Here is a 115,343-nt window from a genome sequence, read left to right as displayed (position 1 = left end):
TTCATTCGTCACTTCTTTTTGTTCATCTTCACCTTGATTTATTTCTACTTGCTCTGGCTGTTCTTGAAGTTTCTTATTTTCTTCTATTACTTCCAATTTATTTATTTTTTGCTCTGGCTCAATTTGTTCTTCCGCCTGACTTTGCAGGGGGAAGAACAAGCACACATGTATACATAGCCAACTCATTAGAAAAAACTTTACGTTTTTCATCTACTCGTTCAAACTCCTATTTCAACGCCTTATAGCGATTTCGTCACTTTTACTCCGAAAAACCCATCTACATTTACAAGTTCACCATATGCCACTAATACATCATTCACATAAATTCGAATCGGTTCATCAATATCTTCATCTAGTACAACCGCTTCATTTTCTTGTAAACTTAATATATCTTGAATGGTTTTCACAGTACTTCCAAATACAAATTTCACGTTCATTTCTACATTTTGTAAAATGGATGTATCCATATATACTGGTTCAATCTGTTTTACTTCTTTAAATTCAATAGGTTGTACAACTGGTGCCGCAATTTCTTCCTCTTCAATTTCTTCCGGGGTAATCTCTTCTTGCTCTTCCACCATTGGATACAGAAGTCTTCTTACCATTTCTTTCGCTTCTGAAATGGGTAAAATTTGATACATTTTCGATTGAAGAAGATCGCCAATTTCAAGATTGAACGTAATTTGAACGAGTTCGTCCACTTCCATCGACTCTCCCAAGTATTCCATTTCTTCTTTTAACGTTACAAATTTGACATTTGGCGGCGTCATGTCCATTTTTTCTTGAAACATTTCCGACATCGCTGTTGCAGCATGCCCCATCATTTGGTTCATGATCTCTTTAATACCGCTTAGTTCTAATTCACTAAGCTCTTTTTCCGGATCAACTTCCCCTGTTCCCATCATCATTAAATCTACCATTGTTAAGGCAACATCTTTCGTAAATACGAATACGTTCTCATTCTTTAGCCCTTCAACAAAGTCGACATTTAAAATGACAAATGGCACTGGTACTCCATCATAATGACGAACATTAATCGCCTCTACATTTGGTGTACTAATCGTGACTGGCTGATTTAAAAGCGTTGATAATACCGTTGAAGCTGAACCGATTGAAATGTTCGCAATTTCACCGAGTACATCTTTCTCTTCTTGTGTTAAATGCTCTTTTTCAACATGTTCCTCTACAATCTCAGTTTCAACCAGTTCCGCCGGTTCATCTCTTTCTTCTACTTCACCAGATAATTGTAGTAATTTATTTATCATTCGTTTCGCATGTTCCACCGAAACAATTTGTACAAGTTTAGAGTTTACAAGATTATCTATTTTTAGATCGAACGATACTTTAACTATTGTGTTATTTCCAGTTATTTCAGAGATTTTCTCCATCTCTTCTGATAGCTTTACGACTTTAATTGTCGGCGGAGACATATCTACTGTATCTTGGAAGAATTCCGACATAGATGTAGCTGCGAATCCCATCATTTGATTCATCGCTTCTTGTACAGCACTTAGCTCTAATTCACCAAGTTCTTTTCCTTCTTCCACTTCACCTGTCCCCATCATCATTAAATCAGCAATTGATAGTGCAACATCTTGCTTAAGAACAAGAAGGTTTTCCATATCTAATCCTTTTGTAAAATGAATATTTAACACAACATGTGGAACTTCAACATCACTTGTATCATATAAATCTACCAATTCTACACGAGGAGCAGTAATGTTTACTTGCCTATTTAAAATTGTTGATAATACAGTCGAAGCTGAACCAAATGATATATTTGCGATTTCGCCAAGAATATCGCATTCTTGAGGTGTTAAATGCTCATTTTCTTTTTCTAGCACAATTGTGCTCGTTTCCCCGTTTGTGTGTTGCTCAGGCATTTTCCCTGCCTCCTCATTTCTGTTTTTCTATCAAATGATATAAAGTGACACTTTAATCAGTGGGACTTCTATCCATTCCTCACTGATTATTAACCCGCAACTAGCAGGATAAACTCTCAACTTATTACACTCATTATATTTTAACAAACTGATTATACAAATCGTTACTCTGTATTTATTTCCAGTTATATAATTATTTTTATACATTCATAATAATTAACCAAAAAGCTCCCCAATTGTATACAAGTGGGGAGCTTTCCTTCATTCCTATTATAAACCTTCTGGGTTTAAAATGAGGACCACTCGTCCATCACCGAGAATCGTCGCACCAGAGAAATAGTTAGAACTCTCTGCAAAGAAGTCACCTAATGACTTTAAGACGATTTCTCTTTGACCGATAATTGTGTTTACAATAAGCCCATAGCTACGATGTGTATTACGAACAATTAACACAGGAACCATTTGACCATCATATGACGCAAACGCCTCATCTACTGTTTTTTCACCAAATACTGTACTTAAATGTTTCACTTCAATAATTTGGTTACGATAATTTAACACATCTTTTCCTTGTAAGGATTGGATGTCTTCTCTCTTAATTCGAATTGCTTCCACAATATTTCCAAGAGGTAAAGCATAACGCTTATCGTTCGTTTGAACAAGCATAGATTGAATAATAGACAAAGTTAACGGAAGTTCAATTCTGAATGTACTTCCCTTTCCTTCCTCAGAATCAATAATTAAATGTCCACCTAAACTATGAATCGTATGTTTTACAACATCTAATCCAACACCACGCCCAGAAAGATCCGATACAACTTCAGCTGTACTAAATCCTGGTTGGAATATAAGATCAAACACTTCACGATCTGTTAATCTATTCGCATCTGCTTCTGTTACAACACCATTTTTAATCGCTTTTTCTAATACTTTCCCTTTATTAATACCGTTTCCATCATCCGTAATTTGAATAACGACATGATTTCCACTATGAAACGCCTCTAATTTAATCGTACCTGTCTCATTTTTACCTGCATCACGTCGTTTTTCAACAGTCTCAACACCGTGATCAATTGCATTTCGAATTAAATGAACAAGCGGATCACCGATTTCATCAATTACAATTTTATCAACTTCAGTAGTTTCTCCTGTAATTTGTAAATCGATTTTTTTACCTAAATCTTTCGCTAACATTCGTACCATACGTGGGAAACGATTGAAGACCGTTTCAATTGGAACCATACGCATGTTTAAAAGTACATTTTGAATATCTTTTGAAATATCTCCTAATCGATTTAAATGCTCAATTAATTCCTTATTTTGAATCGTTTGTGCCAATTCATCAATGCGCCCACGCTCAATTACACTTTCTTCAAACATATTCATTAATGTTTCGATTTTCTCTAATTGAACACGAATGGAGCGATTCTCCACTTTAGCATTTTTCGTTTTTACTGTGCTTTTAGCTGGTGTAGTATTAGCTGATTGTTTCGGTGCTTCTACAGGTGATACAACCTGTGCAATTGCAGACGATTGTATCATTTTCTCTATTTGCACAGCTTCTTGTGATGTATGTCCTTGCTTCACTTCTACTTTCTCAATTTCAGAAATATGAAGCACTACTTGTTTCAATTCTTCTACATTATAATCAGTATCCATAAATACTGTGAACTCAAATCCGAAAGCATCCGCTTCAATTTCTTCAATACTCGGAACAGTTTTTTGTATATTACCTACATTTTGCAATGCTTCTATACACATAATGGCACGTACTGCTTTTAAAATAGCTTGCTGTTCTACCGTTATATGTACTTCATGCGAAACTCCACCATCGTTACCTATATGATCTTGCTCTATATGTTCTGTAGGAGTTACTACATTACCGTGCAATAATGCTTCTAATTTCTGTTTAGTAGAAACTACATCAATATTACCCATTCCGCCTTGTTGTACATCTGCAACCATCTTCTCTAAATTATCAATGCACTCAAAAATCACATCAATAATATCCGCATTGACCACGATATTCCCATGACGGATTTCATCTAACACATTTTCCATCTTATGCGTTAAATCCGCCATTTCCGCAAATTCCATACTTGCAGACATACCTTTAAATGTATGGGCTGAGCGGAATATTTCTCCTACAACATCCATATCAGCTGGATTTTGTTCTAAAGTTAGCACATTTTCATTTAGCGATTGTAAATGTTCTTCTGATTCCTCAAAAAATATATTCAATAGATCTGTTTGCATTTTAATCCCCTACCTGTCTAACAAACATTTCATTTATGTATAACAATTTAGTGTTTTAAAACGAGAAAAAAGGGGGCCACACGTGTATCCTCTATCACTGTTTTGATTCCTTGTGGCACCCCTTTTATATTAGCTATTTGCTACTTTTGTTAAAGCTTCGATTACACGATCCGCTTGGAATGGCTTTACAATAAAGTCTTTCGCCCCACCCTTAATTGCATCTAATACCATACCTTGTTGTCCCATTGCCGAACAAATAACAACCTTTGCACTTGAATCAATTTTAATGATTTCTTTTAATGCTTCAAGTCCGTCCATTTCTGGCATAGTAATATCTAATGTTACAATATCAGGTTGAAGTTCTTTATACTTTTGAATTGCTTCTACTCCATTCTCCGCCTCACCGATAATTTCAAATTCAGAATTACTTTTTAATAAGTTTTTAATCATCGTTCGCATGAACATCGCATCGTCTACAACTAAAATTTTATGTGCCATTCTTTTTGATTCTCTCCTTCTATGTATAAATATATCTTAATATTTCACCTTATCATTCTCACTCATTATACAAAATAAAATGATAAAATTTAATATTTTTTTAAAAGAATTTTCGTATTTTTATTATTTTATTATTAAAATAATAATATACTATTCTTTTATATAAATAACAACGCGACGATTTTTCTCCCAGTTTTGCGGTGAATCATTTGGTACAACTGGCTTTGTGTCTGCATATCCTACCGCAGCTAACCTCTTATCGTCCACATTATACACTTCGATTAAGTGGTGAATCATATTAGCTGCTCGTGCTGAAGATAATTCCCAGTTAGAAGGAAATTTCTCATTATGAATAGGTCTACTATCTGTATGTCCTTCCACAACGATTGGATTTGGTACTGATTGGAAAAATCCGACTAATTGACTCATTATCTCTTTTGCTTCTGGTTTAACGTTCGCATCACCCGTATCAAATATTAAATTATCTACGATAACGACACTTACCCCTGTATCTTCTCGATATACATTCACTTGACTAATACCGTTATTATCTACATATGCTTTTAACTTTTTATATAATTCATCCATTCTCTTTTTTGAGATCATTTTTTCATCATTTTTTTCATGTGTTATATCTGGTATTGTATTTTCCATTACTTTTGCATCTACTTGCTCCGCATCGCTAAACTTTTCAAGCATCTTTGACAATTTTACTGCATCCTGCTTTGATGTAGCAACTAGTAATACAAAGAAAGTTAATAATAACATCGTTAAATCTGTAAAAGTCGTCATCCAACGAGGCGATCCCTTTTGCGGTCGTTTTATCATCATACCACTCCTTGAAATATTAGGCTGCTCGTTTTTCTTTTTTTATCTTCGTTTCGTACACATACGTATCAAGTTTCAACTTTAATTTAGAAGGAATTTGCCCACGATACAATTCTGAAATTGCTTCAATTACAAACTTCTTCTCTGTATATAAATCCTCAATACCACGATACACCTTTTCCGCAAGAGGTATTGCAATCATATTCGCAAGTACTGATCCATATAATGTCGTTAGCATCGCCACTGCCATTCCTGTACCAATTTGTGATGTATCTTGCAAATTTTGAAGCATAATGATAAGACCAATTAAAGTCCCTATCATACCCCAAGCTGGAGCGAAATCACCAATTTTATCTAATAATGTTGCCCCTTTTCTTAGCTCATACACTTCTGTTTCTATATCTTTCATTAACACTTCTTTTAATTCATCTTCATCGTAGCCACTTAACATTAAACGAATCCCCTTTTGAATAAAAGGGTTGTCTACTTGTTCTCCATCAACTTCTAAAGAAAGTAAACCGTTCTTTTTAGACTTTTTCGAAAAATTAACGAACAAATCCGTTAACTGTTCTAAATCTTCTTCTCTTCTATGTAAAACAGTAAAAATACTTTTCGTATATTTTTTTATTTCTCCAAATCGATACGCCACAACAATTGTCGCTGCCGTTCCCCCTATGACAATTAAAATAGATGGAATATCTAAGAAGTTTTTAAAAGCTTTTATTCCACCGCCACTAAGTACGATCGCCGCTATTACAATAGCGAAGCCTACTATAATGCCCATTGGACTAGAAATATCAAACTTCCTTTTTTTTCTTTCTGGTCTAGCAAATACTTGTTTTTCGTCTCCCATATTCCTGCCCTTTCCTTTTCATTTTTATAAAACATTTTTTTATTTTAATAATGCGTTTTCACATATAACGTTCATTATACGCTCATCATCTATTTATCGCAATATACTCATAAAATTGACACATTTCATTTCCATATTAGAATTATGGTATGGAAATAAGAGGAGGATCACGATGGAACATAACATTTTACAAGTCATTGCATTAGCAGAAAAACTAAAATACGAAATGCGACATAGCTGGCTTTCTAACGGACGCCAAGAAAGTGTTGCCGAACATACATGGCGCATGTCTCTAATGGCCATTTTAGTTGAGCCTTATTTAGATCAAAAAGTAAATATTGAAAAGTTACTTAAAATGGTTATTATTCACGACCTAGTCGAAGCTGAAGCTGGCGATATCCCTGCTTTTGATACAATGAATAGTCACGAATTACAATTACAAAAACAAAAAAATGAACTTGAAGCAATTTTAAATATTAAACAAACATTAAAAGGTTCTCTCGGTGAGGAATTATATAATTTATGGATGGAGTTTGAAGCGAAAGAAACGTACGAAGCAAAAGTTGCTAATGCGCTTGATAAATTGGAAGTAAAAATTCAGCATAACGAGGCTGACATTAATACGTGGCTACCAATTGAACATAAAATGACATTCCAAGTCGCAAAACATACAAACTTTGACTCTTTCCTATCTAAATTACAAAAAATTATTGAACAAGATGGAGAAAAGAAATTATTAGCTGCTGGCATTGACGTTGAAGCTTGTAAGAAATAATGAAATAAGACACTCTACTAGAGTGTCTTATTTCATTATTGTTGATACTGCCTGCTTGTAAATCAGCTGTTGCTTTCCATCTACTAACATTAAAACTGTAAATTTGTCTACGCCAGCAACTTCTCCGACTATTCTCACACCACTCTTTAAGAAAACTGTAACAGTACCTTTTTCTTCTTTTATTTGCTTATAAAGCTCATCTTGTAAATGTTCCAATAACGTTTCTCCCCTTTCTTCCGTTGAATATCTTAATATAAAAAAACTATAAATTATTCATTTATGGACCTTATCTTTTACATTCATAAACTTATTAATTAGTATATCTAAATCTCGGCTAAATAACAAAACTTTATCATGATCCAATCCGTGTCTCGCAACAAGTTGAATTAACTCTTTCTTTTTGTTTTCTATTTTATTTTGTAATCGTCCCATCTCCATCTCTAAACTAAAACTCCCTTTTCCCATAATATTACTTGTAAAATTATAGTACATATTCCCTCATAAAAAAATATAAAAATGGTTTTTTTTACAATTTTTACGTTTTTAACATACTCTTAATCCGTAAACGCTTTATTTAGTAAGATTTCCCGCACATGTAATATAGAAAAACCTGAATCACACAGACATTTGTCTAATTCAAATACAGACTGGCTCCTTTTCCACATGAAAAACATATTGTATATAGTAGTCCATGAATTATATAGATTAATTTACAAAAAGGAGGAAAACACATGAGCTATGGTGGTAGTTGTGCTGGTTTCGGCGGTGGATTTGCTTTGCTTATCGTACTATTCATCCTTCTAATCATTATCGGATGTAGCTGCTGGGGTGGCGGCGGATACGGATATTAATCATCCTATCCTTACCAAATGAATTAAAAACTATACGAAAACAGCTCATATTTGAGCTGTTTTTTCATACTTTCGTATGAATTTATATCCCTCTTATTTCTGATTTGATCTAACAAAATATCGTTTACTATGAAATAAGAAACATTTTTACTAAGGGGGATTACAATGATTAAAGGTCTTTATGAGGCACATTTACCCGTCCGTAACTTAGAAGTATCAATACCTTTTTATGAATCACTAGGGCTAAAATTATATAAAAGAGGTGACGATATTGCTTTCTTTTGGATTAAAGAAAATAAGAGTTGGCTCGGACTTTGGGAAGGAACAGAATACAAAGTTACTTATCACCCATCTTTGCGACATATTGCCTTCCAAGTAAGCTTGCTTGATTTAGAAAATGCAATACATTGGCTAAGTCAAAAAGGAATTTCAGCAAGAAAAGACTTTGGAATGGAGCCAATTGAACCGATCGTTTTTCCAGAATTGGCGCACGCCTCCGTATATTTTAACGATCCTGATGGAAATAGTTTAGAATTGATTGCACAATTACCTGTTGAACTTTCTGCAGCAGAGAACATGTATGTAAGTGAATGGAAAAAACAAGTTCAAGCATCATTAATACATAAGGATTAATCTTTTATGTCAGTTTCTTATTCCACACTGCTTAAAACAAATACAAACTTTAGAAAGCTGTTTTATGGCCAAACATTAAGTGTACTGGGAGATTGGTTTCATACTGTAGCTTTATTAACATTCGTTTATAGCGTAACAGAATCTCCGTTTATTATCGCACTAACTTTTATGAGTAAAGGGTTACCTCAACTTCTTCTTAGTCCTTTTATTGGAGGGTTTGTGGATCGATTTCCAACAAAGAAGATTATGATTTCCACCGATGTTTTAAGAGGAGTTATTGTACTCACTTACTTATTAGCAACCTATAAGATTGAAATTATTTTCGTAGCTAATATATGTTTGTCGGTCCTCTCTTGCTTATTTGAGCCTGCTAAACAATCAACTTTAAAAATGATTATTAGGCAAAAACATTTAGTAACTGCAAATACACTTTCTAGTACAGTTAATGGCTTTATGTCAATTATGGGCGCCTCATTAGGTGGGATTATCGCCCAGGCTTTAAGTATAGAAATCGCTTTTATCATTAATAGCCTATCATACTTTGTTTCCGCTTTAATCATTTATAAGTTGAATATCCCTTCTCACAAAAAATTTAACATAAAAAAGTCATTTTTTGTGGATATAAAAGATGGATACACGTACATATTACAGAAAAAAATTATATTAGCATTAATTCTTGTCGGAGTTTCATGGGGGATTATTGGTGGTGCTTATCAACTTCTTTTAACAATTTATGCCGAAAGGATCTTCCATGCTAATATTGGAATTTTATATACTGTTCAAGGATTAGGTCTTATTATTGGTAGTCTATTCGTTAATCTATATGTATGTAAAAATAAGGAGACAATGAAAAAAGCATTTGGCTTGGCGTACTTACTACAAGGCTTTTTCTTTCTCGGATTCGTTCTATCCAATCAGCTTATTATCGGTATTATTACTTTACTCTGCATGCGTATCGCAGGGGGCATTATCGTCCCTTTAGACACAACCTTATTACAAATGTATACCGAAGAAAACATGATTGGTAAAGTTTTTTCATTTCATTATTCCATATATGGTTCTCTCATTCAGCTATCTATGTTTATTACAGGCTGGCTTTTAGAAACCCTTTCTCCGCAAGTAATTGGTTGCCTGTTAGCTATATGTTGTATTTTTGTTAGTTTTATATGGCTTTTCTTATTTTATCGCGGGAAGCTTAGTGAAGATCCTACCGATACTATATAGCTCACTGCTAATTTTTATTTACTCTCATTTGTTATCGTTATATAACAATCAAATTAAATAAAATACAAGTCATTTCATTTCATGAAAAGGCCCTTTACTTGAACACCATTTGAGAGGAAATCAAATATTTATGTTAAAATAAAAGTAAGATTGTGAAAGATTGCACTTATTCTATAGGCTCCAAACAGCTACATTCGATTTTCGTAGTAATAAAATATGTATTGAATTTGATTAAATAGGAGGGCTATTTTGGAGATTACATTAATTTTCATATGTATAATATTGGTGGCTTCTGTTTTGCAAGCCAGTACAGGTTTTGGCTTTTCTATAATGGCAACACCTTTCTTACTCATGTTATTTCTACCGCAAGAAGCTATACAAATAAACATTATTTTATCATTAATTATTTCAATATCACTCATTTGGAAAATAAGAATGGACGTTGATTTTATTTTACTGAAACGGTTTATTTTTGGAAGTATAGCCGGTGTACCTTTTGGAATTTTAATCTTCATTTCCGTTAACATAAACACTTTTAAATTAACAATTAGCATCCTACTCTTACTATTAACATTGTTGCTAATATGCAATGTTAAAGTTAGATCAACACCGTTTAGAGATTTCGTAGTTGGTGGATTATCAGGACTTTTAACGACGAGTATCGGTATGCCCGGACCTCCTTTGTTACTTTACTTTACAGGAACTGATACTGAAAAAGAGAAGTTGAGAGCAACTACTTTGGCTTTTTATCTGTTTATATATTTCATTAGTCTACTAACTCAAATACTCTTTACTGGAACGGACATAACAATTTGGAAATCAAGTTTTTATGCAATTCCAATTGTATTTTTAGGTTTGTTTATAGGTCAAATTATTTTCAAATGGCTTAATCAACAAGTTTTTAAAATATTTACATATATCATTTTGAGCTGTACAGGTATTTATCTTCTTATTGATAGTTTGCATTTGTTATAGAAAATGCTTTAGATTGCGCAATAACAGCTTGGTTTAAATGAAATTATTGTTGTATTTTTAAGCTACAAAATCATCCGATAAAAAGCGGCTATTATGCCGCCTTTTACATTAAATATTTTATAAAGCAAAGACCTGAACTTACTATCACGAGTATATTAAAGAATAAGAAAAAACCTTTTTCGAAATCTGTATACTTTTCTACTTTTACTCCGCGTTTTTTCAACTCCATAATAATCATCGCAACTTCATGTGCATACGCAATACTTCCAAACTGTATATAATTGTTATTATATTTAATCTCAAAAACGTTTTTCATTTTTTTATGTTGCGAAATAGATTGTATATCCTCTATTGGCACGCTATGTTCATTTGTCTTTTTAAAATAACAATCTAACCCTTTCATTATCACCCTTTTATTCGTTAAAACGATATAATAATAAAAGGTAGCTCCTGCGTATAATATATTTGGTATGACTTTACTATTTACCATACATCCTTCGTCTACTAACAGTTCCTTCTGAATTTCTTCATCAGCTTGTAATTCGTTGCGAATTGATTCTTCTAACATTTGTACAGTTAATTTTTTTAATAGTTCTCCATTTCTTACATAATACTTATCTATATTTATAGACTCATTCGCTTCTTTCTCTAAACGTGTAATTTCTTCTTTTAAATATTGGAGCTCATTTAACATCGATAATAATCTTTTATCCATATTACACACTCCCTTTCCACAGTTTTTGAAGTTTTTTCTTTCCACAAGAGATTCGATTGTATATATAGTCAGCCGTTACTTTTAATTCTTTTGCAATATCGTCAATGGAATATCCATCAATATACCTCTTTAAAAAGATATATCGATCCTTTGTATTTAAATCTTGTACGATTTCCATAATCTCTTCTTCTTGTTCTATTTCATACTTATCATGGATACCTGCATCTATTTCTACGTCTTTATCAATTTTATTCTCTTTATATACTTTCTTTTTATATTCCAATGCCTTTAATTTAGTAATACCAATCATCCAAGATTTTAAGTTGCCCTTTTCTATATCAAATTGTTCGATTTGAAACCAAATGATAGTAAATACATCATTATAACAATCATCCACATATTGTTTTTCAATAGGGGTACTTAATGATTTATGAATAATGTACAAAATTAATTTTCCATATTGATCAATCACTTCTTTCAAAGCATCTTGATCACGTTTTTTCATTGCTATAATTAAATCCTCTTCAGAATCGAAAATCATAAACATCATCCTTCCTCAGTTCCCCTTTAGCAGCTGCTTTTACTTACTATTGGCATTTCAATCTCATTTTCTATCACTTTTGTAAAAATTCATCAATTTTTTATTTCTATGTATATGATAACAAATAAAATACCTAAGTTCAGAAAGTAGTATCTACAATCTGAACTTAGGTATTAACAATTAATTTATTCACTTATACTAACGTTTCATCACAAAGCTCTGTTACATTTTTAAAGTATTGCAAGTTCTCCTTCGCTTCAGCTTCATTAAATAAATTGAGTTGCTTCATTATTTCAGTAGCAAATTCAACGTACGCAGATCCTACCGCTGTTATTATTTTTCCATCAACAGTTACATCTTTGTTTTGTTTATATTCCCATTCATGTAAATGTGCTAATTGTTTTTCATCTGATGTTAATGATGTTGAGAATCTCTTCTTATTCAGCACTCCTGCTGCATGTAATAAAGATGTTCCGGCACAAATACCCGCTATCCATTTATTTTGCTTATGTAATTTGTTCACAATAGATAACAATTGTTCATTTTCTAAATGATCAAAAATATGTCCGCCTGGTACGATAAACACTTCATAGTTCTCTATTTTAATTTGCTCAATAGAGGCATGTGGTTGACACAAAAAACCGCCTTCTCCTGTAACTGTTTTTCCGTCTACAGTTGCCGTTGTTATTTCAAATTCCTTACTTTTCAAAAACAAGCTCGCTATATTCACTTCAAATTCTGCAAATCCATCAAATAGAAATATTAAAGCTTTCTTCATTTTATCTCCTCCCTCTATAGCTATTCGAAAACTATCTCATTTCTCCTTTTAAAAAAGACAAACCCGCATCTCAGGTTTGTCTTTTTACTCATTTTTTATTTAACCCTTTCTCACTTAAAAACTCTTTCATATGCATTCTTTTCTCTTTGGACATAAATGAGCTCATTGATTCCGTCCATGTTATGTTTTTTTGATTTGATGATCTTTCTTTGTAATATGCGCTCATCGTTTCATCATATTCGTTTAATAATTCATCATATTTCTTTTCATCATATCCATTTTCATGAAGAATTGCTGCTACCGGTAAACGTGGTTTCACTCCATGTTCTTCATCTGGCACACCGACTGTCATTCCAAACACAGGATATACTTTATCCGGTAAATGAAGCAATTCACTCACTTCTTTCGGGTTATTACGAATACCACCAATATAACAAATACCGTATCCTAATGATTCCGCTGCTAATGCTAAGTTTTGCGCAAAAAGTGAAGCATCTACCGTCGCAACGATAAAATCTTCCACTCCTTCATGCTTTATCTCTGTACCATGCTTTTCACACGCCATTTCAAGTCGCTTTAAGTCTGCACAACAAACAAAGAATGCTGCACACTCTTTCACGTGACGATTTCCGGATAGTTCTGCTAGTTTAGCCTTTAGGTCTTGATCGGTTACATATACAACAGAATAGGCCTGTACAAAATGCGAGGAAGCGGCATGCTGCGCAGATTGAACCATTCTTTCTACTACATCTTTCGGAATGGATTCTTCTTTATATTTACGAACTGAAACGTGTTGCTCCATTTTATGTATGATCTCATTCATGAAAAACACTCCTTTTTTCTCTTCATAATGAAAAATTAACATATCTTTTTCAATATTCACAACTTATAAGCACAAAAAGAGCAATTCTTTTTGAATTGCTCTTTTTAAAATGTCTATCAATACGGTAAATGAAATTATATCAACGATAATTTAAATATATCAACGATTCCTTGCACTATATCAACGATTTTTCGAATATATCAACGATTCGACAAGAGATATCGATTTACCGACAAATAACGACAGGATTACACCAATTTATTTCTTGTCTTATTATGCTGCTTTCAAAACTTTAATACCTTTTACAATATTCCAAATGAAGTAGTAAATTCCTACAAGAATGAATACTGCATATGTGATAGTCATCCCAATTCCCGCGCCATCAGATTGATCGAAGCCTAAACCGTATACACCTGATACTGCTAATCCAGCAAATAAGATTGCGTACGGAAAAACATGTGACCAAAATGCTTTTTTCGCGTGATATTTCACTTCATCTTCCGCAACGAAGTACACGATAATTGGTAGTAAAAATGGCGCAAAAAAGATACTAAAGTAACATAGTGAAGATAGAATATTATTTCCTTTCATCCGATTCACCTCTAAATAGTTTTTGTTATCTTTATTATGTCAGGAATCCATTCTAGAAACTATCGCTTTACCTTTCACTAAGATGACAGTTTTGTAAGATTTTCCTCAAAATAAATCCCGCCTCGAATTTCGGGCGGGATCACTTTCACTATATTCGATTCATAAACCAATATTGCGTAATCGCTAAATATTCTCGGACATTTGATGAAATGATAATGGGCTTCGGTGTTTTGGCAGGAAGCCCTTCTAATTGCAAACCTTGTTTTGCTGCTATTTTTTTCGCTCTAAACATATGGAAATCGTTCGTTACGATCATACCTTTTTTCATATTGGCTGGAATTAACGGTTTTGAGAATGTAATATTCTCATCTGTACTCGTTGATTTATCCTCCATTATAATACGGTCTTCTGCAATATTTTGTTTCATTAATCCTTGTTTCATCGCTAATGCTTCTGAAATATCTTCACCTTTTCCTTGTCCGCCAGATACGATAGCGATTGTTTTCTCATGTGATTTTAAATATTCAGCTGCTTTATCAATACGATATTGTAATGAGTACGATGGTTTCGTCCCATTTACTTTCGAGCCTAATACAATGATATAATCAGCATCGTCGGTAGCTTTCATATGCCCATGCTTATAAATGTTATATTGTAAAAAAACCGCGTACACAGCGCAAACCGTTATAATTGCTATAATATACTTAATTATTTTCTTCTTTCTCATATCCATATACTCCTATGTTCTTTGCTTCTTTCATCATAATATCCATTTATTCGTTTGTATACAGACAAATTCCAAATAACCCTTATTTATCCTCTAAAAGGTAATATTTCTATTATTTTTGGGAATAGTAAGTACAACTTCGCACGAAGGAGTGTCCCTATTGCTTCTCTTTTTATGTAACGTATCATTCTTTTTTATTTTATTTTTACTATCGCTTAAGTTACTCGGTAAATCCGCATTAGCACAACTAACTCCTCATGATTTTGGGGCTATTATTTTTTTATCTTATTTAGCTTTTCAAGCCATACCAGTCGCTGGTGCTTTACAAGCATTTCTCGGTATGGTCGTTATTACATGTTTGCACTTACTTCTTACAAAATTAAGCTTACTCAACAAACTAAATCGTTTCATTCTCGGACACCCCATTATTTTAATTAAACATGGTGATATTATTTTTGAGAACTTACAAAAAAGTAGATATCCCATACCCGAATTGCTTTCTAACCTTCGCGTCGCCGGATATCCAAGTGTTCATGAAATTGAATACGCTATTTTAGAAGCGAATGGAGCCATTAGCATTTTACCAAAGCGAGAACTTGTACCATTGACTCCAAAGGATATGAATATACATGTTAAGTATGCTGGATTACCAATCGCCCTTATTGTCGATTCTCAAATTCAATACGATAACTTAAAGTTGATCCATAAAGACGAAAAGTGGTTATATAAAGAGTTAAAAGAAAAAGGCATCACAAATATTAAAAATGTGGCTTTTGCGTCTGTTCAAGAAACGGATGGGTCTTTTGCGATTAGTTTAAAAGAATGAAAAAATCCCCTTACTTGCTCAAGGGGATTTTCTTCATTATATTGCTTCTTTCTTTCCTGCCATATGTAACGGAACAGGATGTTTCATACGATTCATCGTAAATACGATAATTGCTGTCAATACTTCCGCAACCGGCATAACGAGCCAAATTCCGTTTATTCCAAATAACTTTGGCATAATCCATAACAACGGAATAATAAATAGTAACCCTCGGCTCATTATAATAAGTACTGATTTCTTCGTTTGTCGCACTGATTGGAAGTACTCTCCATACACAATGTTGTAGCCTAAAAATACGTATTGGATAAAGAACAAGCTAATACCTGTTAACGTTAACTCCAATAGTTCTGGCGATTGGACATCAAATAGACCAATGATATATTTCCCGAAGAATAATCCGACAATTATCGCAATGCCTCCGAGTACAACCGCAATCTTCACAGCAAACTGTAATCCTTCACGCAATCTTTCTGATAAATTTGCACCGTAATGGAAACTTGCGATTGGTTGTAATGCTGCTCCAACACCAAAGAATAATAATAATGCCATCGCATGAATACTATTCACCATTGCATAGGAAGCGACTCCTACTTCTCCTGCATATTGAACGAATGCGATGTTAAAACCAATCGTTACGATTGCTACTGTACTTTCTGCTGTAAAACTTGGGAAACCAATCACCATTATTTGTTTAACCGTATCCCATTCAAAATGGAATTTCGTCCACTTTAAAATACTACTCTTTCTAAAGAAGTGAGTTAATAATACAAGGAAACCAATTGCTGCCGAAAGAATAGTCGCTGAAGCAGCACCTGTTACACCCCATCCAAAGATGAAAATAAAGATATAGTCAAACACTATGTTTAATACAGCCGTTACAACAAGACCTGCCATTGCTAAATTAGGATTTCCATCATTTCGTATAAATGTACTTAAAATATTTTCTAACACGTATATCATTCCAAATGTTAATAACACGTGTAAATAGTCTAACGCATACGGTAAAATCACTTCATTTGCACCGAATAAGTATGCTAAATCTTCTATTCTCCATACGCAAATAGCCGCTAAAACGCCTACGATAATAACTGCTACAGTCATAGATTGCGTAAAAATAGACCTTGCTCTTTCAAGTTTATTTTCGCCTAGTGCAATCGAATATAATGTTGCTCCGCCCATTCCAATCCATAATGAAATGGAGAAGAAAATCGAAAATGCTGGAATAGCGACGTTTACTCCCGCTAAACCGTTCGCTCCAACTCCCCTACTAATCATGACCGCGTCAATCACAATATTAACTGACATTAATACCATTCCGAGAACTGCTGGTATTAAATATGAAATAAATAAACTTTTTATCGGTTTTTCTCTTAATTTTTCTGTTGCTTCCATACTAATATGCTCCTTTTTTCAACGCTCTGTTCACAGTTTAAACCTTCAAGTAACTTGAAGGTCAAGAGAGAATTTAAAAATAGGTAACTTAATTATCGTCATTGATGCCGATTTGTAATTAGTACGAGTCTTACACCTTATTTCATTGTTTTTTCATTATAGGGATTTGAATTTCCGTTACTTGCTCCTCTGGATTTTCTGTTACAGACCAATCAATTAATGCAATCTCAATCGAATCTCCGCTCACTTCATATCCCTCTTGAGAGATGTATCTCATTAACTCCTTGTATGTTTCATCTGTTTCTTCATATGGTCCATGATGATAAGCACACGCAAATATACCTGCTTTAATTTCATCTGAACTATGTACTTGAAAAGGCATATAATCCAAAAGAATAAAAACACTATTGTATGATTGAAATTCATTTTGAATTAATGCTTTTTTGGCAACCGTTACACCGATATCTCCAGAGAATAAGCTATTATCTATTTGTTTCATATTTTTCTGCAACGAATGGATATAATACTCAAACATATCATCTGTTGTATTTGGTGCAACCGCAATCGCTGTAATCTTTCGCTGCGGGATTTCTTTAACTATGATTTTTTCAGCTTTTACTTTCGTCGCTTCCTTAATTACATAAATTCTATGTTCCATTTTTGCTAAAGCATACTCAATTTCTCTTTGCTTCTTTAACATCATTTCTTGTTGCTTTTCAAGTAAATTAAGCGCATAAGATGGGTTCCGCTCATCAATATATTTCTTAATTTCCTTTAACGGAATATTTAACTGTCGTAAAAATTTAATCGTATCTAACAGTGAAAACTGATCAATTGTGTAATAACGATAATTCGTTTGCGGATCGACAATAGACGGGTGAAAAATTCCTTTTTCATCATAATACCTTAATGTAGATTCTGCGATATTATGCATTTTTGCCATTTCTCCAATTGTAAAGCGTTTGTTTATTAACATATTCCATTCTCCAATTCATTAAAAATGTTTCCTTATTTCTTCTTATTATATATTGATTCCCTCTATACCTAAATCGAATCTCATCATGAAAATCTGCTATTTTTTCATTGATTTTTTATAAATTTTATTATATATTGATTACAGGTTCAAATTACAAGTTCAAAAGAACCTGTAATCAGACCCTTTGTTTAATGGGTTTTACATATTTTCATTAGGCAAATTCCGAGAAATCGTTTAATAAAAATACAAAGTGATAAGGAGAGGATCAAATGGAATTCGAATTTTTCTTTCAAATTGCACTTATTTTATTAAGTACAAAGCTTGCTGGTGACCTTAGTGTTAGATTAGGCCAACCTTCTGTACTCGGTAAATTAATTGTCGGTATCGTTATCGGTCCAGCTGTATTAGGTTGGATTGAAAACTCAGAACTTCTAACACAATTAAGTAATGTTGGTGTTATTCTTTTAATGTTTATGGCTGGACTTGAAACAGACTTAGAAGAATTAAATGCAAATCGTAACTCTTCTTTAGCAGTTGCACTCGGAGGTATCATTCTTCCATTCGTAGGTGGTTATGTTTCCGGTCTTGTTATGGGAATGGAACAAGGGAACGCTGTATTTTTAGGATTACTTCTATGTGCGACAAGTGTTAGTATTTCCGTTCAAACACTTCGCGATTTAGGTAAGATGAAAACACGTGAAAGTACAACGATGCTTGGAGCAGCTGTATTTGATGACATTCTTGTTGTTATTTTATTAGCATTCGCAATGAGCTTCTTAGGTACAGACGATGTTAACTTAACAATGGTTATCTTGAAGAAGGTCGTATTCTTCGCTTCTATTATTTTAATCGGATGGAAAGGTGTTCCAGCGATTATGCGTTGGTTATCACCACTACGCGTATCTGAGTCTATCGTGAGCGCGGCTCTTATTATCTGTTTCTCATTCGCATATTTCGGCGAATTATTAGGAATTGCTGGTATTATCGGTGCTTTCGCAGCTGGTATCGCAATTTCTCAAACGAACTACAAACATGAAGTAGAAAAGAAAGTAGAACCGATTGCTTACGCAATGTTCGTTCCAGTATTCTTTGTTAGTATCGGTATGAATATTACATTTGATGGTATTGGTAATCAAATTTGGTTCATCTTAGCATTAACAGTTATCGCTGTCTTCACAAAACTAATCGGTTGTGGATTTGGTGCACGCATGACTGGATTTGATGCAAAGTCTTCTGCAATTATCGGTGCTGGAATGGTTTCACGTGGTGAAGTTGCACTTATCATCGCAGGAACAGGTCTTTCTTCTGGATTATTAGCACAAGATTACTTTACAGCTATCGTTATTGTCGTTATTTTAACTACAATGATTACACCACCAATGTTAAAATACACTTTTGGTGCCAAAGATAAAGCAATGAAAGCAAGTAAATAAGTTTACTATAATAAAAGGAGATTACTATTTTATAAAATAGTAATCTCCTTTTTCATTTTCCCTTTAAACAATCTCATTCGTCTTTAACCATTTTTCAAAAATAGTCCTTGCTTCTTCATCATCAATATTATCACGAAATGAATATACTTTAATGCCATAGTCATCGATATATTCACCTAGCTTCATTTCCTCCACTTTCTTATAAAAATCGTCTACCTCATAGTGCGGAATATAAGCATCCCAAACTGGTTCCTTTATTCTTTTGTACGCTGTCACTTCTAAATCATATCCATCTTCATAATATCCGATGTGATAATGTTGACTAGGATCATATTTCTCCATTCATATCCCCTCCCTTAAAAAAACTACCATATTTCACGTAATAAACAAAAGCGAGCCTTATATTACAGCTCACTTTTGCTCTTTTATTTGATTAAATACGCTCCATCGCTGTCTTCAACGTACCAACAACGAAAGCAATTTCTTCACTTGAAATAACAAGAGGCGGCGCTAATGTTAAAACATTATTATACCCTGCTGTTGTCATACCGTTTCGTCCTATAATTAAACCTTTTTCTTTACAAGCATTTACAACAGTCGCGATTTTGTCGTTATCAATCGGTTCTTTCTTCTCTTTATCATTTACAAGTTCAATTCCTACTAATAGACCTTTCCCTCTAATATTTCCAACTAGCGGATGTTCCCCGATTTCTTCTTTTAATTGCTCTAATAAAAGTGAGCCCATTTGTGCAGAGCGTCCAATTAAATCTTCATTTTCCATAATCTCTAAGTTTTTAAGTGCTAATGCACAAGCCGCCGGGTTTCCACCAAATGTATTAATATGGCGGAAAAATTCATATTCCCCAGTTCCTTTAAATGCTTCATAAATTTCTTTTTTCACAGCTGTTGCTGATAATGGTAAGTATGCACTCGTAATACCTTTCGCCATCGTAACGATATCAGGCTTAACATCATAGTTCATAAATCCAAATGCTTTTCCTGTACGCCCGAAACCACAAATCACTTCATCACTAATGAGTAGCGCACCGTGTTTTTGACATGTTTCATGAACAGCTTTCATATAGTCTTGTGGTGGCATTAAAATACCTCCGCCTGTAATGATCGGCTCCATAATAAATGCGGCTATCGTTTCACTTAATTCCCATGTCATAACACGATCTACTTCTTTCACACACTCTACATCATAAATATTTTGTGATTCCATTTCTGGCATACGATAACAATCTGGCGGTGTTACGTGTAAAAATCCTGAGGCAAAAGGCTCATATTGATATCTACGCTGCGCTTGTCCCGTCGCTGCCATTGTCGCCATTGTATTTCCATGATATCCTCGGTAACGTGACATAAATTTATAACGATGTGGTTCACCTTTATGTGCATAGTATTGCCTTGCTATTTTAAAAGCTGTTTCATTCGCTTCTGACCCACTATTTGAGAAGAAAATAACATATTCTCCTCCAAGCCACTCATTTAACTTTTCAGCAAGCTTTATTGCTGGCTCATGTGATTGCGACATCGGAAAGTACGATAATGTTTGTAATTGTTCATACGCCGCTTCTGCGAGTTCTTTTCTTCCGTACCCACTATTCACACACCAAAGCCCACTCATACCATCTAAATATCTTTTTCCATGTATATCTTCAACCCAGCACCCTTCTGCTTTTGCCCCTACCATTGTACTACTTGGACTAAAGGGACGCATGCCGTGCCAAACATATTGCTCATCTTTTGCTAATAATTCGTCAGTTTGTTTCGTTTTCATCATTTCTTCCACCTTCCATAACAACTTATTTTTCACAAAAGCTGCGCTGGTGCCATGATGATTTAAATTTCTCCCTGCTTATTTTCATTCCACAAAATTATGACAAATCCTACTTACAACACAGTAATATTTATCCCGCATTAACGGGCAGTAAAACTCCCACCCCAAAATTCAGCTGGAGCAAAGAAGTTAGGTGGGAGATTAACTGCCCGTAAAAGCCCGATTGGTGCGGGCTAATAATCAGTGAGCATGATCCCCCCTACTGATTAAAGTTTCACTTTATAAGAAAATGACAAAAGAAAAAGAGCTTTTCTTTTAATACGAAAAGCTCCTCTTTTTTAATGTGAAGATGCGTCGCTAATACCATGACCAGTATTCGATTTCACAAGAATTTCATCAAACTTCGCTACATCTTCTTTCTTACTAGAGAAAATAGTTCCTAAATATGCTGCTAGGAAACCAAGCGGAATCGAAATAATGCCAGGTGTCGTATATGGGAATAAGGCTTCTCCAACAAAAATAGCTTTTCCAGCTACAGGGTTCCAGACGTTTGGACTTAACGCTACAAGAACAATTGCTGATACGAGTCCAACGACCATACCAGAAATGGCACCCGTTGTATTAAAACGCTTCCAATAGATTGTAAATAATATAACTGGTAAGTTTGCACTAGCCGCGACTGCAAATGCTAATGAAACTAAAAATGCTACGTTTAAGGTTTGCGCAAATAACGCAAGTATAATAGATACTACAGCTACTCCAATCGAAGCATAACGAGCCATTGACACTTGCTCTTTTTCCGTAGACTTTCCTTTACGGATAATCTCGTTATAAAAATCATGCGCAAATGCTGATGCTGCTGTTAATACAAGTCCTGCTACTACAGCTAAAATGGTTGCAAAGGCAATGGCTGATACGAAAGCAAATAAGAAGTCCCCACCTAATGCTTTAGCTAATAAAGGTGCTGCCATATTACCAGCAGGATTTGCTTTAATAATCGCCTCATTTCCTACAAACGCTGCTGCTCCAAATCCTAAGAAAATTGTCATAATATAAAATGCGCCAATTAACCATGTCGCATACACAACAGATTGACGGGCCGTTTTTGCATCTCGCACTGTAAAAAAGCGCACAAGAATATGTGGTAATCCAGCTGTACCAAGTACTAGTCCTAAATTTAAAGAAAGTGTATCAAGACCATCTTTATACTTTACTCCTGGATTTAAAAACGAATCTTTTAATGGCGTAGCTGTTTTCATTTGAGCAAACATTTCAGTCACACTAAAATTAAATTTTGCAAAAACGATAACAGAAATAATAAATGTACCAGCCATTAGTAATACAGCTTTAACAATTTGTACCCAACTCGTAGCAGTCATACCACCAAAAATAACATACACTGTCATTAATGTGCCAACGATTAAAACTGCTGTCGTATATTCTATTCCTAATAATAATTTAATAAGTGCACCCGCACCGACTAATTGGGCAATCATATAAAAAATTGAAATTGTCATCGTATTCAGGGCAGCAATACCGCGAACTTTTTTCGCATCAAAACGCGCTGCAATCATATCCGCCAATGTGTACTTCCCTAAATTTCTAAGCGGTTCTGCAACTAGGTATAATACGACTAAATACGCAACTAAAAATCCAATACTATAAAAAAATCCATCAAATCCAGTTAACGCTATCGCTCCAGCAATACCGAGGAATGACGCAGCAGACATATAATCCCCAGCGATGGCCAGACCATTTTGCCAACCCGTTAATCCCCCTCCAGCTGTATAAAACTCACTCGCATTTTTCGTTTTTTTCGATGCAAAATAGGTTATGACGAGCGTACCAAGAACAATAATTAAAAATAGTGCAAACGCAGTAGTATTCAAATTCAACTCCTCCCTTTTTGCATATCTTGTAGAATTTTCCGCGAAATTTCATCAAAGAATTGAGCTTTCTTACTATAAATCATACATAATGACCATGTCATAATAAATTGCGCAAAAGCAAATACCCATGCCCATGTCACATCACCGAATGCTGGTGTATTAAGCACTTTCGAATACGATGTTAAAATAGGTAGCGCAATAAAAAAACTGAAAAAGAAAATACTCATTGGAACGATAAACTTCTTCTTCGTATTTAATAACAATTGAAATTCTTCTGACTGAACAACCTCTGTATAATTCACTTCATTTTGCAACTTACGTGCTGACGTATCATCTCGTTTCATCCCCTACTCCCCTCTCCAACTCGAAATACACTTCCCCTTCGAATACACAAAGACTAAATTTTATAAATATTCAGAAACTTATTTTCATTTTAGACAATCCATACATTCCTGCAAAGATTTTTCGGTAGACATTTTTCGTCAATTTTCTCTAAATTTTCAATATACTTTTTCACAATAAAGTGCAACTTAAATCCGTATGGGTTTCGTACACCCCACACCGATTATTAGCCCGATTCTAACAAATACCTGTACACATTTTTTCCTCTTCTAAATTACGAGCTGTTTCGCTTAATTCAACGTCTTTTCCATCTTTAAGCGTTCCAAATATAAAATCGAATACTGGATTTGAAACACCAAACCAAAACTTTTCGTTTTTATAATGGTGTAATATATGCTGTTTTTTTAGCCACCTTCCAAACTTAGTGACGGGACGAATCGGCTTATGTGCAATATAATGTTTCCATTCATAAACAAGGAGCATGATAATCATTCCGATTCCAAATGAAAGTGTAACAGTAACACTTTTTGTAATACCATATGATATAAGTAAATATATAGTAAAGCTAGGTACACTAAACCATACAGGCAAAAATAAAAGTTTCAAATCATCTGGGTATACGTGATGATCATAATGTAATCTTCTTAACATTTTTAATAAAAATACGTTTTTAGGCGGCTTTAAATGGAATAAAAAACGATGGGTCATATATTCGTTAAGCGTATAAAAAACAATACCAAACAGACACGCTAACATACCGATCCATGTGAAAAATTGCATTTTTAAAATAATGATGAAAATAAATAAAATACTATACATAATAACAATATCATGCTGTAAAAAGAACTCTTTCCCTACTCTCTTCATCTTACTTCCCCTTTTTCAAAAAAAACAGCCGCAACGTATCGTTACGACTATTTCTTTTCTATTCACTTTACAAATTTGCCCGCTGTTCTATTGTCGAGAAAAAATTGTTTGTTCCAAATATATTTTGCTTCGGAATAATGTGTTCTACTGCAAACACTGTTACTTCTCCCCTTTGTACCTCTCCAATAATGAGTCCAAATACTTCATGATTTACTGCAAACGTTGGTTGTTTCGTTTGTAGCAATCTGGCTGCAGTATTAAATACCGCTTCATATAATGGATCCCTATCAGTAATTTCTTTTCGGATTTTTGGTGCTAACGTAATAATAATTTCTTTTCCGTCAATAGTGGTTCGATACATAAAAATCTCCCCTTCAATCTTATGTGAACAACTGTAAAGCTTTGTATGCAAAATGGATAGAATATCCTACTAAAATAATACCTGCTCCGGCTGTTATGTAGCCAAGTGCTTTCTGTTTTAATAAAGTCCTTCCAAAATGTACAGAAAAAGCAATATTTAAATTCCATAAAATAATACCAACAATAATGCATAGACTGTACAAGAAAGCTTCTTGTTTCGTTACCTTCGTAAGCAATGAGCTAAGTGTGCTTCCATATATACCAAACCAAAAAACAAGATTTAATGGATTGGATATAGCAATTAAAAATCCTGCCATAAACGATTGTTTAAGGCCACCTACCTCTTCTTTTTTATATTCCATATTCGAGTGGGAAATTCCTTGTTTTACACTTTGAAATCCTAAATAAAATAATAAGAAAAACCCCGTGCAATACATAAGAGCTTGTACGTATGTATACATAAACACAGAAGATAAACCGAAATAAATGAGAAGCATAAACAAAACATCTGCAGTCATTCCACCAATTCCAACAACCCACGCATGCCAAAACCCGCGTTCAATTCCTCGTTTTAACATTTCAATATTAATTGGACCTACTGGTGCCGCTAATGAAATACCTAATACAATTTGCTGTATAATTGCTCCAAACATCGCTCTATCCTTTCTACTTCCTTTACTATTAAGTAATGATGTAACCTTTAAAAATAGACTAGCTTTCATAATAAAATACCCTTTTTTATCCAAAATATACAAAAGAGCCATCTAGATGATGGCTCTTATTTCTCTACCTTATGATGAAAAGGACATTTCCCTTTTATTGGCTCAATATCGTCTCCAATAAAATATTGTTTCCATTCTCGATGGTCAAGATCACCGTAATGACTAATGTTAGGATGTTTCGGCAGCTGATCCCACTTTTCAACTCGTTCACGAACCATTTGCCTTGAATAGGCCCCTTTAGGACGATCACCTTCTAATCCATCGAAAATGGTACGTGGCTGAAACCCAATAACGAGTGAATTCCCTAAATGCCTAGTCTTTCTCTGTTTATAAGCGGGTGCATTCCCAAATGCAAATATCGGTTCACCACCGAATGAAAATTCCCATAAATAATGATCTGGATCTTCAGGAATTTGCTGCGGCCATGTTTGATTATCATGTTCATGTAAATACTGTAGTACTTTCCAAAAGTAATCACGATAATATTCAAGTGATTGTTCTTCCCATTCTGGTTCCACAAAAAGAAAAAATCCTCTTCTTACAATTGGACGCTCTTTCATTAATTCTAAAAAAGATAACATTGTATGTGGCAAATGACTCCAATCATTATGAGAAAGAAATGAATAACGAAGTTCATTCTTTTTCAATGCTGTTAAACCGAAATAACATGGGAAAGTTGCTTCTAACACGATGCTTGAAAAATTTTGAAATTCTTTTGCAACCCAATTCGGTATATCCGTTCTCGTTCTCATTCCTTCATTATCTAATAAGTAAGACTTATTCATTCTTTCACCTCATTATGTATAGCATTCAATAGAGAATATTACATAACCGGCCTGTCCTATACCTTTTTAAACATTTGACCAAAAAATTATTTAAAAATACAAAAAAATAAAATCGCTTACTTGACTAATTTCTACCAATTCGTGTATATTTAAATTAATCATTTAGCAGAATATTCAAGATTATAGCATTTTTAGTTTATATTATCTTTTCAAATGAATTTCACTAAATGAAAAAAGCAAATGTTTTTAGGAGGAATTGTAACATGCAAGGAAAAGTAAAATGGTTTAACAACGAAAAAGGTTTTGGATTTATCGAAATGGACGGCGCTGACGATGTATTCGTACATTTCTCTGCTATTCAAGGTGACGGCTACAAAGCTTTAGAAGAAGGTCAAGAAGTATCTTTCGATATCACTGAAGGAAACCGTGGACCTCAAGCTGCTAACGTAGTAAAACTTTAATCCAACATATGACAGGAGGTTACCTTACTTGGTAACCTCCTTTGTTATTCCTTTGTATATTTCCGTTTTACAGAGCGAAAACTATGTGAAATGCGCAATTCACAAAGGAGGCAATTACAATGGGTTCAGAAGTAAATGATTTTGAAGAAGTGAAATTCCGTGTAGAAACAGCACAAAAAATGGTAGGTTCTGCAACAATTTCAATGGATCCAGACACACTGGAGCATGCCACTACTGCAGTAGAAGCAGCTCGCTCTCAACTTGAGATTATGAAATCTGTTGCAACAGATTTAGATGAGCCATTTTTAATGAATGAGGAAAAGAAATTAAGTAAGTGCGAGCATCAATTACATGAAGCGAAGCACTAAAAAAACATCCAGAGAGTTTTCTCTGGATGTTTTTTATGACAACTGTTCTCCATATTTTTTCAACGTTTCTCCAACTGTACATTGCCTAATACAAAATGAATGGGCATAATATTTACTATTCGTTTTCCGATTATGTTCTCGCAAAAAACATCCTTCACAATACGTTTCTAATAAGTCATTTACCTCTGTAATGAGTTGCTTTTTATCCACCTTTGCACCTCTCTATTCGGTTATTTCTTTATGACTATCAATGACTGTCCCTTCTAATGCTTGCGTTGCTAATTGATGTGCTTCTTTATTTTGTTTTCTAGATATTGGCTCACATACAAGCTTTAATTTCATTTGCTTCGCTTTTCGTTCAATTTGATCTAAGTAATGATTTAAATGCTCATCATAGCAAGGCCATTCTCCAGCCAATTGCTGCAGTACAACTTGAGAGTCTCCACGAAGCGTAACTGCTTCATACTTAATCCCTAATTCTTCGAGTATATTTATACCGTATAATAATGATGCATATTCGGCTTCATTATTATCATATATACCTTCTATATATGCGTTGCGGCGAATTCGGTAGTTTGTATTTCCTTTTTTATAATACACACATATACCTACTCCAGCTTCTTTCGTCTGAAGATCATACCCACCATCAAAATAAACATGTATTTCTTGAATCTCTTCCTCCACTTGTTTACTCAGCTTCTTCATTTCTTTTAATGACCATTCTGCATCCATTTCATCGTAAAATAAAAGTTCTTTCGCTCTTCCTGTTTTCTCAAAATCCTCCGCAAATTGAAGTACTTCCTCTATGTTCATATAATCTGTCGTTAATTCCGTCTGCAATCCGCGTTTTGTTTTATATAACCAATGAATTTTATATTTCATGCTAAATTCCCCTTATATAAGAATTCTTATTTATATTTTATTATATTTTATCAAGAGTCACAGTATTATATTCAATATAATCACATACAAAAAGAGCTATCCCTATAGGAATAGCTTTTTCATCTATTACATAAATCTTTCAAATTGTACTCGCTTATTAATCCAGTACATTACAGGCATACCAATCGCCATTACTACGAATTCACCTGCTGCACATGTTAACCAAGTCCACATAAATGGTAAATCAAATGCAAGATGAAGTTCAATTGCAATCATAAACATTGTAATCGTAAAGATAACTGTATTAAAAATCATACGAGCCCAAACACCTTTAATGAATCGCATAGAAATAATCGTTGCAACTAATGCAAGAATAGATTGCCCTACTCCAAATACTAAATCATAAGCGACCATAGGTGAGAAAAAGAGATTCGTTAAAAATACACCTAATACAATTCCGTAACTTGCTTTCTTATTAAATACAACGAGATGATTAAACATCTCTGAAATACGAAACTGTACACCTGTAAAGCCAAATGGCTGAATAAGCATAGAAACAGCAATATATAATGCCGCTATAATACCATTACCGACTATTGTTCTTATATTCATGACAAAATCTCCTTAGTTTTTTTACGTGGGATGGTTTCGAACCACGTTATTCGTTTTTTAAGCAACAAGATTATATTTTACGCATTAGACACTCTTTCGTCAATAGATTCCTATCATCAACTACCTTTTTTCTTTTAGACAACGTATAATGAAACATATGAAAGATTTAGGAGGTTTCACTTCATGACAGCAACAATACAAAATGAAAAAGTGATCGTTTCCATTTCTGACAAAGGTGCAGAATTGCAAAGCGTTCGCTTAAAAGAAGATAACACAGAATATTTATGGCAAGGTGATTCTACTTATTGGGGACGTCGCGCACCAATTTTATTCCCAATTGTCGGCCGATTAGTAGATAATACATACTACGTAGATGGTAAACCATATTCTTTAACTCAACACGGTTTCGCTCGCGATCTTACGTTCTCTGTAAAAGAACAAAGTGAAACAAAAATCACTTATATCGTTACTAGTAATGAAGAAACATTAAAAAAATATCCTTACGAATTTGAACTACTCATTTCTTATGAGGTAGAAGAACAAAATATACATGTTACATATGAAGTAAACAATCCTGCTTCAAAAGAGATGTTCTTCTCAATCGGAGCGCACCCTGGATTCAACTTCCCTCTATTAGACGGCGAATCATTTACAGATTATCATCTATCATTTAACGGTTCTGAACGCTTAGAAACAAGTGTATTAGAAGGACCTTATCTTTCAAGTAAAAAACAATTAATCGCTGAAAATACGAATGAATTGCCACTTACATACGATTTATTCAAAAATGATGCACTTATTTTTGAAAATATGAATACGAATGAAATTTCTATTCGTTCTCATAAACATAATAAATTTGTAAAAGTAGAATTTGCAGGATTTCCATTTGTCGGCGTATGGACACCAGGAGATAACGCACCTTTCTTATGTATTGAACCTTGGTATGGAATCGCTGATGAAATAAATCCAGCAAAAGATTTAAAGGAAAAAAAAGGAATTCAATCTTTACAAGCGAATGAAACATTTACATGTCGTTATAGCATCACAATCGGATAAAGTGAAGGCTAATAATCAGTGGGGGATATTCATCCCCACTGATTATTAGCCTTCACCAATCGGGCATTTACGGGCAGTTGATCACCCACCTAACTGCATTGTTTCAGCCGAGTTTTGAGGTGGGTGTCTTACTGCCCGTTAACGCGGGATAAGTACTCTATCCCCTACTTCAAAGAAACATTTAAGTAGGGGATAATCTTATAATTTGGAGGTTTCTCATTTTGATTGAAGTGTATATTGATGGTGCATCAAAAGGAAATCCTGGTCCTTCTGGTGCGGGAGTATTTATTAAAGGCATACAGCCACCTGTACAATTATCATTACCACTTGGAACAATGTCCAATCATGAAGCGGAATACCATGCTTTACTTGCAGCATTAAAGTATTGCACGGAGCATAATTATAACATTGTCTCTTTTCGTACAGATTCGCAACTTGTCGAGCGAGCTGTTGAAAAAGAATACGCAAAAAATAAAATGTTTGCACCACTATTAGAGGAAGCACTACAGTACATAAAAAGTTTCGATCTCTTTTTTATTAAGTGGATTCCAAGTAGTCAAAATAAAGTCGCTGATGAATTAGCTAGAAAAGCTATCTTACAAAATTAACGGGGGTATGAGTGTGAAAAAAGAGTGGATTGCTCCTCTCGCTTTATTATTTGTCTCTTTTATTTGGGGAGCTACGTTTGTTGTCGTTCAAAATGCTATGTCTTTCGTTGGTCCATTTACTTTTAATGGCCTTCGCTTTTTATTCGCCGGAATTATTTTATTATCCGTTCAAATGATTTTCTCACAAAAAACTTCGAAACAAGATATAAAGCAGAGTAGTTTTGCCGGATTAATTGTTGGATTCTTTTTATGCGTTGGCTATTTATTACAAACATTCGGCTTACTCTATACAACTTCTTCAAAAGCAGGTTTCTTAACAGGACTAAGCATTGTTATGGTTCCAATCTTATCTTTTATCTTTTTAAAACAAAAGGCTACCATTTTCGTCGTACTTGGTATCACTGTGGCAACAGCCGGTTTATATTTATTAACAGCTGCTGATTCTTTTCAATTCAATATAGGAGATATACTTGTTCTCGGTTGCGCAATCGCATTCGCTGCCCATATTCTCATTAACGGTTTCTATTCTAAGAAAATATCACCTTTATTACTAAGCACATCCCAAGTATTAACTGTTGGTATATTTTCTTCTATTTGCGCTTTTTTATTTGAAGATTGGGAAAATTCATTTTCAATATCGCTATGGACGAATCATTCCTTTTTATTCGCCCTATTTCTAACTTCCTTATTTGCGACATCCATTGCTTTTTTCATTCAAACATCGGCTCAGAAACATACTTCTCCAACGAGAGTAGCAATTATTTTCGCAATGGAGCCCGTTTTTGCTGCATTAACAGGTGTTCTCGTTGCTAACGAAAAACTTTCTATGTCTGCTATTTTCGGATGTCTATGTATTTTTCTAGGCATGATTTTTGTTGAACTACCTTCCAAAACAAAAAAAGAAGCGCAGGCCGCGTGAAGTTACGCTTGTAACTTCCGCATAAAAGCCTTAGCGCTTTTTTTATCTGTAATTTCTTCTTCTTTCAATCGTTCTAATAACGCAACAAAATAACTGCCATCAAACTGTAATTGATGTTTAATTGTCGCTTCTATTGCTGCGTTCACAATTCCATCAGATGCACCAGTATATCCTTGCCCGAACATAATAAACCCTTGTGCTTCCTCTGATAATTTAAATCCTTTCGTATGTAAGAATGAAAGATAATCTTCTACTGTTTGCATGATATTCCCACCTACTCAAAAATTCTCCACTTCCTATCATACATGTTTTTACACACTATGAGAATGAAATTTCTTTGACAACTTTGTAAATCAATCGTTTACTTCGCTTGCAATAGAGGATTTCCTAACAATCTGAAGGAATATGTACAGTGGAACTTATTTCATATTAAAGGGGAGACACGATGAAACAAGCACTATTAATTATCGATGCTCAACAAGAATTAATTGAAGGAAATGAGCAAGAAAATGAAGTTTTTCGTAAAACTGAGTTATTAGCTACACTAAATACAGCTGTACAGAAAGCAATTGATTCAAATGCCCTTATTGTTTTCGTAAGAGATATCGATGTTGCTTCTGGTAGCGGCGTGGGATTTGAAGTACATAATCAAATTCAAGTACCTCAGTCTGCAATCCTTATTAATAAAGCAGCAACGAATTCATTCTATGGCACTTCTTTACTTGAACTTTTAAAAGAAGAAAAAATTAATCATATTGTGATAGGTGGATGTAAAACTGAACATTGTATTGACACAGCTGTTAGGACAGCAACTGTACAAGGATTTGACGTTACATTAATTAAAAACGGTCATTCCACAACTGATTCTAACGTATTGTCTGCAGAGCAAATTATTGGTCATCACAATAAAATTTTACACGGTCATTATAACGTTGATCATTTTTCTATGGTGAGAGATATCGAGGAAGACCTCTTCCAACCAACTCACGACCAATATCGTGATTAATAAACAAAGAATCCTTCATTCAGAAGGATTCTTTGTTACCCAAAAATTTGTGCTGCAATACTATATAGTTCTCCATTTCTTTTCAAAAATTGATCACTATTTTTCATCATAATTGGTGGTGTATTCACCTTTTTAAAACCAGTAACCTCTAATTCTTTCACAAAATCTTTCTTTCCTTCTGGTACATCTATTCTTAATTTCCCATTATGCCCTTTTGCTAAATAATGAACAATATTTATTGCCATCTCATCATTTTTAGCAACTACCGGTCCTAATATTTTATTTTCCGGCGTTTGTATACTCAAACCATATCCTATTATATTTTGTTCCTTATCCTTCACAACAGTGCACTGTTCACTTTGCATCATTCTTTTCTTTAAAAACTCTTTTCTATTTGTTCCAAACGCATATTCATCTATTTTTATTATTTCTTCTAAATCACCTTCTTCATAATCCATCATATATTCTTCATTTCTTGCACATTTATGATTCGGATTGTACGAGTTACATATGTATTTAGAAACATAGCTTGCCACCCTAAATCCTAGCTTTTCGTATAAATACTTCCCCTCATCCGTTGCAATAAGCATAATTGGTGTTCGAGCTGATACGCTATTCATGCATGAATGCGTTATCGCCTTTCCAATTCCTCTTCCCTTATAATCTGGATGTACAATTACCATTCCGATAGATGCCAACGCCTCCCCATATAATATTATTGCTGCGCTAGCAATAAGTTCCTTTCTCTCATTCCATACGCCGTATACAATACCTGAGTTGAAAATTGTTTCAACTTCTTCTCTGCTATAATCCCAACCAATATAAGAAGATAACGCAACAATATCGTCTATTTTTTCTTTTCTAATACGCTCCACTCTCATTTCCAATTCAATCATTCTCCATCTCCTTATCTAGACATTTAAATCATTATTACTAAATCAACTTGTACATGTTTCCCTTTATTTGTCACACACATATCCTATTTTGACCAAGACTATATTGTAAATGAGGTGACAACATGCCCATTACGAATCGATTTTCTACCACCACTAACGGCGCACTCGCTATTACAGGAAACACTTTAGGCTTAAGTAAAATTAGTAACCAAAACCGTGCTGGTACAATCGGGGCAATTGGTGCATTCGCAACTACGAATACTGCTTTACAAGTAACTACTTTTCCTGCTGGTACAACATTAAACTATACACAAAATAGTTCTACCGCTATTTTAAATATCCCTGCTGGCAGTACGATTCTTTACGCAGAACTCGTTTGGGGTGGAAACTATTTATCTCGTGATCAAAACATTACGAGTGTATTAGGAAATCCAGTTTCTTTCACAACACCTGTGTCAACATACTCCATTACCCCTTCAGCTGTTACAGCTTCAAATCAAACTTTCGTTTCTGGATCTGTCACATTTGGATTTTATACACGATCAGCAGATGTAACGTCACTCGTTCAAGCCGCTGGATCTGGATCTTATACAACAGGTTCTGTCCCTGGACTTGTAGATCCTATAGATGCTTCTAATGGAACAATCAATTCGGCTGGATGGACGCTTATCGTCGCTTATCAAAATGGGACATTACCTGCAAGAAACTTAACCATTTACGTAGCTGGTAACCGGGTTTCTGCAGAAACTGGTAGTGCCGATGTTTCTGTTTCAGGATTTTTAACACCTTCAGGAGGACCTGTAAGCGGGAGGTTATTTTTAAGCTCTACCGAAGGAGATGCTGATTTAACCGGGGATCAAGCTTTATTCGGACCAAATTTCAGTTCATTAAATGCTTTATCTGGACCAAACAATGCAATAAATAATTTCTTCGGCTCTCAAATTAATAATGCCGCAGGGAACTTAGATACAACGGGGACATTTGGAACGCGAAATCAAAGCGCTTCTACAAGTACAAATATCTCCGCAGGAAGGCAAGGTTGGGATATTACTTCCATCGATATTTCCTCTTATTTAACAAACTCACAAGTTTCCGCCGCAATCCGTTTAACTACTAACGGAGATGCATATATGTTAAATACAGTCGGTTTACAAATTAATATAAATTCACCTAACATACAAGCAACGAAAACTGTGAATAAAAGTGTTGCTGCCATTGGAGATATTCTCACTTATACCGTTACTATCCCTAACACCGGACTTCTTCCCGCCAATAACGTTATTTTTATAGATAGTCTCCCTAATGGTACTTCCTTTATACCTGGCACTGTAACGGTAGATAACGTACCACAAACAAATGCAAATCCTGCCGCTGGTATATCTCTTGGAACAATTAACAATAGTGCCTCTCGTACAGTAACTTTCCAAGCGACTGTCGTTTCTCTTCCAAATCAAAACCCGATTTCTAACACTGCGAATATTACATTTCAATATACACCAATTGCCGGGGGAACGACTTTTAACGGTCTTGCAACAAGTAACTCTGCAGGAACACAAATTAACCTCGCAGATATTAATGGCACAAAATCAGTTAACAAACTTTTTACCGATATTGGTGAAACATTAACTTACAGTATTGCCTTAGCTAATGTAGGAAATATCGCTGCAACGAACGTTATATATACGGATCCGATTCCTAACGGGACTACTTTCATTCCAGGGAGCGTAACTGTTAACGGGGTTACTCAAGCGGGAGCAAATCCGGCTAATGGTATATCAATTGGATCGATTGCTGCAAATTCCACTACTACTATTTCATTTCAAGTATTCGTTCCTTCTATCCCTCAAACAAATCCAATATTAAATAGTGGTACAACAACATATCAATACATTCCTGTACCAAATCAACCGGCAGTAAGTGGGACTGATACGACCAATATCGTATCTACTCAAGTGAATAACGCTACTGTAACTATGGCAAAAGCAGTGGATAAAAATTTTGCAGATATTGGTGATACACTGACTTACACTGTTTCCTTTACAGGTACAGGTAATACGAATGCGAACAATGTTATTTTTACAGATGTCATTCCTATAGGAACAACTTTTGTCCTAAACAGTTTAACAATAGATGGCACGACACAAGTGGGAACAAATCCGGCTAACGGTGTGAACATAGGATCCATCCCAACTGGCACAACAAAAAATGTTTCATTTCAAGTAGTAGTAAGTGCAATACCCGCATCAAATGTCGTACCTAACGGATCAAGCGCTTCTTATCAGTACACCGTCAACCCTAGCCAATCACCCGTTACAAAAAATATTTCCTCTAATCTTGTTTCCACTCAAATTAACAATGCGAATGTAACATTAACAAAATCAACAAACAAACAATTTGCTACAATTGGCGAAACGATAAGTTATACAATCCTTATTACAAACAGTGGAAATACGGCGGCTAATAACGTTCAACTAACAGATCCACTTCCAAATGGAACGATTTTAACATTAGGTTCTGTAACGCTCAATGGCGTTTTACAAAATGTAGATTCTCTCGTTGCTTTACCTATCGGCACAATTCCTGGCGGTGCTACTTTCACCTTATCCTTCCAAGTAACAGTCATTAACATTACTGCACAAAACCCTATCATTAATAATGCTTTCGCCTCTTATATTTACACTGTAAATCCAAGCCTACCACCAACTTCAAAAACAGCAAATTCTAATTCTGTTACATCAACAATTAGACTAGCAAACCTTCATGCTAATAAATCTGTAAGTCAAACGTTTGCGGAAGTTGGAGATGTATTAACTTATACCTTTTCTCTTACAAACGATGGAAATGTTGCCGCGAATAATGTATTACTATCCGATTCAATTGCGAATGGTACTGCCTTTGTACCGAACAGTGTTATAGTTAACGGTGTTTCTCAACCGGGCGCAACACCAGCTAGCATCAATATTGGTAGCATCAATGCTAATGCTACAATTACAGCTTCATTCCAAGTATTAATAACTAGCATTCCAAACCCAAATCCTATTTCAAATAGTGCCTCCATTTCCTATAACTTTATCGTTGATCCAAACGCTTCACCTGTAAGTAAAAATACAACTTCAACTACTACATTTACTCAAGTAAACGATGCAAATGTCATTTCTGCAAAAACAGTAGATCGAGAGTTTGCTACCGTAGGGGATATATTAACTTATACCGTTATTTTGACAAATGCAGGAAGTGTTTCTGCTGATAGTCCAACTTTCGTAGATACAAATCCAGATGGCACTACCTTTATTCCAAACACTTTCCTTATTAACGGTGTACTCCAAAATAACGCAGATCCAAATATAGGCGTTCCGTTACCTGGCATTCCTGCTAACGGCTCACTTACCGTCTCTTATCAAGTAACTGTCACCTCTTTACCAACACAAAATCCAACAGTAAATTCATCTAGTACACAATATAGCTTTATTCTAAATCCGGGCGATCCACCAACTATAGAAACATCTTTAAGCAATACTGTAAGTACACAAATTAATGTAGCAAATGTAATTATTTTCAAAGATGTAGACTTAACTATCGCAGATGTTGGGCAACCAATCACATATACAATTGCCTTAGCTAACCCTGGAAATACTCCAGCAAATAATGTAGTTGTTACCGATATACTTCCTACTGGTACGACTCTCGTACCAAATAGTATTTTTATAGGTGGTGCTTTACAGTTAGGTGCGGATCCAAGCGTTGGTCTTCAAGTTGGTACTATTCCAGCAGGTGGTATTACAACAATTGTCTTCCAAATTAGTGCAAATAGTTTACCTTTACCAAATCCAGTTCAAAACAGCGCTGCACTTCAATATAGCTTTATCGCCGATCCAAATTTACCTGCTGTTGTGAGAAACGCTACTAGTAATATAGTAACTACACAAATTAATACTGCTAATATTGTTGCTACGAAGCTAACAAGCACAAATTTCGCTGATGTTGGTGATGTCATATTATATGCAACTATTTTAACGAATAACGGAAATATCCCTGCTTCTAATGTAACATTTACAGATATCATTCCAGCGGGTACCCTCTTCATCCCTAATACTGTGACGATTAACAATGTCCCTATAGCCAATGCAAATCCTGCTAACGGCATTTTTATCGGTACGATAGGTGCGAATGCATCACGTATCGTTTCATTTCAGATTTTCGTACCAAGTATCCCTGCTGTAAATCCGATTACAAATCAATCAGGCACTACATTCCAATATACGTACGATCCATCCAAACCAGCTGTAATGCAGATGGTTGCTTCTAACACGGTACAGACAACTATTAATAACGCCTCAATTGCCGCTACTAAATCTGCAGATAAACAATTTGCTAACGTAAATGATATTATTACGTACACGACTACTTTAACGAATAGCGGGAACACACTTGCATCAAATATCGTATTTACAGATGCCATTCCAAGTGGGACGTCATTTATTCCAAATAGTGTAACAGTAAATGGTACGACACTCCCTAATGTAAGTCCAGCAAGCGGAATTGCAATTGATCCAATAAACCCGAATACAAATACAATCATCTCGTTCCAAGTGCAAGTAAATACCATCCCGAATCCGAATCCAATCCCGAATCAAAGTAATACAGCGTACCAATATGTCGTAAATCCTAGCTTACCTCCAGCATCCGCCAATGCGGTAAGTAACGTAATAACAACTCAAATTAATAACGCTACTATTGTCGCTACTAAGTCTGTGAATACACCAACAGCTGCAATTGGTGATATCGTTACCTATACGATTGCAGTAACAAATACAGGTAATACCCCTGCTAGTGCGACTGTTTTAACGGATGGGCTTGGCGCAGGAGCTTCATTTATCCAAAACTCCGTAACTATCAATAATGTTCCACAACCAGGATTAGATCCATCACTTGGTATTCACTTGGCAGATATTTCGCCAGGAGATACTGTATTCATTACTTTTCAAGCACAAATTTTAGCGATACCACCTAGTGGCACATTAACAAATAATGCTCTTGTAAATTATGAATATACCGTGAATCCAAACCAATCTCCTGCTGTTGGTAGCACAATTACAAATACGACGGTTACCCCAATTATTGATGCTACTCTATCTATAAACAAAACTGTCAATTCAACATTTGCTACTATTGGAGATACACTTACTTTCACTTCAACCATTACTAATTCCGGTAATACTACCGCAAACAATGTTATTTTTACAGATTTAATTCCAAATGGAACAACTTTTATTCCAAATAGTTTTACGATAAATGGAACAACCATTCCTAATGCAAACCCACAAAATGGCATCAATATTGGTAACATGAATTCAAATGCATCTGTTACACTCAGTTTTCAAGTAAACATTACAACACTTCCAAACCCTAATCCAATCCCGAATAAATCATCGCTTCAATATAGCTTTATTGTAGATATAAATGAACCGCCAGTTTCACGAACAGTTAAATCTAATAAAACTTTTACACAAGTAAATACTGCTTCTGTTATCGCAACAAAAACTGCAAGCAGTGCTTTTGCTGCTGTTGGAGATACAATTACGTATACAACTACCCTTACCAATAGCGGAAATACTACCGCAAACACACCTGTTTTTATCGATATATTACCACCCGAACTTTCATTCGTTCCTGATAGCGTACAAATTAATACCATCCCACAACTTGGATTTAGACCAGATAGCGGGATTTCTTTAGACTCAATTCCAGTTGGAGGAACGACAACAATTAGCTTTCAAGCTATCGTTGGCTCAATTCCAGCTACTAACCCAACGTTGAACCAATCTAGCACAACATACTCAATCATTGTTGATCCTACCCAGCCGCCGGTGACAGAAACAGCTACAAGTAATCCAACTTTAGTTCAAATTAACGAAGCGATTATTCAAGCAAAGAAAAGTGTAGATCGACTATTTTCTGACGTAGCACCTGGAAATTCATTTTTAACGTATACTGTTTTATTAGAAAATATAGGAAACACAACTGCTACGAATATCATTTTTACAGATCCGATTCCAAATAACGCAGTATTTATAGAAGATAGCGTTCGAGTAGGCGGAGTTTTATTACCTGGGGTAAATCCAGCGAATGGGATACCGATTGGGGATATTATTGCAGGAGATTTTATAAACGTTACCTTCCGTGTGCAAGTAGTTAGCATTCCAAATCCAATTTTCACAATTGGACCAGGCGGACCAAACTCACCGGTTGTAAACGGCGCTTCCATTAATTATCAATTTATGACAGGACCTAATTTACCACTTGTTTCACGAAGTACGACATCTAATTCTGTTTCGACACAAATAAATTCCGGGGAAATTGCGCTTGTTAAATCTGTAGATAAAACTTTCGCAACGATCGGAGATACAATCTCTTATACAATTACATTAAGTAACCCTGGAAATGTCACTTCACAAAATATTATCTTCACGGATATTTTGCCTGATGGAACGACATTTATATCTGGCACTCTTACAAATGACTCTGGTACACAGCAAATTGGAAATCCAGGTAACGGGATTCAGATTGGAAATATAAATCCAAGTGGAACGGCCATTATTGCTCTCAACGTACTTGTTACAAACATTCCAAGTATAAATCCAATTTTTAATTTTAGTTCTGTACAATTTGCACATGTAGTCGATCCTAGCCAACCTGCCGTAACACAAACGAATATATCTAATGCTGTTTCGACAACAATTAATAGTGCGATATTAACAACCAAAAAAAGTGCTGATAAATCTATCATTTCTGTTGGAGATACGATTACGTATACAACTACTATTACAAATACAGGAAATACGGTAGCAACGAATATAACGTTCACGAGCGCAATTCCAGCTAACACTACCTTTATACCAAACTCAGTCACAATAAATGGGGTTCAGCAATCTGGTGTGCAACCAGCACTTGGAGTAAATATAACCAATATCGCTCCTGATGAAACCGTAACCGTTACTTTCCAAGTAACTGTTCTTTCTGTTCCCCCTTCCAGTTCAATTATGGGTAATGATACCATTTTATATTCTTATACTGTTGATCCAAACGGAATTCCTGTTACCACTTCTACTTCAACGAATATTGCTACAAACCCTGTACTAGATGCTATGATAACGATGGTGAAATCTGTAGATCAAACACTTGTAACACTAGGTGATACCATCACCTATACGACATTTTTTACAAATACCGGTAATACAAGTGCTACTAATATCACTTTCACTGATCTTATACCAAATGGTACAACGTTTATTACTGATAGCGTTACAATAGGTGGTATCACACAAATCGGGCTCAATCCTAATACCGGCATAACGATTGGATCAATTGCCCCTAACAGTTCAATATCTATAGCATTTCAAGTGACCGCTACTTCTACCCCTGTTCAAAATCCTATTGCCAATTCCGCTACTGCTTCTTACACATTTATAGTTGATCCAAATGCACCAATTGTTTCAAGAAATGTTACTTCAAACACAACATTTACCACAATTAATACAGCTACCATTCTTTCATCTAAACAAGTTGATAAAGCATTTAGCCACATCGGAGATACACTCACTTATACTGTCGCTTTAACAAACAATGGAAATTCATCTGCACAAAATGTTATTTTCACAGATACTATGCCGAGCGGAACTACATTTATTGCAAACACATTTTCCATTAATGGAGTTCCGCAAAGTGGTGCGAATCCAACAAACGGTGTAAATATTGGGCCTATAACTGCGGGAGCTACAGTAAATGTTTCCTTCCAAGTAAACGTGACCTCATTACCAACCGCAAACCCAATTGTAAATTTCTCATCAACATCTTATCAATTAGTCTCACCACCTGATGCAGAAATTTCAATTAGTAATCCTGTTTCAACACAAATTAAGGAAGCCATATTATCTATGACGAAGAATGAAAGTGTATCCTTTGCAGATATCGGGCAAACTACTTTTTACACTACTTCTATTTCGAATATAGGAAATACGGATGCAACGAATATAGTATTCACAGATGTATTACCAAGTGGACTCACATTTGTTCCTAACACATTAACTGTCGATGGCGTTTTACAACCTAACGCGAATCCAAATACAGGTGTATTACTTGCAACACTTCCACCAAATGAAATATATAGTATCGTCTTTCAAGTTAAAGTAAATAGTATTCCCCTTAGTAACCCAGCACCAAATACAGCATCAACGACGTATGAGTTTACTGTTGATCCTGTTAATCCTCCCGCTTCAAGTACAGCTAATTCTAACACTACGCTTCTTCAAATAAACAATGCAAATATTATAAGTACAAAAACGGCAGATCTTACCTTTGCGGATGTTGGTAATACAATAACATTTACACTTAACCTTCCTAATACTGGGAATGCGGCTGCAACTTATGTTACCGTTATCGATATACTTGATAGCAATTTAAGTTTCGTTCCAAATAGTTTCACAGTTAATGGGCAAACCATTCCAAACGCCGATTTATCAACTGGTGTAAATATTGGTTCCATTAATGGTGGTAATACGGCAATCGTTACATTCCAAGCAACTGTTATTACACTTCCAACACTTAATCCCATTTCTAACTCTGCTTCTACCACATATCATTATGTCGTTGATCCTAGCCAGCCACCTATTACAATTTCCAATCAATCTAATACAACGACAACACAAATTAATAGCGCTATCCTTACTGCGCAAAAAAATTCCAATGTATCTACGGTAGATATCGGGCAGGATATTACCTACACCGTTACAATTAAAAATAGCGGAGATGTTAGTGCAACGGATGTTATTTTTACCGATCTTATTCCAGACGGAACTTCCTTTGAACCGAATAGTTTTACACTTAATGGAACTAGCATCCCAAATGCGGATATCGTTACAGGCGTTCCAATTGGTGATATCGCGCCAAACGAATCTGCCATTGTAGCATTTCATATTAATGCCAATGAAATTCCACCTATAAATCCAATTACCAATCAAGCTAGCGTTAGCTTTCAACATATCGTTAATCCAGCCAATCCTCCAGTTTCAAAAAACATTACTTCTAACAATGTTACAACAAAAATTGAAAGTGCTATTTTAAACACTATGAAAATAGGAGATAAAGCATTTGCAACGATCGGTGATACAATTACGTATACAACGACTATTACGAACACAGGCAATATTCCAGCTAACAACGTTGTTTTCTCAGACCCTTTACCGACATGGACACAATTTGTTGCAGAATCCGTTGTTGTCGATGGCACTCCATTTTCATCCGCTTCCATTATTGACGGTGTTGGTATAAATACAATCAATCCAAATCAAACTGTAACAATCATATTCCAAGTGCAAATCGTAAGCAATCCAACAACGTTCACACCCGAACTCCAAAACTTAGGATTTGTTAACTTCCAATATAACGTAGGCAATGCATTACAGGCTCAGCCTGGCAACGTGGAAACGAACGTCTTCGTTACTTCTATTAATTCAGCAATACTTTCAGCTGTAAAAACTGCTAGTACAGCCTTTGCGAATATTGGAGACACGATCACTTATACAGTTTTAATTCAAAATAGCGGCAATACGAACGCTACGAATGTAAATTTCTCAGACCTACTTCCAGCAGGAACGACCTTTGTTGAAAATAGTTTTGCTGTAAATGGAAGTACCATTCCAGGTGCAAATCCAAATAACGGAGTTAACATCGGAACCGTTAGTACGAACAGTTCCTTAACCGTTACTTTCCAAGTCATAGTTACATCTACTCCACCTTCAAATCCAATTACAAACGTTGCATCTATTCAATTCGCATTCATTGTTGATCCGGCCTCTCCTCCTGTTACAGGCACAGTAACTTCTAATAGTGCTTCTACACAAATTAATAACGCTACTGTTACAACGATTTTAGAAGCAAATCGAACAATCGTATCTATTGGAGATATAATTACGTACACTGCAACATTAACAAACACTGGAAACTTTCCTGCAAATTCTGTATTACTCATTAATGGAATTCCTGAAGGGGCATTATTTGTTCCAAATAGTGTTACGCTTAACGGGATTTCACTTCCAGATGCAAGTCCAACTCTCGGCATTCCAGTTGGTATTATCGCACCAGGTGATTCTGCTACTATTACGTTCCAATTTCTTGCAAGTTCTATTCCACCGCAAGGGGCAATAATAAATCAAGCACTTACAAATTACACGTATATTGTCGATCCGAGTCAACCTCCAGTTACAGCAACATCCTCATCTAATACGGTGACTACAGCTGTCGTTGATGCATCATTATCCGCAATTAAAAATACAGATTCTCTCGTACAATCTACTAACGGTACAATCACTTACACAGTAGTTGTTCAAAATAACGGAAATACAACTGCAAATACAGTTACTTTAACAGATTTAGTCCCAGAAGGTACTGCATTTATTCCGAATAGCGTGACCATTAATAACATCTCAGTTCCAGGTGCCGATCCAAACGTAGGAATACCATTAAACTCCATCGCGTCGTCAGAAATTGTCACCGTCACATTCCAAGTTATCGTTCAATCTATTCCAAGCGTGAATCCAATTTCTAATATAGCCCGTATTGACTATACTTTTATCGCCGATCCAACTGCTCCTATCATCTCTCGAACAATTACTTCGAATCCAGCTTTCACACAAATTTCAGATGCGAATGTTCTTTCTTTAAAAGCAGTCAATGCACAACAAGCAACAACTGGCGACATTTTAACCTACACGATAACACTAGAAAATACCGGAAATATTCCAGCTACGAATCTCATATTTTCAGATACTATTCCAGAAGGTACCACATTCGTAGAAAATAGTTTTACACTTAACGGAACAGCTATACTTGGTGCCAATCCAAATGTAGGTGTTACTTTGCCTACCCTAGCAGCAAACGCTACTCACCTTATTGCGTTCCAAATTCTTATTAACGATCCATTCTCGCAAGAATCGATTACAAATCAATCTAATACAACATATACAATTCAACCAGACCCAGGGCAACCACCTATTACTGAAACATCTACAAGTAATATTGTCATTACAAATTTCGTGCAAGCACAATTGACAATTACAAAAACGTCCAATCCAATAACTGTAGATATCGGTGGAACTATCCTTTATATTTCTGAAGTGAAAAACATCGGTAATGTTGATGCAATAAATATTATTTTCACAGATTCTATTCCAGCCGGGACTACATTCGTTCCCGATAGTGTCACAATTAACGGTGTCCTGCAGCCAGGTGTAAATCCTGAAAACGGAATACCGATTGGAACAATTCCAGCAAACAGTTCCAAAACGATACTATTTCAAGTGCAAACAAATAATCCACCTACTGAAACCGAAATTGCAAATCAATCTTCAGCAACTTACCAATATGTAAGTATTCCTACAGCCCCACCAGTAAATCGCTCTGCAAATTCTAACATTGTTACAACATCACTTCAAAATGCAAATATTATTTCTGTTAAAAGCGCGGATGTAAATTTCATATCAATCGGGCAAATTATTACCTACACAAATACACTACAAAATATAGGAACCGTTCCGGCTAACAATACCGTGTTCATTGATAACATTCCAGAAGGTACTATATTCATTGAAGATAGCTTAGCAATAAATAATGTAACTCAGCCTGGCGCTAATCCTGAAAACGGAGTAGCTCTAGGCACGATACAACCAAATGAAACAGTCACTATTTCATTCCAAGTACAACTTACAAATATATCAGAGGGCAATACAGTCATTAATATTTCAGACACTTCGTACGAATACCAAATTGACCCTAGTTCTCCAATTATTCAGCGTAGATCGTTATCAAATGCAGTAAATACTGAAGTACGGACAGCAAATGTTAGTGCCATTAAATCCGCCAATAGATCCATTACACGTATCGGTCAAATCATCACATATACAGTCGCAGTTACAAACGCTGGTACAATACCTATTATAAATACGCTTCTACTTGACGCAATTGCTGCTGGCACCACATTCGTTCCAAATAGCATCCTTGTAGATGGCGTACCAAGACCTAACGAAAATCCAATTACCGGTATCAATCTTGATATAATTCTTCCAAATAATACGATTATTGTTACGTTCCAAGTAAGCGTAGTCTCTATACCACCACAAAATAACATTAATAATATCGCCGTCATTCACTATGAGTATCAACTAGACCCAAGCTTACCACCAATTTCAGAAACGACCTCTTCCAATACTACAAATATACAATTTATTGATGTTATTCTTATCGCTACAAAATCCGCTAATACAGTATTAGCTAATATTGATGAAACCATTGCATATACAGTACTCATTCAAAATAACGGATCCACTACAACTAACTCCATCTTTTTTACAGATACGATAGAAGATGGAACAGTCTTTATTCCGGGAAGTGTAATAGTTAACAACACTGTATTTCCTGCAGCAGATCCAAATATCGGTTTTTCTATTCCTAATATTGCGTCAAGTCAATCGACAACAATAACATTCCAAGTTTCCGTTACGAATTTACCTGCTGTAAATCCAACACCTAATACTGCAAACATCGTCTACGACTTTATTTTCAATCCTGACTTTGCACCAATTCAAAAATCTACTACTTCCAATACTACTTTCGTTCAAATTAATGATGCTGATATCGTTTCACTAAAAACTGTTGATTTGACTTCTGTAACGATTGGTGACATTTTAACTTATACAACAACTTTAACGAATACAGGGAATACGGATGCTACTGCTGTTGTATTTACAGACAATATCCCTGATGGAACAACCTTTATAGACGGTAGCGTTTTAGTAAATAACATTCCGCAGCTTAATGCCAATCCAAGTAACGGTATACTTGTAGGCACGATTGCTCCTAACGTTACGATCACAGTCACATTTTCCGTTACTGTGGTAGCTCTTCCAGCTAGTGGCCATGTTCAAAATCAAGCAACTTCTCGTTATACAATAAATGGTGAAGAACAAATATCAAGTAGTAATATTACCTTCACTGAAGTTATTTCTGCAAATGTAATTGCAACAAAAACAACACCTATCCAATATGCTGACCTACAAACTATCATCCCTTATACAATTTCCATCACCAATAATGGGAATATACAAGTGGAAAACATTATTGTTACAGATATCATCCCAGCAAATACGAGCTTTATAGAGAATAGTGTTATTGTGAATGGCAACGCTCGTCCAAATGATAATCCACTTAACGGTATACAAATTGATAACATTCCGCCTAATACGACAGCAACTGTTCTATTCCAAGTACGGATTACTTCGATTCCGCAAACAAATCCAATCTCTAACACGAGTACAATTCAATATGAATACACGGTACCAGATCGACCACCTATTACCGAAACTATTATTTCATCAGCTGCCGCAACAGAAATTAATCACGCGAATTTGAATAGTAATAAAGCTGTTGACCTTGCATTTGCAACGGTTGGTGATACGTTAACGTATACGATTACCCTAAATCAAACCGGTAATGTTGCAACAAATGATGTAATCATTCAAGATATTATTCCTCAAGGTACTACGTTTATAGAAAATAGCGTCATTGTAAACGGAGAAACGCTTCTAGGAGTAAATCCAGTAAGCGGCATACCAATTGGTACTATAATTGTTGGTGGAGATGCTATCGCTTCATTCCAAGTTTCTGTGACTTCTATCCCAACACCAAATGAACTCAACAACGAAGCAATTACTACTTTTAACTATATAGTCAACCCAAATAACTTACCTGTTACAAATACGACTACAACAAATACTGTCACAACAACTGTCCAAAATGATAATGTTATTGCTATAAAATCTGCTGATGTCACGAATGCCTTACCTGGTCAAACTTTAACGTATACTATTACGATTACTAATAGTGGAAATGTAACGATTGAAGATCTTCTTGCCATAGATACCGTACCAATAGATACAGCCTTCGTTACTAGCAGTGTTACGATTAACGGAATTAATCAACCTAATGCGAATCCCGAAAACGGTATTATGTTAGGAAACCTTGCTCCTAATGAATCTGCTATTATCACATTCCAAGTAACAATATCTTCTTCAACTACCCAATCTGTAATCAATAATGATGCTTCTGTTTCCTATACTGTTACCATTGATCCGAATGAACCACCTATTACAATTACAAAGCAAACAAACACCGTGACAATCACGATCGTTGATCCAATGGTGAGCATCGAGAAAAACGCTGACAAATCTACTGTCGTTATAGGAGATATTATTACATTCACATTAGAAATATTTAATCATTCACCAATTCCTACAGTAAGTACTTCCGTTTCAGATACGATTCCAGCTGGTACAACATTTATAGAAAACAGCGTAACAATTAACGGTACTCCGGTTCCAAATGTTCGTCCAGACACTGGTATAAATATCGGTTCTTTGTCTGCAGATGCAGTAGCAACTATAACATTCCAAGTTCTCGTAACTTCTATTCCTTCAAACAGTACGATTATCAATTTTGCAACCGTTACAGCCGCTTTTCAATTAACACCACAGGATCCGATTATTACTTTCATTGTTAATTCGAATATTGTTCGTATACCTGTTCAATTTATTACTGCGACAGTCACGAAAAACGCTTCCGTCAGCTCAGCTTATTTAAATCAATATTTTGATTACACGGTGCGTATTACGAATACTTCCGAGATTTCACTTTCAAATATCTCGTTACAAGACACCATTCCAGCAGGTTTACAATTTATAAACGGCACTGTCTTCATTAATGGGGAACGCTCGCCATTAGCGAACCCGAATATCGGTTTCCTAGTCGCTACTAATTTGGAACCGAACGAAACAATTATCGTGTTATTCACAGTACAAGTGATAAGTCCACCTATTCATAATGAATTTAAAAACACAGCAAACGTTTCTTTACAACTTCAAATCTCGCCTACCGATCCACCAATTACAGTAACCGTTACAAGTAACGAAAACATCGTCACCTTTATTCCAGAAAATCCAGATGAAACACTACCAAATTTTAATTGTTTCTTTGACGGTGAACGTTTCATACGCATTACTCCTCGAAATATACGAAATTACTTTTGGACTTGGATTTGGTGGCGTTAATCAAAAAGAAAAAGCTTGTAGTTCGGATAATATCCAACCTACAAGCTTTTTTCATAAACAAAATTATCAATTGCTAGCAGCACTATATGCTACATGTCGTTTCTCAATCCGTTCTTCAATTTCTTTCATATTCTCTTTATTAGTTAGTAGGGATTGTTTATTTTCTATTAATAATTGTTTAAAGGATTTTCTCACTTTTTTTCGCATGTTTATTTTCCTCCTTGGGGGATGGTTTATATAAAAGATAACTTGAAACTTTAATCAATGAAAGGATGTACCCTCACTAATTATTAGCCTACATCAATCGGGCCTTTACAGGGAGTTACTCTTCCATCATCACTCTTTATTCAGCGATAATATTGATATAGAAGTCCCACCGCCCGTTAATGCGGGATAAGGATTTATCTGTGTAGACTTATAATAATTGATTGTTGTGAAATCCATTTGAACTTCACATGAAAATTCCGTTTATTTTCTGACAACTTTGTGAACAAAAAAAGAAAGACCGATTCATTCTAAATCGGTCTTTCTAGTATTTATAACATGTTTATTAATATTTCAGGTCTTCCCCAATTCATTTCGTTACATACAAAGCGTAGTTTTTCTTCGTCCATTGTGTGTAACCCTTCTTCTAACGAACATGAAATTGGAACTTCACAATGAATTTGCGCTAATTGTAAAGAGATATTTAAATTCTCTAAATCACTTTCAATTTTTGTACGCTGCGCTTTCGTTAATGATGCTATATTTTCTAGTACTGCCGATACTGTGCCGTATTCTTGAATAAGCTTATACGCTGTTTTTTCACCAATACCTTTTACGCCTGGATAGTTATCACTCGTATCTCCCATGAAAGCTTTCGCATGGACAATTTGCCAAGGTTCTACACCTTTCTCTTCCATGATTTTTTCCGGTGTGTAATACTCGTAATTTCCAATTCCTTTACGAAGAAGCATAACTGTAACATTCGTATCAACAAGTTGAAGTAAATCTGTATCACCTGTCAAAACATAAACTTCTGCTTCATTGCAATATTGTTTTGCAAGCGTACCAATACAATCATCCGCTTCATAACCTTTCATGCCTATTACAGGCATAGATAATTTCGCAGTCATTTCTTGCACTAAATCAAATTGCGGAATTAATTCTTCTGGCGGTGCTGCACGATTTGCTTTATAATTCGAGAAAGATTCCGTTCTAAATGTCGTACTTCCCATATCCCAGCACGTTACAATGTGCGTTGGTTCGATTGCTTGTGTTGCTGTTAATAAATGCTTCATATAACCATGAATCCCGTTCGTCGGGGTACCATCTTGTCGTTTCATAAATTGTCCGTAGACACTTGTTGCGTAAAAAGCACGAAATAATAGTGCCATACCATCAACTAATAATACTTTTTTCATAATTCCTCTCCTACTAACAAAAAATAATAACCTCACGTTATCACGTAAGGTTATATAAATAGATTACCATTCTACGTTTTTTCAACTTTGTCTATTATACATTGTTTTTATATATTTAGCATCATTAACACATTAAGACGTTCTACTGCAACAAGTATGAAGTATTCCTGAATACGTATTTTTACCTGTTGAAACAACTACAGCCTTTGCATTTCCACCAATAATATTAGTACCTTTAAAACATACATTTTCAAGTTCAAGTGGATTATAGTCTTTCATCCGTTTTAATGGAATAAATCTTTTACGTTCAAGGTGGTAGCAACTTTCAAATTTCTCAACATTTGCATCGTTCCCTGTCAACACAGATTCATTTACCAATAAATCATTTGCATAAATGATACGTACATCTGCCGGTACTATATCACCTTCTGAAAGAAAAATCATATCTCCTGGTACAAGTTCTTGTACTGGTAACTTCATCATTTTCAGTTCGTTATTTAGCCCTGTACTACTAGCACATTCTACTCTAGACACAGTAATTGTTTCACATTGCAATTGATCACGCACATGTTGTTTTGAAAAACCTGGAATCATTCCACTTAACTTCATTATTACTTCTGCAATACGCGCTCTTTTTGAAGTCAATTCATTTCGACCGTATACTTGAATACGTTTTTGCGCCTCTTTCATAGATAATCCGTCTCTTGTTGTTTTAAAATACGCAAATACAGATTTTACATCTCTTGTTGCAATTTCAATTAATAAATCTTTATTTTTTTGAAGCATTGTTTGTTCTTTCATTGATTTTTTACTTTGTTTATATGACGTGTTACCCACAGTTTTGTTTACATATAACATATTATCGTCTCCTCCTTTACAACATAGGAAGAAACGCTTTGTTTCTCAATTTATCCACTTTACCGTGAAAGTGTCTAGCGCTTAATTATGTATATAAACGCTACATTATGATAAATATAGAGGGAGGAACAAGTCGTTTCCTGCCTACATCATATATTTTTGATTTGAAGTATATGGGTAACGGAACCGAGTCAGAATTTGACATGCTCCTCACCTCCTCGTTTATTTTTATAGTTTATATTATGAAATGACTCATAGATTGGTAACAAAAAAGACCCTTACTCATAAGAGAGCAAAGGTCATTGCATACACAAATAAACGATTCCTAATATAATTAGAAATCTACGGACCTCTCCCTCGCCGAGTTTTAGCACTGTATAGCATAGGTTCATTACCAGCTACGTTAAGAAAAACCTTAATTCGATCATTCCTGTTGACCCATTGGCGTCTCTCGACATTTTTGGGCAGTAGCATTTCTCTATACAGGAGCCTCACCTAACAGAGACTTATTTTAATTACATAGAAAATGTTACTCTTATTTAAAATAGATGTCAACACTTTGTATGGAAACTTTTCCTTATTACAGAAAAGCCCTCTCTGTTGTTAGCCTATTTTCTCATATATAGTACAAGTTAGCGAACGAAAAAAACTTACGTATAAAACGTAAGTTTTTAGTAAGTTACACAACCAGCAATTACAATACCAATTGAAAGTGATAAAAACATAAGAAACAGGCCGACTGCTTGATTATCTTCTTCAAGGCTTTTATTTATATTAAAGCGTGGTGTAAGCCACTCAGCTAAATAATAAACAATAATTTGGGCCAAAATACCAACCGCTCCCCACGAAACCATATCCAAAAGTGAAATGGAATTAGCGGCCGTTGAATATAAAACGATAGCTAGCCCGAGTACCCTTCCTCCAAGTACATAACTGACCGCTTTGTTACCCTGAGCCATTAACTTAAATTCTTTCACTTTCGTTGTCACTTCCATAAGGAACAAACCTATACATAAAAGTGCGAGTGATACTGCTAAATATAGTAAAAAATTAATCATTTATTTTCCCCCTTCTTAATACCTACTGGTAAATAATAAGATTCATTTCCTGTAATCTTTTCCCCAGCACGTATACCGATACTGCTCGCTTTTCCAGCGATTAAAAACGCCCCAAACACATACGATAGTTTCTCCACTCCTTTTTCAGTTTCCAAACATACAACTGGAAGCTCTATATACTTTTGAAATATCGGCAATGACGTTTTATATGTTTCATGTGCATTTCGAATCATAATATTCGTGTCTTTATCGCGAATTGTAATTGTGTCACCTTCCCTACCAAACGAAGGTTTTTGAACGAAAGAACCTTTTCCTAAAAATAAATCTGGTTCTAAATATGTAGGTAGCATATATTCTTTAACCCACTGTTGTTCCTCATTTGTATAAAAAGCCCCTTCTTCTGCTAATCCCCAAATAAGACACTGAATTGATTTTGGCTGAAGTAAAAAGGCAGACAAAGGATTTATAATAAAGAGATTTCCGTCTTTTACAAGTTGCAGCAGTTCCACACCTACCAAATCTCCTGTTTCAGGATCTTGATCCTCAATTAAATCTTCTATCGGATACGTTTGGCGATATAAAACATCAATCTTCGCCCCATCTTTATCAACTAGAGCATCTTTCGTAATTCTAAGTTCTGACATTGGCACTACTTTATTTTCAACATGGCATAACTGACTTAAATACATAGTCGTATTCCAATCCTCAATATGTTCATGATGTGCTGTAAAAACAACATTTGGATTGTCTAATCCCTTTGTCGCTTCCATTACAGCTTTCGTAACACCAGAAGATAGTAATCGTTCTTGATCCGAGTTTGGATCATCATAACCTAGGTTTTCACAAACTTTTCCATTCATTTGAAAGCATTCCATAATAAAAGTTGGTGTATCACTATTAAACTCAAGCATTTTAATTTGGTTATCAACCGTTATAACGAAATCAAATCGTGAAATAACAGATTCAGGATATAATCCTATCATTCTAATGAATGATAAGCTCGCAGGAGGAAAACCAAGCTCAAGAAGCTGTTCGTCACTTAAATTTCGCAAAAGTCTAGCAGTCTTAAAAAATATTTTACCCATTCGTTCAGTCGCTAAGTGTAATTGTTCCAAAGTCTGATTTGTTATAGAAAAAACATGAAACAAACTATATTCACATTCATATAAATCCGACCAAAAATTCGGATATTTTAAATAAAATTCTTTTCGATCCCTTATGTATTGCGACATATTTTAGCCTCCAAATCCTCCCTTTGAACCGCTTCCAATTCCACCTTTAAATTCAGCAGACGATTGATACGATTTAAACGCCGATGAATTTTTAAAAGTGGATTTATTTTGATAGTATCGCCCACCATAGAAATAATGCCCACGATAACCTGAACTACTATCATCACACTGCCATACCCCAAGTTCATCATCCCAATCCCAATCAGAACAACTATTATCATTCGGTTTTGGGGGAAGATCTTGTGCGCAACCAAATAAAGTGCCAGTCATTAAAGACGTTACGACACCACCTACTAGCCATTTCGTTTTTGTCACCTTCGCACTCCCCTTTTTAAATTCTATTCCTATTATATAGGATGGCATGATAAAGTAGAAGAAAAAGGAAGAAGAGGGTAACTAACTGTTACGATTTATTTAACCGATTATAATCAATGTTAATTAAATATATCAGTAAGCCCTGCTAGTCAAGTGATTGGCTAGTAGTGAGGGTTAACTGCGGGCAATCCCTAAAGCTGATTGAACTACAACGTGGCTAGAAATAGCGAGCGTGAATGTCGCGAAAGCAGAAAAAATCAATCAGATGATGCAAGGTTAAATCCTAAACATTAGAACAATGGGTCTTCCGCCTCGAATCATCTAAGTCAAAAGTGATAAGATGAACGTTCAACGACTATCTCGTATAACTGACGAGAGTACATCACAAGCCTATGGTGCTGGAAAAATCCTCTATCTCTAAAGAGATAAACATATAGTCTGCGCTCATGTGAAAACATGAGAAGTTCATAAGAGAACTGGCTAAGGAATTGCGCCCTTAGTTGAACGAGATAAATTTAATTAAATCTATCAAACCTCATTGAATATACCGAACATACGTACTATTGTAGGTTCAATGAGGTAAGAATAATAATGAAATTTTTACGAGTTAGTCAAGTATCAGAATTAACAGGTTTGCATCCGAGTAGTCTTACGAGAATGCTGGTGGAACACGCTACTATTCAGAGGAATCCATCTTTCATTATCTAAAAGGTGAGTGTCCGAATAATCGCACAGTAAAGGAGTAGGCTTCTGATGATATTGGCGAAGAAAGTCAGACTAATTCCAACGCCTGAACAAGAAAAAGTGCTTAGAAACCATGCTGGCGCTGCAAGATTCGCTTATAACTATTGTAAAAGAATGAGTGATAGATACTATAAGCTATTTGGAAAATCTGTTTCACAGTTAGCTTTACAGAAACGATTTACAAAGATCAAGAAGCGAAAGAGATATGAGTGGTTAAATGACATCAATGCACAAGTTCCTAAACAGGCTTCAAAAGATTTTGATACGGTGAGGAAAAATTCGTTCAAAAAGTACAAAAATGGTTTTCACACTTCTTATAAATCTAAAAAAGATTTAACCCAGGGATTTTATGCCAATTATGAAAGACTGGTTATAGGAAAAAAAGTAGTTCATATTCAGTCTATTGGAGAAGTGAAAACAAGCCAACAACTACCAAGGAACAAAAAAACATCAAATCCAAGAGTTACCTTTGATGGTCGTCACTGGTGGATTAGTGTAGGGTTTGAAGAATCCTTTGAATTCCAAGAACTAACCCATGAGTCGATTGGTGTGGATATTGATTTAAAAGAGCTTTTTGTAGCTTCTAATGGTATGAAAGAACGAAATATAAACAAAGATGCTAAGGTTAAAAAACTTTTGAAAAGGAAAAAGTCAGCACAAAGAGATATGTCTAGGAGATTTAAAAATGGTGTAAAAATTCAGTCTGCCGGATATGAAAAAGCGAAAGCTGAGCACCTGCGGTTATCTAGGAAAATTACGAATATCCGAAATAACCATATCCATCAAGCAACAGCTACATTGGTGAAAACCAAACCAATGAGGATTGTTGTGGAAGACTTATCTATCTCAAACCTGTTAAAAAACAAAAAACTATCGAAGGCACTTTCCTTTCAAAAATTAAACTTCTTCTTTCAATGTTTGTCATACAAGTGCGAGAAGTATGGCATTGAGTATGTAAAAGCTGATAAATGGTTCGCTTCAAGCAAGATTTGCTCATGTTGCGGAGTTAAATACGACCATTCAGTTCAACCAGAAGGACAGTGGAGTTTAAAGATTCGTGAGTGGCGTTGTGTTCCATGCAATAGCCATCACGGTAGGGATGTAAATGCTTCGATAAATTTATCAAGATGGGTAAAATAAATGCTTGATAATAGGAGGTAACGATACTGCCTCGTGTGGAGTGTTATACCCCTCGTCCCTTCGGGGTTGCGAGAACACGATGAAGCACTAACTTGTGTAAATTTGATTGAATTATATAGATTTAGTTAAGTTTATCGTATCGGATAAAATGCGCTTAGAATATCGACTTAATGATGAAACGAAAGGGTATCCTGCTTTATGGAACTACGCCAATATTTCTAATTCTGAAATTATCGCACGCATGACTTGTGAATATTTTATTAAAGAGAAAAATACTTATGTTGTTACTGCAACTTCGGTTGATCCAGACGGAACAGCAGTTATTTATATTCAAAAAGAAGTTTTCGCCAATGACCCTTCAGACCCTACATACTCCCACATCGGTTTTGAAATTAGAGAACTAAGTGAAACGAGTTCAAGCTTAGTAGATAGTCAAGATGTATGGAACTACGAAGAAATTTTACCATCTCTTCATTCAGATATTATATATATTCAGCGAGACGGCATGTCTATGGAATTCTCCTTGGATTCAAGAGAGATTGATGAAGACAGAAAGTGCTACATTTATTACGGAAACTTCACAGGTGAATCAAGATAATATTGATATATCTATGCAACAAAAAAACCTTACGTATAAAACGTAAGGTTTTTATATAGCCCCACATATGCCGTTCTCTCTAGATGTCCATAAACCTGCTCTCACAGGTGGATGCTCTCACAAATGTTTGTAACTTCCTTCTTAAAAAGATGGCATGTTAGCTACATTTAAATATTGAACTTCCATATTAAACTTATTGGTTTAAGACATGCATAAGCTACGTACACCGTAGGAATTTTATATAAGGTTAGTTGAAATAAGACCCCCGCACGTGCCGCTCCTCGTAAATGTCCAAAAACCCGCTACTCGCAGGTGGATGCCCTCACAGTTACCGTACATCTTCCTCCACAAGGAAGGCTTGATGATGGTCGCTAAATATTGAGCTTCCGTATAACTAACATCGGTTTTAGACATAAATAAGTTACGTACACCGCAGGATGTATTATTTACTTGTCGTTATATTATCACATTGTTTCCAATGTGTAAAATACAAAGTTTTTCGAGAAATCTCTTGCTTGTGACCTTATTTTAATACAAATTATTTTTGCATGCAAGTGATTAATCTTCTTCTTTTGCAATTTGATTTTCTGGATAAGAAATCCAATCACTCCAGCTACCTGCATACAATTTAACATTTTGGAATCCAGCCAATTTTAACGCAATGATATTTGGACATGCCGTAACACCAGAACCACAATATACAATGGTTTCCTTATCTTTCGACAGATTTTGGAATCGTTCTTGTTGCTCAGCTTCATTCTTAAATTGTCCTGATTGCAACATTCCATCCTTCCAAAAATAGTTTGCTGCTGTCGGAATATGTCCTGCTTTATAATCGACAAGCTCCTCTACACCAGCATAACGTTTCGGCTCTCTTGAATCAATTAACGTAACATCTGCACCTGCCTGGATATTCTCTCTTACTGTTTCCATCGATACAAGCATATGATCTTGTATGTTTGTTTTGAATGTTTTTCGTATAACAACAGGAATTTCCGTTGTTGTCAGTAGTCCATTCTCTTTCCAAACCGGGAAACCACCATCTAATATATATACTTTCTCATGTCCTACATAGTTACATAACCACCATAAACGAGCAGCATTTGCACCAGCTTGACTGTCATACGCAATTACTGTCGTATGTTCATCAATACCAACCTCCGAAAGCTTGTCCGCAAACTCTTCAATGCTTGGCAACGGATGGCGGCCACCATGTTCTGCTATAGGACTTGATAAATCTAAATTCAAATCAAAATATAACGCATGAGGAATATGTTCTTCTTCATACTTTTCTCTACCCCAATTAGGATTCGCTAAATCAAAACGACAATCGATTACACGGACGTTCTCATCTTCTATATGCTCACGTAACCATTCGACTGTAACTATCATCTTTAACGACCTTCTTTCTCTTGTAAACGACTTACATACTCCATAACCATTTCTTCTGTAACATATTTACGCTGTAAGGTAACACCATTTTTTGCAAGATCATTAATTTGCTTTGTTACAACATTAATGACATCAACCGAAAATTCTTTCCCATTTGACGCAAGAGATACGGCTGCTTCAATAGCTGCTTCACGCCGCGCATCTAATTGTAAACATGCTTTTACACTTTCATTTTGTTTACGAGAATGTGCTGTAATTGCTTTATGTACTTCCATCTTCTCTTCCCCCTAAATAAGTTATACGTTCTAATTCAATTCCATTGCAAGCCGAATCATATCACGGCATACAATGCCATTTTCAATAATCTCTTCTTCATAATGCTTCGAAAAGTAATCAAAATCAATAGAAAAAATACGAAATCCACATTTTTGATATAAAGCAAGTTGTGAAACACTAGAATTGCCTGTACCAATTTCAAGTTTTGACATACCATATCCTTTAGCAGTTTCTACGGCATGCCTTAATAGCTTCTTCCCAATCCCTTTTCCTTGCAAATGCTCTGCAACCGCAATATTCATGATTTCCATCGTCTTCGGCCTTGTTTCCAAAAGAACATACACACCGATGACGCTGCCCCCTTGCTTTGCTACGTATGTTAACCCTCTTTGTACATATATAGCTATTTGCCGTTCACTTGGATCAGCAAGTAGCAATAAAGACTTCGGTATAGCCTCTTTTAAAATACGTTCTATTACAAAAGACATAAAAAATCCCCCCATCTCTATTGTTCTAAACCCTCCTTGTCTACCATAAATAATAGAAAGGAGGGATTCACCATGGACAACAATGAGAAAAAATGCAACGTCATCTCTATTGATGGAAAGAAGAAGAAAAGCGACACGTATTCCTATCCAAAATTAGTAGTTGAAAATAAAACATACGAATTTTCTTCATTCGTCTTATGCGGTGAAACACCAGATGGCAGACGACTCGTTCTTACTCATATGATTTCTACCGATGAATTTGCTGGATTTGTCAAATCTTTAGATACTGTACTGCAAAAGAAAATTGAACGAATCTTTTTCTCATAACGACTATATAACATAAATTTCTTTTTCAATCTCTACTAACTGCTTGTGCAATTGTTCTTTACTTTGTTCATATAGAAATACATCGATCGTTTCAGCCAATGCAAACAATATACTTTCATAATAGTTCATCACATCTTGTTGCATCACTTTTTGGAATAAGTTCCACTTCATATCCCATTCTTGCTTATAATGATGAACAAATAAATCTTTTTCATCGGCTACATAGTTTGATACAAGCGGTTCTAATACAGATTTAGCGTCTTCTTGCATAAAAGCTTTGTCATTCTTTTCAAAAAAGCTTTTCTCATTTTTAAAATGTGCCAGTGCTTTTTTGAAATCTTTTATTTCAACTGAAGGGAACGGTTCTTTATGCGTAATATCTTTATATTCATACTCCACTGTTCCATTCATAGAAATTGATTGATTTTCTACTTTACAGTTCACTACAATTTCGTCCTTTGCACGCTTCATCGCTTCGTCTATCCATTTTTCAAGACGTAATGATGTCGCACGCATTTCTTGTAATAAATCATGCTGAATAAATGCTACTAATTCCATAACACACTGTTGCAATTGTGTTTTCACATTTCCATCCGTTCGAAGTGACGCCGGATTAATAAATTCAGTAAACACATCGTTATAACGTAGGAATAGACGCTGTTGCACGTAATAAAGCAACTCTTTCACTTCATTTTGCATCGCCTGTTCTTCAGCAAGTACACTATATGATGAAATGATATGAAGTAGTTGATCACGCTCTGCTTCATATTTTTTCGTTTGCTTCTCTTTCTCTTCATTCCCCTGCTTTGCACCATTTATCATGTTTACTAAAAGCTGATCTGCCCCTTTCAACGCACCATATAGAGCATGCACAGAAACAAGCATTAAATCTCTCATCATAAAGGACGTAAATGATTCCTCAAACTTAGTAATTCCAGAGTTTTGTAAAATACCATACTTCTCTTTTTTAACATTCTTTCCTTGTTTCTCTTCAAGCGCACATAAACTTGAAATTGCAAATAAACGCGGATTTCTAATACCGTATTGCAGTAGCTGATCTGCGATATAACCTTTTACCATTTCAAGTTCTTCTTCAGACTCTGCTAAATCCGCCGCATTAATTAAGAAGAACATTTTATCAAGAGCAAAAGTATCCTTTACACGACCAAGCTGAATTAAAAATTCACGATCAGCACGAGAGAATACATGGTTATAATATGTTACAAATAAAATAGCATCTGCGTTTTTAATATACTGGAATGCAACATCAGTATGGCGAGCATTAATAGAATCCGCTCCAGGTGTGTCTACAAGCGCTACTCCCTGCCTTGTTAAAGCACAATCATAATAAAGCTCCATATACTCAACGAAGCATGATTTTTCTTCATTCGCTACATAATCAGAGAACTCTTCTAATGTGACTTGTACTTGTTCTCCTAAATAAGTAGAAACTGCATCATACCCTTTTTGTACCGCTCGTAAAAAGCTAAATGTTGTTTTTTGCTTCCCAGTCGGTGAAGGATATTTCATAACTTTATCAATTTGTGCTAACGCCTCATCTAACGTAGTAATCTCATAATGAAACAGCTTATAAACAGCTTTCATATCTTCTAATAGAGCTTGCTTTGATTTGAATTGAACCAATACTGTTCCGTGTGGTTTTTCCTCTGTAACCGGCAAAATTTGATTAATCGTTGCCGTCGTCGGATTTGGTGATACAGGAAGTACCTTCTCACCAAGTAAGGCATTGGCAAATGATGATTTCCCAGCACTAAAAGCTCCGAATAACGCTACTGTAAATTGTTTCGTTTCCACACGACGCCTTTTTTCTATCACCTCTTGCTGTACATGTTTCAGCGCTGGCAATGGCTCTAATATCATTTCAGCTTTCTTCACTTTCTCTAATATACGCTGAATATTTAAAGCTGCCGTTCCTTTTATCTCTTCTTCATGAGCCGCTACATTATCATTTACAATTTCCTGCTCTTGTAGTGTGAATTTCTCACTAACAATTTGTTTTTCACGTTGCAATATCTCCTCTATTTGCAATCCATCTGGTGTAGCAACACGCTCGTGCCAAACATTTTGTAAATAACTTTCATATGTCTCTAAATTGTTACTGTATTGTAATTCCGTCTCTTTTGCCGTTTGCAACATCGTATATTTTTCAATCTCTTCTTCCATACGAGCAACTGCTTCCTTCACTTTTTGCTTTAAAACGACTGCACTTTTATCAAAAATTTGCTGTGCTTTTGTAAAATAACGTTTCTTCAGTTCATTCGCTACATCCGCTGTATAAAGAAGTAAGTAATCACCTGTGAAACCTGCACCTTGTTTAATGACTTCAGCTAACATTTCTGGTCCAAAAGCAATTTCTAAAGCATATATGTCTTTCCCAATTTCCTCCGTGAACAATCCTTCTTCTTTTAAGAAGGCTACAATAAATTCTTTCACATGAAAATCAAGTTGCGTTTCAACAGTCTTTTGAAGGGCAGAATAAAACGCCTCTACACGTCTTTGTTTTTCTTGCTCCGTCTTTCCTTTCGCAAATAGCAAACCAACTTTAAACTTTGTTAATTTCGTTTCTAAATATGCATTTGCCAATTCTCTCATTTCAAATGGCATTAAATACGCGTTATCTAATATAGCTTGTAAACCTTTTATAAATTCGTTTCTCACATGAGATTCTTTACTAGCCTCGCGATGTTTAGTTTCCGTTAGCTCTTCTTTCTTTTCAACTATTTCTGAAATCGAAAGCGGTGATGCTAACTCTTCCTCATATGTCAAAAGAGCTTTTTCATTTTCAGAAACAATAAACGAGAAATGTTCTCCCATTAAATATTCTGTTTCTCGCTCCATTCCCTCTCTTACATACTGCTCTTTTTCTTTCATAATAGAAGTAATTAATGTTTCTAAACTTCCAATTTCATTATGTTGATGGTTCATCATTCGTAATGACGTATAATAAACTCCATCTACTTCAATATCCCAGTTAGAGAACGATTGTTTCACACTATCTTTATAATCCTCAAATGATAATTCATTTTCTTTATGTTTATCTATTTGATTTACAACGAGATAAACCGTTTTATTACGTTGTTTCAATTCTTTAACAAATTGCAAATTCACTTCCGATTGGACGTGATTATAATCCATCATATAAAAAATTACGTCTGCTAGATGAAGTGTCGATTCTGTCGCTAGTTGATGGGCATCATCTGTCGAATCAATTCCTGGTGTATCAACTAACATAACTCCCTCAGGAATTGGCGCATCATTTCGATAAATATGAACACCAATTACCTCATCGCCATCTTTACAAATCTGTTTTAATTCTTCTGCTGAATATGCACCGTCATATTCGTACTGTTCTCCAGATTTGACCGTTACAACAACACGATCTAATCCCTTTTCAATTTTGACGACGTTAGCGCTTGTCGGAATCGGACTTGTTGGTAACAACTGCGCTTTATATAGATGATTCATCATCGTTGATTTCCCTGCCGAAAAGTGGCCGCAGAATGCTATCATAAGCTGCTCTTGTTTATATTTTTGAATCACTTCAAACAACTTTAAGCTATTCTCTGCATCGCCGTGTTTTTGCCACTCTTCATAAAAACAAACAAGTTTTTTCATACCGTTTGTCTGTACTATGTTTGTCATCCCCTTGTTCCCCTTTATCCAAGATGTATATACTTTTTCCCGCTATTTGCGAGCTCTTAATCAGTGAGAGATGCATCTCCCCATTGATTACAGTTTCACTTTACTATCATACTAAATTTTCAGCATATTCTCATTAAAAATAAAAAATCCCTTTCATTCTTTTTACAAATGAAAGGGATTTTATGTCATTTTATTCATTTTGCTGTTCCTACTCCATTTAAAACATATTTCGCAATAACTGCATATACAGCGACTGTACCTGCTACTAATGCATATACCATACTCGCGCACCAACCTTTTTTTGATAATGATTATCACTTTTGAATACATTTTATCATTAAAGAGAATCATTATCAACAAATTTCTAAAAAAGAAAGCTCCTTCGGGAAAAGGAGCTTTACTGCCTGTTTTAAAGAAGTTTAAAACTTGCTGTGCACTCTTATTATATCTCATAATACACATCTTAACAGTTTTAAAAATTGGAAATCCCCTCTATCCCCTCCCCCTTACATTTTGTATAATAAAAGGGAATTACTTATTAAGGAGGAAAATAATGACACAAAATCTCACGCAAGGCGAGAGGATACACTCAATTGATATCATTAGGGGAATAGCTGTACTAGGTATTTTTCTTGTTAACTGGCCTATTATTGCTGGAATTGACTCACGTGATCTTTCAGGAGTTTATGAGGGACTAGATAGTTATATCCGTCTAATTTACGATATGTTTATTCAAACAAAGTTTTATACTATCTTTTCGTTTTTATTCGGACTAGGCTTTTATATTTTTATGACTCGTGCTGAAGTGAAAACAGATCGACCAAAAACTTTATTTGTTCGTCGCTTACTTATTTTATTATTATTTGGTTTCTTACATTATGTGCTTTTATGGGATGGAGACATTTTACATACTTATGCAATCGCTGGATTTTTCTTATTTTTATTTTATAAGAGGGAACCTCGTACCATTTTAATATGGGCAATTGCTTTATTAAGTATTTTTCAATTTCTTATACTAATTGCTAGTATTAGTGTTGCCTTAATGTCAAAGGCTGAACTTGGATTCTCCTTACCAGTCATGCCACTTGAAGACTGGGTGTCACAAATACAAAATCGTTTCCATGCATTTTATGCTGATGGAATAGTATTAAATATTACAATGCTCCCAGAAACAGTTGGGCTATTTTTACTTGGTTTATACGCCGGTAAAAAGGATATTTTCCGCCGCACGAAAGAGTTAGATACAAAACTTAAAAAATGGCAAATTATTACGTTCATCTTAACATTACCAATGTGGTTCTTCATGGTCCGTTACTTCTTATCAAAACCATTTTATGAACCAATTTATATGCAGGCCTTTACAATGTTCAGTGGAAAAACATTATTCATCTTCTATATTTTCACGCTAATGCGTTTATTACAAAAAGAAAAATGGCAAACATTATTACGCCCATTCCAATACGTTGGACGAATGGCGTTAACAAATTACATCTCACATACAATTGTTACATTACTTGTATTCGGACTATTGTTCAAAAACGATTATCTTGCTCCATTATGGATAGGACCTCTATTTTGCATCAGTTTTTATACGTTACAAATCTTTATTAGCCGCTGGTGGCTTTCACATTATCAATACGGGCCACTTGAGTACATTTGGCGGCTTGGTACGTATGGGAAAATGATGCCACTTAAAAAGAAAAGCAAGGTCTCATAATGAGACCTTGCTTTTCTATGCTTCTCTTACTGCATTTTGCATCGAAACGGGCTCTTCTTTTACTTTCCCTTTTCGCTGCGGCACCATATTAAATACAATATTTAAAAGTACTGCTGATGCACTTCCTAGCACAATTCCGTTATCTGTTAAAATACGAATATTTTCTGGAAGTTGTGAGAATAATGTAGGAACGACTGTAACCCCAAGCCCAATTCCGACAGAGCATGCAACAATTAATAAGTTTTCTTGCTTTCCAAAATCAACGCTACTTAACATTTTAATACCATATGCCATAACCATACCGAACATCGCTAACATCGCACCACCCAGTACTGATTTCGGAATGATTGTTGTAATAGCTGCGATTTTTGGAATGAACCCTAGAACGATTAACATACCACCACAAGTATAAATAATAACGCGATTTCTTACTCCTGTTAATTGAACAAGTCCTACGTTTTGAGAGTAAGTTGTATATGGAAATGCGTTAAAAATACCACCTAACACCATCGCTAACCCTTCTGCGCGATAGCCTTTTGTTAATTCTTTTTCACCGATCTTTTTATTACAAATATCAGATAACGCAAAATATACACCTGTTGCTTCTACAATCCCTACACAAGCAACGAGAATCATCGTAATAATTGGCGTTAATTCAAATGTCGGTGTACCGAAGTAAAACGGCTGAATTCCGTGGAACCAATCTGCTTCTCCAACAGCTTGCAAGCTTACTTTCCCCATAAACGCTGCAACGATTGTACCGAACAAAAGACCTAATAAAATAGAAATAGAACGGATAAATCCATCAAAGAAACGATACATAATGATGATAAATAATAATACGCCAAATGCTAACGCTAAGTTTTCAAGACTTCCGAAGTCTTTGCTTCCTACTCCGCCAGCCATATCATTAATCGCTGCTGGAACAAGTGTAACTCCAATTACAGTAACAACAGACCCTGTTACGACAGGGGGAAATAATTTTACAAGCTTTCCAAATAATTTCGCAAAAATAACAACAAACAAACCGGCAGCAATAATTGCTCCATAAATAGAAGACACGCCGTATTGTTTCCCAATTGCAATCATCGGCCCAACCGCTGTAAATGTACAGCCTAGTACAACTGGAAGTCCAATACCGAAAAAGCGATTTGATAATGCTTGTAAAATTGTTGCAACGCCGCACATTAATAAATCAATTGAGACTAAATATGTTAACTCTTTTTGATTTAAGCCAAGTCCGCCTCCCACAATAAGTGGAACGATAATTGCACCGGCATACATAGCAAGCATATGCTGCATACCTAGCGATGCGATTTTAAATGGATGTTGCTTCATCGCTTATTTCACCTCCGCAGTTTCTTGCTGTACAAATGTAACTGTGCCGTTATCAAGTGATGCAATTTCTGCTAGTGACTCAACACGAACGCCTTGTTCACGAAGCTTCTTTCCTCCATCTTGAAATGCTTTTTCAATAACAATTCCAATTCCCGCAATGCTTGCTCCAGCTTGCTCTACTAAACTCATTAAACCTAAAGCAGCCTGACCGTTTGCTAAAAAGTCATCAATGATTAATACACGATCATTTCCATCAATATGAGTGCGAGATAGGGAAATTTCATTTGTTTCTTGTTTTGTAAATGAATATACGTTTGCAACATACATATTATCTTGTAACGTTAACGATTTACGTTTTCTTGCAAAAATTACTTTTACACCAAGCTCTAATGCAGCCATAACCGCTGGTGCAATGCCAGAAGATTCAATCGTCACGATTTTTGTAATGTTCCCTTCTTTAAAACGTTTAGCAAATTCTTTTCCAATCTCTTGCATAAGTACCGGATCAATTTGGTGATTTAAAAATGCATCTACCTTTAATACGTCACCAGATAAAACCTTTCCTTCGTTCAAAATCTTTTCTTGTAATACTTTCATGTTTGTTCCTCCTCTTATGCAATAAAAAAACTCCAAAAGCCGCCACCACTCGTTACAAGTGAGAGACGTGCTTTTGGAGTTTCGCAAAAAAGAATGCTTAACAAGCAAATATATTCGTCCTCACTCATAGTCAAAGTATTTACGGTACTTCGGTAGAAACTTGCAGGCCATATCCCCGCGATTATATGAGTGTAGCTAACTATTTATTTTATAGAAGGATTATAACGCAATTTTTACACTTTGAAAAGTATTTATTAATAAAACACGTACAAATTTTATAAAAACACTATTTTCGTTCGATTTTTGCAAACTCTTACATTCTCTATTACAACTTCGTTAAAATGACTGGCCCATCTTTTGTAATCGCAATTGTATGCTCGTATTGAGCAGATAATTTCCCATCCATCGTTCTTGCAGTCCATCCATTTAAATCAACTTTAGAATAGCGCATACCTACATTTACAATCGGCTCAATTGTAATTACCATGCCTTCTTGCAGCTTAGGTCCTTGTCCCGGTTTACCAAAATGAAAAATTGCTGGTTCTTCATGAATCTCTTTACCAATCCCATGCCCCGTAAAATCTCTTGCAACAGAAAAACCTTCAGCATTTGCATAACTTTCAATTGCAAAACCAATATCCCCTACATGATTACCGATTATCGCCTGATCAATTCCTTTATATAAAGCACTCTCAGCCACTAGCAATAACCTTTTTGCTTCGTCAGAAACATCCCCTACTATATATGTCCATGCAGAATCTGATAGCGCACCATTTAAGTTTACTACCATATCAATTGTGACAACATCTCCCTCACTTAAAGGAACATCGGCCGGAAACCCATGACACATTTCATCGTTTACAGACGCACATATCGCATATGGATACCCGTTATAACCTTTCTGCTCAGATGTTGCACCATGCTTTTCTAAATACACTTCAACAAACGTCTCAATTTCTTGTGTTGTTATTCCTGGTTTTATCATTTTTCCAATTTCTCTATGACATGAAGCAAGTAATTTCCCAGATTCATGCATCAAATCTATTTCACTTTTCGTTTTAATTGTAATCATTCTACCTCTCCTTGCTAAGCTTGCTATTTGCTACTAAAGTTCAATCATACACGCCCTCTAGCAAAAATTCCAATTACAACAAGTGCAAAACATGTATCATATATATCTGCATCAAAATAAAAAAACAGAAGATCCCCTCTGTTTTTTAGTCATTTTTACATATATAATTCATTTTCAAAAACTCAAAACAACTACCGTTCGTCTCCTGGATAAACGTTCCAACCGCTTCAAATCCTGCCCTTTTATATACTTTAATCGCTCTCTCATTAAATGTCGCTACTGATAGTGTTATATAGTTGCAGCCGTATTTTTCTTCACTAAAATCTAGTCCAGCCTTCACGAACTTTAACCCTAATCCATTGCCAGCTATATCAGGTCTCATTCCAAGTCCTATATCAACCGTTTGATTATTCATTTTAGAAAAACTCAAGTAACCAATGAGAGTACCATTTTCCTTCACAGCAAACGTATCTTCCCCTCTCATTTCCGTACTTAAAAACTCTGCTAAATCTTCTTGATCTGCCTCTATATCATAAAAGGAATATTTCCCTTCATAATGCCAGTTGTATGCAATTTCCTCTGCTTCCTTTTGGTTCATTACTGTAAATGTATAATCCATTCTCCCATCTCCTTTAAAAAAAGAGCTGCAATTAAGCAGCTCTTTTTTATAACTCGTAAATCTCTCTATACTTCGCTTCTAAATAATCAGCTAAGTAGTTTGCATTTAGCCCTTCACCTGTTACATCTTCTAAAATTTCAAGTGGCTTTTTCGTTTTGCCATATTGATGAATGTTTTCTGTTAACCACTCACGAATTGGCGTCACGTTACCTTCTTCTAATAATGCATCAAAGTTTGGAATATCTTTTAGCATTCTTTGCTGAAATTGCGCTGCATACATGTAACCAAGCGCATAAGATGGGAAGTATCCAAATGAGCCACCAGCCCAGTGAACATCTTGTAATACACCTTGTGCATCATTTTCTGGACGAATTCCTAAATATGCTTCCATCTTATCATTCCAAGCCGTTGGTAAGTCCTTCACTTGTAGTGTACCATCAAATAATTCTTTCTCAAGCTCATAACGAACCATAACATGAAGCGGATATGTAAGCTCATCTGCTTCTATACGAATGAATGAAGGCTTCGATTCGTTAATAGCATCATAAAACTCATCGACTGATATATCGTTAAATTGACCATCACTATACTCTTTTAATAAATCATAATTTTTCTTCCAGAATGATTTATTACGACCGATAAAGTTTTCAAAGAATAATGATTGCGATTCATGAATACCCATAGATGTTCCACTACATAGCGGTGTACCCTCAAATTTTTCTGCAATATTTTGTTCATATACAGCATGACCACATTCATGAATTGTTCCAAACACAGCCATACGGAAATCTTTCTCATCATAGCGTGTTGTAATACGAACATCCCCTCTATTTAATGTAATTTCGAAAGGATGTACCGTTTCATCAAGACGCCCTGCTTCAAAGTCATAATTCAATTGCTTTAATAGCTCTAATGTAAAGTTCTTTTGTTTTTCTTTCGAAAAGTGTTCCGATAAAGCACTTGTTTTTAATCCCTTTTTAGCCTCTGAGATTTCTTTTACAAGCGGCACGATACGCTCACGAAGTTGACCAAATACGTGATCTAACACTTCTACTGTAATACCAGGCTCATACATGTCTAATAATGTATTATATTTATATGTTTCGTAACCCCAATATGTAATAAATTTCTTTTTGAATTCAACAATTTTTTCTAAATACGGACGGAACATTTCGAAATCAGATTTTTCGCGCGCTTCTTCCCACACACTTTCCGCTTTCGCTTCTAATTTCACATACGCTTCGTATTCAGCTTGTGGAATTTTCTTATTTCTATCATATTCTTTACGACACTCTTCAACCATTTTCTTCGTCGTTTCAGAAAGTTTATCTTCAGATATTAAAGCTTCAAGCTCAGTTAAGTAGTTCCCCATCTCATCTGAAGTCGACATAGCAAACACTTCTGACGAAAGCATCCCTATGACTTCTGAACGCTGATCCACACCTTTTTTTGGTGCACCCGTTCTTAAATCCCAAAACATTAAGCTTAATGCTTCTCCGTAATTTTCTATCTTCTTCACATATGTTAAAAATTGTTTTTCTACTTCATATGTAGCAACTGTCATCGTATAAAAGACCTCCTTTTTCTACCTCAAACTTATTTCGACACGAAAACATAAATTCCTTTTATAATAGAAAAAAAGCTTGGCAAGCGCCAAGCTTTTCCTTATAATTCTTTACCTTCTACCGGAAGTACTTTTTTCACTGCTTCTATCACTTTTTCATCTTCCGTATCTGATAGGAAGATTGATATAGCACCTTTATCGTCGCTCGTACGAATTAAACGTCCAATCCCTTGACGAAGGCGTAAAATCATATATGGCACATCTACATCCCAGAATGGATTATTTACGTGCTTACGTTTCGCTTCAAACACAGGATCGTTTGGAGGGAATGGTAATGACCAAATTATTACATGTGATAATGATGAACCCGGAATATCTAAACCTTCCCATAAATGAACGGCACAAAGTACAGTCTCTTCTTCATTTTGGAAACGAGAAACGAGCTGACTAATTTCTTGATCTCCTTCATATAAGAACGGAACTGACATTTGCTCTTTACTTACATATTCTTTGAACGCTGCAAGTTCTTGCGTTGTACGGAATAATACAAGCGTACGTCCATTCGTTTTCTGTATATTTTCAAGTGTATATTGACACTTTCTTTCCCATTCATTTTCTTTCGTATGCGATAGTAAGTTTACTGCCATTTGCTCTTCATAATTAAACGGTGAGGCAACTGAGAATGATAAGTAATCTTTTACCCCTAGGCTATTTGCAGTAAATGCGAACGAATCGTTGTCCGATAATGTCGCAGAAGAGAAAATGTATGGAATTTTCTTCGAGAATACTTTTTCTTGTAACACTTCTTCAACTGCACGCGGCATAATAACTAACGTGAAGGCACCATCACCTTCTTCACCCCACGTAATTACATTTTTCTCATGCATGAAAAGACGAAGTGAATGTTCTAACACATCTAAATGTTCATCAACGATATTTAAATCGTATGTGTTTACTGTATGCATTTCACTCTCAAATACTAGTGCATCACCGACTTCACCGATTTTTGCATAAAGTCTTTTCGCTTCTGCGGTTACTTTTTCTGTCACAGTAATTTCTAAACGATCAGAACCTTCAATTTCCTTTTTATTCTCTTGTAACACATCAAAGAATCGCTCTGTTTGCCAAATTGTTTCTTCTACTAAATGTGCAAACTCTTCACGAATATCGTTCTGTAACAATCTCGTTAAAAGCTGCTCCATCATCGTTTGCTTTAAACGGTACGTTAAAGCTTTTTGAGCTGCATATTCTACAAGATGTCCTTCATCGAATACAACGCAGCTACTTTCAGGTAATAACGGAATTTGCCCTTCACGTTTACGAGCATCGTACGTCCAAATATGATCCATATAAAAATCTTGAGAACAAATGATTAAATCTGCCGCTTTACGATAATGTTCACGAGAAAGAGTTTGTCCACAACGATGACGTGAATCACAAGTGAAGCAATCTTGGAAGTAATCCCAGTTTACTTTTGACCATTCCTCATCATTTAAAAGTGGAAATTCTTTTCTGTCACCATAGTGAGTAAAGTTTTGCATCGTACCATGATCAAATACAAACTGTGGTAATTCATAATATACGTCTTCAATTACTTCTGGAGCTCGTCCACTCATAACATCTTCAAGTTTACGTAAACATAAATAGTTATCCATCGATTTCGCAAGTCTTACGTCAACAGATAGTCCTAATGCTTCTGATAACTTAGCAATATCCCCTTCTTCTTTCACAAGCTGCTCAATTAATGTCTCATCTGCACAAGCGATAATAGCAGGTTTTCCTGTATAACGCGCATAACAAATTGCATATAAAAGGTATACAATCGTTTTCCCTGTTCCTACACCCGCTTCTGCGAACATAACTTTTTTCTCTTGGAAAGCACGCTCTAATTGAAACGCCATAAAGATTTGTTCATCACGCTCTTCAAAGCCTTTTTCCGGAAGGATGTCGTAAAATACATCTCCAATCCACTCATTCAACTTATCATAAAAATTATCTTGTTTTCCTACTTCAAATGGTAATCTCTTCTCAGTAAACATCCTTAGCCTCCAACCAAAAAGTTTTTCTATAAAACGATATAGTAACTGCTACTCATATGTGTGCAGCCACTTTCCCCTGTTGCAATACTTAGAAATACACGAAAAAAAATTTTCCTTTCGAAAAAGGAAAATTTTCTTCTATATTAATGACTTTAAATACCGTTTATCAATCGCTGTTTCATGTGAAAGAGCTGATAAATATTCTTCTTGCGCTTTTTGTATTTCATCTACAATTACGCCTTGACTATCCACTTCTTTTCCGAGCTCATCATACGTACGGTGAATAGCTTTTTGAATCATCGATAATTGAAAACTATCCATATCACTGCCTCCTTTACGCATTACATAATAGCCAGTATATGCGTGCTGGAGGAGTTTTATACTATGAATTACGCGGTGGACGTTTTCCGAAGTATTGGTAGTAATCTGTACGGATAAATCCGTTAAATAGTTTACGTTTCTTCGATGCATCTTTTCCGTAACACTTCTCAAATGCTTCGTAACTTGTTAATACATACGCTGACCACGTATCTAATGGGCGGAATACTTGTCCCATTTCTTTATACAGTTGTTCAACGAGTGCTTTTTCACTTAAACGTTCTCCGTATGGAGGATTCGTTACGACGTAGCCATAATCCTCTTTTGTTGTAAAATCTTTTACTTGCATTTGTTTAAATGTGATTAAATCACCTAAACCTACTTCTTCTGCGTTTTCTTGTGCAACTCGAATCATACGATGGTCAATATCAGATCCAATGATTTGTAATGGTTGATTATAATTTGCTAAATCTTCAGCTTCTTGACGAGCTTCGCGCCAATTTTGTTTCCCAACCCAGCCCCATTCATCCGATGCAAAGCCTCGGTTAAATCCTGGTGCGATATTTTGTCCAATTAATGCAGCTTCAATCGGAATTGTTCCAGATCCACAGAAAGGATCCACGAAAGGACGATCTGGCTTCCAGTTCGTTAATTTAATTAAAGACGCAGCTAATGTTTCTTTTAAAGGAGCTTCCCCTTGATCCATGCGGTACCCACGTTTATGAAGTCCAACACCACTCGCATCAATTGTTAATGTTGCAATGTCTTTCAACATTGCAATCTCAATACGGAATAATGGACCATCTTCTTCAAACCAAGTTGTACGTTTATATGTTGTTTTTAATTTTTCAACGACAGCTTTTTTAACGATACGTTGGCAATCCGAAACACTGAATAACTCAGATTTTAGAGATTTACCGATAACAGGGAATTCTCCGTTCTCTGGAATATAATCTCCCCAGTTTAATGCTTTCGTTTTTTCAAATAGCTCATCAAATGTTGTTGCTTTAAATTCGCCAACTTTAATTTTCACACGGTCCGCAGTACGTAACCATAAATTCGTGCGACAAATCGCCTTTTCATCTGCTTCAAATGTTACTTTGCTGTTTTCTACTTGACATTCATAACCAAGATCGCGAACTTCTCGGGCAACTAACGCTTCAATACCCATTGCCGCTGTTGCAATTAAAGTAACTTTTCCCATTTGCATTCACCTCTTATGTATATTCAAACAATAATTAATAGCAATTTGTCCTATTAATCATTACATTTTACGAAAATTTTTCTCATTAACCATTGTAACTCATAATTTATAACTTCATACAAATAAAAAGCCCTCCTCTAACAAAGGAGAGCTGAGTTATTTCATAGTTGGTTCATAACGTTCTGTAAGCCATGTTCTGTTCCTTTGTACTGCAAACGGCCCACGCCTCGTACTCCGGTAGCAATCATCTATCTACAGGTTATAAAAACCTGTCCTTTTCCGTCGTTCATTTCCTTGGAAAAGATTCCCCTACCATTATTTGGGTTTCTCGCTCGTGGGGTTTACCTCGTTCCACTCCTATCATTTCTTCAAGGACTTCGTCACTGTGGCACTTTAAAGGTAGTCAAACCATATCCAAAAGGACTTAGGTTTTTTCCCTGCCGTTAAACCAGCCTTACAGCCAGAATACCCTAGCTTATGAATTGGCTAGGCACGAACACTACAGCCATCTCAGGCCGTGCGAGCATGGACTTTCCTCTACAACGTTGGCGTTGCAGCGATTGCCCAAACGTTATGACATCCATTAGTATAGTGGAAACAAAAAGATTTTGCAATATTTTTTTCTATGTACAATGCCTCAACCTTGTTTCCACCTTATTTTATTCGTATAACTTACTTCCAAATACAGCTTTTTCTAAGTTGGATAAACGTTTTAAAATATCCGTATTCGTGTTGTTATATACCGGTTGTGCAACTGGTGTTTGTACAGGTTGTTGTGGAGCTTGTGTTGCAGCTAGTTTTTGTTCTTCTAATTCTCGTTTTAAACGAACATTTTGTTGCTTCAATTGATCAAATTCTTTGTGGAAAGCTTCATAGTCTTTAATAATCATATCAAGAAACTTGTCTACTTCTTCTTGTTGATAACCTCTCATACCTGTTTTAAATTCTTTTTCCAAAATATCTTTCGCCGTTAATTTAATTTTATCCGAAATCATTTTCTTCACCTCAAATTTTTGCCAAAACTTTCATTAACTAAATTTTTTCAGAAACAATGCCTTTTGTCAATCATATATACGAGTACAATATTACATATTACTCTGCATTATTCCACTGTTCCTCTTCTATTATATCTTGTAAATCAGAAAAAAGAATGAAATAACTGTGATAATTTTCTATTTCTCCTTTTTTCTTAGCTACTTCTACAATATATTTAGGACTCCCAGGCTTTTCTTCATCATATACAGCTAAAAGAGCATCACTTTTTTCAATAAAAAATTGATTCTTTAATTTAAATTGCTCTGGGCTTTCGTACTTCCGTTTCGTAATACTATCAATGTGATCTGCTTGTGAAAGAATAAATTCGTAATATTCACGGTTATCTTCTTTCCAATTTTCTTCTTGTTCTAAAAAAGGAGTAAATACCGCTAATTTTAAATCTGGATATTCTACTTGAATTTCAAAAACAACTTCAGCAGCCCACAATTCTACACCTAGCTGGCCGCTTATAATAACCCACTCCAAACCATCTTCTACAAAAGCAGTTAATTTACGATGCAGCGCTTTTTTTATGCAGTCTACTCCTGGATGATCCTTTTTAAATATTCCAAGTTCAAATGGCTTATATCCTGTTACAGCAACAACTTTCATATCAACACTCCAATTACAAAAAAAGAACTAGCATTTTGCTAGTTCTAACATATCATTTACTTTTTAAATATTCCACCAACGTTTGGTCCAACATTTGGTCCTACATTCGGTCCTGGTCCAAACGGTGATACATTCGGTCCTGGTCCAAATGGAGATACATTCGGCCCTGGTCCAAATGGAGATATTTGATGACCGTGGTGATGGTGACCATGACCACATGGTCCACATCCACCGCCAAATCCTGGATCGATTGGATCTACAACATTTACATTTGAGTTTGTTTGCGGGAAGAAGTTTTGGTTTTTAATTTGTTGATGGTGTACATGTGTCGTATGCGTTGGGAAAATGTGTGGCACCACCGTTGTTGAAAAAGAATGTGTTACACACTGTTTCGTCGGATGAATGACAGGAGCAGTCGTACAAATAGGTCCTACAGGCTTATGCCCTCCAAAACAAGGATGACAATGATGCATAGTTTTTTCTCTCCTCTCTCGTTAAGAAAATCTGATTACACTTTACAATATGAGAAAAGAGGTGAAGCCGTTTGTTATATATACCCATTTGTTTCATGGAAATTTGTCTAGTGCTACACTTCATTCATACTATTTCATTATGGACAACAATCCATCATCACTTACCAAAGAACCCTCCAACCTGCTTAACAATCCCCGTCACTTGATTCATCGCATTCATCATTTGTCCAGCTGTATTCATCATTTTATTCACATCATAGTTACCATCTGAATTTTTAAATTGGGAAACAAAGCTCGAAAACTGACTTGGTTGCTGTTGTTGCTTTTGTTTATTCATCGTCGGATACGGTTGTTTTGGCGGATAAAACATCGCTTGTTGATTTCCATAGGGAGATGGTGGTGGTGGCATATAATATTGTGAGTTCATATAAGGTTGCTGCTGATTCATATAGGATTGTTGCTCTTGTTGCGATTGATTCATATAGGGTTGCTGTTGTTGCTGTTGTTGCTGTTGTTGATTCATAAACGATACTTCAAATGGCTGGTAATAATTTTGATTTCCATAATGAGGCTCGAAAGGATACATATTATACCGTAAATATGTATCCGTATTATATTGGTACATATTTTGCTGTGCATATGGATTTGGTTGCTGATATACGTTAGATTGTTGAAACATGCATTCTCTCCTCCTTCACATAAGTTTCTACATATATAATATGTACTTGTAAAATAATTTGTGTGACGGAGTATCTGTCTATTTTTGTCGGAAGTTTAAATTTTTAAAAAATTAAAAAAGAAAACCCTTCCATGCTATGATAATTAAGAAGAAGATTCTCATGGGGGAGGAATCAACATGGTATTAGGGGATTTAAAACAAGCGTTTTCTCAAAAGAAGGGGTATTACACAGAGAATGTAAATGAATTATTAGACTTTGCGAGACATTGTTACCTCGAAGGAAAAATATGTATATCGGATTACCGAACATTAATAAAAGAATTAGAAATAAACGGTGCAACAAAACCTACAACAATGACAGAAGCTTAAAAAAACAAGAGGGTTTCCCCTCTTGTTATTTACATTGCTCAACTATATTTTGCAAAGTATACGAAATGGCTTGATGTGTTTCAAAAAAACGTTTACCTTTTCCTTTATTTACAAAACATTGTAACACATTCGTTTGTAAATTATCGTACACTTGATCAATTTGCTGTACATGTATATACTTCGGTTTTTCTTCCTTAATCCACATATAAGCTAATTCTTTCCACACCTTTAATTCCTCATCTACTATGTCTACAAACGGCTTCATATCCTTATAAAAGTCATATTCAATTATTTCTCTTTTTTTTACATTCGCTTCATTATTATACTGCATGAGTTTTTCTGAAGACTGTATTAATGCTTCATACTCCATTTCATTCCCACCTTATTATGCACTCACTACGATGTTTTGAAACGTCTTCACCCAATTCCCTTTTTCTTCGTGATGCACTAATTTATTTTCCATATGCTCAATATGCATTTCTGTTATTTCTATCTTATTACATATTTTTTCGCTCTTATCCTTCAATGCATGATTTATTCTAATTCCTATATTCATTTCCAGCAAATCGAGAGAACTTAACATTTGATCCATTTTTTTCATTACATCTACTTTCTGAACCATCGCCATATACAAAACGCCCCCTTCTTTGCTTTTCCTTTGTCATGTAATTTCGCCGGATAATTCTTCACTCCTGCACACATGACAAAACTAGTTGTTATTCGTCAAAGAAATCATTTTGAATGTCATTTATAGAAATGGTAACAATACAAAAAGGAGGTGTATGAAGATGGCAAAGAACAAAAACGAAAAAAAGAAAAAACAAAACAAACAACAAAATAAACCCGAGACTGGTAATCCAAAGCTTGATGGCCCAAACTTCCCTGCTACATAAAGTGAAAGTTTAATTAATGGGGCTTTTCCAAACTACTAATTTCTAAATCCCCCTTAATCTTCTACTTTCATTCAGTTTTGAGATTAAAATCTTAACACACTTAGCAGGATTTCTTCACATTAAGAAGTCCCATCTTCATTTATAAAGATGGGACTTCTTTTTTATTATATCATGAACTCGTCTATTCTTTTAACAAAACGATTCACGATAGAAACAGCATAGATCTGCTCCCTCTTTCTTCTATACCATTCCTTTATATTAACTTCATCCTTCGGTACTTCAAATAAAAACAATGCATTCATTTTCGAATCTTCACAAAACCAATCCCTCATTGTTATTTCCTCATGTGCAACAAGAGAATACACATCTCTAAGTGCTGGTGTATTGGATTTTCTAGTTCCCCTTAAGTAATATTCATAATCTTCTCTAGAGCCAGTATGTGTAGTTTGTAGTGCAAACTTATAAAATAAACGTTTATAAGTCGGATGAAACAATAACCACGCTAATTTTTTCCCAAGCTCTATACGCTTTTGCAACGTTTCAAATTGATAAACTGAAAACCCATACATCCCCCCTTCAATGGTTGGAAAAATAACTGCACTAATATGCAACATGTCTTGAACTTTAAAAAGCGCCGTATGAAATACATGTTTTTTAAAGTAGCTATTCTCAATAACTGGTTTTTGAATTTTATTTTGCTCATTTATAATAAGCGCTGTCATAAGCCTATTCATATCTTTTTTCTCCCAGAAAAATGTCCATTCTTTTTCCATGAAAAGTGATACGTTGAAAAATTGCAACAAATGAAAGAGAGGTATACGTCTCCTCTTGCTTTCTTCATATAGTAGTAACTGAGGAAATGCATCTAAGAAAATAATCCAATTAGCCTGTTCATATATGAGAAACAAATGTTTTTTTACTAATCGAGGCAAAACAGTAGCATAATATCTTCCTTCTAAATCAGTCATATTCCAGCCTGCATTTCTCGAAACCATACTCGCTAAAAAAGACCACCTGATTTCACTATTTCTTACATAAAATTTTTGATACGATTGTGTCCGAGAAATGTTGTCCATATTAGCTATTTCTGTTTTCTTTTTAATAGTGTGAATGATTGCTTTTTCTTCTTTTGTACAAACCATATTTTTACGATATTGTTTCATTTTTTCGTAATCATTCCATGTAAACATAAATAAGTCATCATACCTTTCTTCAAAAAGGTCACATCTTTTTTCATTTTTTGATATAATCACCTTTGTAAGTAATTCTTAACAAGTTGGGAGTGGACACACTATGACCATTCGTTACCCAAATGGAAAAAGGTACAATCAAGCTTCACTACCTCCTAAAACACCAATAAAAAAACATACTTATAGTAATAGAGGTATGTCCCTTGAAGAGGAATTGAATGAAACAAATCAATATTACTTAACCCATAATATTGCATGTGTACATAAAAAACCTACACCTCTTCAAATTGTAAAAGTAGATTACCCCGCTCGAAGTGCTGCAGTGGTAAAAGAAGCGTATTTTAAACAACCTTCTACAACGGATTACAACGGTGTATACAAAGGGAAATACATCGATTTTGAAGCGAAGGAAACAAAAAACAAAACTAGTTTCCCACTTCAAAACTTCCACCTTCATCAAATTGAACATATGAAGCAAGTAATTGCTCATAATGGAGTTGCATTTGTTATTATTAAATTTACACTTTTTGATGAATTTTATTTACTCGATGCGAAACATATTATTGCATTTTGGAACCGTCAAAATAATGGTGGGCGTAAGTCAATTACTAAAGAAGAAATAGAAGCGCATGGATCATTGTTATCATGCGGTTATCACCCTCGGATTGATTATATCCGTGTACTAGACACGGTTTATTTTTCGTGATAGAGTCATCACTAAGGCTCTTTTTTCGACTTTTGAGGGAGAGAATGAAAGGTAGGAGAAAGTATAATGTCAGATAATTATCGTTCTCGTACAGAACGAAATCATGCGAAAAATCAAACGGAAGAAACAAATAAAGAAAAAAAACCAAAGAAAAAAGGCTCCTTTTTTAAGAAGTTCCTTATAGGTTGTCTACTTCTTGGTATCGTTGGTCTCGTAGCTGGCGTTTCCGCTTTCTTTGTTATGGTAAAGGACGCTCCAAAATTAGACAAATCAAAACTTGTTAATCCTTTATCAACAAAGTTCCTTGATAAGGATGGGAAGTTTTTCTATGAATACGGTGCGGAAAAACGAACCCATGTTACTTACGATCAAATTCCAAAAGTAGTTGAAAATGCATTCCTTGCAACTGAGGATTCACGTTTCTATGACCATAATGGAATTGATTTTAAACGAACTACAAAAGCAGTTATGGAAAATGTCACTGGTGGTTTCGGTTCCCAAGGTGGTAGTACGATTACACAACAAGTAGTTAAAAACTATTTTCTAACGATGGAAAAAACCGCAAAACGAAAAGTGCAAGAATGGTACTTATCTTACAAATTAGAGCAACAATACTCTAAACATGAGATTTTAGAAATGTACTTAAATAAGATTAATCTAGGTAATCGCTCTTACGGTATTGCAACAGCGGCTCAAAAATATTATCAAAAAGATTTAAAGGACTTACAATTACATGAAGCTGCTATGCTCGCTGGCTTACCTCAAGGTCCTAACATTTATGATCCAACAAAACCAGAAAATGTTGAACGAGCAACAAATCGTCGTAATATTGTATTAACATTAATGAATCGACACGGCTATATAACAAAAGAAGAAATGAATAACGCAATAAAGATCCCTGTAACTGAGGGTCTAAAAAAATCAGAACTAACTGAAATGAAGTTTCAAGCATTTTTAGATGCTGTCGTAAAAGAAGTTGAAAAAGAATACCCTGATGTAAATATCGGTTCAGATGGTTTAACGATTCATACAACCCTTGATCAAGGTGCTCAAGAGTACGCTGAACAAATTATGGATGGCAATCTCATTAAGTATCCAAACGATCAGTTCCAAGGATCATTTGTATTTATGGATACACAGTCTGGAGAAGTTCGAGCAATTGGTGCTGGGCGTAAAGAAAGTAAGTCTACTTTCAAAGGTCATAATATGGCTGTTGATTTAAAACGCCAAGTTGGTTCAACAATGAAACCAATTTTCGATTATGGTCCTGCAATTGAAAACCTTCAATGGTCTACTTATCATCAATTAAATGACTCTGAATATACTTACTCTGATGGCACAAAGATTAAAAATGCTACCGGTAATTTTAAAGGTGACGTTTCACTTCGTGAAGCATTGAAGAAGTCATTAAACATCCCGGCTTTAAAAACAGCTCAAGCAGTCGGTATTCCTAAGGCAAAAGAGTTTGCTGAAGGTTTAGGCATGACGTTTAAAGATGGGATAGCACATGAATCTACTGCAATCGGTAGTAATGAAAGCTCTCCGTTAGATGTCGCTGGGGCTTATGCAGCATTTGGAAATGACGGTGTATACAATAAACCTCATTTCGTTAAAGAAGTTATTTTCCCAGACGGAAAAAAGAAAAGCTTTAAACCGAAAGAACAACGTGCAATGCACGACCATACAGCTTACATGGTTACTGACGTTCTTCGTGACGTAGTAAAACCTGGTGCCGGCGGTACAGGGCCAACAGCATATGTTTCTGGCTTTGACGTTGCTGGTAAAACAGGAACACAAAACTTTGATGCAAGAGATGTAAAAAAATATGGCATCCCAGCTGATGCTAACAGAGATAGCTGGTTCGCTGGATATACACCACAATATACGATGGCTGTGTGGACTGGTTACGAAAAGAATGGTCCAGAAAATTACATTAGCGATCGTTATACTAAAATTGCGCAACAAATGTTCCAAGTAATGATGAGCAAATTCGCTACAGATAAATCTCGTTTCGAACGCCCTTCTTCTGTACAAGAAATAAACGGCGAGTTATACGTAAAAGGTGCGAAAAAAGATGCAATTAAAGAAATTAAAGTAGATCCACCTAGTGGCCTTAATGTCGCTTTCGATGGCGCTAGTACAGTTACACTAAACTGGTCTGGCCCAACAGCAGTTGATGCTTATGCGGCAACTTATAAAGCTACAGACGGTTCTAGCGGTAGCTTATCAGTTAGCGGTACAACAGCTACTCTTGGTGGTATTAAGCCTGGTGTTACTTACAGCTTCTCTGTAGTAGCGAAAAAAGGTACTGGAACAAGTCCTGCAGTTGGTGCATCCTTCACTGCCCCTGGTGGAACTCCAGACGCTAAGAAAGCTGAGGAAGAGGCAGCCAAAAAGAAAGCCGAAGAAGAAGCTAAGAAAAAAGCTGATGAGGAAGCTCAGAAAAAAGCTAATGAAGATAAACTAAAACAAGAAGAAGCTCAGAAAAAGGCTGCTGAAGAACAGCGTAAACAACAAGAGCAACAAGAACAACAACGTAAACAACAAGAAGAGGCTCAAAAGAAAGCTGAAGAAGAAGCTAAGAAAAAAGCCGAAGAAGAAGCTAAGAAAAAAGCTGAGGAAGAGGCTGCTAGAAAGAAAGCTGAAGAAGAGGCTAAGAAACAACAAGAGCAGCAACAACAAAATACAGGTGAAGATACACCTCACGCAGACGGAAATGTTGTTACAACAGAGTCTTAATACAAAAAAAGAAGTCCTTTCTCTTAACGAGGAAAGGACTTCTTTTTTGTTATCATTTTCTTTACATATAACTTTTCTATTTCAATATACAACTGTGCTAACTGAATATAAGAATGATAATTATTTGGTTTCTTTATAATGAACGAATATCGCTCCATAAAATTAACTGGTTGTACTTCCAATTCACTCGTGTAATCTTCCATTTCATTCAAACTATGAACAGGTTGCTCATTTAGCCAATATACAATTGATAATAAATGTGCTGCAAAAAGAATCATCGGGCCTTCAGCTTCTTGTTTCTTTCTGTTTCGAAATAATGTGGCAATGTCTTCATGCTTATTTTTCCATACATTCAACATTACCAGAATACTGTTTTCAATTTCATTCCACGGCTCATATTGTCTTTCTATATCAAATATAAAGTAAGTATTTTGTATGATTTCTTCAAAAGATTGGTCTGTATGATACTTAATCGAATTTGCGTTTTTTTGAAAAAATGGTAAGTACCGAAATTCTTTCGGTACTCCTATAACTCGCTCCATCCTTTATTTCCCCTTCATTCGCTTCTTTCCTTCGCGACACACTTCTAGCAATCGACACTCTTCACATTGTGGTCGCTGCGCTTTACAGTGATAACGTCCAAAGAAAATCAAACGGTGATGTGTAACGCCCCATTCATCCATCGGAATTCTCTTCATTAATGTTTTTTCGACTTCTAATACAGAGTCTTTCCATCTACAAATCGCTAATCGTTTGCTCACCCGCTCTACATGCGTATCGACAGCAATTGCTGGTATCCCAAATGCTACCGATACTACAACATTTGCTGTCTTCCGTCCTACACCAGGTAACTTCGTAAGCTCATCTCGATCTTTCGGCACTTCTCCATTGTAATCATCTAATAACATTCGGCACAATTTTTGAATATTTTTTGCTTTATTTCTATACAATCCAATAGAACGTATATCTTGTTGTAACTCTTCTAGAGAAACACTTAAATAATCTTCTGGTGTTTTATATTTTTGAAATAAATTTTTCGTCACTTTATTTACAAGTGCATCTGTACATTGTGCAGATAATGCCACTGCAATTACAAGTTCGAATGGATTATCATGAATCAATTCACAATGTGCTTCTGGATACATATCCGCCATTGTGTCTAAACAATAACGAATTTGCGTTTTATTTAACATATACTTCCTCCTACATTACTGCTCCAACCAATTATAAAAAGGCACTTTCCCAGTAAATTTCGTCTCTTGTGTTGTTACTTGTTGCGCTCGTTGCTGATTTGCTCTAAATTTCCGTCCTTGATTTTGAGCTTGATCTACTGTTTTAATTCCATTCTTTTTCCACTCAAATAAAATACGATCAATATATCGGAAGTTCAGCTTACCGCTCATCACAGCTTCTCGTAGAGCCGCTTGAATTAAATTCGGATGATGTTGATCTTGATCCTCCCACATTCCTAATGTTTCACATTCAAATGGAGAAAGTGGTCTTCCGAATTCTTTTTCAAATACTGTATATAAATTTACTTGCAGTTGTTTTTTTTCTTTTTGTTCTTCCTCTATTGATTCATTCATTAAGAAATGCAATATTTTTTCCCATAGCGGTTGTAAAGAATAACTTTCACACATCATCGCTTCTGATCTTTGTCCACCTTCTAGTGATAAAAAACCTTTTTGAATCAATGTTTGAATTACTTCCATACATTTCATTTCCGCTATTGTCATTCGTTCGGAAATCTCCGACGGAGTCGGAAACGAATTTCCCGATTCTAAAAATGTATGCACATGAAGTAAAACCATAAATTCCGTTTCATTTAACCCTAATTTTTTATAATGCATCATAAGTAACTTGGGAATCGCAATGCTTCCCTGTTCAAACCACTGTAACATCATTTTCTTTTTCATCACCAAACACCTCGTTCTCTAGTATAACACACCTTTCGCTATTTCTTTTTGCCACAATTCGTCAAAAAAACCTCCCTATTATATAGAGAGGTTTTTTATTGTATTAACGAAATATACAATTAAGCTTTCACTTTACTTTTCATAAACGTATGAATGCGTTCTAATGCTTTCTCTACTTGTTCAAGAGATGTCGCATATGATAAACGAACGTTATTTGGAGCCCCAAATCCTGTACCCGGCACAAGAGCAACTTTTTCCTCTTCTAATAAAGCTTTCGCCCACTCATCAACTGTATCATATCCTGATAAAGCTACAGCCTCTTTTACATTAGGAAATAAGTAAAACGCGCCTTGCGGTTTAATACAAGTAAACCCAGGGATTTGAATTAATTTATCATAAATAATGTTTAATCTCTCTTCAAATGCTTGGCGCATTGTTTCTACAGGTTGTTGTGAGCCTGCATATGCCGCGATTGCGCCGTATTGAGCAATTGAAGTAGGATTTGACGTACTATGACTCGCTAAGTTCGTCATCGCTTTAATCAGCTGCTTATTTCCAGCTGCATATCCAATACGCCATCCTGTCATAGAATGAGATTTAGATACACCATTAATAATTAGGGTTTGTTCTTTTAATGCATTAGAAAGCTGGGCAATTGAAGTATATTCCGCATCACCATAAATTAACTTCTCATAAATTTCATCTGAAACGATTAAAATGTTATGTTCTAAACATACTTCTCCAAGCTGTTGTAATTCTTCTTTGCTATAAATCATTCCTGTTGGATTGCTCGGTGAATTAATAATAACTGCTTTCGTTTTCTCTGTAATTGCCTCACGCAACTGCTTTGCTGTAATTTTGTACTCATTGTCTTCTAAACCTTCTACATAAACCGGATTACCGCCAGCAAGCTTTACTTGTTCTGGATAGCTTACCCAGTAAGGAGTTGGGATGATAACTTCATCTCCTTCATCAAGCAACACTTGGAATAATGTATATAATGCATGTTTTGCACCATTACATACAATAATTTCAGATGGATCATACTGAATTCCTTGATCGCGCGTAAATTTCTTCACAATTTCTTGTTTTAACGATTGTAATCCACCTGTTGGCGTATATTTCGTATGTCCTTCTAACATCGCTTTATGCGCAGCTTCCATAATATGCTCTGGTGTATTAAAGTCAGGTTCTCCTGCCCCTAATGCAATTACATCATGACCTTCTGCCTTTAACGCTTGTGCCTTTGCTGTAATTTCTAAAGTTGAAGACGGTGTTAAAGCAGCTACTCGCTTTGCTAATTTCATTTGTAGTTCCCCCTACATCTATTTTTCCATGCTGTAAAGTCCGGCATATTCCCCATTTTGAAACTCTAGATAATAATACGTATAACGATCTTCCTGATCAATATATGTAATTTCCCACAACGGAATATCGTTTTCAGCACCTAATTTTACTTTTACAATCTGTTTTGGCTTCGGCTTCGGCTCATCGCCTTTTCCTGTTGCTTGTTCCGCCAACTTTTGTAAAGCTTCTTTCTCAGAAATGCCTTCACTCTTTTTCTTCACAAGGACATTTCCTTTTTTATCAGGTACCCAAACGATAGTTTGTTCTCCTTTTTCATCTACACCTTGTACGACTGTATATGCAGCTTTTCCGTTGTAATAATCAACAGATGTCACTTTTGTAAGCTTTGCTTTTTCTTTAGCAATTTCTACAGATTTCGACTCTTTGGGAATTTTCTTGTCCATCGCTTTATTATAAACATACGCCCCATATATTCCGCTAGCAACGATAACGATAATGATTGCAAAGATCCACTTTTTCATTGTATCACTACGTTCTGTAAATCGTAAATACAGCTGTTTCTTTGTCTTTTTCGTCTAATGCTAATCCGAACATGAGGTCCTGCTCTTTTAACGTACGATTCAAACTATCAACAATTTTATACAAATCTGACGAATATTTAATACGCGTCGTTGATAGTACTTCGATTTTCTTCTCCATGAAAAAACTCCTCCGTTACACAAAAATTTCTAATTATAGAAGAACGCAATGCGGTTACAATAAGAGTACATTCTTTACAACCCCTGCTTCATCACCCATCTATTATAGCAGGACATGTACAGCAAAAAAAGGTTTCAAGTCGAAAACCAATACATTTTGTATACAAGAAGTAAGAAAAATAAAATTCCTCCTACCCACATTTTTTACGCCTGAAGTTTATAAGTACTTCAGGCGTATTTTTCTTCCAATTTTTATTCATTTGACGGTTCTTCTAATTGCACCAACAACTCTTCTAACGGTCCTTCATAAAGAGGTACATTAGGAATTGATTGTAAAAATCTTTTTCCATAGGAAGAACTCGTCAATCGACGGTCTAACACTACTACCGTCCCCGTATCAGTATTCGTTCGAATTAAACGCCCAAATCCTTGTTTGAAACGTAATATTGCTTGCGGGAGCGCTAATTTTGCGAATACGTCCTCACCTTGATTTTTTAGCCATTCACCTTTCGCTTCCATCATCGGCTGATGAGGAGGTGTAAAAGGAAGACGGACAATGACAAGGCAACTCAAGGCATCTCCTGGAATATCGATTCCTTCCCAAAAACTGCTCGTGCCTAACAATATTGACTTGTCGAACTCTTGAAACTTTCGAATTAAGCGACTTCGACTCCTATTGTTTACACTTTGTGTTAATAATAGATAGCCTTCTAATTCATCATTGCTTTTCAAATTCGCATACGCTTCTTTCAGCATTTCATACGAAGTGAATAAAACGAGCATTCTCCCTTTTGTAACTTTTGCTATCTTGGCAATATGTTCCGATACAGATTCAATATATTCCTCATTACTTACTCGCTTAATAAACGGTACATCCGTTGAAACCATTAATTTCATTTGTTTCTCATAATGGAATGGCGATTGAACCTGTAAAGTATTTGGAGCAAAATCATGTAAGCCAAGCTCTTCTTTTATATAGTCAAATGTATCGTTAACTGTTAATGTTGCAGATGTAAAGATAACACTCTTTTTTTCTGTTAAAAATTCATCAGCAAACCTTTCACCAATATGAACTGGTTGCGCGTATAAAATGGTTGAATGAATCGTTCCTTTCGTCTCCGTCTCCATCCAAGTTACATATGCATTTTTTTCCAATATGAGCAACTGTAATGATTCTGCCATCTTTCTCAGTAACCCACTTAAATGCATAAATTCACCCGTAACAACATGCATTTCCCACTCTAACTTACTTTGCAATATATCTACTTGTTTCTCAAATATGGTCACTATTCTTCTTAATTCATATACAAAACGATTTGTTAACTCAACAATACTATCCCACAACTTACCTTGCTCTACTTCCGTGTTATATCGATAAATGAGCGGCATATTGTTTGTTCCTTGTTCTTGCTTTGTTTGTTTAAATATAAAAGTACGTAACATTTGGAATAGTTCATCCGCATCAAATTTAAGTTCCTTCAAACTATGGCTTATCATACGGAAAGTAGAACGAGATGCTTGCTCTGATTTTTTCATCATTTTATATACTTTAGAAAGCACATCATCCGTTTCTAGTGTACCAAGTCGAGATAAAATCAATTGAAAATACATACAAGAGAACTGCTCACCTAGTGTTCTACTCGCAGCTTCTTCAATATGATGAGCTTCATCAAAAATTATATGTTCACATGAAGAAAACAGTGGTTCTTCACTTGAAAAATCTTGAAATAATAATGCATGATTTGTAATAACGATATCTGCAAATAAAGCTTTATTTTTCGCTCGCTGATAAAAGCATCGACTAAACCAATTACTTTGCATACCGCCCGGACTATACGCATCACTACAAATACGATTCCAAAGTAACTTTCCGCCCTCTGGAATATTTAATTCATCTCGGTCACCTGTTTCAGTTTTTAATAACCAAACTAAAATTTTCGCCTTCGTAAGTGCCATATCGTAATTTTTTTCTTCCTCTTGCAAAGCATATTCAAATTTATGTAAGCAAAGATAATGCTTTCTCCCTTTTAGAAGAGCTGTCTCAAATGAAAATGGCATTATTTTTTGCAATAACGGAATTTCTTTTTCAAGTATTTGTTGTTGAAGTTGTACCGTTTGTGTACTGATAACGACAGGTTCTTCTTTTTTATTCGCAAAATAAAGACTAGGAAGTAAATAAGCAAGAGTCTTTCCCGTCCCTGTACCTGCTTCAATAAGAGAAAAACGAGAATCTCTTAACGCCGTATATATCTCTTTCATCATCATTTGCTGACTTTCTCTTCTTTCAAACTTCGGCATATGTAATTCCAGTTTATCCATCGTTTTATTCAAGAAAGCATCAAATTTTAATGAATATGTTTCTCCAAGACTTAAGGAATAGTTCCGTTTTCTCAGTGCAATATTGCGATACACTTCATATTCCGCTTTTATTTCTTTACCATGCATTACTTTCTTTAAAATATTTTCAGAAAGCACATCAGCTATATCACTTTGGAAAACATCACTCAATTCATAAAGTGATTGCAATGTAACAAGTGGTAATTTTTCAATTTCATTTAAAAATTGTAAAAACAACTCTGCTGTCGCAAGAGCATCACTATCCGCACGATGTGGTTGATCGTGTTCGAGTTCATGTTTCTTAGCTAAATCACGTAATTTATAACTATCGGCTGTTGGCAAAAGAATTTGTGCCAATTCAACCGTATCGATTTTAGGACAATGTATTTCTGTATATCCAGCCTGCCTTAATTCTTCGTTTAAAAAATTCCAATCAAAGTGAACATTATGCGCAACGAAAGCGGCACCTTGTAATAGCTCAACAATCATCGGGGCTACATCTTGAAATAACGGGGCTTGTTTTACAAGACTTTCATCAATCCCTGTTAATTCTGTAATAAATACGGGAATCTCTCTCTTTGGGTTAACAAAAGATGAAAAAATTTCCAATATCTCTCCATCTTCTACTACAACAGCTGCAATTTGGGTAATTTTATCTTTCCCGTCTTTCCAGGAGTTTCCTGTCGTCTCTAAATCAACAACGACATAACGTTTACTCATATATGTAACACCTCAATTTCTTACCTTTCAAACAACAATAATTCATATAATGTTACTATACCACGTTTTATCTCATCTTAATGAAAAGATGCACAAAAAAGCTATCTCCTGATATAGAGATAGCTTTCCTCTTTTATAATATTGTACCAGCCTTTTCAGCACCTAACATTTCAACAATTTGATTTTGATCGTCTAACACTGCAATTTTTGGTTCTTGTTTATGAACCTCTTCTTCCGTAACTAAGCCATAACAAATTATAATTACTTTATCTCCCGGTTGTACAAGCCTTGCTGCAGCACCGTTTAAACAAATAACACCGCTACCGCGTTCGCCTTTAATAACATATGTCTCTAAGCGCGCACCGTTATTATTATTTACAATTTGAACTTTTTCGTTCTCTACAATATTTACTGCATCCATTAAATCTTCATCTATTGTAATACTACCTACATAGTTTAAATTTGCCTCCGTTACAGTTGCACGATGTAACTTTGCTCTCATCATTGTGCGAAACATAGATGCTCCCCCTTATTTAACCGTTAATGTTATATTGTCAATTAATCTTACATTTTCAAACTTAACTGCAATAGCTAAAATGATTCTTCCTTCCATTTCCCCTACTATTGCCAATGACGGATATGCATATAAATCCGCATAATCTACAGTACCTTTCGTATACGTCTCAATATGTTCTTTCACAAGATTTGTAATGATTTCTGAATTACGTTCGCCTGCCTCAATTCTTTCTTTCGCTATACATAGACTGCGGTATAAATGAGAAGCCTCTTCACGTTCTTCTTGTGATAAATACACATTACGAGAACTTTTTGCTAATCCATCTTCTTCTCTTACAATATCAACTGGTACGATCGTTACTGGAATATTGAAATCAGTTACAAATCCTTCAATTACAGCAACTTGTTGTGCATCTTTCATACCGAAATAAGCACGATTTGGCATTACAATATTAAATAATTTCATTAGTACAGTCGCAACTCCAGAAAAGTGACCAGGTCTTTGTTTTCCACATAATACGTCAGTACGCTTTACAACTTCTACTGTTGTTGTTTGTTCTGCCGGATACATTTCTTCTACACTCGGATAAAATAAATAATCCACACCGTTTTCTTTTGCTACACTTTCATCTCTCTCAATATCACGAGGGTATCGCTCTAAATCTTCGTTCGGCCCAAACTGTAGTGGGTTTACAAACACACTTAAAACTACAATTTCATTTTCTTCTCTTGCCTTGCGTAATAAAGTAGCATGCCCTTCATGTAAATACCCCATCGTTGGAACAAAACCAATATTCTTTCCACTTGTACGAAGTTCGCTCGTAATTTGCTGCATCTCTTGCACTGTAGTTATGATTTTCATTACTGTTTTCCCCCGTATAACGCTAAGCATTCTTCTTCTTTCATTGTGAACGAATGTTTCTCTTCAGGAAATTGCCCTGTCTTCACTTCAGCAACATATTGAGAAATCCCACGTACAATTTCCTCTTGAACAGACGTATACTGTTTTACGAATTTCGGAACACGATTTACCCCATATGAGATGAGATCATGATATACAAGAACTTGCCCATCTACTTTTTGTCCCGCTCCAATCCCTATTATTGGAATTGTTAATTGCTTCGAAATTAATTCTGCTAACTGCATTGGCACACATTCTAACACAAGTGCTATCGCACCAGCTTCCTCACATTTCTTTGCATCGTCTATTAATTTCTTTGCACTTTCAGCATCTTTTCCTTGCACTTTATATCCACCCAATACTCCCACAGATTGAGGAGTTAAACCTAAATGCGCTACGACAGGAATTCCTGCATTCGTTAAATAATGAATCGTTGATATAACTTCTCCAGCACCTTCTACTTTTAGTGCATGTGCTCCGCTCTCTTGAACGATGCGGCGTGCATTCACCATCGTTTCTTGTAACGATATGTGATAAGACATAAACGGCATATCAGTTACAATAAATGTTTCTTTCGCTCCGCGGCGTACAGCTTTCGTATGATGAATCATATCCTCTACTGTTACAGGTACTGTTGAATCATATCCGAGTACAACCATCCCAAGAGAATCTCCAACTAAAATCATATCGACTTCAGCTTCTTCTGCTAATTTAGCAGAAGGATAATCATACGCCGTTAGCATCGTAATCGGCTCACCTTGCTCTTTCATCTTCAAAAAATCTGTTTTTGTTTTCAAAAACTACTCCTCCTTTATACAGGAGAGAGGCGATGGCCGAAATCATATAAAAAACCCCTCTGGCCATAAAAGGGCAGAAGGGTTGTGTGTTAGTCGGCATTATTCATCCCTCTGTCCCAGTCCGTTATTGGATCAAGGCAGAATCCAAGTTATTATTTTTTGTACTGCTTCGAATCATGGTGCAGTTCGCTCTGATACTGCCCACATTCGAACTAATTATAGCAAACTACAAAAAGAAATTACTACATTTTTTTGAAAAAATAATTTTTTATTTCCATTACGGTATGTGAAATTTAATTAGATAGTGTATATGCTATCTAGTTTTCACAGAGAATTCAGTCCTAAAAAATAAGTGGGTGTGTTTCTCATACATACCTTACAACTCCAAGTTAATTTCTTTTGTAATCCATTTAAATGCGAAAAATTGATTTAAAGATACTGATATTTTATTTGACTGTATAGTATAAGCCTAAAACTAATGATGCAGATTAATTGAAGAAAAGCACTTAGAAAAGGAGAATTGCGAATGTCTATGAACAAGTGGTTATTTCCATTACTCGGTTTGTTTGTAATGATTGTGAGTGTGATAACTTTAGACTCCATCAACGTAGTTGCCTCAGCTAACGTCGTAACACAACCTATTGAGTCAACGAAAGTGATTGAAGTCGAACTGAACGATGATTACTTTAATCCGAATGTCATCACTATTCCGATTGAAGAAACAACAACATTGTTATTAAAAAATAAAGGTAAGAACGAGCACACCTTTACAGTGAAAAAACTCGGAATTGACGTCGTAGTTGAGTCAGGAAAAGAAAAAAACATTACCATAAAACCTAAAAATACTGGTACATATGAATTAATATGTAGATACCATCTCCTTAAAGGAATGGAAGGAAAAGTAATAATCAAATAATAAGCAGCGCTAATCGAACGTTACTCTACATACAACTTAAGTTGTAAAAAGTATATTGTCACATTACAAAGCCTACTCAAAAATGTTGAAATAAAAAAGAAGTTCCAAAAAAGGAACTTCTTTTACTTCATTTCGATATCCGCAGAATGAATATGATGTATTTTCCCTTCATGGTCCTCCAGAAGCAATACACCCTCTTCTGTAATCCCTTTTGCTAGCCCCGTAATCGTCTGTCTCATCGTTCGGGCAGTAATTTCTTTCCCGATGCTCACAGCGTAACTTTCCCAAAGAATTTTAATTACAGAGAAACCATTTTGTAAATACTCTTCATATAATTTTTCTAGTTGTAAAAAGATTTGTTGCATAAGTTCCGCACGAACAATTGGCTTACCTGATTCAATCGCTAAAGAAGTGGCAATTTGCTGAATTTCCTCATCAAAATGTTCTTGTTTTTGATTCGCATTAATACCAATTCCCATAATGACAGCATTGATTTTATCAGGATCCGCTTGCATTTCTGTTAATATACCTACAGCCTTTTTACCTTGAATTAAAATATCATTCGGCCATTTAATTCCTACATTTACACCTGTGCATTTTTCAATTGCTTGTGCAACGCTAACAGCCGCTAGCAGAGTGAGCTGCGGGGCATGATGAACCGGGATCGATGGACGCAAAATAATACTCATCCAAATTCCTGTTCCTTTTGGCGAATGCCACTTTCTACTTAAACGGCCTCTACCTGCAGTTTGCTCTTCCGCAACGACAATTGTTCCCTCTTCTACTCCTTCATAAGCAAGTTTTGCTGCAATATGCTGAGTAGATTCAACTGATTCTTCAAAATAAACCGTTCTACCGATACGCTCTGTTTGTAATCCTAACTGAATTTCATTAGCAGTTACTTTGTCTGGCTTACCCGCAATGCGGTAACCTAATCGACGCACAGCTTCAAGTTCATATCCCTCATTCCGAAGGTCCTCCATATGTTTCCACACAGCGGTTCTTGAACAACCAAGTTTATCACTAATTGTTTGGCCAGATACAAACTCTCCATCCGCTTCAGAAAAAACTTGCAACAACTGCTTTCTTATAGTAGATTGCATCTTTGCAGCCACTCCCTTATACTCTCTTTCTCATTAACTACATTTCCTTGTACGATCGCTTCTTCGATTTTTTGAAGCATTTCAGCAACCCACGGACCAGGCTTTTTATTCGCCCAGTTTAATAGATCATTCCCACTCACATTCATTTCTTGACGACCCTTGATTGGCAATGCATGAAACATTGATTGTACTCGTTTAACAGATGTAGGGTTATAGTTTTCAATCATCGCTTCATATACTCTCTCTGCCATTTCAGCGATATGAATTCCCGTTTTATAAAGAAGGACTGTATCCCAATCCTTCTCCTTTCTCGTACGAATTGTTAATAAAACTGCGACAATATCTTTTATTTTTTTATTCGAAAACTTCCATTGACGTAAAAATACAGATGGATGCTCTTCTCCGATACAATATAAGAAAAATGCCCATGCCTCAATGTCTGTTTCAAAAGAATCCCATTTATACTGCGTAGCTTTTAACAGTCTCTCTTCTGACATTTGTAAATAGGGCAAATGAGAAAATAACTTCGTCTCTACTAATTCTTTGAGGCCCTTCACACAATAGGTACCAGTTAACAGTTTCTCAAACTCTACTGTGATGCGCTCAATTGCTATATGTTCTAGCAAGTGTCCATACGTTTCAATCGCTTGCTTCGTTTTTGTTTCTAAAGAAAACCCTAACGTACTTACAAACCGAATGCCACGCATCATTCTTAGTGCGTCTTCTTGAAAACGATTCGCTGCATTTCCAACTGTTACAATTTCTCTCTTTTGAATCGCTTCCTGCCCAGCAAATAAATCCACTATTTCGCCTTCTTCTGTCATGGCAATCGCATTCATTGTGAAATCACGACGTTTTAAATCCTCTTCTAATGAACGAACAAATTGAACACTACTAGGTCTTCGAAAATCTTCATATTCGCTTTCTGTTCGAAAAGTGGTTACCTCATAAGGTTCACCATTTTCTACAACAATTACAGTTCCATGCTCAAGACCAACAGGAACATGTCTTGGGAATATATCCATTACTTCTTCTGGTAAAGCAGATGTCGCAATATCAATATCTCCAATCGGCCTATCGATAATAAGATCTCGTACGCTCCCACCAACAAAATAAGCCTCATGTCCTTGTTGTTTTAATATCTCAATAATAGAACTAGCTTTTTTAAATCTTTCCATTTTTGTCATCCCTTAGTATGTCATAGTAAATTGCTTCATATTGTGAGACGATTTTTTCTGAGCGGAACTGCTCATAAACACTTTCTCTTGCTCGCTCTCCCATATTACGGTGAAGCTCTTCATTCTTTAATAGCTGAATGGCTTGATTGGCCACACCTGTTGTATCGCCAACTTCACATAAATATCCTGTTTCACCATGTTGAATGACTTCTGGAATACCTCCAACCCTTGTTCCGATACAAGGTACACCACACGCCATCGCTTCTAATAAAACAAGACCAAAACTTTCCTTCTCTGATAGAAGCAACATTAAATCACTCATCGCAAGCAGTTCTGCAACATTATCTTGCTTCCCTAGGAATAAAACGCGATCTTCAATATATAAATTCTTCACTATCTGTAAAATTGTACAAAATTCTGGTCCGTCTCCAACAAGAAGCAATTTCGCATCAACTTCTTTAGCAACTTTAGCAAATGCCTGAACAACATCCTGCACACGTTTCACTTTACGGAAATTTGAAATGTGAATAAGTACCTTTTCACTCTCACTTATACCGTATTCTTTCTTTAATTGAGACATATTACGCTTGAAATATACACGTTCGTCTATAAAGTTATATACCGTTTGAATGTCTTTATTTGGTTTTACAAGCTCATGCGTTTCGTCAATTAATGAATGCGAGACAGCAGTAACAACATCAGACTGCTCAATACCAAAACGAATTAAATTATTTAACGAAGGGTCGGAACCTAACACAGTAATATCTGTTCCATGCAAGGTTGTAACAATTTTAATACGCTCACCAATCATTTGTTTCGCTAAATAAGCACAAATTGCATGCGGTATTGCGTAATGCACATGTAAAATATCAAGGCTTTCTCTTTGTGCAACCTCTGCCATTTTACTCGCTAACGCTAAATCATATGGTGGATATTGAAATACAGAGTATTGATTCACCGTCACTTCATGAAAATAAATGTTTGGATACACTTTATTTAATCGAAATGGTAAACCCGATGTAATAAAATGAATTTCATGCCCGCGTTCCGCCAATTGCTTTCCTAATTCTGTTCCAACAACTCCAGAACCACCTACAGAAGGATAACATGTAATACCTATTTTTAATTTCATTTACATCCCCCTATTAAATCAGCATGTAATAAAACCGGTTTCTTACTCATAAATCCTTCGGCATACAAGACTCCAACTTCTTTCCCAAACATCTTCTCACGAGCGACCACAGTTTCAACGTAACCTTCTGTTAACGGCGTCTTAACACCATCACTCCCTGTTGAAAACTGACTTTCATACGCTTCTAATGCTTCCACTTTTTGCGATAGGTACTCACTAATATCTATACAAAAATTCGGTTTATGAAAACCATTAATCATATAATTATAAAAAGACTCCACACGATGTGGTGGAAGTTCTGGCATATATTTACGGATTCCTGCTGAAAAAATAGCCTCTTCCACAAGCTTTGCACAATTTGCATGATCTGGATGACGATCTTCATCGTATGGTGCAAAAACGAGTTTTGGTTTATATGTACGGATCACCTTTACAATTTCACGTATAAACTCTTCTTTCATATACAAACCACGATCTGGCATCGCTAAATTCAGTCTCGTTTTTACTCCCATTATACGAGCTGCGATCTTTGCTTCTTCTTTTCTCAACTCTATCGTTCCATTTGAAGAAAGGTCAGCTTCTGTTAAATCACAAATACCTACTTCAAACCCTTGCTTCGTATATTTTGCAATGGTACCCGCCATGCCGATTTCAACATCATCAGCATGAGCACCAAACGCTAATATATGTAATCCACTCATAATTGTTCCCCTCATTTTCTTAACTTGCGATAATCTAAATCCCCTCGTTCTAATGCGTGCATTAACATTTCAGCACTTGCCATGTTCGTTGCAAGTGGAATCGCATATACATCACATAAACGAAGTAATGCATTTACATCTGGCTCATGCGGCTGAGCAGTTAGTGGATCTCGGAAAAAAATCACCATATCCATATCGTTTTTTGCAATCATGGCACCGATTTCTTGATCGCCACCAAGAGGACCCGACTGATATCTTGTTACAACTAAGCCAGTTGCCTCCATAATGCGAAGTCCTGTCGTTCCTGTTGCAAATAATTCATGTTTTTCAAAAATCGGTTTATATGCGTACGCAAACGAAACCATGTCATTTTTCTTTTTGTCATGTGCGATTAAGGCAATTTTCATCCGTTTTTCTCCCCTTTAGTCGATAATGTTTTCTAAACCGTACACAAGATGATCAATGTTCATTACTGTTTCAATTGATAGTTTTACACCTGACATAAATGATGCACGATTGAATGAATCGTGGCGAACCGTTAACATTTGTCCATCCCCGCCGAACATTACTTCTTGGTGTGCAATAAGTCCTGGTAAACGTACACTATGAATGTGAATACCGTCTACATTTGCACCACGAGCACCTTCTAGTTGCTCTACTTCGTTTGGATGACCTTGCTGCTTTGATTCACGATTTTGACGAATTAATTCTACTGTTTTGACAGCTGTACCAGATGGTGCATCTAATTTTTGATCATGGTGTAATTCAATTACTTCAACGTCTTGGAAGTACTTCGCTGCCATTTGTGAAAATTTCATCATAAGTACTGCACCAATTGCAAAGTTTGGAGCGATAATTGTTCCTACTTTATTTTCTTTTGCATTTTCTGTTAATTGCTTTAGTTCTTCTTCCGTAAATCCAGTTGTACCAATAACAGATCGAAGTCCACGTTCAACTGCAAGTGTCACATGTTTCTTTCCAACTTCTGGTGTTGTTAAATCTAATAATACATCTGCTTCCACTTCATCTAAACAAGTATGTAAATCTGCGTAAATCGGTGTATCTAACATCGGCATACCAGGTAAGTCTGAAATCTTTTCTCCAGCGTGCTTATAGTCTACTGCTGCTACTAAATTGAAATGTTCTGTTCTTTCCATAAGAAGGACTGCTTCATGTCCCATACGTCCTCTTGGTCCAGCGATAATTACTTTAATTTCTTTCATTATTCTTTCTCTCCCTCATCAATGCGTGTCCAGCGATCTTTATCACGTGTATTAAATTTTTCCATTACAATGTTATGCGCTGTTTCTAAATCAATATTTAAACTATTTGCCATACAAATCATAACAAACAATACATCTCCAAGCTCTTCTTCAATACTACGTTCTGTTTCAGTTGTTTTCTTCGGTTTCTCACCATAGTAATGGTTTACTTCCCTCGCAAGCTCTCCCATTTCTTCCGTTAAACGAGCCATCATTGCAAGCGGACTGAAATAACCTTCTTTAAACTGACCAATATATGCATCTACTTCTTTCTGCATATCTTTCATCGTTTTTGCTTCCATACTAATCACCTCTAATCCTTCCTCTTTCATGTTAGCCAATTCATCGCGATTTGACAAATATTATTCCCCGCCAAACACCTATTTGCGACCCTTTTTTGGATAGACTATAATGAAGTGAAACTTTCTTTTGCGGTTTTGGCAAAAGATCAGCTAAAATCAATTGTTTTTTATAGCCTTCACTATTTTTATTAACAACTAGAAATTACTTATCATTATGTTTTACCGTTTCAGCGGAGCAATGCAATCTACATAATTAGGGGGATTTCTATATGACATCAAGTTTGAAGATTCGAAATATCATTTTCATTTTAATCGGTTCCGCTATTTTTTCTTTCGGTATTGTGAATATCAATATTGAAAATCACCTTGCAGAAGGTGGATTTACCGGTATTACACTATTATTGTATTTTCTATTTAAGTTTGACCCTTCTTATTCAAACTTAATTTTAAATATCCCTATATTTTTTATTGGTTGGAAGTTACTTGGAAGAACGACATTTATCTATACACTAATCGGCACATTCAGCGTATCTTTATTTCTATGGATTTTTCAGCGTTACGACGTTCTTAACTTACATTTAAACTTACAAAATGATATGACACTCGCGGCTTTATTCGCCGGGGCATTTATCGGTATCGGTCTTGGCATAATATTTAAATATGGGGGGACTACTGGCGGTGTAGATATTATCGCAAGACTCGCTCATAAATATGTTGGCTGGAGTATGGGGAAAACAATGTTTATGTTTGATGCTATCGTCATTATCGTCTCTATTCTTACCTATTTATCATACCGCGAAGGCATGTATACGTTAGTTGCTGTTTTTATCGGAGCGAAAGTCATTGACTTTATGCAAGAAGGAGCCTATGCGGCAAAAGGAGCAACTATTATCTCAGATAAAAACGATGAAATTGCTGCCCAAATTTTATCTGACATGGAGCGCGGAGCAACCTTTTTAAAAGCTGTTGGATCGTATACGAAAGTGGAACGGAACGTATTGTATTGCGTTGTCGCTAAAAATGAAATCGTGAAATTAAAAAATATTATTACTTCTGTAGATCCTCATGCCTTTGTTGCTGTAAGTGACGTACATGATGTAGTTGGTGAAGGTTTTACATTAGATGAAAATAAAAATCCGTTACATAATTAAATTCAACTAGAAAAGCTCTTTAGCTTTTCTAGTTTTTTATTACATATCTTTTAAGCTTCTCCCAATCCTCATAAATAAGCTCCAACAAACTCCGATTATAAAAAATAGAAGCTGGATGAAAGGTCGGAAAAATAGAATATTCTTTTTCTGTCCATACAAATTCTGTACAGCAACTATCTTTCAATTGTTGCACGGGGTGTTTTAACAATTCTCCATGAACATCTGTAATTTTATGATTTTTACCGACTAAACGCTGTAATGCAATATTACCAAGCGTAACGATAACAGGAGGGTCTATATGTTCCAACTCATAATCTAATAAAGGTGCATGAGCAAGTATTTCTCCTTGATTTGGTGTCCTATTATACTTTTTCTGTATTTTTTCGCCATTTCGTTCTTTTTTCTCTCGCCATTTATATGGCCTACTCCGGACCGCACTCGTAATATATACTTCTTCCCTTGTAACATGAATACGTTCTAAAAACTCCATTAAATGTTTTCCAGCTCTACCGCTAAACGGAATCCCATTATGAATTTCTGTTTCACCAGGTGCTTCACCAACGAGCATAATTTTTGGGTTTCCAGGGCCTTGTCCACTTAGAAAACCTTCTAGCTGATACGAAGTACTACGCTCTTTCACTTGCTTTACTATATGGTCTGGATATTCCATTATCTCCCCCCTCATCGTATGCTACTTAATTATGATTTCCCTACAATATTTCTTTCATTTTATCCTGTCCATTTATTACAGATAATAAAAAAAGACTATCAAAATTGATAGTCTTTAGTCGTCGCTACGCTGCATACCAGTATATATTAATACAAGACGTAATAATTCAAATACAGCTACAGCTGCAGCTGCTACATATGTTAATGCTGCCGCATTTAATACTTTACGAGCTTGGCCGTACTCATCTGTCGATACGATACCAAGTGCTTCAATTTGTTGCATTGCGCGTTTTGATGCATCAAACTCAACTGGTAATGTAACAAGTTGAAAAACAACACCTGCTGCCATCAAAATAATTCCTAGCAACAATAAACCAGACATTTGTGCAAACACACCAATTAAGACGAAAACCCAAGACATATTCGAGCCAAAATTAGCAACTGGCACTAATGAATGACGAACACGCATGAAATTATAATCTTTTGCATCTTGAATCGCATGCCCTACTTCGTGTGCTGCTACTGCTGTACCAGCAACTGAATGGCCATAGTAGTTATCTGTTGATAATCGAACTGTTTTGGCAGTTGGATCATAATGGTCTGATAAATGACCTGGCGTTTCTTCTACAGCTACGTTGTATAATCCGTTTTCATCTAAAATTTTCCGAGCCACTTCTGCTCCTGTCATACCTGATGTTGAATAAACTTGTGAATACTTGCTATAGGCACTACGTACTTTTGACTGTGCATACAACGGTATGATCAAAATGATCGCGAAGTAAATTAAATAAAACATCATGAACCTCCATTGAAGTTTTAATTATAGTACTTCTCATTCTATTTTTTTCTGCCACCATTGTCAATGAATAAACCTTACAATCCGTATCTTTATTTATCCCGCTATTTGTAGACAGTTAGACTCCCACCTCAAAATTCTGCTGGAGCAAAGAACTTAAGCGGTATATCCACTGCCCGTAAACGCCCGATTGATGAGGGCTAATAATCAATGAGGTATGAACCTCCCCACTGATTAAAGTTTCACTTTATCGCATTATCTATTTTTAGAATGTACATTACTTTTTCTTTTCTCTCGCTCACCTTTATACTTTCTCCATCCAACATAAGTTAATGTGAATAAAATAAGTCCTCCAGTAATTGTCATAAACCAAATGAGAGAGGGGGCAATTTCATCTTTTTTTACTGTGTGAAATATCTTTTGCAAATCTCCTTTAATGATTCCTAATTGCATTTGCCCACCTTTCGTTTTTAACATAACGTTACGAAATTCATCCAAATAAGATAAATGAGCATTTACACGTTGCACCTCGTTTTCTGGCAAAGCAATCATTAGGCTTGGGTAAATAATATTAAATTCATTTAAGAATGTATTTAACGTTTGCTGAAACTGTCCAGTATCTTCTTTTTTCATCGCTTTTTCCATTTGAGAAAAAGCATCCATTACTTTCCCTTCTCTTTCCATCCAAAGCGGTTGATATTTCGATACTTGCGCATCAACAGCAAGTTGTAATGCTATCACATTATCAATTTTAACTTGCTTACCTAAATCTTCTTCCGAGAGAGATTGTTTCGCTTTGTCGTAAGCTAAAGAAATGACTCTAATTTGATCTGGTGTTACTTCTTGCTTCTTTTCATTCCCCTTCACTAAAAACTGCTCCGAGAAATATTGTAATACTTGTACTGCTTTTTCATCTTCATTACGCTTCACTAACTGTAACGAGTCGTCTAGCAACCCCGTTAGTTCACTCCACTCTTCAGCATATATACGTAACGGAAACATTATAATTAGAAATGCTATCAATCCAATTAATGTTCTCTTCATCCCGGTCCCCCCTATAACTACTAGTACAAAATATGTGGAATTGGACAAGAATAGAACAGAACTGCCCCGAAAAATATATTATCGTTTTACAAACAAAAAAATTCTCTTTAAGCAGAGAATTTTTCCTTTGAAATCCTTTTCTTTTTTACGAAATATCTATACAAGCTGTAACAAAGTATACTACCACCTAAAATGAATAATAAAATAGCACACGCCGCATGCATAAAAAATTCTTCTGGTAGCATTAAAATAATCGGATCCGATTCAATATCAAACATCCAATAATCGTTACTGAATAACAGCTTATGGAATAATACAAAACTCTTTTCAAAATTAATAGCGATTGGCAACACCAGTGCTATCGGAAATATAATTGTTACAATCGATCCATGCAGTAAAAATTTTTCGTTTTTTCTTTTTAATAAATAAACGCCGCCTATCACTACAATCATAATTGTCGCATACATCACATATTGAATCTTTACTATAATATTTTTAACATCTACAAAATGAATACGACCATTTGTAGACATATCTAATGTCGGTAAATGTAATGCTCCGTCATAAAACGGAGATAAATATGTAATTAGCACATCATAATTTCTCTTAATTTCATCTTTTGTCATATCCGCTAAATCTGGAATGTTTAAAAAATCAATTTCAAAATAATACAGCCATTTTCCATATATAACTGCCATTGTTGCAAGTGCAAAAATAGAAAATGCTATGCTATATGAAACAACTAACGTAATCAATCGATCCAATATTTTTCCACTCTTACTTCTCTTCATTTTCTCCCCCTAAATGTTCACACCATCATAAAGAAAACTGTTTTCGGCGCTCACGTAAGCAATAATAGTATGTGATGCACAGTACGACAATACTTAACCAAAATGTAAAATAACCAATTTTCTCTACAAACAAATGCATAATTCCGTATCTCGGCATTTGCCAAAATAAATAATCAATTGCGTCATTATGTAATGTCCATATACCTGCTACTACAAAATGCCATTTTTTTATACGGTAAAACGGAGCATATAACACTCCCTGCACTGCCATTGCAAAATGCGATAGCATTAACATATACCCCATCAAGCCAATAGGACCTTTTACATAAATCATAACCACATTTACAACAACAGCCCATATACCATATTTTATTAAAGTTACAATTGCCAGCGCCTCTATTAATCCCCAGTTTCGCTTTACCAAGAAAGCAATTAAAACAAAGACAAAAAAGAGAGTCGCCATAGGACTATCTGGTACAAACGGCCAAAATATAGGTGACGTTTCTTTTAATTGATTTCCATACCATATAAATCCGTAAATTGTACCTAGTATGTTAACAATCAATAAAAATAATAATACTGAGCGTTGTCTTAACATTGCATACAAGTAAACCAAGCTGTATGTCCAACACCTTTCATTCTTTCCTCAAACTCTACTCTATTATATAGTAAACTTTCTGTCATCAAAATAAAAAGCTGACCACAAAATTTGTAGTCAGCTTTTCTATTACTTTTTATTATACTTTGCAACGAATTCCGAAAGCTTTTTCAGTTCTTCATCCGTACCTTTAAATACACCTTTAGGCATGGAACCTTTTCCATCTTTCGCAATTTTAGCGATTTCTTCAGGTTTTAAAGTTAAGTTCTGCAAAGCTGGTGCTGCCGCCCCGCCTTGTAAATTATCACCATGACACGTTAAACAAGTATTTTTTTGCATTAACTTGTAGCCGTCATCATTTTTATCAACTGGTGCTGTTTTTACAATTGCGCCTTGTTTCTTTGCGGCTTCCCAGTCGTGGTGTGCTACAGATTCCCAAGTTAAAAAGATAATCGATGCAATTGCTAAAAGCATAAATCCAGTTGCTACAGGACGCTTCAACGGGCGTCTTTCTGGACCTCGATCGAGAAATGGAGCTAACAGTAATGCTCCAAACGCAATCCCTGGCATAATAAACGCTCCAATTACAGTAAATGAACCAGAAGCATAAGAATACTTTAGTAACTGATACAAAAATAAGAAATACCAATCTGGAAGTGGTATATATCCGGCATCTGTCGGATCCGCCATTCTCTCAAGCGGTGACGGATGTGCCACTGTTAAACATAAATAACCGATTAAAAAAACTGCACCAACCATCCATTCTTTTAACAAGAAGTTCGGCCAAAATGCTTCTGTTTTTCCTGGGTATTCAGAATAATCTTTTGGAATATTTGGTTTCCGAGCTACTGGTACTCGAGAATCTCCTACAAATTTCATTCCTTTGCCGCGATGCATAATCTCCCTCCTTTAGTTCTTTCCCCTTTAATTTAGCAATCTCTTATAGTGGACCGGAAATACCTTGTTTGCGAATCATGATGAAGTGGAAGGCCATTAAACCTAGAAGTGCTGCTGGTAAGAAGAAGACATGAATAGCAAAGAAGCGAGTTAATGTTTGAGCGCCAACAATTTCGGAATGACCAGCGAGTAATGTTTTAATATAAGGACCAATGAGCGGCGTTTGCTCTGCGATTTGAATCCCTACTTTCGTAGCAAATAACGCTTTCATATCCCACGGTAATAAATATCCGGTAAAACCAAGACCTAACATAACAAAGAAAATAAGAACACCAACAATCCAGTTTAACTCACGAGGTTTTTTATACGCACCTTGGAAGAAAACTCTGAGTGTATGTAAAAACATCATTACAATTACGAGACTAGCACCCCAGTGGTGCATGCCACGAACAATTTGCCCGTACGCAACTTCATTTTGTAAATAGTAAACAGATTCCCACGCATTTTTAATATCAGGCACATAATACATCGTCAAAAACATTCCAGATAAAATTTGAATTACAGTAACGAAAAAGGTAAGTCCTCCAAAGCAATAAACGAATGCAGAAAAGTGATGTGCCGGGTTTACATGTTCAGGTACTTCATGATCAGCGATATCGCGCCATATCGGTGTAATATCTAAACGTTCATCTACCCAATCATAAATTTTATTTAGCATCTACTTTGCACCCCCTTTTGGCTTCGCTTTTCCTAAATACAGCGTTCCATCTTTCACTTTAGACTCGTACACATCAAGCGGAGCAAGTGGCGGTGTGCCTTTAATGTTCATACCATCTTTTGTATAACGTCCTCCGTGACACGGGCAAAAGAATTGATTCGGATGTGCTTTGTCCGAATTCCAGTTCACTGTACACCCTAAATGTTTACACACTGGAGAAAATGCAACGATGTCTCCGCTTTCATCTTTATGCACCCAAGCAGATTTTGGCTCTTCAGACTTGTACCATCCGTCAACCTGTTTCACCTTAAAGTCGAAACGCTTCGGCTCTGTTGTAATATCCTTTACTTGCGCAACAGCAACCATATCTGTTCCCGCTTCTTTTCTTAACACCGGATCAAGCGCAAATCGCGTCATCGGCATTAAAATACCCGCTGCCATAAAGCCTCCTACTCCTGTAAGTGTGTAATTTAAAAACTGTCTTCTTGACACACGATGTTCTTTCTCGCTCACGAAAATTTCCCCCCTCTATCAGAAATTGTCCCCTCGTGAAAAATAATATAAAAAATAAATACTAGGACACTATCATGATATAATACCCTCATGCACAGGTCAATATCATACTACTCATAATAATAAGAACTTTCTGTTTATTGCTATTTTCCCCATTTTTCTTCTAACATTACCATTATATTTTTTATATGAGCGTGAATGACTTCTCTCTTCGCTTGATCACTAAATTGTTCTAACGCTAATGAGGGTAACCAAAATAAATCCCCCTGTAACTCTTGCATATCTTCTTTCCATGAAAAATCACTTGTAACATAAGCAATATGTTTAAAGCCTTGACTTTGTAAATGATCTGTCCATTCTTGCAAACGAGCTTTTTCATTCTTTTGACTTTCTACTAAATACGTAAATGCAGGTAGTAACAGCACTCTTCCTTTATATTCTCTTTCCAACTCCATACTCAACAATTCAATAAATTCACCTTGTTCTACTACCGTTTTCATTTCTTTTGCTGCTGAAATTGACAAAAGAGGTATTACCCCTGTATCTACATACTCCCTTGCTTGCTCAAACTGTTCCACGTCTTTTACAATCCATTTCACATTTCTTCCCTCCCTCCAGCTAAAATGACAGAACTTTCACTTTATATATATTAAACCATACTAAAAGGGGTAAAAAAAGAAAAACTACCCAAGATAGGTAGTTTTTCTTAAAAAAGTCCGAAATTTGTAAAAATTTAATAATTCAAATAAATCCTATAAAGTCTTTAACTCCGCTGTTAACCTATGAAACGCTTCCTTATCTTGCTTATCCAACGCTTCATCAATTTGTTTCAAAAGACGTTCTCTTCTAAATGAAAATACACTCTCTTCTAAAAATCTCTCTGCAAGTAAACGATCTTTTTCATTTACTTCAATATGCTTTGGTAAATATGGATTGTCTTCTAATACAGCTACATAGTTTGCGTTTTGGAACGATGATTTAAAGTTGAGTTGAATATAAATATCCTCATCTCGATTTAAACGAATATCATGAAACGATTTTTCAGCATCTGTGGTCATAACATTTTGTTTAAAAAAGTGAAACGGTGTGTCTTTCACGCAATTTGCTGACATCACTAAGCCACGCGGACAATATTTTGCATGCTCTACGAAGTGGACTTTATGCATTAATTGGTCGTGACTCATTAAATAATTCAAAATCCATACACATTCACGCTGTTTCAGTTGGTAATTATTCAAAAACCATTTTACAAAATCCTTCTTCTCGTTTACAGAAACAGGGGTATTCATAGCAATTAAGTCCCTCCTCTGTCTTTCTCTTTTCTTTTTAGATTCAAGAAGCGGCATTCAGTTTCCTTCCAACTTATGAAAAATCCTCTAAATTATATAACAACTCTTCAATATGAATTTGTGTCGGGTCTAGTTGTAATAACTGAGTAAACACTTCTTTGGCCTCTTTTCGCATTCCTTCTTCCAATAAGAAATAACCGTACTCTTCCAAGAAGTCTGGATGATTCTTAAAAGAAGTATATGCACTTTCATAGTGCTTTAATGCATCCGAATACATTTCTAATTGTTTTTTTGCAAACGCAAGATCCCAAAGTAGTTGTGTATCTGGCTCTCCGCTATCAATAGCACGCTCTACAACTGTGATTAACTCTTCATACTTTTCTTGTCCTTTTAAAATATATGCATATTTTAATATTGCACCTAAATGTCCTGGATCTAACTCAAGCGCTTTTTGAAGCACTTCCTCTGCCTCTGCTACTTTTCCTAATTTAGCTGCAATGCTCGCTAATTCTACATAAAACGGAACAGCAAGCTCATCTATTTTAATTCCTTCTTGAAGTGTTTCATAGCTTTCTTGCAGCATTCCTTCTTTTTCATAGCTTTTCGCTAAATACATGTATAGTGATGCGTACTCAGGATCTAATTCTTTTAGTTCTTGCCAAGCACCAATTGCTCTTTGATATTCTTCTCCTTGATATAATGTGAAAGCATATCCAAATAAGGAGTGAATATCTTTTTGCTCCTCTAAGCCTGCTTCATAGTAAGAGATCGCTTCTTCCCAGTTTCCAATTGCACTTAACGTTTCTGCGAGACGAAGTGCAATGACAACACCCCCCATTACTTTATGTTCCGCTAATAGCGACTCGTAATAAGTAATTGCCTTTTGTTCTTCACCTTTACTACTATATAATTCTGCTAATCCAAACGTAATAACAGGTTCGTCAGGCATCAATTCTTTCGCCTTTAATAGTTTTTGCTCTGCTACATCATCAAAACCTTGCATTTGGAATAAATCTGCAACAAGCAATAACGATTGAACATATAAATCATCATTTTCTGGAATATCATGAAGTACTTCAATCGCTTCATCTTCTTTATCTAAATCAATATATAATTCTGCTAAAAACACCGTAAATTCACTCTCTTCTGGATATAGCAAGCGTAAATCTTCTGTTATTACTAGCGCCTCATCCGTAAACCCAAGTGTATGATAGTAGCGAGCGATATCATACTTCTCTTCATCATTCGCAACTTGTAATTGTTCTTTTAATAATTGTAATCCTTTTTCCGCTTCACCATTTTCAATATATGACACAGCTTGTTCAAACTTTTGCATAAACGTCTCCTTTAATTCTAAAAAATATTCTCTTCTGTTCATTTCCCCCGCTATTAACGGGCAGTAAGACCGCCACCTCAAAATTCAGCTAAGGCAAAGAAGTTAGTTTTGGGATCAACTGCCCGTAAAAGCTCGATTGGTTCAACTAATAATTAGCGGGGGATAAACATCCCCCACTGATTAAAGTTTCACTTTATCATAAGCAACGCACTGTTATAACGCAACCTTTAGAATGAGCATGCTCCTTCTTGTACTTTTTCTTATAGCGTAGCTACTTGTTCAAAAAGTTCGGATGTGACACCGATCCCTCACTACTTTCTATTGTACCGTTTTCTTTCATGACCGTGCAAATAACTTCCCTTATTAATTATGAAGCAACACCAACCAAGCTTTTAGGAGCTGTTCATGCGGGATAAAAAAGACTCCTATAAAAGGAGCCTTCACAATTTCTTAAGAATAGGTTTCTTCTTTCTTAACTTGCTCATTTACAAGCTCTTTCAGTAATTCTATAATTTCATCATTTTCTTCTTTCAATCCGACGGTAATACGAATGCCATCATGTATTCCAAATGCAGCACCAGAACGAACAATATATCCTTTCTTCATTAATCGTTCGAAAGCTTCATTACCAGAAATACCAAGTTTTAAGAAAATGAAATTTGTTTGAGACGGATAATAGAATACGTTATATTCCTTACAAAATGTATAGTATTGATTTAACCCTTCAGCATTTTTTTGCACACAGTCTTGTAAAAATGTTTGATCTTCTAATGCAGCTATTGCTACAGCTTGGGCTACAGTCGATGTATTGAACGGTAACCTTGCTACTTCCAACTGCCTGATTAACTTCGCATCACCAATCGCATATCCAATTCGAAAAGCAGCTAAGCCATATGCTTTTGAAAATGTACGTAATACCATAAGATTTTCATATTTTTCAAGAAGTGGCAATGTTTGCGGATAGTCTTTTGCTTCCGCATATTCATAATATGCTTCATCCATAATAACGAGCGCTGACTTAGGTACTGATTCTAAAAATGAAAGTAATTTTTGTTTCTCTACATATGTACCTGTCGGGTTATTCGGATTACAAATCCACACAATCTTCGTTTTATCATCTACTTGTTGTAACATTGCATCTAAATCGTGAATGCCATCTTTAAGTGATACTTCACGAACTTCTGCCCCTTCAATAACAGCATGGTGATGGTATTGCGAGAATGTAGGATTCGCCATTACAACATTTGTTCCTTCATGTAGTAAGGCACGGCTAATCATTTGAATAACTTCATCTAACCCACTACCAAATAACAGTTGTTCCGCTTTTACACCTAAATGATCAGCTACTTTTGTCCGAAGTTCAAAAGCATATCCATCTGGATAAAGAGCGTATTGACTCACTAATGATGTTAACGCTTCTGTCACATTTGTAGAACAACCGAATGGATTTTCGTTCGATGCTAATTTCACAATTTTTGATAATCCATATTCTCTTTTTACTTCTTCAATATTTTTCCCAGGTACATATGCTCTCAAAGTTAACAATTGCTCTTTCACTCTCATTTTTCTTCCCCCAGTCATTTTATTGAATTCGATTACAGTAAGTGATTATAATCCCTTACTGTAATCTTTTATCATAACCGTCACTATTACGAAAACACCTCTAAATAAGCACTTCATAACTGTTCCCTATATTTTTAAGCCATATCCTTTTGAAATGCTTCTAACGCAATATGAACAGTCTCATCAGGAATAGATACGACGTTCACCACCCCATATTCCTGCATAAGTACCATATGAATTGTTCCAGCATTTGCTTTCTTATCTTGTTTCATCAGTTGAACGAGGCGCTCTACATTCAAATCGCTTGGCATTTTTGGATAGCCGTATTGCAAGAACCACTGCTTTATCTCTTCATAAGCAAGATCAACTTTATACACTTGCTCACTTAAAAATAAAGCAAATAACATCCCAACTGCTACTCCGTCACCGTGAGTAATATTTCCATATCCAATCTCTTTTTCAAGAGCATGCCCTAGCGTATGTCCAAAGTTCAAATGAGCACGTACACCTTTTTCTGTTTCATCTTGCGATACAATATTTGCTTTTACAGGAATCGCCTTCATTAATATGTGAATTAACTTCTCATCACGAAGATCCGCCAATGTTTGCACTTCTTCTTTTAACCAATGATACAGTTCAACATCACCAATCAAAGCATGTTTTATCACTTCTGCAAAACCTGAACGCCATTCTTTTTCAGGAAGAGAGTATAAAAATGGTGTATAATATACAACCGCTTCTGGCTGATGGAATGCACCAATCATATTCTTCCCTAACGGATGGTTAATTGCTACTTTCCCGCCTACTGCACTATCGTGAGCTAATAAAGTCGTTGGAACTTGGACAAAGCGAATGCCACGCATAAACGACGCAGCAACAAAACCAGCCAAATCTCCAATCATTCCGCCTCCAAGTGCGATAATTAAAGAATTTCTATCTAATTTATTTTCAAGAGCTGACGTATGAGCCGCATAGAAATTTTCAAAAGACTTCTCTTTTTCACCACTCGGTACAACGAATGAAAATACTTCTTGCTCTACTTGCAATGCATTCACAACTGTCTGTAAATGTAAAGATGCAACAACTTCATCTGAAATGATCATTACGTTAGATACAACTGGCTGCATATTTTGAACAAATGTTGTCAAATGTAATAATGCCTCTTTCCCAACATGTACATCATATTCTTTTGATTTCGTTTGAATATGTATGTTTTCCATTAAAATCCCCTCGCATATTCATTATGTTTCTCCATATTTTCACGAATAAGATCCATACGATCTAATCCAAATTGTTCTATTAAAGCAGTCGCTAATTCCCAAGCCACAACAGCTTCTGCAACGACACTAGCTGCTGGTACAGCACAACTATCTGAACGTTCAATGCTTGCTGTAAAAGGTTCTTTCGTATCAATATCCACACTTTGAAGAGGTTTATATAGTGTAGGTATCGGTTTCATCACACCGCGCACAACAATTGGCATTCCAGTCGTCATACCGCCTTCTAATCCACCTGCATGATTCGTTCTTCGTGTATATCCACGTGCTTCATTCCACAGAATTTCATCATGAACTTCACTTCCGGGTCTATGCGCTGCTTCAAAACCAATTCCAATCTCAACACCTTTAAAGGCATTAATGCTCATAATCGCGGCTGCTAATTTCGCATCCAGTTTTCGATCATAATGCACATAACTTCCTACTCCAATTGGCATTCCTTCCACAATTACTTCAACGATGCCACCGATTGAATCACCATTTGCTTTCGCATCATCAATTGCTTTTATCATTTGGTTGCCAGCTTCTTCATCTAAACAACGTACAGGTGATGCTTCTGTAATACTTTTTAATTCTTCAATTGAACGATACGTAATCTCCTTAGCTTGTACACCGCCAATTTCAATTACATGACCTGCCACTGTAATACCAAGTTCCGCTAACACTTTTTTAGCAACCGCACCAGCAGCAACACGCACTGTCGTTTCGCGTGCTGAAGAACGTTCAAGTACATTTCTCATATCTCTATGACCATATTTAATCGCACCATTTAAATCAGCATGTCCAGGTCTTGGTTTTGTTACTTTCCTCTTCATTTCTTTTTCTTCTTGTTCCGTTAACGACTCTGCACCCATAATTTTTGTCCAGTGTGCAAAATCACGATTTTCAACAACAAGTGCAATTGGAGAACCTAATGTCTCTCCATGTCTAACACCACTTGCAATTTGCACTTGATCTGTTTCAATTTGCATGCGTCTACCACGCCCATATCCCTTTTGCCTTCTAGCTAACTCTTCATTTATATCATCCGCTACTAAAGGCAGTCCTGCTGGAATACCTTCTATAATCGTTGTAAGTTGTGGACCATGAGATTCACCAGCTGTAATATATCGCATACGTTATTCCTCTTTTCGTATATGTATTTATCTCGCTATATTAAGCAATGATATTATCTTTCATTACTCTAAAAATATGAAAGAAATTATATGATTGATCAGCCATTCGCTTATTCTCCGATAGGCCTTTTACTTTACATATCAATATATCATAACCGCTCTAACTTCGTAACTAATCCAAATAAAAAAAGTGCAAGAAGAATACCCCTATTCTTCTTGCACTTTTTACTATTATCACAGTGATTAAAGCGTTTACAAATTATTTCAAAATAATTAGTAAATCCATTCATTCATTAATTTTGAGTAGTCTACCAATTCTTCTTCTTTAAAGAAAATAGCAATCTCGCGCTCTGCGCTTTCTAAAGAATCAGAACCGTGGATAATGTTTTTCGCAACAGTTACACCGAAATCTCCACGAATTGTTCCAGGAGCCGCTTCATGTGGTCTTGTTTTACCCATCATATTACGAGCTGTATCTACTACACCTTCACCTTGCCATACCATTGCAAATACAGGTCCAGATGTAATAAAGTCTACTAATTCACCAAAGAAAGGTTTTTCCTTATGCTCACCGTAGTGTTGTCCAGCAATTTCCGGAGTGACTTGCATTAATTTTGCACCAACTAATTGAAAGCCCTTTTTCTCAAAACGAGCTACAATTTCCCCAATGAAGGCACGTTGTACACCGTCTGGTTTTACCATTAGAAATGTTTTTTCCATAAAAAATCTCTCCACTTCTGAATTATGTATGTAATTGTATATCCCCACACACATATTAACACCCTTATCACAATTGTGCAATAGTTTTGAAATAGAGAGATTATTTTATTTTTTAGAATAAACACTAAAATTTTCGTTTTCCAATATACTTTGCAACATTTTGTAATGCATACTTTGCTTGCCCACGTGGGAGTGGTTTTATTATTTCCAATGCTTTATGTAAATAACGTTCGCTAAACGCAAATGCTTGATCAATAGCTGTACTATTTTTTACAGCATCAATAATTTCTTTCATTTCACTTGCTGTTGTATTTTCATGTACAGAAGTGATTTTCTTGCGGAGTATTGGATCTTCCATCGCATATAAAGCAGGCAGCGTAATATTTCCTTGTAGTAAGTCACCACCAGCAGGTTTTCCAAGTTTCTCTTCTGTTGAAACGAAATCTAAAATGTCATCAATAATTTGATAAGACATTCCTACGAAATACCCATACCAAAACAAACGATTTACCATATCACGATTAGCACCAGCAGCAATCGCCCCTAGCTGACAACTCGCAGCAATTAATAATGCTGTTTTTCGCTTTATCCTTCTTAAATACGTTCGTAAATTTTGGTCATAGTTATATTTATCTTTAATTTGTTCAATTTCACCTTTACATACTTCTAAAATTGTATGCGACAGTGCCTGATGCGCCTCTGGAATTTCGATATTTGTTACACATTCAAGAGACTTAGCAAACAGATAATCTCCTGTATACATTGCAATACGATCTCCCCATTTCGCATTCACAGTCGCACTACCGCGTCGTAAAAACGCTGCATCAATAACGTCATCGTGAACGAGAGAAGCCATATGAATAAGTTCCAACGCAACAGCGACGTGCTTAATTGCGTCTAACTTATAATCCCCGAATTTCCCTGCAAGCAACACGAATACAGGACGAATTCGCTTCCCACCAGCTTCAATGAGTTGTAATGCCGCCTCTTCTACTAATGGCTGTTCAGAAGCAACTGTCTTTTTTAATTCTTTTTCTATTACATTAATATCCGATCGTAAAAAAGAGTACATAAGTTGTAACTTCATATTGTTCACCTTAACCTAAAACTTCTTTTTTCTATTTTGATTCTGGTTTCATACCTAAATGCATCGCTGCTACTCCAAAAGTAAATGGTTTCACTTGTACACGTTCAAGTCCAGCTTCCTCAAACATTTGAGCCAATTCTTTCATCCCTGGGAATGTACTAGCGGATTCTTGAAGCCATGAATATTCTTTATAGCTTTTCGCAAACATCTTTCCAAATAACGGCATGATATATTTAAAGTATAAAATATACCCTTGTCGAAAACCAATCATTGTTGGTTGCGATGTTTCTAGGCAGATTACTTTACCACCTGGTTTTACTACACGTGTCATTTCTTTTAATACGTGTAAATAATCTGGTACGTTACGTAAACCAAATCCAATCGTTACATAATCAAATGTATGATCTTCAAATGGAAGTTCCATTGCATTTCCATGTAGAAGTTCTACTTGTTTTAATTGTAACGCCTCTACCTTTTGTTTACCGACAGATAACATGTTTTCACTGAAGTCTAGGCCAACAACCTTCCCCTGCTCACCTACAGCTCCTGCTAGCGCAATTGTCCAATCCGCTGTCCCGCAGCACACATCAAGCGCTTTACTGCCAGGTTTTACATCCATAATACGCATCGTCTCTTTACGCCATGCTTTATGTCTTTGAAAACTAATTACAGAATTCATCACATCGTATTTATCTGAAATTTTCTCAAATACATCATGTACTCTTTCTTCTTTTGATTGTTGCATGCTCGTACCTTCTTCCAATGTAAAATTGCTTATGTCTTCGATTTATCTCTTAACACAGAATTTATTTCACTTATGTCTGTGTGATCTTCTAAAAATTGATCTTCTTTCTTTCGTAATTCCATCATCCATTCATTAATAACTGTTTCTGCATCAGCTTTATCCCCTAAAGCCTCTTGCACTGCTTGAAAAACAGGTGAATGTTGTTTATCAGCATACAGTTGACATTCTTTTTGGAGACGATTTTTCCCTAATACATACGTTATAAATGGTTTCCAATGTGATAAATGGAAATGATCACATGTTTTTTGAAGGAGCGCAGATTCAATCGTTACTACACTCTCCATTATGTTATCCATCTTGTCATGCGCTTTTTGGTATAGCATAATTTTATGTTCATTAATCTCTTTAATTCCTTCAGCAAGCGCGCGAATTAAAACAATATCACGATTCATAGACAATAAGTAATAATATAGCCCACTATAGTAATCACCTGCAAGTACTGTTAACTGGCGGCGTTTATGCGATTCAATCGCTTCTTCCCCCGCTTTGTTTGATACTCTTTCATGTGTATCAAGCGCAATTTGCACAAGCATAATCGTTACTACATAATGCTCAATTTGTTCTATATGTAAATTTTCACTTTTTAAAGCTCCATATAACAATGCTATTTTCTCTTCATCAATACATGGTTCTTCAATATAGTTTATAAAATAAGGATGGCGTAATTTCTCCATCAATTTCTCTTTTATACCCGCATACCCTCCGTAGATGTCACACACAAAAAATCACCCTTGTTTTCTAATTCATAAAACTTATTATAACACATACATTCTATTTTCTATAACCAAAACTTGGCTACACCTTCCATTGATGTAAGCAATCTTTCTATTCTCACTCTGCCCAACTAACACTATATCATTTATTTACTTGTAAAAAAAAGAAAAGCAGTTTCCCGCTTTTCTTTACTTCGTTTTAATAAAAGATAAAATTTCACTACGCGCTGCAGCATCATTTTCAAGCACACCACGTACTGCCGTCGTTATCGTTTTCGCACCTGGTTTTTTCACACCACGCATCGTCATACACATATGTTCTGCTTCTACTACTACCATTACACCATGCGGCTCTAGTACTTCCATGATAGAATTAGCCACTGTTGATGTAATACGTTCTTGTAGTTGTGGACGACGTGCAATTGTATCTACAGTACGAGCTAATTTACTTAACCCCGTCACCTTTCCGCCTTGCGGAATATATGCAACGTGAGCAACTCCATAGAATGGAACTAGATGATGCTCACACATCGAATAAAATGGTATATCTTTTACTAGTACAAGCTCTTCGTGATCTTCTCCGAATACTTTATGCAAATGCTCTTTTGGATCTTCATGCATCCCCGAGAACACTTCTGCGTACATTTTTGCAACGCGCTTCGGTGTATCAAGTACTCCCTCACGATTTGGGTCATCTCCGATTGCCTCTAAAATAAGGCGTACTGCGTGTTCAATTTGTTCTAAATTAACTTTTGCCATCCGCTAGCCCTCCCGAAAACCTAAAAGTGATACGAACACATTCTAGCATATTTATGTTTTTAAAAGCAAAAAGAAGAGTTCCCAAAAAGGAAACTCTTCTTCCCTGTTAATATGTAAGGATTATTTAACCGCATCTTTTAACGCTTTACCAGGTTTGAATGCAGGTACTTTACTTGCAGCGATTTCAATCTCCTCACCTGTTTGTGGGTTACGACCTTTACGAGCCGCACGCTCACGAACTTCGAAGTTACCGAATCCGATCAATTGTACTTTATCACCTTGTTTTAAAGCTTCTAAGATAGAATCAAAAACAGCGTCTACTGCTTTTGTTGCGTCCTTTTTAGAAAGGGAACTTGCTTCTGCAACAGCATTGATTAAATCTGTCTTGTTCATGCCATTCACCTCCTCCCAAAGATAAGACTGTATAATGATCATAAAATGAGTCTTACTTTCATTTGTAGGCAATTTTTACAAATTCTATACTACAAAGATGTAGATAAATCATTATCAACGCCTATATTATACGATTCTCCTTTATAATTCAATATTTTTAAGGAAATTGTTACTCTTAAAATGTGAAAATCTGATGAAACTTGACAATTTACAACAATGTATTAGATAATGACTGTTTATTTTTCTATTCCATACGTAAAAAATAAAAAAATCCCTCTACAATGAGAGGGATTTTTTCCAGAGTGTTGGGAAACCCTTTAGGGTTCCCAACATTCTGCAATCCTTTTTAATTTTAGTAAATGAAAACAATATAAA

At 35.6% G+C, this 115,343-nt stretch carries 114 protein-coding genes, 3 other RNA genes and 3 riboswitches (1 of these 120 only partly in view); of the genes, 23 read left to right on the top strand and 94 right to left on the bottom strand.

Annotation, left to right across the window (positions count from 1 at the left end):
- From DPQ31_RS08240 to DPQ31_RS08215, 6 genes are all read right to left on the bottom strand, one after another.
- Positions 1 to 210: the start of an Ig-like domain-containing protein gene (locus tag DPQ31_RS08240; RefSeq protein WP_208731761.1), read on the bottom strand. Its footprint begins 1,128 nt before the window's first position; only the first 210 of its 1,338 coding nucleotides appear in the window; its start codon is at positions 208 to 210; its stop codon lies off the left edge, out of view.
- A 29-nt stretch (positions 211 to 239) separates the two neighbouring features.
- Complete coding sequence (locus DPQ31_RS08235; RefSeq protein ID WP_098158018.1) at positions 240 to 1,883, bottom strand: flagellar motor switch protein; 1,644 nt, start codon at positions 1,881 to 1,883, stop codon at positions 240 to 242.
- Between the two features lie 270 nt (positions 1,884 to 2,153).
- Positions 2,154 to 4,139 (bottom strand): chemotaxis protein CheA, encoded by a 1,986-nt coding sequence (locus tag DPQ31_RS08230; RefSeq protein ID WP_208731760.1) that lies wholly within the window; start codon positions 4,137 to 4,139, stop codon positions 2,154 to 2,156.
- Between the two features lie 129 nt (positions 4,140 to 4,268).
- Complete coding sequence (locus DPQ31_RS08225; RefSeq protein WP_000940571.1) at positions 4,269 to 4,637, bottom strand: response regulator; 369 nt, start codon at positions 4,635 to 4,637, stop codon at positions 4,269 to 4,271.
- A gap of 150 nt (positions 4,638 to 4,787) precedes the next feature.
- Complete coding sequence (locus tag DPQ31_RS08220; protein WP_000596044.1) at positions 4,788 to 5,465, bottom strand: OmpA family protein; 678 nt, start codon at positions 5,463 to 5,465, stop codon at positions 4,788 to 4,790.
- Between the two features lie 19 nt (positions 5,466 to 5,484).
- Positions 5,485 to 6,318: a flagellar motor protein MotP gene (locus tag DPQ31_RS08215; protein ID WP_000502108.1), complete on the bottom strand. Its 834-nt coding sequence runs from the start codon at positions 6,316 to 6,318 to the stop codon at positions 5,485 to 5,487.
- Between the two features lie 172 nt (positions 6,319 to 6,490).
- On the opposite strand from DPQ31_RS08215, the gene DPQ31_RS08210 reads away from it, so the two are divergent.
- Positions 6,491 to 7,093: an HD domain-containing protein gene (locus DPQ31_RS08210; protein WP_000400764.1), complete on the top strand. Its 603-nt coding sequence runs from the start codon at positions 6,491 to 6,493 to the stop codon at positions 7,091 to 7,093.
- A 27-nt stretch (positions 7,094 to 7,120) separates the two neighbouring features.
- Here DPQ31_RS08210 and hfq read toward each other — a convergent pair whose 3' ends face one another.
- Both hfq and DPQ31_RS08200 read right to left on the bottom strand, forming a co-directional pair.
- The gene (gene hfq / locus DPQ31_RS08205) at positions 7,121 to 7,309 is read right to left on the bottom strand and encodes an RNA chaperone Hfq (RefSeq protein ID WP_000400654.1); all 189 of its coding nucleotides are present in this window, start codon (positions 7,307 to 7,309) and stop codon (positions 7,121 to 7,123) included.
- A 57-nt stretch (positions 7,310 to 7,366) separates the two neighbouring features.
- On the bottom strand, positions 7,367 to 7,585 hold the full coding sequence (locus DPQ31_RS08200) for an aspartyl-phosphate phosphatase Spo0E family protein (RefSeq protein WP_000291696.1): 219 nt from the start codon (positions 7,583 to 7,585) through the stop codon (positions 7,367 to 7,369).
- A 239-nt stretch (positions 7,586 to 7,824) separates the two neighbouring features.
- On the opposite strand from DPQ31_RS08200, the gene DPQ31_RS08195 reads away from it, so the two are divergent.
- The 4 genes from DPQ31_RS08195 (at position 7,825) to DPQ31_RS08180 (ending at position 10,776) form a co-directional block, all read left to right on the top strand.
- Entirely contained in the window at positions 7,825 to 7,944 is a 120-nt protein-coding gene (locus DPQ31_RS08195) for a YjcZ family sporulation protein (protein ID WP_000120179.1), read from the top strand.
- 165 nt (positions 7,945 to 8,109) lie between these two features.
- The gene (locus tag DPQ31_RS08190; RefSeq protein ID WP_208731759.1) at positions 8,110 to 8,577 is read left to right on the top strand and encodes a VOC family protein; all 468 of its coding nucleotides are present in this window, start codon (positions 8,110 to 8,112) and stop codon (positions 8,575 to 8,577) included.
- 6 nt (positions 8,578 to 8,583) lie between these two features.
- The gene (locus DPQ31_RS08185) at positions 8,584 to 9,801 is read left to right on the top strand and encodes an MFS transporter (RefSeq protein WP_098710917.1); all 1,218 of its coding nucleotides are present in this window, start codon (positions 8,584 to 8,586) and stop codon (positions 9,799 to 9,801) included.
- A gap of 249 nt (positions 9,802 to 10,050) precedes the next feature.
- Complete coding sequence (locus tag DPQ31_RS08180; RefSeq protein WP_208731758.1) at positions 10,051 to 10,776, top strand: sulfite exporter TauE/SafE family protein; 726 nt, start codon at positions 10,051 to 10,053, stop codon at positions 10,774 to 10,776.
- Positions 10,777 to 10,879: 103 nt separating this feature from the next.
- On the opposite strand, the gene DPQ31_RS08175 is transcribed toward DPQ31_RS08180, so the two are convergent.
- From DPQ31_RS08175 to DPQ31_RS08150, 6 genes are all read right to left on the bottom strand, one after another.
- Positions 10,880 to 11,491: a PH domain-containing protein gene (locus DPQ31_RS08175; RefSeq protein ID WP_208731757.1), complete on the bottom strand. Its 612-nt coding sequence runs from the start codon at positions 11,489 to 11,491 to the stop codon at positions 10,880 to 10,882.
- 1 nt (position 11,492) lies between these two features.
- The gene (locus DPQ31_RS08170) at positions 11,493 to 12,038 is read right to left on the bottom strand and encodes a sigma-70 family RNA polymerase sigma factor (protein WP_141555909.1); all 546 of its coding nucleotides are present in this window, start codon (positions 12,036 to 12,038) and stop codon (positions 11,493 to 11,495) included.
- 187 nt (positions 12,039 to 12,225) lie between these two features.
- Complete coding sequence (locus DPQ31_RS08165) at positions 12,226 to 12,810, bottom strand: type 1 glutamine amidotransferase family protein (protein ID WP_000709455.1); 585 nt, start codon at positions 12,808 to 12,810, stop codon at positions 12,226 to 12,228.
- A gap of 88 nt (positions 12,811 to 12,898) precedes the next feature.
- Positions 12,899 to 13,633, bottom strand: a complete 735-nt coding sequence (gene nfsA, locus DPQ31_RS08160) for an oxygen-insensitive NADPH nitroreductase (RefSeq protein WP_208731756.1) — start codon at positions 13,631 to 13,633, stop codon at positions 12,899 to 12,901.
- Positions 13,634 to 13,906: 273 nt separating this feature from the next.
- Positions 13,907 to 14,224, bottom strand: coding sequence for a magnetosome magnetite crystal formation protein family (locus DPQ31_RS08155; RefSeq protein WP_000678051.1), 318 nt, complete (start codon positions 14,222 to 14,224; stop codon positions 13,907 to 13,909).
- A gap of 148 nt (positions 14,225 to 14,372) precedes the next feature.
- Positions 14,373 to 14,951 carry a YdcF family protein gene (locus DPQ31_RS08150; RefSeq protein ID WP_001227662.1) on the bottom strand — a complete coding sequence of 193 codons (579 nt, stop codon included), beginning with the start codon at positions 14,949 to 14,951 and terminating at the stop codon, positions 14,373 to 14,375.
- Between the two features lie 160 nt (positions 14,952 to 15,111).
- Here DPQ31_RS08150 and DPQ31_RS08145 point away from each other — a divergent pair, with 160 nt between their 5' ends.
- Positions 15,112 to 15,777: a DUF421 domain-containing protein gene (locus DPQ31_RS08145; protein ID WP_000923918.1), complete on the top strand. Its 666-nt coding sequence runs from the start codon at positions 15,112 to 15,114 to the stop codon at positions 15,775 to 15,777.
- Positions 15,778 to 15,813: 36 nt separating this feature from the next.
- Here the strand turns inward: DPQ31_RS08145 and DPQ31_RS08140 are convergent, their stop codons facing one another.
- Both DPQ31_RS08140 and DPQ31_RS08135 read right to left on the bottom strand, forming a co-directional pair.
- The gene (locus tag DPQ31_RS08140) at positions 15,814 to 17,169 is read right to left on the bottom strand and encodes an MATE family efflux transporter (RefSeq protein WP_000388383.1); all 1,356 of its coding nucleotides are present in this window, start codon (positions 17,167 to 17,169) and stop codon (positions 15,814 to 15,816) included.
- Between the two features lie 142 nt (positions 17,170 to 17,311).
- A complete protein-coding gene (locus tag DPQ31_RS08135) occupies positions 17,312 to 18,145 on the bottom strand; it encodes a MerR family transcriptional regulator (RefSeq protein WP_208731755.1) in 834 nt (277 codons plus the stop codon).
- A 269-nt stretch (positions 18,146 to 18,414) separates the two neighbouring features.
- Between DPQ31_RS08135 and DPQ31_RS08130 the strand changes: the two genes are divergently transcribed.
- Positions 18,415 to 19,578 carry a cation:proton antiporter gene (locus tag DPQ31_RS08130; RefSeq protein WP_000393900.1) on the top strand — a complete coding sequence of 388 codons (1,164 nt, stop codon included), beginning with the start codon at positions 18,415 to 18,417 and terminating at the stop codon, positions 19,576 to 19,578.
- Between the two features lie 63 nt (positions 19,579 to 19,641).
- On the opposite strand, the gene DPQ31_RS08125 is transcribed toward DPQ31_RS08130, so the two are convergent.
- The 8 genes from DPQ31_RS08125 to DPQ31_RS08090 form a co-directional block, all read right to left on the bottom strand.
- Complete coding sequence (locus DPQ31_RS08125; protein WP_000417075.1) at positions 19,642 to 19,920, bottom strand: DUF3986 family protein; 279 nt, start codon at positions 19,918 to 19,920, stop codon at positions 19,642 to 19,644.
- A 91-nt stretch (positions 19,921 to 20,011) separates the two neighbouring features.
- Complete coding sequence (locus DPQ31_RS08120) at positions 20,012 to 21,361, bottom strand: aspartate aminotransferase family protein (protein WP_000850991.1); 1,350 nt, start codon at positions 21,359 to 21,361, stop codon at positions 20,012 to 20,014.
- Between the two features lie 338 nt (positions 21,362 to 21,699).
- A complete protein-coding gene (locus DPQ31_RS08115) occupies positions 21,700 to 23,250 on the bottom strand; it encodes a solute symporter family protein (RefSeq protein WP_001098226.1) in 1,551 nt (516 codons plus the stop codon).
- 2 nt (positions 23,251 to 23,252) lie between these two features.
- Complete coding sequence (locus tag DPQ31_RS08110; protein ID WP_208731754.1) at positions 23,253 to 23,594, bottom strand: DUF485 domain-containing protein; 342 nt, start codon at positions 23,592 to 23,594, stop codon at positions 23,253 to 23,255.
- 235 nt (positions 23,595 to 23,829) lie between these two features.
- Positions 23,830 to 24,459 carry a sterol desaturase family protein gene (locus DPQ31_RS08105; RefSeq protein ID WP_208731753.1) on the bottom strand — a complete coding sequence of 210 codons (630 nt, stop codon included), beginning with the start codon at positions 24,457 to 24,459 and terminating at the stop codon, positions 23,830 to 23,832.
- Positions 24,460 to 24,526: 67 nt separating this feature from the next.
- The gene (locus tag DPQ31_RS08100; protein ID WP_000286358.1) at positions 24,527 to 24,820 is read right to left on the bottom strand and encodes a hypothetical protein; all 294 of its coding nucleotides are present in this window, start codon (positions 24,818 to 24,820) and stop codon (positions 24,527 to 24,529) included.
- Positions 24,821 to 24,839: 19 nt separating this feature from the next.
- Positions 24,840 to 25,583: a LysE family transporter gene (locus DPQ31_RS08095; protein WP_001196845.1), complete on the bottom strand. Its 744-nt coding sequence runs from the start codon at positions 25,581 to 25,583 to the stop codon at positions 24,840 to 24,842.
- A 14-nt stretch (positions 25,584 to 25,597) separates the two neighbouring features.
- Positions 25,598 to 26,326, bottom strand: a complete 729-nt coding sequence (locus tag DPQ31_RS08090) for a YqcI/YcgG family protein (protein WP_001043781.1) — start codon at positions 26,324 to 26,326, stop codon at positions 25,598 to 25,600.
- A 263-nt stretch (positions 26,327 to 26,589) separates the two neighbouring features.
- Here DPQ31_RS08090 and cspB point away from each other — a divergent pair, with 263 nt between their 5' ends.
- Complete coding sequence (cspB, locus tag DPQ31_RS08085; RefSeq protein ID WP_001161728.1) at positions 26,590 to 26,787, top strand: cold shock-like protein CspB; 198 nt, start codon at positions 26,590 to 26,592, stop codon at positions 26,785 to 26,787.
- A 119-nt stretch (positions 26,788 to 26,906) separates the two neighbouring features.
- A complete protein-coding gene (locus tag DPQ31_RS08080) occupies positions 26,907 to 27,155 on the top strand; it encodes a DUF2564 family protein (RefSeq protein ID WP_000534393.1) in 249 nt (82 codons plus the stop codon).
- A 33-nt stretch (positions 27,156 to 27,188) separates the two neighbouring features.
- Here DPQ31_RS08080 and DPQ31_RS08075 read toward each other — a convergent pair whose 3' ends face one another.
- From DPQ31_RS08075 to DPQ31_RS08065, 3 genes are all read right to left on the bottom strand, one after another.
- Positions 27,189 to 27,365 (bottom strand): zinc-finger domain-containing protein, encoded by a 177-nt coding sequence (locus DPQ31_RS08075; protein ID WP_000358801.1) that lies wholly within the window; start codon positions 27,363 to 27,365, stop codon positions 27,189 to 27,191.
- 12 nt (positions 27,366 to 27,377) lie between these two features.
- Positions 27,378 to 28,037 carry a ribonuclease H family protein gene (locus DPQ31_RS08070; protein ID WP_000875537.1) on the bottom strand — a complete coding sequence of 220 codons (660 nt, stop codon included), beginning with the start codon at positions 28,035 to 28,037 and terminating at the stop codon, positions 27,378 to 27,380.
- Between the two features lie 126 nt (positions 28,038 to 28,163).
- Complete coding sequence (locus tag DPQ31_RS08065; RefSeq protein ID WP_001026463.1) at positions 28,164 to 28,649, bottom strand: QueT transporter family protein; 486 nt, start codon at positions 28,647 to 28,649, stop codon at positions 28,164 to 28,166.
- Positions 28,650 to 28,655: 6 nt separating this feature from the next.
- Positions 28,656 to 28,700, bottom strand: a riboswitch (PreQ1 riboswitch).
- A 132-nt stretch (positions 28,701 to 28,832) separates the two neighbouring features.
- Here DPQ31_RS08065 and DPQ31_RS08060 point away from each other — a divergent pair.
- From DPQ31_RS08060 to DPQ31_RS08050, 3 genes are all read left to right on the top strand, one after another.
- The gene (locus tag DPQ31_RS08060) at positions 28,833 to 29,705 is read left to right on the top strand and encodes an aldose 1-epimerase family protein (protein ID WP_173780953.1); all 873 of its coding nucleotides are present in this window, start codon (positions 28,833 to 28,835) and stop codon (positions 29,703 to 29,705) included.
- Positions 29,706 to 29,926: 221 nt separating this feature from the next.
- Positions 29,927 to 30,313: a reverse transcriptase-like protein gene (locus tag DPQ31_RS08055; RefSeq protein WP_000573867.1), complete on the top strand. Its 387-nt coding sequence runs from the start codon at positions 29,927 to 29,929 to the stop codon at positions 30,311 to 30,313.
- A gap of 13 nt (positions 30,314 to 30,326) precedes the next feature.
- Positions 30,327 to 31,232 carry a DMT family transporter gene (locus DPQ31_RS08050; protein ID WP_208731752.1) on the top strand — a complete coding sequence of 302 codons (906 nt, stop codon included), beginning with the start codon at positions 30,327 to 30,329 and terminating at the stop codon, positions 31,230 to 31,232.
- Positions 31,233 to 31,234: 2 nt separating this feature from the next.
- Here the strand turns inward: DPQ31_RS08050 and DPQ31_RS08045 are convergent, their stop codons facing one another.
- Entirely contained in the window at positions 31,235 to 31,495 is a 261-nt protein-coding gene (locus tag DPQ31_RS08045; RefSeq protein WP_001195212.1) for a DUF6123 family protein, read from the bottom strand.
- A 182-nt stretch (positions 31,496 to 31,677) separates the two neighbouring features.
- On the opposite strand from DPQ31_RS08045, the gene DPQ31_RS08040 reads away from it, so the two are divergent.
- Positions 31,678 to 32,238, top strand: coding sequence for a cysteine hydrolase family protein (locus tag DPQ31_RS08040; protein WP_208731751.1), 561 nt, complete (start codon positions 31,678 to 31,680; stop codon positions 32,236 to 32,238).
- Positions 32,239 to 32,273: 35 nt separating this feature from the next.
- Here DPQ31_RS08040 and DPQ31_RS08035 read toward each other — a convergent pair whose 3' ends face one another.
- The gene (locus tag DPQ31_RS08035; protein ID WP_208731750.1) at positions 32,274 to 33,134 is read right to left on the bottom strand and encodes a GNAT family N-acetyltransferase; all 861 of its coding nucleotides are present in this window, start codon (positions 33,132 to 33,134) and stop codon (positions 32,274 to 32,276) included.
- Between the two features lie 122 nt (positions 33,135 to 33,256).
- On the opposite strand from DPQ31_RS08035, the gene DPQ31_RS08030 reads away from it, so the two are divergent.
- Positions 33,257 to 48,289, top strand: a complete 15,033-nt coding sequence (locus DPQ31_RS08030; RefSeq protein ID WP_208731749.1) for a DUF11 domain-containing protein — start codon at positions 33,257 to 33,259, stop codon at positions 48,287 to 48,289.
- 66 nt (positions 48,290 to 48,355) lie between these two features.
- Here the strand turns inward: DPQ31_RS08030 and DPQ31_RS08025 are convergent, their stop codons facing one another.
- The 6 genes from DPQ31_RS08025 to DPQ31_RS08000 form a co-directional block, all read right to left on the bottom strand.
- Positions 48,356 to 48,496, bottom strand: coding sequence for an FbpB family small basic protein (locus DPQ31_RS08025; protein WP_001228051.1), 141 nt, complete (start codon positions 48,494 to 48,496; stop codon positions 48,356 to 48,358).
- A 329-nt stretch (positions 48,497 to 48,825) separates the two neighbouring features.
- On the bottom strand, positions 48,826 to 49,692 hold the full coding sequence (locus DPQ31_RS08020; protein WP_000757079.1) for a 5'-3' exonuclease: 867 nt from the start codon (positions 49,690 to 49,692) through the stop codon (positions 48,826 to 48,828).
- A 132-nt stretch (positions 49,693 to 49,824) separates the two neighbouring features.
- Entirely contained in the window at positions 49,825 to 50,550 is a 726-nt protein-coding gene (locus DPQ31_RS08015; RefSeq protein ID WP_000967618.1) for a P-type ATPase actuator domain-containing protein, read from the bottom strand.
- A gap of 346 nt (positions 50,551 to 50,896) precedes the next feature.
- Positions 50,897 to 51,060, bottom strand: a riboswitch (M-box (ykoK) riboswitch).
- A 161-nt stretch (positions 51,061 to 51,221) separates the two neighbouring features.
- A complete protein-coding gene (locus DPQ31_RS08010) occupies positions 51,222 to 51,608 on the bottom strand; it encodes a DUF350 domain-containing protein (protein ID WP_000606849.1) in 387 nt (128 codons plus the stop codon).
- Positions 51,605 to 52,840 carry a glutathionylspermidine synthase family protein gene (locus DPQ31_RS08005; protein ID WP_000084943.1) on the bottom strand — a complete coding sequence of 412 codons (1,236 nt, stop codon included), beginning with the start codon at positions 52,838 to 52,840 and terminating at the stop codon, positions 51,605 to 51,607. The genes DPQ31_RS08010 and DPQ31_RS08005 overlap by 4 nt, the downstream gene beginning before the upstream one ends.
- Positions 52,841 to 52,843: 3 nt before the next feature.
- A complete protein-coding gene (locus DPQ31_RS08000; RefSeq protein WP_000169030.1) occupies positions 52,844 to 53,155 on the bottom strand; it encodes a hypothetical protein in 312 nt (103 codons plus the stop codon).
- Positions 53,156 to 53,908: 753 nt separating this feature from the next.
- Here DPQ31_RS08000 and DPQ31_RS07995 point away from each other — a divergent pair.
- Together DPQ31_RS07995 and DPQ31_RS07990 are read left to right on the top strand one after the other, a co-directional pair.
- Positions 53,909 to 55,039, top strand: coding sequence for an RNA-guided endonuclease InsQ/TnpB family protein (locus DPQ31_RS07995; RefSeq protein WP_208731748.1), 1,131 nt, complete (start codon positions 53,909 to 53,911; stop codon positions 55,037 to 55,039).
- Between the two features lie 148 nt (positions 55,040 to 55,187).
- Positions 55,188 to 55,637, top strand: coding sequence for a hypothetical protein (locus DPQ31_RS07990; protein WP_001235522.1), 450 nt, complete (start codon positions 55,188 to 55,190; stop codon positions 55,635 to 55,637).
- 54 nt (positions 55,638 to 55,691) lie between these two features.
- Here the strand turns inward: DPQ31_RS07990 and ssrS (DPQ31_RS07985) are convergent.
- The 5 genes from ssrS (DPQ31_RS07985) to DPQ31_RS07965 form a co-directional block, all read right to left on the bottom strand.
- A non-coding RNA gene (gene ssrS, locus DPQ31_RS07985) (6S RNA) lies at positions 55,692 to 55,875 on the bottom strand.
- Between the two features lie 21 nt (positions 55,876 to 55,896).
- Positions 55,897 to 56,079, bottom strand: a non-coding RNA gene (gene ssrS, locus DPQ31_RS07980) — 6S RNA.
- A 116-nt stretch (positions 56,080 to 56,195) separates the two neighbouring features.
- Positions 56,196 to 57,029 (bottom strand): sulfurtransferase, encoded by an 834-nt coding sequence (locus DPQ31_RS07975; RefSeq protein ID WP_000637579.1) that lies wholly within the window; start codon positions 57,027 to 57,029, stop codon positions 56,196 to 56,198.
- 2 nt (positions 57,030 to 57,031) lie between these two features.
- Positions 57,032 to 57,304: a DUF2533 family protein gene (locus DPQ31_RS07970; RefSeq protein WP_208731747.1), complete on the bottom strand. Its 273-nt coding sequence runs from the start codon at positions 57,302 to 57,304 to the stop codon at positions 57,032 to 57,034.
- Between the two features lie 30 nt (positions 57,305 to 57,334).
- Entirely contained in the window at positions 57,335 to 57,793 is a 459-nt protein-coding gene (locus DPQ31_RS07965) for a GNAT family N-acetyltransferase (RefSeq protein ID WP_000011414.1), read from the bottom strand.
- Positions 57,794 to 57,865: 72 nt separating this feature from the next.
- Between DPQ31_RS07965 and DPQ31_RS07960 the strand changes: the two genes are divergently transcribed.
- Positions 57,866 to 58,120 (top strand): DUF3931 domain-containing protein, encoded by a 255-nt coding sequence (locus tag DPQ31_RS07960; RefSeq protein WP_000369740.1) that lies wholly within the window; start codon positions 57,866 to 57,868, stop codon positions 58,118 to 58,120.
- A gap of 3 nt (positions 58,121 to 58,123) precedes the next feature.
- Here DPQ31_RS07960 and DPQ31_RS07955 read toward each other — a convergent pair whose 3' ends face one another.
- Positions 58,124 to 61,783 (bottom strand): dynamin family protein, encoded by a 3,660-nt coding sequence (locus tag DPQ31_RS07955; protein ID WP_208731746.1) that lies wholly within the window; start codon positions 61,781 to 61,783, stop codon positions 58,124 to 58,126.
- A gap of 553 nt (positions 61,784 to 62,336) precedes the next feature.
- Here DPQ31_RS07955 and DPQ31_RS07950 point away from each other — a divergent pair.
- Positions 62,337 to 63,500, top strand: coding sequence for a DUF418 domain-containing protein (locus DPQ31_RS07950; RefSeq protein ID WP_208731745.1), 1,164 nt, complete (start codon positions 62,337 to 62,339; stop codon positions 63,498 to 63,500).
- Positions 63,501 to 63,515: 15 nt separating this feature from the next.
- Here DPQ31_RS07950 and pbuX read toward each other — a convergent pair whose 3' ends face one another.
- From pbuX to DPQ31_RS07885, 13 genes are all read right to left on the bottom strand, one after another.
- The gene (gene pbuX / locus DPQ31_RS07945; protein WP_000809217.1) at positions 63,516 to 64,838 is read right to left on the bottom strand and encodes a xanthine permease PbuX; all 1,323 of its coding nucleotides are present in this window, start codon (positions 64,836 to 64,838) and stop codon (positions 63,516 to 63,518) included.
- Between the two features lie 3 nt (positions 64,839 to 64,841).
- Positions 64,842 to 65,435, bottom strand: a complete 594-nt coding sequence (locus DPQ31_RS07940; protein WP_000866497.1) for a xanthine phosphoribosyltransferase — start codon at positions 65,433 to 65,435, stop codon at positions 64,842 to 64,844.
- 107 nt (positions 65,436 to 65,542) lie between these two features.
- A riboswitch (purine riboswitch) is annotated at positions 65,543 to 65,644 on the bottom strand.
- 116 nt (positions 65,645 to 65,760) lie between these two features.
- Positions 65,761 to 66,507, bottom strand: a complete 747-nt coding sequence (locus DPQ31_RS07935) for a type I methionyl aminopeptidase (protein WP_000628452.1) — start codon at positions 66,505 to 66,507, stop codon at positions 65,761 to 65,763.
- Between the two features lie 145 nt (positions 66,508 to 66,652).
- On the bottom strand, positions 66,653 to 67,126 hold the full coding sequence (locus DPQ31_RS07930) for a GNAT family N-acetyltransferase (RefSeq protein WP_208731744.1): 474 nt from the start codon (positions 67,124 to 67,126) through the stop codon (positions 66,653 to 66,655).
- A 46-nt stretch (positions 67,127 to 67,172) separates the two neighbouring features.
- Positions 67,173 to 68,690, bottom strand: coding sequence for a carboxypeptidase (ypwA, locus tag DPQ31_RS07925; protein ID WP_097957077.1), 1,518 nt, complete (start codon positions 68,688 to 68,690; stop codon positions 67,173 to 67,175).
- A gap of 101 nt (positions 68,691 to 68,791) precedes the next feature.
- On the bottom strand, positions 68,792 to 70,729 hold the full coding sequence (locus DPQ31_RS07920; RefSeq protein ID WP_000493722.1) for an ATP-dependent DNA helicase: 1,938 nt from the start codon (positions 70,727 to 70,729) through the stop codon (positions 68,792 to 68,794).
- Positions 70,730 to 70,867: 138 nt separating this feature from the next.
- Positions 70,868 to 71,050: a DUF3921 domain-containing protein gene (locus DPQ31_RS07915; RefSeq protein ID WP_000376898.1), complete on the bottom strand. Its 183-nt coding sequence runs from the start codon at positions 71,048 to 71,050 to the stop codon at positions 70,868 to 70,870.
- 61 nt (positions 71,051 to 71,111) lie between these two features.
- Entirely contained in the window at positions 71,112 to 72,251 is a 1,140-nt protein-coding gene (locus DPQ31_RS07910; RefSeq protein ID WP_000521231.1) for a THUMP domain-containing class I SAM-dependent RNA methyltransferase, read from the bottom strand.
- 180 nt (positions 72,252 to 72,431) lie between these two features.
- Positions 72,432 to 72,823, bottom strand: an RNA gene (gene rnpB / locus DPQ31_RS07905) — RNase P RNA component class B.
- Between the two features lie 87 nt (positions 72,824 to 72,910).
- On the bottom strand, positions 72,911 to 73,246 hold the full coding sequence (gpsB, locus tag DPQ31_RS07900; RefSeq protein WP_000622427.1) for a cell division regulator GpsB: 336 nt from the start codon (positions 73,244 to 73,246) through the stop codon (positions 72,911 to 72,913).
- Between the two features lie 97 nt (positions 73,247 to 73,343).
- Positions 73,344 to 73,898: an SLOG family protein gene (locus tag DPQ31_RS07895; protein WP_000869384.1), complete on the bottom strand. Its 555-nt coding sequence runs from the start codon at positions 73,896 to 73,898 to the stop codon at positions 73,344 to 73,346.
- Positions 73,899 to 73,954: 56 nt separating this feature from the next.
- Positions 73,955 to 74,371 carry a spore coat protein gene (locus tag DPQ31_RS07890; protein WP_000546285.1) on the bottom strand — a complete coding sequence of 139 codons (417 nt, stop codon included), beginning with the start codon at positions 74,369 to 74,371 and terminating at the stop codon, positions 73,955 to 73,957.
- 157 nt (positions 74,372 to 74,528) lie between these two features.
- Positions 74,529 to 75,050 carry a YppG family protein gene (locus tag DPQ31_RS07885; RefSeq protein WP_098911339.1) on the bottom strand — a complete coding sequence of 174 codons (522 nt, stop codon included), beginning with the start codon at positions 75,048 to 75,050 and terminating at the stop codon, positions 74,529 to 74,531.
- Between the two features lie 177 nt (positions 75,051 to 75,227).
- Here DPQ31_RS07885 and DPQ31_RS07880 point away from each other — a divergent pair, with 177 nt between their 5' ends.
- Positions 75,228 to 75,419, top strand: a complete 192-nt coding sequence (locus tag DPQ31_RS07880) for a YppF family protein (protein ID WP_000242658.1) — start codon at positions 75,228 to 75,230, stop codon at positions 75,417 to 75,419.
- Between the two features lie 25 nt (positions 75,420 to 75,444).
- Here DPQ31_RS07880 and DPQ31_RS07875 read toward each other — a convergent pair whose 3' ends face one another.
- The 3 genes from DPQ31_RS07875 to DPQ31_RS07865 form a co-directional block, all read right to left on the bottom strand.
- A complete protein-coding gene (locus DPQ31_RS07875) occupies positions 75,445 to 75,789 on the bottom strand; it encodes a YppE family protein (RefSeq protein ID WP_208731743.1) in 345 nt (114 codons plus the stop codon).
- Positions 75,790 to 75,804: 15 nt separating this feature from the next.
- On the bottom strand, positions 75,805 to 76,047 hold the full coding sequence (locus DPQ31_RS07870) for a hypothetical protein (RefSeq protein WP_001252045.1): 243 nt from the start codon (positions 76,045 to 76,047) through the stop codon (positions 75,805 to 75,807).
- A 429-nt stretch (positions 76,048 to 76,476) separates the two neighbouring features.
- On the bottom strand, positions 76,477 to 77,502 hold the full coding sequence (locus DPQ31_RS07865) for a DUF2515 domain-containing protein (RefSeq protein ID WP_208731742.1): 1,026 nt from the start codon (positions 77,500 to 77,502) through the stop codon (positions 76,477 to 76,479).
- Between the two features lie 103 nt (positions 77,503 to 77,605).
- Here DPQ31_RS07865 and recU point away from each other — a divergent pair, with 103 nt between their 5' ends.
- Together recU and DPQ31_RS07855 are read left to right on the top strand one after the other, a co-directional pair.
- Positions 77,606 to 78,208 (top strand): Holliday junction resolvase RecU, encoded by a 603-nt coding sequence (gene recU / locus DPQ31_RS07860; RefSeq protein WP_000155587.1) that lies wholly within the window; start codon positions 77,606 to 77,608, stop codon positions 78,206 to 78,208.
- A 66-nt stretch (positions 78,209 to 78,274) separates the two neighbouring features.
- Positions 78,275 to 80,947 carry a PBP1A family penicillin-binding protein gene (locus DPQ31_RS07855; RefSeq protein WP_208731741.1) on the top strand — a complete coding sequence of 891 codons (2,673 nt, stop codon included), beginning with the start codon at positions 78,275 to 78,277 and terminating at the stop codon, positions 80,945 to 80,947.
- Between the two features lie 23 nt (positions 80,948 to 80,970).
- Here the strand turns inward: DPQ31_RS07855 and DPQ31_RS07850 are convergent, their stop codons facing one another.
- The 10 genes from DPQ31_RS07850 to panB all read right to left on the bottom strand — a co-directional run bounded on the left by DPQ31_RS07850 (position 80,971) and on the right by panB (position 90,140).
- Positions 80,971 to 81,489 carry a YpoC family protein gene (locus DPQ31_RS07850; protein ID WP_087970162.1) on the bottom strand — a complete coding sequence of 173 codons (519 nt, stop codon included), beginning with the start codon at positions 81,487 to 81,489 and terminating at the stop codon, positions 80,971 to 80,973.
- Positions 81,490 to 81,492: 3 nt separating this feature from the next.
- Positions 81,493 to 82,140, bottom strand: coding sequence for an endonuclease III (gene nth, locus DPQ31_RS07845; protein ID WP_208731740.1), 648 nt, complete (start codon positions 82,138 to 82,140; stop codon positions 81,493 to 81,495).
- Positions 82,141 to 82,155: 15 nt separating this feature from the next.
- Positions 82,156 to 82,863 carry a DNA replication protein DnaD gene (gene dnaD / locus DPQ31_RS07840; RefSeq protein WP_000728536.1) on the bottom strand — a complete coding sequence of 236 codons (708 nt, stop codon included), beginning with the start codon at positions 82,861 to 82,863 and terminating at the stop codon, positions 82,156 to 82,158.
- A 119-nt stretch (positions 82,864 to 82,982) separates the two neighbouring features.
- The gene (aspB, locus tag DPQ31_RS07835; protein ID WP_000761565.1) at positions 82,983 to 84,170 is read right to left on the bottom strand and encodes an aspartate transaminase AspB; all 1,188 of its coding nucleotides are present in this window, start codon (positions 84,168 to 84,170) and stop codon (positions 82,983 to 82,985) included.
- Positions 84,171 to 84,188: 18 nt separating this feature from the next.
- Entirely contained in the window at positions 84,189 to 84,692 is a 504-nt protein-coding gene (locus DPQ31_RS07830; RefSeq protein ID WP_087970164.1) for a cell wall elongation regulator TseB-like domain-containing protein, read from the bottom strand.
- Positions 84,693 to 84,699: 7 nt separating this feature from the next.
- Positions 84,700 to 84,870, bottom strand: a complete 171-nt coding sequence (locus DPQ31_RS07825) for a YpmA family protein (RefSeq protein WP_000412179.1) — start codon at positions 84,868 to 84,870, stop codon at positions 84,700 to 84,702.
- Positions 84,871 to 85,121: 251 nt separating this feature from the next.
- Positions 85,122 to 87,926 (bottom strand): ATP-dependent DNA helicase DinG, encoded by a 2,805-nt coding sequence (gene dinG / locus DPQ31_RS07820; RefSeq protein ID WP_000044972.1) that lies wholly within the window; start codon positions 87,924 to 87,926, stop codon positions 85,122 to 85,124.
- A 133-nt stretch (positions 87,927 to 88,059) separates the two neighbouring features.
- Complete coding sequence (panD, locus tag DPQ31_RS07815) at positions 88,060 to 88,443, bottom strand: aspartate 1-decarboxylase (RefSeq protein WP_000490175.1); 384 nt, start codon at positions 88,441 to 88,443, stop codon at positions 88,060 to 88,062.
- 12 nt (positions 88,444 to 88,455) lie between these two features.
- Positions 88,456 to 89,304 carry a pantoate--beta-alanine ligase gene (gene panC, locus DPQ31_RS07810; protein ID WP_000692376.1) on the bottom strand — a complete coding sequence of 283 codons (849 nt, stop codon included), beginning with the start codon at positions 89,302 to 89,304 and terminating at the stop codon, positions 88,456 to 88,458.
- A complete protein-coding gene (panB, locus tag DPQ31_RS07805; protein ID WP_000851101.1) occupies positions 89,304 to 90,140 on the bottom strand; it encodes a 3-methyl-2-oxobutanoate hydroxymethyltransferase in 837 nt (278 codons plus the stop codon). The genes panC and panB overlap by 1 nt, the downstream gene beginning before the upstream one ends.
- 526 nt (positions 90,141 to 90,666) lie before the next feature.
- On the opposite strand from panB, the gene DPQ31_RS07800 reads away from it, so the two are divergent.
- Positions 90,667 to 91,056 (top strand): cupredoxin domain-containing protein, encoded by a 390-nt coding sequence (locus DPQ31_RS07800; RefSeq protein ID WP_052943515.1) that lies wholly within the window; start codon positions 90,667 to 90,669, stop codon positions 91,054 to 91,056.
- 122 nt (positions 91,057 to 91,178) lie between these two features.
- Here the strand turns inward: DPQ31_RS07800 and DPQ31_RS07795 are convergent, their stop codons facing one another.
- From DPQ31_RS07795 to DPQ31_RS07765, 7 genes are read right to left on the bottom strand one after another with little or no spacing between them, the layout of a single operon-like run.
- Positions 91,179 to 92,159 (bottom strand): biotin--[acetyl-CoA-carboxylase] ligase, encoded by a 981-nt coding sequence (locus DPQ31_RS07795; RefSeq protein WP_001192037.1) that lies wholly within the window; start codon positions 92,157 to 92,159, stop codon positions 91,179 to 91,181.
- A complete protein-coding gene (locus DPQ31_RS07790; protein ID WP_052943514.1) occupies positions 92,144 to 93,337 on the bottom strand; it encodes a CCA tRNA nucleotidyltransferase in 1,194 nt (397 codons plus the stop codon). Before DPQ31_RS07790 ends, DPQ31_RS07795 begins: the two co-directional genes overlap by 16 nt.
- The gene (bshA, locus tag DPQ31_RS07785) at positions 93,324 to 94,469 is read right to left on the bottom strand and encodes an N-acetyl-alpha-D-glucosaminyl L-malate synthase BshA (protein WP_208731739.1); all 1,146 of its coding nucleotides are present in this window, start codon (positions 94,467 to 94,469) and stop codon (positions 93,324 to 93,326) included. Before bshA ends, DPQ31_RS07790 begins: the two co-directional genes overlap by 14 nt.
- Positions 94,466 to 95,170 carry a bacillithiol biosynthesis deacetylase BshB1 gene (gene bshB1 / locus DPQ31_RS07780; protein ID WP_000015657.1) on the bottom strand — a complete coding sequence of 235 codons (705 nt, stop codon included), beginning with the start codon at positions 95,168 to 95,170 and terminating at the stop codon, positions 94,466 to 94,468. The genes bshA and bshB1 overlap by 4 nt, the downstream gene beginning before the upstream one ends.
- Positions 95,171 to 95,181: 11 nt before the next feature.
- A complete protein-coding gene (gene mgsA / locus DPQ31_RS07775) occupies positions 95,182 to 95,577 on the bottom strand; it encodes a methylglyoxal synthase (RefSeq protein ID WP_000684760.1) in 396 nt (131 codons plus the stop codon).
- Between the two features lie 15 nt (positions 95,578 to 95,592).
- Positions 95,593 to 96,393: a dihydrodipicolinate reductase gene (gene dapB / locus DPQ31_RS07770; protein ID WP_000658795.1), complete on the bottom strand. Its 801-nt coding sequence runs from the start codon at positions 96,391 to 96,393 to the stop codon at positions 95,593 to 95,595.
- Entirely contained in the window at positions 96,393 to 96,734 is a 342-nt protein-coding gene (locus DPQ31_RS07765; protein WP_044810165.1) for a nucleotide pyrophosphohydrolase, read from the bottom strand. Before DPQ31_RS07765 ends, dapB begins: the two co-directional genes overlap by 1 nt.
- 269 nt (positions 96,735 to 97,003) lie before the next feature.
- On the opposite strand from DPQ31_RS07765, the gene DPQ31_RS07760 reads away from it, so the two are divergent.
- Positions 97,004 to 97,885: a YitT family protein gene (locus tag DPQ31_RS07760; RefSeq protein ID WP_000204285.1), complete on the top strand. Its 882-nt coding sequence runs from the start codon at positions 97,004 to 97,006 to the stop codon at positions 97,883 to 97,885.
- A 28-nt stretch (positions 97,886 to 97,913) separates the two neighbouring features.
- On the opposite strand, the gene DPQ31_RS07755 is transcribed toward DPQ31_RS07760, so the two are convergent.
- The 20 genes from DPQ31_RS07755 to DPQ31_RS07660 all read right to left on the bottom strand — a co-directional run bounded on the left by DPQ31_RS07755 (position 97,914) and on the right by DPQ31_RS07660 (position 114,968).
- Complete coding sequence (locus DPQ31_RS07755) at positions 97,914 to 98,555, bottom strand: uracil-DNA glycosylase (protein ID WP_208731738.1); 642 nt, start codon at positions 98,553 to 98,555, stop codon at positions 97,914 to 97,916.
- A 114-nt stretch (positions 98,556 to 98,669) separates the two neighbouring features.
- Complete coding sequence (locus DPQ31_RS07750) at positions 98,670 to 99,350, bottom strand: zinc metallopeptidase (protein ID WP_000499539.1); 681 nt, start codon at positions 99,348 to 99,350, stop codon at positions 98,670 to 98,672.
- A 255-nt stretch (positions 99,351 to 99,605) separates the two neighbouring features.
- Positions 99,606 to 100,394 (bottom strand): sporulation protein YpjB, encoded by a 789-nt coding sequence (gene ypjB / locus DPQ31_RS07745; RefSeq protein WP_000831603.1) that lies wholly within the window; start codon positions 100,392 to 100,394, stop codon positions 99,606 to 99,608.
- Positions 100,395 to 100,501: 107 nt separating this feature from the next.
- Positions 100,502 to 101,185: a lipoprotein intramolecular transacylase Lit gene (locus tag DPQ31_RS07740; protein WP_000830607.1), complete on the bottom strand. Its 684-nt coding sequence runs from the start codon at positions 101,183 to 101,185 to the stop codon at positions 100,502 to 100,504.
- A 25-nt stretch (positions 101,186 to 101,210) separates the two neighbouring features.
- On the bottom strand, positions 101,211 to 101,801 hold the full coding sequence (locus tag DPQ31_RS07735; protein WP_000262817.1) for a lipoprotein heptaprenylglyceryl N-acetyltransferase LhaT: 591 nt from the start codon (positions 101,799 to 101,801) through the stop codon (positions 101,211 to 101,213).
- Positions 101,802 to 101,912: 111 nt separating this feature from the next.
- On the bottom strand, positions 101,913 to 102,680 hold the full coding sequence (gene qcrC, locus DPQ31_RS07730) for a menaquinol-cytochrome c reductase cytochrome b/c subunit (protein ID WP_000554601.1): 768 nt from the start codon (positions 102,678 to 102,680) through the stop codon (positions 101,913 to 101,915).
- Positions 102,681 to 102,723: 43 nt separating this feature from the next.
- On the bottom strand, positions 102,724 to 103,398 hold the full coding sequence (gene qcrB / locus DPQ31_RS07725; protein WP_000932700.1) for a menaquinol-cytochrome c reductase cytochrome b subunit: 675 nt from the start codon (positions 103,396 to 103,398) through the stop codon (positions 102,724 to 102,726).
- Positions 103,399 to 103,911: a menaquinol-cytochrome c reductase iron-sulfur subunit gene (gene qcrA, locus DPQ31_RS07720; RefSeq protein ID WP_001290419.1), complete on the bottom strand. Its 513-nt coding sequence runs from the start codon at positions 103,909 to 103,911 to the stop codon at positions 103,399 to 103,401. It abuts the gene before it with no gap.
- A gap of 143 nt (positions 103,912 to 104,054) precedes the next feature.
- Positions 104,055 to 104,510 (bottom strand): YpiF family protein, encoded by a 456-nt coding sequence (locus tag DPQ31_RS07715; RefSeq protein WP_000871316.1) that lies wholly within the window; start codon positions 104,508 to 104,510, stop codon positions 104,055 to 104,057.
- A 153-nt stretch (positions 104,511 to 104,663) separates the two neighbouring features.
- Entirely contained in the window at positions 104,664 to 105,200 is a 537-nt protein-coding gene (locus DPQ31_RS07710; protein ID WP_001095919.1) for a ReoY family proteolytic degradation factor, read from the bottom strand.
- 73 nt (positions 105,201 to 105,273) lie between these two features.
- On the bottom strand, positions 105,274 to 106,536 hold the full coding sequence (locus tag DPQ31_RS07705; protein WP_087970169.1) for a tetratricopeptide repeat protein: 1,263 nt from the start codon (positions 106,534 to 106,536) through the stop codon (positions 105,274 to 105,276).
- Positions 106,537 to 106,986: 450 nt separating this feature from the next.
- Positions 106,987 to 108,099, bottom strand: coding sequence for a histidinol-phosphate transaminase (gene hisC, locus DPQ31_RS07700; RefSeq protein ID WP_208731737.1), 1,113 nt, complete (start codon positions 108,097 to 108,099; stop codon positions 106,987 to 106,989).
- Between the two features lie 134 nt (positions 108,100 to 108,233).
- Positions 108,234 to 109,319 (bottom strand): 3-dehydroquinate synthase, encoded by a 1,086-nt coding sequence (gene aroB / locus DPQ31_RS07695; protein WP_208731736.1) that lies wholly within the window; start codon positions 109,317 to 109,319, stop codon positions 108,234 to 108,236.
- A complete protein-coding gene (gene aroC / locus DPQ31_RS07690) occupies positions 109,319 to 110,491 on the bottom strand; it encodes a chorismate synthase (protein ID WP_001269353.1) in 1,173 nt (390 codons plus the stop codon). The genes aroB and aroC overlap by 1 nt, the downstream gene beginning before the upstream one ends.
- Positions 110,492 to 110,764: 273 nt before the next feature.
- A complete protein-coding gene (ndk, locus tag DPQ31_RS07685; protein ID WP_000415890.1) occupies positions 110,765 to 111,211 on the bottom strand; it encodes a nucleoside-diphosphate kinase in 447 nt (148 codons plus the stop codon).
- A 124-nt stretch (positions 111,212 to 111,335) separates the two neighbouring features.
- Positions 111,336 to 112,298, bottom strand: a complete 963-nt coding sequence (gene hepT, locus DPQ31_RS07680; protein WP_000776088.1) for a heptaprenyl diphosphate synthase component II — start codon at positions 112,296 to 112,298, stop codon at positions 111,336 to 111,338.
- Positions 112,299 to 112,329: 31 nt separating this feature from the next.
- Entirely contained in the window at positions 112,330 to 113,043 is a 714-nt protein-coding gene (menG, locus tag DPQ31_RS07675) for a 2-heptaprenyl-1,4-naphthoquinone methyltransferase (protein ID WP_001187664.1), read from the bottom strand.
- Between the two features lie 29 nt (positions 113,044 to 113,072).
- Positions 113,073 to 113,822 carry a heptaprenyl diphosphate synthase component 1 gene (locus DPQ31_RS07670; RefSeq protein ID WP_000332836.1) on the bottom strand — a complete coding sequence of 250 codons (750 nt, stop codon included), beginning with the start codon at positions 113,820 to 113,822 and terminating at the stop codon, positions 113,073 to 113,075.
- A gap of 183 nt (positions 113,823 to 114,005) precedes the next feature.
- Positions 114,006 to 114,575, bottom strand: coding sequence for a GTP cyclohydrolase I FolE (gene folE / locus DPQ31_RS07665; protein WP_001151479.1), 570 nt, complete (start codon positions 114,573 to 114,575; stop codon positions 114,006 to 114,008).
- A 120-nt stretch (positions 114,576 to 114,695) separates the two neighbouring features.
- Positions 114,696 to 114,968, bottom strand: a complete 273-nt coding sequence (locus DPQ31_RS07660) for an HU family DNA-binding protein (protein WP_001043860.1) — start codon at positions 114,966 to 114,968, stop codon at positions 114,696 to 114,698.
- Positions 114,969 to 115,343: the final 375 nt, after the last annotated feature.

It is taken from the genome of Bacillus sp. COPE52 (assembly GCF_003355115.1).
In the GTDB taxonomy this organism is placed as follows: Bacteria; Bacillota; Bacilli; order Bacillales; family Bacillaceae_G; genus Bacillus_A; species Bacillus_A toyonensis.
This window is presented reverse-complemented; position numbering and strand designations above follow the sequence as displayed.

Coding starts and splice junctions, on each gene's coding strand:
- DPQ31_RS07765 (WP_044810165.1), bottom strand. CDS start 96,734: ATGGAAGCAAAAACGATGAAAGATATGCAGAAAGAAGTAGATGCATAT.
- aspB (WP_000761565.1), bottom strand. CDS start 84,170: ATGAAATTAGCAAAGCGAGTAGCTGCTTTAACACCGTCTTCAACTTTA.
- DPQ31_RS08070 (WP_000875537.1), bottom strand. CDS start 28,037: ATGAAATATAAAATTCATTGGTTATATAAAACAAAACGCGGATTGCAG.
- DPQ31_RS08170 (WP_141555909.1), bottom strand. CDS start 12,038: ATGTTTATGATTTTCGATTCTGAAGAGGATTTAATTATAGCAATGAAA.
- DPQ31_RS08235 (WP_098158018.1), bottom strand. CDS start 1,883: ATGCCTGAGCAACACACAAACGGGGAAACGAGCACAATTGTGCTAGAA.
- ypwA (WP_097957077.1), bottom strand. CDS start 68,690: ATGACAGTTGCTACATATGAAGTAGAAAAACAATTTTTAACATATGTG.
- DPQ31_RS08030 (WP_208731749.1), top strand. CDS start 33,257: ATGCCCATTACGAATCGATTTTCTACCACCACTAACGGCGCACTCGCT.
- DPQ31_RS07795 (WP_001192037.1), bottom strand. CDS start 92,159: ATGCAATCTACTATAAGAAAGCAGTTGTTGCAAGTTTTTTCTGAAGCG.
- DPQ31_RS08150 (WP_001227662.1), bottom strand. CDS start 14,951: ATGAGAAAGAAGAAAATAATTAAGTATATTATAGCAATTATAACGGTT.
- DPQ31_RS08230 (WP_208731760.1), bottom strand. CDS start 4,139: ATGCAAACAGATCTATTGAATATATTTTTTGAGGAATCAGAAGAACAT.
- DPQ31_RS08190 (WP_208731759.1), top strand. CDS start 8,110: ATGATTAAAGGTCTTTATGAGGCACATTTACCCGTCCGTAACTTAGAA.
- panD (WP_000490175.1), bottom strand. CDS start 88,443: ATGTTTCGCACAATGATGAGAGCAAAGTTACATCGTGCAACTGTAACG.
- DPQ31_RS07910 (WP_000521231.1), bottom strand. CDS start 72,251: ATGGGAAAAGTTACTTTAATTGCAACAGCGGCAATGGGTATTGAAGCG.
- panC (WP_000692376.1), bottom strand. CDS start 89,304: ATGAAAATCATAACTACAGTGCAAGAGATGCAGCAAATTACGAGCGAA.
- aroC (WP_001269353.1), bottom strand. CDS start 110,491: ATGCGATATATTACAGCTGGTGAATCTCATGGTCCACAACTTACAACG.
- DPQ31_RS08225 (WP_000940571.1), bottom strand. CDS start 4,637: ATGGCACATAAAATTTTAGTTGTAGACGATGCGATGTTCATGCGAACG.
- DPQ31_RS08100 (WP_000286358.1), bottom strand. CDS start 24,820: ATGTATCGAACCACTATTGACGGAAAAGAAATTATTATTACGTTAGCA.
- DPQ31_RS07890 (WP_000546285.1), bottom strand. CDS start 74,371: ATGCATCATTGTCATCCTTGTTTTGGAGGGCATAAGCCTGTAGGACCT.
- DPQ31_RS08110 (WP_208731754.1), bottom strand. CDS start 23,594: ATGAAACGAGATGATACGTCAGCACGTAAGTTGCAAAATGAAGTGAAT.
- DPQ31_RS07850 (WP_087970162.1), bottom strand. CDS start 81,489: ATGGAGCGAGTTATAGGAGTACCGAAAGAATTTCGGTACTTACCATTT.
- DPQ31_RS07865 (WP_208731742.1), bottom strand. CDS start 77,502: ATGTTTACATGGAATGATTACGAAAAAATGAAACAATATCGTAAAAAT.
- gpsB (WP_000622427.1), bottom strand. CDS start 73,246: ATGATTTCGGATAAAATTAAATTAACGGCGAAAGATATTTTGGAAAAA.
- DPQ31_RS07800 (WP_052943515.1), top strand. CDS start 90,667: ATGTCTATGAACAAGTGGTTATTTCCATTACTCGGTTTGTTTGTAATG.
- DPQ31_RS07970 (WP_208731747.1), bottom strand. CDS start 57,304: ATGGAAGTACATAAAGCAATTACAGCACATTCTCGTAAACAAAATGAA.
- DPQ31_RS07975 (WP_000637579.1), bottom strand. CDS start 57,029: ATGATAGTTACAGTCGAATGGTTACGTGAGCATATAGAAGATGAGAAC.
- bshA (WP_208731739.1), bottom strand. CDS start 94,469: ATGAAATTAAAAATAGGTATTACATGTTATCCTTCTGTAGGTGGTTCT.
- ypjB (WP_000831603.1), bottom strand. CDS start 100,394: ATGAAGAGAACATTAATTGGATTGATAGCATTTCTAATTATAATGTTT.
- folE (WP_001151479.1), bottom strand. CDS start 114,575: ATGGCAAAAGTTAATTTAGAACAAATTGAACACGCAGTACGCCTTATT.
- DPQ31_RS07660 (WP_001043860.1), bottom strand. CDS start 114,968: ATGAACAAGACAGATTTAATCAATGCTGTTGCAGAAGCAAGTTCCCTT.
- DPQ31_RS08040 (WP_208731751.1), top strand. CDS start 31,678: ATGAAACAAGCACTATTAATTATCGATGCTCAACAAGAATTAATTGAA.
- DPQ31_RS07870 (WP_001252045.1), bottom strand. CDS start 76,047: ATGGCGATGGTTCAGAAAGTAGATGTAATGAAAAAAATGGATCAAATG.
- DPQ31_RS08120 (WP_000850991.1), bottom strand. CDS start 21,361: ATGAAAACGAAACAAACTGACGAATTATTAGCAAAAGATGAGCAATAT.
- recU (WP_000155587.1), top strand. CDS start 77,606: ATGACCATTCGTTACCCAAATGGAAAAAGGTACAATCAAGCTTCACTA.
- DPQ31_RS08155 (WP_000678051.1), bottom strand. CDS start 14,224: ATGAAAGGAAATAATATTCTATCTTCACTATGTTACTTTAGTATCTTT.
- DPQ31_RS07955 (WP_208731746.1), bottom strand. CDS start 61,783: ATGACAAACATAGTACAGACAAACGGTATGAAAAAACTTGTTTGTTTT.
- DPQ31_RS08175 (WP_208731757.1), bottom strand. CDS start 11,491: ATGGATAAAAGATTATTATCGATGTTAAATGAGCTCCAATATTTAAAA.
- DPQ31_RS08200 (WP_000291696.1), bottom strand. CDS start 7,585: ATGTACTATAATTTTACAAGTAATATTATGGGAAAAGGGAGTTTTAGT.
- DPQ31_RS07710 (WP_001095919.1), bottom strand. CDS start 105,200: ATGAATACCCCTGTTTCTGTAAACGAGAAGAAGGATTTTGTAAAATGG.
- pbuX (WP_000809217.1), bottom strand. CDS start 64,838: ATGAAGCAACATCCATTTAAAATCGCATCGCTAGGTATGCAGCATATG.
- DPQ31_RS07930 (WP_208731744.1), bottom strand. CDS start 67,126: ATGGATTATACATTTACAGTAATGAACCAAAAGGAAGCAGAGGAAATT.
- DPQ31_RS08045 (WP_001195212.1), bottom strand. CDS start 31,495: ATGCAAACAGTAGAAGATTATCTTTCATTCTTACATACGAAAGGATTT.
- DPQ31_RS08130 (WP_000393900.1), top strand. CDS start 18,415: ATGGAATTCGAATTTTTCTTTCAAATTGCACTTATTTTATTAAGTACA.
- DPQ31_RS08165 (WP_000709455.1), bottom strand. CDS start 12,810: ATGAAGAAAGCTTTAATATTTCTATTTGATGGATTTGCAGAATTTGAA.
- DPQ31_RS07825 (WP_000412179.1), bottom strand. CDS start 84,870: ATGGAGAAGAAAATCGAAGTACTATCAACGACGCGTATTAAATATTCG.
- DPQ31_RS08140 (WP_000388383.1), bottom strand. CDS start 17,169: ATGGAAGCAACAGAAAAATTAAGAGAAAAACCGATAAAAAGTTTATTT.
- DPQ31_RS07990 (WP_001235522.1), top strand. CDS start 55,188: ATGCGCTTAGAATATCGACTTAATGATGAAACGAAAGGGTATCCTGCT.
- DPQ31_RS07965 (WP_000011414.1), bottom strand. CDS start 57,793: ATGTCTTTTGTAATAGAACGTATTTTAAAAGAGGCTATACCGAAGTCT.
- nth (WP_208731740.1), bottom strand. CDS start 82,140: ATGTTAAATAAAACGCAAATTCGTTATTGTTTAGACACAATGGCGGAT.
- hepT (WP_000776088.1), bottom strand. CDS start 112,298: ATGAAGTTACAACTTATGTACTCTTTTTTACGATCGGATATTAATGTA.
- menG (WP_001187664.1), bottom strand. CDS start 113,043: ATGCAACAATCAAAAGAAGAAAGAGTACATGATGTATTTGAGAAAATT.
- DPQ31_RS08215 (WP_000502108.1), bottom strand. CDS start 6,318: ATGGGAGACGAAAAACAAGTATTTGCTAGACCAGAAAGAAAAAAAAGG.
- DPQ31_RS08060 (WP_173780953.1), top strand. CDS start 28,833: ATGACAGCAACAATACAAAATGAAAAAGTGATCGTTTCCATTTCTGAC.
- qcrB (WP_000932700.1), bottom strand. CDS start 103,398: ATGCTAAATAAAATTTATGATTGGGTAGATGAACGTTTAGATATTACA.
- DPQ31_RS08125 (WP_000417075.1), bottom strand. CDS start 19,920: ATGGAGAAATATGATCCTAGTCAACATTATCACATCGGATATTATGAA.
- DPQ31_RS08090 (WP_001043781.1), bottom strand. CDS start 26,326: ATGAATAAGTCTTACTTATTAGATAATGAAGGAATGAGAACGAGAACG.
- DPQ31_RS07740 (WP_000830607.1), bottom strand. CDS start 101,185: ATGAAGAGAAGTAAGAGTGGAAAAATATTGGATCGATTGATTACGTTA.
- DPQ31_RS08220 (WP_000596044.1), bottom strand. CDS start 5,465: ATGATAAAACGACCGCAAAAGGGATCGCCTCGTTGGATGACGACTTTT.
- cspB (WP_001161728.1), top strand. CDS start 26,590: ATGCAAGGAAAAGTAAAATGGTTTAACAACGAAAAAGGTTTTGGATTT.
- DPQ31_RS07855 (WP_208731741.1), top strand. CDS start 78,275: ATGTCAGATAATTATCGTTCTCGTACAGAACGAAATCATGCGAAAAAT.
- DPQ31_RS08020 (WP_000757079.1), bottom strand. CDS start 49,692: ATGAAAAAAGTATTATTAGTTGATGGTATGGCACTATTATTTCGTGCT.
- DPQ31_RS07895 (WP_000869384.1), bottom strand. CDS start 73,898: ATGAAAGTTGTTGCTGTAACAGGATATAAGCCATTTGAACTTGGAATA.
- DPQ31_RS08095 (WP_001196845.1), bottom strand. CDS start 25,583: ATGGCTCTTTTGTATATTTTGGATAAAAAAGGGTATTTTATTATGAAA.
- DPQ31_RS07880 (WP_000242658.1), top strand. CDS start 75,228: ATGGTATTAGGGGATTTAAAACAAGCGTTTTCTCAAAAGAAGGGGTAT.
- DPQ31_RS08135 (WP_208731755.1), bottom strand. CDS start 18,145: ATGTTAATAAACAAACGCTTTACAATTGGAGAAATGGCAAAAATGCAT.
- DPQ31_RS08065 (WP_001026463.1), bottom strand. CDS start 28,649: ATGAATATAAGAACAATAGTCGGTAATGGTATTATAGCGGCATTATAT.
- DPQ31_RS07935 (WP_000628452.1), bottom strand. CDS start 66,507: ATGATTACAATTAAAACGAAAAGTGAAATAGATTTGATGCATGAATCT.
- DPQ31_RS07790 (WP_052943514.1), bottom strand. CDS start 93,337: ATGGAAAGATTTAAAAAAGCTAGTTCTATTATTGAGATATTAAAACAA.
- dnaD (WP_000728536.1), bottom strand. CDS start 82,863: ATGAAAAAGAAAATGATGTTACAGTGGTTTGAACAGGGAAGCATTGCG.
- DPQ31_RS07750 (WP_000499539.1), bottom strand. CDS start 99,350: ATGTTTTATTTAATTTACTTCGCGATCATTTTGATCATACCGTTGTAT.
- DPQ31_RS08010 (WP_000606849.1), bottom strand. CDS start 51,608: ATGATTAATTTTTTACTATATTTAGCAGTATCACTCGCACTTTTATGT.
- DPQ31_RS07950 (WP_208731745.1), top strand. CDS start 62,337: ATGACACAAAATCTCACGCAAGGCGAGAGGATACACTCAATTGATATC.
- hisC (WP_208731737.1), bottom strand. CDS start 108,099: ATGAGAGTGAAAGAGCAATTGTTAACTTTGAGAGCATATGTACCTGGG.
- aroB (WP_208731736.1), bottom strand. CDS start 109,319: ATGGAAAACATACATATTCAAACGAAATCAAAAGAATATGATGTACAT.
- DPQ31_RS08185 (WP_098710917.1), top strand. CDS start 8,584: ATGTCAGTTTCTTATTCCACACTGCTTAAAACAAATACAAACTTTAGA.
- qcrC (WP_000554601.1), bottom strand. CDS start 102,680: ATGCATCGCGGCAAAGGAATGAAATTTGTAGGAGATTCTCGAGTACCA.
- DPQ31_RS07995 (WP_208731748.1), top strand. CDS start 53,909: ATGATATTGGCGAAGAAAGTCAGACTAATTCCAACGCCTGAACAAGAA.
- DPQ31_RS08195 (WP_000120179.1), top strand. CDS start 7,825: ATGAGCTATGGTGGTAGTTGTGCTGGTTTCGGCGGTGGATTTGCTTTG.
- DPQ31_RS07875 (WP_208731743.1), bottom strand. CDS start 75,789: ATGGAGTATGAAGCATTAATACAGTCTTCAGAAAAACTCATGCAGTAT.
- DPQ31_RS08015 (WP_000967618.1), bottom strand. CDS start 50,550: ATGTTATATGTAAACAAAACTGTGGGTAACACGTCATATAAACAAAGT.
- DPQ31_RS07940 (WP_000866497.1), bottom strand. CDS start 65,435: ATGAAAGTATTACAAGAAAAGATTTTGAACGAAGGAAAGGTTTTATCT.
- mgsA (WP_000684760.1), bottom strand. CDS start 95,577: ATGAAAATTGCCTTAATCGCACATGACAAAAAGAAAAATGACATGGTT.
- DPQ31_RS07705 (WP_087970169.1), bottom strand. CDS start 106,536: ATGCAAAAGTTTGAACAAGCTGTGTCATATATTGAAAATGGTGAAGCG.
- dapB (WP_000658795.1), bottom strand. CDS start 96,393: ATGAAAGAAATTAAAGTAATTATCGCTGGACCAAGAGGACGTATGGGA.
- DPQ31_RS08210 (WP_000400764.1), top strand. CDS start 6,491: ATGGAACATAACATTTTACAAGTCATTGCATTAGCAGAAAAACTAAAA.
- DPQ31_RS08005 (WP_000084943.1), bottom strand. CDS start 52,840: ATGTCGCAATACATAAGGGATCGAAAAGAATTTTATTTAAAATATCCG.
- DPQ31_RS08025 (WP_001228051.1), bottom strand. CDS start 48,496: ATGCGAAAAAAAGTGAGAAAATCCTTTAAACAATTATTAATAGAAAAT.
- DPQ31_RS07920 (WP_000493722.1), bottom strand. CDS start 70,729: ATGTTTACTGAGAAGAGATTACCATTTGAAGTAGGAAAACAAGATAAT.
- ndk (WP_000415890.1), bottom strand. CDS start 111,211: ATGGAAAAAACATTTCTAATGGTAAAACCAGACGGTGTACAACGTGCC.
- DPQ31_RS08035 (WP_208731750.1), bottom strand. CDS start 33,134: ATGATTGAATTGGAAATGAGAGTGGAGCGTATTAGAAAAGAAAAAATA.
- dinG (WP_000044972.1), bottom strand. CDS start 87,926: ATGAGTAAACGTTATGTCGTTGTTGATTTAGAGACGACAGGAAACTCC.
- DPQ31_RS08105 (WP_208731753.1), bottom strand. CDS start 24,459: ATGAAGAGAGTAGGGAAAGAGTTCTTTTTACAGCATGATATTGTTATT.
- DPQ31_RS07755 (WP_208731738.1), bottom strand. CDS start 98,555: ATGGAATATCCAGACCATATAGTAAAGCAAGTGAAAGAGCGTAGTACT.
- nfsA (WP_208731756.1), bottom strand. CDS start 13,633: ATGAATGAGATCATACATAAAATGGAGCAACACGTTTCAGTTCGTAAA.
- DPQ31_RS07885 (WP_098911339.1), bottom strand. CDS start 75,050: ATGTTTCAACAATCTAACGTATATCAGCAACCAAATCCATATGCACAG.
- DPQ31_RS07915 (WP_000376898.1), bottom strand. CDS start 71,050: ATGGATAGTTTTCAATTATCGATGATTCAAAAAGCTATTCACCGTACG.
- DPQ31_RS07830 (WP_087970164.1), bottom strand. CDS start 84,692: ATGAAAAAGTGGATCTTTGCAATCATTATCGTTATCGTTGCTAGCGGA.
- bshB1 (WP_000015657.1), bottom strand. CDS start 95,170: ATGAGTGGATTACATATATTAGCGTTTGGTGCTCATGCTGATGATGTT.
- DPQ31_RS08080 (WP_000534393.1), top strand. CDS start 26,907: ATGGGTTCAGAAGTAAATGATTTTGAAGAAGTGAAATTCCGTGTAGAA.
- DPQ31_RS07760 (WP_000204285.1), top strand. CDS start 97,004: ATGACATCAAGTTTGAAGATTCGAAATATCATTTTCATTTTAATCGGT.
- DPQ31_RS07960 (WP_000369740.1), top strand. CDS start 57,866: ATGGACAACAATGAGAAAAAATGCAACGTCATCTCTATTGATGGAAAG.